We start from the raw sequence: 115343 nt of genomic DNA, 5'->3' as shown, positions 1-115343 counted from the left end.
GGTGGAAGGCATCGCCGCGATCGGCGAGCTTGGCAACTGCGACGCCGTGCTGTCCGGCTACCTCGGCAGTGCGGACCAGGGCAGGGCGATCCTCACCGGCGTGGCGCGCATCAAGGCCCTCAACCCCAAAGCCCTGTATTTGTGCGACCCGGTGATGGGCCACCCGGAGAAAGGCTGCATTGTGCCCCAGGAAGTCAGCGATTTCCTGTTGGACGAAGCCGCGGCCATGGCTGACTTCCTGTGCCCCAACCAGCTGGAGCTGGACAGCTTTGCCGGGCGCAAGCCGCAATCGTTGTTCGATTGCCTGGCCATGGCCAAAGCGTTGCTGGCGCGCGGGCCGAAGGCAGTATTGGTCAAGCATTTGGATTACCCCGGCAAACTGCCGGATGGTTTCGAAATGCTGCTGGTGACCGCCGAAGGCTGCTGGCACCTGCGCCGACCGCTGCTGGCGTTTGCGCGTCAGCCAGTGGGCGTTGGCGATTTGACCTCGGGGCTATTCCTGGCGCGCGTTTTGTTGGGCGATAGCCTCCTGGCCGCCTTTGAGTTCACCGCCGCAGCGGTGCATGAAGTGCTGCTGGAGACCCAGGCTTGCGCCAGTTACGAGCTGGAGCTGGTGCGCGCCCAGGATCGTATCGCCCATCCTCGGGTGCGTTTTGAAGCCACGGCCATCGGCCTGTAGGATCATTCCTGATTGAGCCAGGCAAAGGGCGTCCGTTAATATCGGACGCTTCTTCATCCCCTGTGTTTTTCAAGGAAGAACCATGTCTCCCTTATTCCCTTCGCTGCGGGCGCTAACCGCCCTGGTGCTGATGTCGCTGCTGGCCGGTTGCAGTGTGAACGGCACTTACCCTGACGCCACCGAGCCTGATGCCGCCAAGCTGCGTTTCATCTCTAATACGTCCAATACCACCATCGACGTCTACGACGCTCAGCACTGTATGGGCCAGACCACTGGCATGCTGAATAATATTTTCCTGGTCGATACCCGGCGGCGTGTCGACATGTCCGTCCCTCCGCCAGCCAAGGCCAGGGGGTTGCTGGAGTTCAAGCTGGCGCCTGGCAAAGAGACGATGTTGATGATTAATACCAATGGGGGTAGCTACGTTTGCGGCAAAGCACTGAGCATCACGCCAAAGGCAGGGGAAGAGTATGAAGTGACCTTTGACATGGCGCGGGGGGTTTGCACGACTTCGTTGCAGCGCCTGGCCCGATCTAATGGCAAGGACGTGCGCATTCCACAGCCGATATTCGAGAACGGCATGCCATCGTGCGCAGGCAAAAGCCCGATATTCGGTAAGGTTATCCCCGTCACGCCACACCGTACCGCGTTGATCAACGCGATCGTTGAAACCCATATGCAGCTCATCACGTTGATGGAGCCAGACACAGCGCAGCGCCCGCAAGCCACCGAAGAGGCGATCGCCGAGCGCAAGGCGAAACTTGGCCAATTCACTCCACCCGAGGCCTATTGGGCTGAGTACCGTCAGAACTATGCACGGGTGAATCAGGAGTTGGCCGGCCGCAAGGCGCGGACTCTTGAGCTTTATGAGAGGGTTTACCGCATGCGGCTGAGCGGCACCGAAGATGCCATTCTGGAGCAGTGGCAAAACCCGACAGACGCCGCCGTGGTCGAGCGCGTCAAGGCGAACGACAAGTTGATGGCGCAGTACTATCAGAACACCAGCAAAGCGGTGATGGTAGACATCGTTAACCATCACATTGAGCGCATGAGCCAGTTGGATCAGCGATTTGATGTGTGCGCCCACTACGATCAGTGCTGGCGGTTGTAGGGGCGGGGTTTGTTCGCCCCTACAAGGGAAAAGGGCTTATAGGGCGTCCGCCTTGATTTCCTGGTAGCGCTTTTCCAGCTCCTGGCGGATCTGGCGGCGCTGCTGGGCTTGCACGAACCGGCGTTTGTCTTCGCTGTTGTGCGGTTGCAGCGGCGGTACGGTGGCCGGTTTGCGCTGGTCGTCCACGGCCACCATGGTGAAGAAGCAGCTGTTGGTATGGCGCACCGAGCGCTCGCGGATATTCTCGGTCACCACCTTGATGCCCACCTCCATCGAGGTGTTGCCGGTGTAGTTGACCGACGCGAGGAACGTCACCAGTTCGCCGACATGGATCGGCTCGCGGAAAATCACCTGGTCGACCGACAACGTGACGACATAGCGGCCGGCATAACGGCTCGCGCAGGCGTAGGCGACTTCGTCGAGGTATTTGAGCAGGGTACCGCCGTGGACATTGCCTGAGAAGTTGGCCATGTCAGGGGTCATCAATACCGTCATCGACAGCTGGGCGTTTCCGGGTTCCATAGCACACTCACGGGTTGTAGGCATTGGTTGGGGGGGCACCTCTGCGGGTGCTGGAATCTTTGCAGCGCCATCCCTAACGGGACGCCGGTGGGCGGCTTGCCGTCACGCTTCTACCGATCTGTTTCCATATCTTGCGCCGGCTTTCTGCCGGAAGTCGCGGTGTTAACCCGCGGCGGTCATGCCCAAGCGCATGAGCCGAGTGTTCGGCATGTATGGCGAATGGCTGCGCAGCATTCAGCCATAGGGCGAGGGCGTGATGCTGGTGTCGCTGCTCTTCCTGATCGCGGCGTACCGCAAGCTCAAGGCGCTGTCGATGCTGCTGGCGGAGATGAGCGTGAAGCCGGAAATGGCCGGGCGGCATACTCAGCGCGTGCGGCGGGTGATTGCGGAGCTGATCCCAATCCTCTCGCTGCTGGTGATTTTCCTGCTATTGGCAGCCTTGTCGGCCAGTATCCTGCCGACCAACAAGTTGCTGGTGCTGATCGCCGTGGTCACGGCAGCGGTGGCGGCCGTGCTCTGGCGGTGGTTCATCCGCGTGCATACGCGGATGCAGGTCGCATTGCTGGAGACGCTGGATAATCACAAGGATACGCCAGAGCACTCACACCGGCCTGGGTGTGAACTCAGCTTTCCAGCCAGACGTCCCGCGCCCAGTGCCACACCGATTCCCAGGTTTCTTCGGTGACAAGTTCTTCTTCGCCAGACCACAGCACCACCGTGCCGTCTTCCTCGACGCAGTAATAGTCGTCACCGTCCTGGCAGATCGGGATCATGCTGCGATCAACGCCGGCATCCCAAGCGTTTGCTGCCACGTCCGGCAGGTAGGTGTGGGATTGTGGGTCGGTGACAGTCACCGGCTCCAGGCTGCCGTACACCACGTCGCTGACGGTCAGCAGGAATTCCCGGAAGACAAACGGGATGTCGATGAACAGTTGTTCCTCGATTTCCACAATCTGATCTTCATCAGGCAGTTCCAGGGGAACCGGGACCGGTTCGTTGGCTTCACGCAATTGTTCGATGATTTCTTCCACGGCCGGGATCCTCTTGCTAGATGGCGCGGTTTATAGGGGCGTTTTATACAGTAGCTCGCTATAAGTGCAACCGTGAAATAGAAAACCCCGGACAGGTCCGGGGTTTTTTGTGACTGCCTGCTCAAGCGTGCGGGGATCAGCCGTTCTGGCGGATACCGGCGACCAGCCATGGCTGGTTCTCGCCTTGTGGGCGTTCCATGTTCCAGCTTTCGCTGAACACTTCACCCTGGTCGAAGCGTGAGGTCTTAGACACACCGCTGAACGTCAGTGTGGCGATGGTCTTGTCGGCGCGATCATCCACACCGTCCAACTGTACGCGCAGGTCTTCAATGTAGGTCGACTGGAAAGCGTCGCCCAGGTCGGCACGTTCGCGCTTGAGGAACTCCAGCAGTTGCGGGGTTACGAACTCGGCGATCTTGTCCATTTCGTTGGCGTCCCAGTGCTGCTGCAGGGACTGGAAGTGGCTGCGGGCCGCTTCGACGAAACGTTCTTCGTTGAACCAGGCCGGTGCGTTGATCACCGGGCGGGCTGCAGCAGGTGCTGCCGAACCACCGAAGATCGAACCCATGGCTGGTTTTTGCTCGAACGCTTCACGCTGCATCGGCGCGCCGGCGGGAGCCAGGTGCTCCTGCTGCTTGCGGCGACGGGCAGCGATAAAGCGGAAGATCATAAAGGCGATGACCGCCAGGATCAGCATGTCGAAAATCTGCATGCCCTCGAAGCCGCCCCCCATGAACATGGACGCGAGCAGGCCACCGGCGGCGATACCGGCCAGAGGGCCTAACCAGCGCGAAGCACCGCCAGCCTTGGCAGCAGCGCCCGCAGCACCGGCTGCGCCTGCGGTAGCCGCAGCACCGCCGGATGGAGCCATTTGGCTGGTCTGGTGAGTCGGTGCTGCCCCCGAACTTTTGCCGCCACCGAAGCGCTTGGCGTTGGCGTCGATGCTCATCGTCAGGCCGATGCACAACGCCATGGCGATGCTAAGAAAACGTTTCATAAAGGGAATTCTCATTTGTGGATTGCACGCGCGCCATGTTGCACAGGTGCAGTGACAGTGGCTAGCGACATAATGTTTCGGGCTTTTGCGTAGGACCGGCCCAGAAAGGTCTGTAGGACTTATTACAGATATTGGCCCGCGCTTGCTAAAAACAAGGGCGGGCCAATCACCTTCATGTAGGCAGATGTTTCAAATGGCGTCGAGCTTCGCGTAACCCATCATCAGCCACTTGCTGCCTTCGGCGAAGTTCACCTGCACCCGCGCCTGGGCACCCGCGCCTTCGAAGTTGAGGATCACGCCTTCGCCGAACACCGAATGCCTGACCTGCTGGCCAAGGCTGAACTGGGTTTCCGGAATTTCTGAGCCGGCGAACAGGCTGCTGGCGCTTTGCTGCTGGCCTCCGCCGAACGGGCGGCTGACGCTGTTGGAAAGGCGCACTTCCTGAATCAGACCCTTCGGCACCTCACGTACGAAGCGCGACACCTTGTTGTAGGTCTCGCTGCCGTACAGGCGTCGGGTTTCGGCGTAGGTCATCACCAGGTTCTGCATGGCGCGGGTGATGCCGACGTAGGCCAGGCGACGTTCTTCCTCTAGACGGCCAGGTTCTTCCAGGCTCATCTTGTGGGGGAAGAGGCCTTCCTCCATGCCGACCAGGAACACATACGGGAATTCCAGGCCCTTGGCGCTGTGCAAGGTCATCAGCTGGATGCTGTCTTCATGCTCATCGGCCTGGGTGTCGCCGGCTTCCAGCGACGCATGCCCGAGGAATGCGGCGAGCGGAGTCAGCTCTTCGTCTTCCTCGGTGTTTTCGAACGCACGGGCGGCGCTCACCAGTTCCTCAAGGTTTTCTACCCGAGCCTGGCCTTTCTCGCCTTTTTCCGCTTCGTGGTAGGCGATCAGGCCGGACTGTTCGATAACGGTCTGAGTCATCAGGTGCAGCGGCATTTCCGCGCATTTGGCCGACAGGTTCTCGATCAGCTCGACAAACACGCCCAGTGCGCCCGCTGCACGACCGGTCAGGCCTTTATTGGCGATCAGCAAGCGCATGGCTTCCCACATCGACACATCGGCATGGCGAGCGTGGTCGCGAATCGCCTCGACGGTTTTCTCGCCGATGCCACGCGCCGGGATATTGATGACGCGCTCCAGCGCCGCATCGTTGCCACGACCTTCCAGCAAACGCAGGTAAGCCATGGCGTTCTTGATTTCGGCACGCTCGAAGAAGCGCTGGCCGCCATAGATGCGGTACGGGATGCGCTCGCGCAGCAAGGCTTCTTCCAATACCCGCGATTGGGCGTTGGAGCGGTAAAGAATCGCGATGTCGCTGCGTGCCAAGCCGGTTTTCAGCGCGCTTTCGATGGTTTCTACCACGTAGCGCGCTTCATCGTGCTCGTTGAACGCGGCGTACAGGTTGATCGCTTCGCCTTCGCCGCCGTCGGTCCACAGCTCTTTGCCCAGTCGCCCGGTGTTATTGGCGATCAAGGCGTTGGCTGCCTTGAGGATCCCGGCTGTGGAGCGGTAATTCTGCTCCAGGCGGATGGTGACCGCGTCCGGGAAGTCTTCGGAGTACTGGTAGATGTTTTCGATTTTCGCGCCACGCCAGCCGTAGATCGACTGGTCGTCGTCACCCACCACCATCAGACTGTCGCCACCTTTGGCCAGCAGGCGCAACCAGGCGTACTGCACGGCGTTGGTGTCCTGGAACTCGTCCACCAGAATGTGTCGGAAGCGTTTCTGGTAATGGGCCAGCAACCCTGGGTTGTCGCGCCACAGGTCGAGGGCGCGCAGCAGCAGCTCGGAGAAGTCGATGACCCCGGCGCGCGCGCAGGCGGCCTCGTAGGCTTCATAAATGCTGCGCATGGTGGCCAGGAACAAGTCGCCGCTGGCCTGGATATGTTGCGGGCGCAGGCCTTCGTCTTTCTGGCCGTTGATAAACCATTGCGCCTGGCGCGCCGGCCAACGCTGTTCGTCGAGGCCCAGTTCGCGGATCACCCGCTTGACCAGGCGTTGCTGGTCATCGCTGTCGAGGATCTGGAAGGTCTGGGCCAGGCCCGCTTCCTGCCAATGGGCGCGCAACAGGCGGTGCGCCAGGCCGTGGAAAGTGCCTACCCACATGCCGGCCGGGCTGATGCCCATCAACTGCTCGATGCGGTGGCGCATCTCGGCAGCGGCCTTGTTGGTGAAGGTCACCGACAGGATGGAATGCGGTGACGCGTTCTCGACCTGGATCAACCAGGCGATACGGTGCACCAGCACTCGGGTTTTACCGGAGCCAGCACCGGCCAGGACCAACTGACGGCCAACGGGGGCTGCTACGGCCTGGCGTTGGGCATCGTTGAGGGAGTTAAGCAAAAGAGAGAGATCATCGCGCATCGGCGCATTCTATGGCCCACGGGAGAGTGGGGCAAATACCAATGCCGGGTGGTCGACGTAAAACAGTCGGGGTGATGACCGGTCGGTCAACGGTCGCAGCCCGCGCAGCGTCTCGTTCAAGCCGTCTGGCTCCGGAGTTTGCGCTGCCTGAGCGTGCGGCTTTTATGACGTGGAGCAGTTTGGCCGGAGCGCTTGCTTGTGTATGCTCCGTCGACGTTTCGGGCTCACCATTATAAGAACACTGCCTATGACCCTCAGCACCGATCTGCTCGACCCCTCGGCGGCGCCCGCACAGGTTCTTCGCAAACACTACGCCACCGAGATGGCGGTCGAGCGCACGCGCCTGCTGTATCAAGGCTCCCTGCTGCCGACCCTGTTGATGCTGGTCAATGGCCTGGTCTGCGCCTGGCTGCTCTGGAACCCCAAGCAATACCTCTTGGACAGCATCTGGCTGGTCTGGCTGCTGGCCCTGGTGGCGATGCGCGTGATCCAGGTGGCGGCGTTTGATTCAGCCATGCCCAGCCGCCAGGCCCAGCCGATATGGCGACGCGTGTTCATGCTCGGCTCGGCGGTCAGCGGCCTGACCCTGGCTATTGCCGCCATCGCGCTGGTGCCGGCGGACAGCTTTATGCAACAGGCCTGGGTGTTTGGCCTGATTGGCGCCGCGACGCTGTCGGCCAGCGTGGCCTATGCCGTGAGCCTGCCGGCGTTTTTGTCTTTCGCCTTGCCGTGCCTGGTGCCGGCGATCATCTACCTGTTCTGGAACGGCGACCCGCGGCAGCGCGGTTGGGGTGTACTGGGCCTGATCCTGCTGGCGTCCTTGAGCCTGGTGGCGTGGCAGGTCAATCGCCTGATCCAGCGCGGGCTGCTACGACGCTTCCAGAACCAGGCGCTGATCGAGCACCTGCAACAGGCGCAGCAGCGCAGCGAACAACTCAATCAGGAGTTGGTGCGCGAAGTCGAACAGCGCCGCCAGGTCGAGCAGGAACTGCGTGACGCACAAATCGGCCTGCAGGACCGCGTGGCGCAACGTAGCCAGGAGCTGGACGCCGCCAGCCTGGCCCTGAATAAAAGCGAAGCGCGCCTTGCCATGGCCCTGCAAGCCAGTGAGCTTGGCCTGTGGGACTGGAACCTGCAAACCGACGAAGTCCACCACACCCAGCTCAAGGAATTGTTCGGCCTGGAGCCGGAGTACGTCACGGCGATGCTCGGCCATCTCAAGCCGCGCCTGCATCCCGAAGACCTGCCGCTGCTCAAGCGCGCGCTGGTGGAACACCTTAAGGGCCGCAGCGAGGACTATCAGGTGGAATACCGCGTGCGCCACGGCGATGGGCACTGGGTATGGATCGAAGACCGTGGCCGTGCCGTGGAGCGCACGGCCAACGGGCGAGTCACGCGCATGCTTGGCACGCGCCGCGATATCAGCGCCGGCAAGGCGCTGGAGGAACAACAGCGCCTGGCGTCGACCGTGTTCGAGGCGGCCAGCGAAGGTATCGTGATTCTTGACCCGGACTACAAGCTGGTCGCCGTCAACCAGGCGTTCAGTCGTGTGACCGGTTTTGAAACCGACGACATGATCGGCCGCAATGTCGTGGAGCTGCCCAGCAGTCGTGATGCCCGCCGCCACTTCCCGGTGATCCGCCAGGCGCTGCTCAGCCACGGCACCTGGCAGGGCGAGCTGGTGGAAACGCGTAAGAACGGCGAGCTGTACCCGCAGTGGCTGCAATTGAACGTGGTGCGCGATGTTCGGGGGAAAGTCAGCCATATCGTGGGTTTCTTCGCCGATCTCTCGGCCAGGCGTGAGTCCGAAGAGCGCATGCGCTACCTCACCCACTATGACGAATTGACCGGCCTGGCCAACCGCTCGCTGTTCCGCGAACGGCTGCGCGAGGCTCATCAGCGCGTGCGTCAGGGCGGGCGCAGCCTAGCGCTGCTGCATATCAACCTGGACCGCTTCAAGCTGCTCAATGACAGTTTGGGCCATGAAGTCGCCGACCAATTGCTGCAGAAAGTGGCGCGCCGCCTGATCAACGCCTTGCCCGAGGCCGACACCATCGCACGCCTGTCCGGGGACGAATTCGCCGTGTTATTCGACGCTTATGGCAACCTCTCGAGCCTGGCGCGAGTCGCCACACGACTGTTGGCCAAGCTGCGCGTGCCGGTGACGGTGGATGGGCATGAGCTGGTAGTGAGTGCTTCGATGGGCGTCAGCCTGTTGCCGGACAATGCACGGGAAATTTCCGCGCTGGTCAGCCAATCGAACATGGCGATGCAGCACGCCAAGCATCTGGGCGGTAATAATTTCCAGTTCTACACCGACAGCCTGCAAGCCAGCACCCTGGAGCGCTTACAGCTGGAAAACCACCTGCGCAAGGCTATAGAGGAGCGCCAGCTCACGGTGTTCTACCAACCGAAACTGTGCCTGGCCACCGGTAAGCTGAATGCTGCCGAAGCGTTGATCCGCTGGGAGCATCCGCAGTGGGGCATGGTGCCGCCGGGGGACTTTATCGGCCTGGCCGAAGAGACCGGCCTGATCGTGCCACTGGGCGAGTTCGTGCTGCGCGAGGCCTGCTGGCAAGCCTGTGAATGGCAGCGTCAGGGGTTGGCGCCGATTCGAGTGTCGGTGAACCTGTCGGTGCATCAGTTGCGCCAGGGCAAGGTGGTCAGCCTGGTTCGTCAGGTGCTCGAAGAAACCGGGCTGGACCCGCAATACCTCGAGCTGGAGCTGACCGAAAGCCAGTTGCTCGACAGCGTTGAACACATCATCGCGACCTTCCAGCAACTGCGCGACCTGGGCGTGAAGTTGGCCATTGATGATTTCGGTACCGGTTATTCGTCCCTCAGCTACCTCAAACGCATCCCCGTGGACTACGTGAAGATCGACCAGAGCTTTATCCGTGGGCTTGGCCAGGGGCGTGAAGACGCGGCCATCACCCGGGCAATCATTGCCATGGCCCATGGGTTGGCGCTCAAAGTGGTGGCCGAAGGTGTGGAGGATCAGCAGCAGCTGGATTTCCTGCGAGGGGAGCAGTGTGACGAAGTGCAGGGCTATTTGATCAGCCGGCCGATGCAGGCCGAAGGGTTGGCAGATTTGTTACGGAAAAATGCAGATTTTCCTGAGTGACGCCAAGGCCGCCCCTGTGGCTACAACTTGGCCGCCCTTAGATTCAAAGGGGAGCAGGGCGATTTAGTGATGCTTCGGACGGGCAAAACGACAATTCTTGTAGTATAACTACAAGATTGCTACATCCTTGGCCCTGCCCATAACAAGAGTCCTGCCCTTTGAACCTGTTGCAACATATCGCCCAGTCGCGCCACCTGTTACGCAAATCGGAACTCAAGGTTGCCGATCACGTGCTGCTTGACCCTGCGGCTGTGATGCACAGTTCCATGGCCGACCTGGCCCATAGTGTGGGCATCAGCGAGCCGACCATCGTGCGCTTCTGCCGCGCCATCGGTTGCTCCGGGTTCCAGGACTTGAAACTCAAGTTGGCCCAAAGTTTGGCCGCCGGTGCCAGCTTCGGGCAATTTGCGATTCACGAAGACGATTCCGTCGCCGACTACAGCCTGAAAATCTTCGACACCACCCTGCACACCCTGATGGAAGTGCGCGAGAAGCTCGACCCGGTGGAGTTGCAAAAGGCCGTGACCGCCATGTCCCAGGCCCAGCGTGTCGAGTTTTACGGTTTTGGTGCTTCGGGCGCAGTGGCCGCTGACGCCCAACACAAGTTCTTCCGCCTGCTGCTCACCGCCGCCGCCTACAGTGACCCGCATATGCAGGCGATGTCGGCGGTGACCTTGAAGCCTACCGACGTCGCCATCTGTATTTCCCAGTCGGGCCGTTCCAAAGACCTGCTGATCACCGCCAATCTGGTGCGTGAAAGCGGTGCGACCCTGATCACCCTGTGCCCGAGCCAGACGCCGTTGGCGGAACTGTCTACGGTCAACCTGGCAATCGACGTGCATGAAGACACTGAGATTTATACGCCGCTGACCTCGCGTATCGCCCACTTGGTGGTGATTGATGTGTTGGCAATGGGCGTGGCCATGGCGCGCGGGCCAAGCCTGGTCAACCACCTCAAGAGCGTGAAGCGCAGCTTGCGTAGCCTGCGGTTGTCGCCCAAGTCGGTCAAAGCCCTCGACGACTAAGGGCTATACACAGAGCAGATGTGGGAGCGGGATTGATCCCACATTTGGATCTCTGACCTATCTGGAAAATTCATCGTCCTGTAACCCCCGCGCCGCCAAACCGTCATCCCCTGCGCCCATCCTGTACTCCCCGCACTCGCATTGGGAGACTCGAAATGGCCCGGCCCTACGAAGACAGCAACAGCACCGTAAAGACCCGTCGTCAGCAGGAAGACCAACGCCGCATGGCGTTCCGTCGCGCAATCGAAGACCGTTGCGAGGAGCGCCAATTGCTCCAGAGCATCAGTGACTACCCGGAACTCCACTGGCAGGCACCCGCGGCTGCCCAGCGAAACGCTCAGCCAGTGCGCTGATCTGCACCCGTTCGCTGCGAATAAAGCCCAGGAACGCATGGGCCACCGGTGACAGGCGCTTGGCCTTGGCCTGCACCAGGCACCAACTGCGGTACAGCGGCAGCTCTTCCACCGGCAGCTCCTTGAGCCCGCCGGTGGCCAGTTCCATGTTGACCGCGTGGCGCGTCAGCAGGGCCACGCCCAATCCCGCGCATACACATTCGCGCTGCGCCTCGGCGGAGGCGACTTCCACCGTCTGGGTGAAGTGCACACGTTTCTCCTTGAAGTATTCTTCGCAAGCCATCCGCGTGCCGGAACCCGGTTCGCGTAGCAGCAGCGTGTAAGGTTCCAGATCTTGCAGGCGCAGTGGGCCTTGCAGGCTCAAAGGGTGGTTGGGGGGCGCCACGGCGACAATCGGGTTGTTGAGGAATGGCAGGAATTCCAGGCCCATGTCCTGGGGCACCATGGACATGATCACCAGATCGTCGCGGTTGTCGGAAAGCCGGCGGATCACCTGGGCACGGTTGACCACCGTCAGGTGCAACTGCACCTCAGGGTGCTGGCGCTTAAAGGCAGCAAACAAATGCGGCACAAAGTATTTGGCGCTGGATTCCACGGCCAGCTTCAGTTGGCCTTGCAGTGAGCCCTGCATGTCCGACAGTTGCATATCGAGGTTCTCCAGCCGTCCGAAGATATCGCGACTGGCCCGTTGCAGCGCTTCAGCGGCCTCGGTCATGTAGAGTTTTTTGCCGACATAATCGAACAGCGGCTGGCCGATCAGCTCTTCCAGCTGACGAATTTGTAGGCTCACGGCGGGCTGTGTGAGGGACATTTCCTCGGCGGCGCGGCTATAAGAGCGCAAATCACACACTTCATGAAAGATCTGCAGCTGACGCAATGTCAGTCGCATCAATGACTTACGCATATTTCGCTCTCCTCATCCCAAGCCAGCCGAACAACTATAAGTCTTTACTTATGCATGACCCAATAATTATTGATTTTTGTTAATCCCTCTACCGGCTTAGTGTGTGTCTCGCGACTGTCATGAAACATTTGGTCACGCGCCGACCCAGCTCCAGTGGGTCGAAGAACGCCGCAATCGGCTCAAGGGAATTTCCAAGTGATAAAAAAGATCCTGATCGCCAACCGTGGTGAAATTGCCGTACGAATCGTGCGTGCCTGCGCCGAGATGGGCATTCGCTCGGTCGCGGTCTACTCCGACGCCGACCGCCATGCGTTGCACGTCAAGCGTGCCGACGAAGCCCACAGCATTGGTGCCGAGCCACTGGCCGGTTACCTGAACCCGCGCAAGCTGGTGAACTTGGCGGTGGAAACCGGTTGTGATGCGCTGCATCCCGGCTATGGCTTCCTGTCGGAGAACGCCGAACTGGCGGATATCTGTGCCGAACGCGGGATCAAATTCATCGGCCCGTCCGCTGAAGTGATCCGCCGCATGGGCGACAAGACCGAAGCGCGCCGCAGCATGATCAAGGCTGGCGTACCGGTCACGCCCGGCACCGAAGGCAACGTCGCCGACATCGCCGAAGCCCTGACTGAAGGCGACCGTATTGGTTACCCGGTGATGCTCAAGGCCACCTCCGGCGGTGGCGGTCGTGGTATCCGTCGTTGCAACAGCCGCGAAGAACTTGAACAAGCCTTCCCTCGCGTCATCTCCGAAGCCACCAAGGCGTTCGGCTCGGCGGAAGTGTTCCTGGAAAAATGCATCGTCAATCCCAAGCACATCGAGGCGCAGATCCTCGGTGACAGCTTTGGCAGCGTGGTGCACCTGTTCGAGCGCGATTGCTCGATCCAGCGCCGCAACCAGAAGCTCATCGAAATCGCCCCAAGCCCTCAGCTGACCCCGGAACAGCGCGCCTACATCGGCGACCTGTCGGTGCGCGCCGCCAAGGCCGTGGGTTACGAGAACGCCGGCACCGTGGAGTTCCTGCTCGCGGAGGGCGAGGTGTACTTCATGGAGATGAACACCCGGGTGCAGGTGGAACACACCATCACCGAAGAAATCACCGGGATCGACATCGTCCGCGAGCAAATCCGTATCGCCTCCGGGTTGCCGCTGTCGGTGAAACAGGAAGATATACAGCACCGGGGTTTCGCGTTGCAGTTCCGCATCAACGCCGAAGACCCGAAGAACAACTTCCTCCCAAGCTTCGGCAAGATCACCCGTTACTACGCCCCCGGCGGTCCTGGCGTGCGCACCGACACGGCGATCTACACCGGCTACACCATCCCACCGTTCTACGACTCCATGTGCCTGAAACTGGTGGTGTGGGCGTTGACCTGGGAAGAAGCCATGGACCGCGGCCTGCGTGCCCTGGACGACATGCGCCTGCAAGGCGTGAAGACCACCGCCGCCTACTACCAGGAAATCCTGCGCAACCCGGAATTCCGCAGCGGCCAGTTCAATACCAGCTTCGTTGAAGCCCACCCTGAGCTGACCAACTACTCGATCAAGCGCAAACCCGAAGAGCTGGCCCTGGCCATCGCCGCCGCCATCGCCGCCCACGCAGGCTTATAAATAAGCAGCTGCAAGTTGCAAGCGGCAAGCTACAAGTTAAAGCGCATCAGCCTTTACTTGCAGCTTGTAGCTTGAAACTTGCAGCTATGAGGAGATCCGAATATGACTAAGAAAATCTTCGTAACCGACACCATCCTGCGCGACGCCCACCAATCGTTGCTCGCGACCCGCATGCGCACCGATGACATGCTGCCGATCTGCGACAAGCTCGACAAAGTCGGCTACTGGTCCCTGGAAGTCTGGGGCGGCGCGACCTTCGACGCTTGCGTACGTTTCCTCAAAGAAGACCCGTGGGAGCGCCTGCGCAAACTGCGCGCCGCGTTGCCTAACACCCGCCTGCAAATGTTGCTGCGTGGCCAGAACCTGCTGGGCTACCGCCATTACAGCGACGACGTGGTCAAGGCGTTCGTGGCCAAGGCGGCAGTCAACGGCATCGACGTATTCCGCATCTTCGACGCCATGAATGACGTGCGTAACCTGCGCGTGGCCATCGAAGCGGTGAAGGCCGCCGGCAAACATGCCCAGGGCACCATCGCCTACACCACCAGCCCGGTGCACACTGTCGAAGCGTTTGTGGCCCAGGCCAAACAGCTCGAATCCATGGGCTGCGACTCGATTGCGATCAAGGACATGGCCGGTCTGTTGACCCCGTACGCCACCGGCGAACTGGTCAAGGCGCTGAAAGCCGAACAAAACCTGCCGATCTTTATCCACTCCCACGACACCGCCGGTCTGGCCGCGATGTGCCAACTCAAGGCCATCGAAAACGGTGCCGACCACATCGACACCGCCATTTCCAGCTTTGCCTGGGGCACCAGCCATCCGGGTACCGAGTCGATGGTCGCCGCCCTTAAGGGCAGTGAGTTCGACACCGGCCTGAGCCTGGAACTGCTGCAAGAGATCGGCCTGTACTTCTATGCCGTGCGCAAGAAGTACCACCAGTTCGAAAGTGAATTCACCGCCGTCGACACCCGTGTGCAAGTCAACCAAGTGCCGGGCGGGATGATTTCCAACCTGGCCAACCAGTTGAAAGAGCAGGGCGCCCTCAACCGCATGAGCGAAGTGCTGGCCGAAATCCCGCGTGTGCGTGAAGACCTTGGCTTCCCGCCGCTGGTAACCCCGACCTCGCAGATCGTCGGCACCCAGGCGTTTTTCAACGTGCTGGCCGGTGAGCGCTACAAGACCATTACCAACGAAGTGAAGCTCTACCTGCAAGGCGGCTACGGCAAGGCGCCGGGCACCGTGAATGAGAAACTGCGTCGCCAGGCCATCGGCAGTGAAGAGGTCATTGACGTACGCCCGGCCGATTTGCTCAAGCCGGAAATGACCAAGCTGCGTGGCGAAATCGGCGCGTTGGCCAAGTCTGAAGAAGACGTGCTGACCTACGCCATGTTCCCGGACATCGGCCGCAAGTTCCTCGAAGAGCGCGACGCCGGCACCCTGGCGCCGGAAGTACTGTTGCCGATTCCTGAAGCGGGCGGCGTGGCCCGTGCCGGTGGCGAAGGCGTGCCGACCGAGTTCGTCATCGACGTGCACGGCGAGAGCTACCGCGTGGACATCACCGGTGTCGGCGTGAAGGCCGAAGGCAAGCGCCACTTCTACCTGTCCATCGACGGCATGCCCGAAGAAGTGGTGTTCGAACCGCTCAACGAGTTTGTCAGCGGTGGTAACAGCAAGCGCAAGCAGGCCACCGAGCCAGGCCATGTCAGCACCGCGATGCCGGGCAATATCGTCGACGTGCTGGTCAAGGAAGGCGACGTGGTCAAGGCCGGCCAGGCCGTACTGATTACCGAAGCCATGAAGATGGAAACCGAAGTGCAGGCAGCGATTGCCGGCAAGGTGAGCGCTGTTCATGTAGCCAAGGGCGACCGGGTCAACCCTGGCGAAATCCTGATTGAAATCGAAGGCTGATACAGCCTTCGACATTACCGTTTAATCCTCGGGGGGGCAGGTGCTCCCCTTTTTTTCGCCTGTAGTTTGCTTAGAAACGCATCCGCCACTGCCCTATCAAGCCTTGGCTGCTGCTTTGGGTGCCGTTTTCCGCGCTGTAGGCCACGCCGACGGTGTGGTTGGCGGAGAGTGCCAGATCGAGCCCAGCCTGCAGGTTCAGGCTGTTGCGGTCGAGAGACGCGCCCTGAAGGGTGAAACCGTCAATGCCGCCCTGGCGAAAGGACTGGCGCACCTGGCTGTCGACGTCGCCATAGAGGTGTTTCCAGTGCGTACTCAGATGGGGTGTGAGGGTCATCTGGTTGTCGAACAGGAACAGTTTGGCCAGGCGCAGACCAAAGGTGCTGCTCAGGTTCTGTTGGGTTTGCGCATCGACGTTCAGCGCCGCGGCCCCGCCGTGTTCCTTGAAACTGTCACGGCTGTAGCGCTGGTAGCCAAGGCCAGCAAACGGCTCGATGCTGATGTCGCCACTGCCCAGTTGGTAGCCCATTTCGCCGAAGACATTCTGGCTGTTGGCGGTGTAGCGGCCCTTGAGTGTGTCCTTGTAACCCAGGATATCGATGCCACGTTTGTTTTGCCCCGCATGGCTGCTGTAGATCGCCCCCAGGCGTAACGCCAACGGGCCGTCCTGGCGCACGGCGTAACCGCCCAGATGCCAGCTGTCCAGGTCTGCGGTAAAGCGCTGCGTATCGAAACGGCTGCTGGATTTTGCCCCCAGCACACCGACTCGCCAGGCGTGGTCGACAGCCCAATCTGCGCCCATTAAAACGCCTTGGTTGGCCGTATTCAGGCCGGCAGTGCCGCGCTGGCTGTCGAGACCGCCTTCGCTGCCGAGGTTTTTTACCCAAAAGTGGCCGTTGGAGTCGGTGGGCAACTCGCGCAGGGTCGAGAGCACGCGGCTGCTCAGTTGCTGGGTGCTGCTCTGGGTTGCTGCCGCCAGGTTTGCGTTCTGGCTGCCCGCCAGTTGCTCGAGGGCCGCGCCGAATGCGCCGGGTTTCTGTGCGAGTTCGGCGTTGAGTTTCTCCAGGGCCTTGATCTGCTCGGAGCTTAGATTGCCCGACTCCAGCAGGCGACTCAGTGCTGGCTCCAGCACCTTCGCCACCTGCCGACCATTGTGAGTAGTGGCTTGCCCAGTGAAATAGCCGTCGATAGGCGCAGCCTCAACTTCGGGAAGGTCGAACCACTCAAAAGCCGGTGCGTCGTAGGGTTGATACCAGAACGGCATGTACTCGATATCGCCGCGCGCATGTGCATATTGAAGGTTGGCCGCAGCGAGTAGGCTGATGGCAAGTACGATTCTGCGGAGTGTAATGGGCATGAATTCCCAACCTCTTGGTGAATGAGGCGGGGAATTTAGCGAGGTGAAGGAGGGATAACTGTCAGGCCACGCAGTCGCGGTGTGCGGGAGTTGTCGCTATCGGTCGGCGATAAGCGACGTCTGCATTTTATTGCGTAATCACGATCCTAAAAGCACACCAATATGCATTTTAATGCAGCTTTTGGAGCTCAACTACGACGCACATACCCCTTGCCATAGTGCCGTTCCAGCCGCGCCTGGATCAGCTCCATGCCCAGCGACAGCACCCAGTAAATAATCGCCGCCGTGGTCAGCATCTCGATATAGCGATAGCTCGAGCGGCCATAGGACTGCGCCAGGAACATGACCTCCCACACGCCCATCACCGAGATCAGGGACGAGTCCTTGAGCATCGAGATGAACTGGTTGGTGGCCGGCGGAATGATGGTGCGCATGGCCTGGGGCAGGGTGACGTGCCAGAAGATCACGCTGTCACGCATGCCCAGGGCGAGTGCCGCTTCACGCTGACCGTGGGTGACACCGAGGATGCCGGCGCGGAAGATTTCGCTCAAGTAAGCGCCGTAGTTCAGCGACAACGCGATGATCCCGGCGACGATGGCGCCCGGCACCAGGCCCAACTGGGGCAGGCCGAGGTAGATCAGCAAAATCTGGATCAGCAGCGGCGTGCCGCGAAAGAACGAGGCATAAAAGCTGGCGATGCCAAAGGCCACGGCGCTTTTCGACAAGCGTCCCAGCGCGGTGACAAACCCCAGCACCGACGATATACCGATCGAGCACAGGCACAAGAACAGCGTCAGCGCCGCGCCTTGCAGAAAGCCATTGGGCGACAGGTGCACGCCCACCAGGTTGGGCAGCTTGTCGAGGATGATCGAGAACTTCAGGTCAAAGCTCAGGAAGAAACTGGCGAACAGGCAAAACAGCACGGCCCAGGTCAGGTACAACCGGGTGCGAAAACCGAAGAGCCGCTGCCAGCGCGACGCGCTGACCGGCGGCTTGGTAGGTGTGGGGAACGCAGTCATTGGCTGATGTCGGCGCCGATCCATTTCTGCGACAGCTTGCTCAGGGTGCCATCCTGTTTCAACTGGGCGAAGACTTCACGCACCTTGCTGTCCCACTGCGGGTCGCCTTTTTCGATCGCCACTGAGTTGGGCTCCGAATACAACGGCTCGCCGGCCAGCTTGAAGCGCTTGTCCTCGGTCAGGCGCGGTTGAGCGGTGACCAGGTTGGTGAGGATTGCATCCAGGCGCACGCCGGCGCCCAGGCCGAGGTCTTGGAAGGCCACGTTGTCGGTGTCGTAGGGCGCGATCTGTACGTTGTCGAATGGATACTGCAACTGCGTGTCTTCGGCGCCTTCAATCACCAGGTTTTTGTTCAGGTAGCTTTCATAGCTGGAGGCGCTGGTCAGGCCGACTTTCTTGCCGCTCAGGTCCTTGGCGCTGTGGATGCGATCATCCTTGGCGTTGACCACGATCACCGCCGGCGAGGCGTAGTACTCCACCGGAAAGTCGAACACCTCGGCGCGGGCCTTGCTCGGGGTCATGGAGCAGATGCAGATGTCGTAGCGGCCACTCCAGCGGCCGGCCGCGATCACGTCCCAGGAGGGCGTCTCCAGGCGCAGCTTCACACCGAGTTTTTGCGCCACGGCCTTGGCCACGTCGACGTCGAAGCCATCGAGCTGATTTTGTTCGTTAAGAAACGAGAACGGCGGGTAGCTCTCCATCAGCACGCCCACCAGTTCTTTCTTCTTCTCAATTCGGTCCAGCGTTGCACCGCCAAAGGCTTGCGTTGAAGCGGCCAGAATCGTCAGGCCCAAGGCCAGCAGCGGTTTCAGTTTCATGGATCGGTACCTGAATGAAAAAAGAGTTGTTATGAAGCGGATGGGACGTATTAAATAGTTATAAGAACGACTCTCATAGTGAGTTATTTTCATAAGCTTATGAGTAAAAAGCATATGGCCACAGCAACAGTAATTCTTGATGGCGGCATGGGCCGTGAACTGCAACGCCGTGGCGCGCCGTTCCGGCAGCCGGAGTGGTCAGCGTTGGCCTTGAGCGAAGCGCCCCAAGCGGTGGAGGCGGTGCATGCGGCGTACATTCAGAGCGGTGCCAATGTGATCACCAGCAACAGCTACGCGGTGGTGCCGTTCCATATCGGCGAGGCGCGTTTTGCCGAGGAGGGCGAAGCCCTGGCGGCGCTTGCCGGTGAGCTGGCAAGGCGTGCCGTAGACGCATCCGGCAAGGCCGTGCGCGTGGCGGGTTCGCTGCCGCCGCTGTTTGGTTCGTATCGCCCGGACCTGTTCGAGCCACAGCGCGTATCCGAATTGCTGACACCGTTGGTGCGAGGCCTCGCGCCTTTTGTTGACGTGTGGCTGGCGGAAACCCAGAGCTCGATCGTTGAAGCCCGTGCGATCCACGCCGGTTTGCCCGAGGACGGCAAACCGTTCTGGCTGTCGTTTACTCTCAAGGATGAAGACACCGACGAGGTCCCGCGCCTGCGTTCTGGCGAACCGGTGGCGGATGCGGCCGAAGCGGCGGCGCAGCTGGGTGTGCAAGTGCTGTTGTTCAACTGCAGCCAGCCGGAAGTGATAGGCGATGCCATTGACGCAGCGCGCCAGACGTTCGAGCGCCTGGGCGTGCAGATTGAGGTGGGCGCCTACGCCAATGCCTTCCCGCCGCAGCCCAAGGAAGCCACGGCCAACGATGGTCTTGACCCATTGCGTGAGGATCTGGACCCGCCGGGTTACCTGCACTGGGCAGCGGACTGGCAGGCACGCGGTGCCAGCCATTTGGGCGGATGCTGCGGGATCGGGCCTGAGCACATTGCGGTGCTGGCCCAGAAGCTGAGGTAGTTGAATTCACACAAGTCCTAATGTGGGAGCGGGCTTGCTCGCGAAAGCGGTGGATCAGTCGACAGCTGCAATGACTGCCCCGCCGTATTCGCAAGCAAGCCCGCTCCCACAAGGGTTTCTGTGTTGCCGGGTAGGTTAAGCCCGGCACTCTGCCAGGCTTTTCACCTGGCCTGAATGTGTCTGGTTAGTCTCGGACAACCACGCCTCAAACCCCGCCCCAATCGCCGGCCATTCGGTATCGATGATCGAATACCATGCCGTATCCCGGTTCTGCCCCTTGACCACCATGTGCTGGCGGAACACCCCTTCAAAACTGAACCCCAGTCGCTCTGCCGCATATTTGGAGCGGCCGTTGCCGTTATTGCACTTCCATTCCAGCCGACGATAGCCCTGCTCGAACGCATACTTGGCCAGCAGGTATACCGCTTCGGTGCTTCTCGGTGAGCGCTGCATCGGCGCGCCAAAGGTGACGTGGCCGATTTCGATACGGCCCTGGGCTGGGACGATGGACATTAGGCTGAGGATGCCTTGCACCTGACCAGTCTTGAGGTCGACCACGCTGAAGAAATACGGCTCGTTATGTTGAGCGTGGTTGTTTAACCAGTCATTGAACCCACTGCGCTCAGGAAAAGGCCCGTAGGGTAAATAGTCCCACAGCTTGGGATCGGCACCGGGGCCTTCAAGGGCTTGCCACAAGTCATCGCCATGGCGCGCCGGGTCGAGTTTTTCCAGGCGGATAAAACGCCCTTCAAGCAGTTGCACGCTGGGTGCCGGGACGCCTTTCCAGTCGGCGAGGGAGGTGGACATGCTGCGCTCCTTAAAGACCTTTGCGAAATTGGATGAAACCAGGGCGTTCGGCGATGCGTTCGTACAACTGGATCGCGGTGGCGTTGGTCTCGTGGGTGAGCCAGTGAACCTTACAGCAGCCGTCAGCCTTGGCGGTGGCGTAGACGAACTCAATCAGCTTGCGGCCCACGCCGGTGCCCCGTAGAGAGGGCTCTACGAGCAGGTCTTGCAGGTAGCAGGCGTTTTCGATGCTCCAATTGGAGCGGTGGTAGATGAAGTTGACCATGCCCACCGCCTTGCCGTCTTGCCAGGCCAGTGCGGAATGGGTCGGCTCGTTGGCGTCGATCAGGCGCTCCCAGGTGCTTTGGCTGACGGCGCCCGGCAGTTCGGTGTTGTAGAACTTCAGGTACGCCTGCCACAGCGGCAGCCAGGCGCCATGGTCGGCGGCGGTGACCTGGCGGATGTCGATCTGACTCATTCTGGGACTCCTTGGGGGATAAAGCCTGCGAGGGTCTGGTCGCGTACGTCGACGCTGGCGGCCAGCCCCTCGCGAACGCCGGCGATGTCGGCAGCGCTGCGGTTCTGGCTGAGTTTGCGTTTGCCGATCAGGCGCTCGATCGGCAACGCAAAGCCGACAATGGCTTTGAGCATGCCTTCAATGTAGTCGGCCGGGGCGTCGCTGACTTTCCACGGCTGGGCGCGGCTGCCTTCATGGCGATCGGTCAATGCACTGACCACCGCAAGCAAACGCTCGGCATCGGTAAACACCTCGGCCTTGCCGTAGGCATGCACGGCGATGTAATTCCAAGTGGGCACGACTTTGCCGTGCTCGGCCTTGGCCGGGTAAAACGACGGGCTGATATACGCCTCGGCGCCGGCGAAGATCACCAGAGCTTCACTTCCGTTTTGCAGGTCCTTCCACTGCGGGTTGGCCTTAGCCAGGTGCCCGTAAAGTGTGCCATCAGGGCCTTCATCGGGGTTGAGCAGCAGCGGCAAGTGGCTGGCTTGCAGGCCGTGCTCGCCTACGGTCACCAACTGCGCCAAGCGGGTGTGCTGGATCAATTGCTGCAATTCGGGCAAGTCTTCGAGGGCAAAGGCACGGGGCGTATACATAGAAATTTTCCTTGGCGAATGCCTGCATCCTAGGCAGGCTAATGGTTCGTTGTAAGAGCCATCTAGCGCTAATTTCATAGGTCCAATATGCCGCCCATTGCGCCGCCGTTGTCGTTCAACCCTGCCGGTATCGAGCTGGATCGCCGTCAAGGGCTGACGCGCCAGCTGTATGAAGCGCTGCGTCAACGCGTGCTGGACGGGCGACTGGTCAGCGGCACGCGCCTGCCCGCCAGTCGTGACTTGGCGGCTGCACTGTCGATCTCGCGGAACAGCGTGGTGCGCGCTTACGATCAACTGTACGCGGAAGGGTTTATTGAAAGCCGAGTAGGCGATGGCACTTACGTCGCTCAATTGCCTACGGCAAAAAAACTATCCACAAAAGTATCCACAGGGTTTTCAACAAGCTTATCCCCAGCCTTATCCACAAATTGGTTGGATTTGCCGGTTAGCTCAGCCAGTGAAGTTATCCACAGGCCTGCTTTTGGGCGTGTGCAAACTCACCATTTACCGGTTCCACCTCCCGGGCCACCAAGGGCGTTTCGGGTCGGTGTTCCGGCATTCGATCTGTTTCCATTTGAGGTATGGGCCAAGCTGAATGGGGCTTTCTGGCGCAAGCCCGACTTGGCACAACTCTGTTATGGCGACCCGGCGGGGGACGACCGCTTGCGTGGCCTGATTGCCGCGTACCTGCGCAGCTCGCGGGGCATGCAGTGCTCAGCTGAACAAATTGTGATCACCAGTGGCGCGCAGCAGGCAATCAGCCTTTGTGCACAGCTGCTGGTGGAGCCCGGCGATGGCGTGGCGGTGGAAAACCCCGGCTACCGCGCCGCAGGGCATGCGTTCGCCCTGGCAGGCGGGCAGCTGCACGGTGTGCCAGTGGACGGCGAGGGCATGGATTGTCAGGTGCTCAACCGCCTGCAGGATTGCCGTGTGGCCTATGTCACGCCTTCACATCAGTATCCGTTGGGCGTGGTAATGAGCCTGGCGCGGCGCCTGGAATTGCTGGCCTGGGCCGAACGCACGGATGGCTGGATCATCGAAGACGATTACGACGGAGAGTACCGCTACAGTGGCGCGCCGCTCTCGCCGCTCGCCGCCTTGGACCGCAACGGGCGGGTGCTCTACGTCGGCACCTTTGGCAAAGTGGCCTTTCCGGCGTTGCGCCTCGGTTACCTGGTATTGCCACCGGCGTTGGTAGACGCCTTCGCCCGGCGCCGCGCCGTGGACATGCGCCACTCCGAGGTCAGCACCCAGGCGGTGATGGCTGAATTCATGGCGACCGGGCATTTCCAGCGGCACATTCGCCGCATGCGCCGGGCCGCGTTGAGCCGCCGCAATGTGTTGTTGGCGGGTTGGCCCAGCGGTCTGCCGGGTGTGGGAGAACTGCCCAGCGTTGCGGCGGGGCTGCATGTGACGGTGCGTGTCGACAGCCTGGCCCGCGAACAGCAACTGCTCGCGCAGGCCCACGCGGCGGATGTCGAGATCAACGGCTTGAGCGCTTATTGGCTGGCGCAATCAATCACGCCGGTGGATCAGCGCGCAGGCCTGGTATTGGGGTTCGCCGCGGTGCCCGAAGCCGACATGGCCTCGGCGCTGGCGCGATTGCGCCAGGCCTGGCAATGCTGATCAGGTGCCCGATTTGATTTTGGTCCAGGCCCGTGTCCGCGCACGTTCCGCATCACGCCCCAAGGGTTTCAAGGTGTACAGCGTGGCCATCGCCGCCTCGGTGGGGTATAGGTTTGCGTTGTTGCGAATCGCCGGGTCGACCAACTCGGTCGCGTCCTTGTTGGGGTTGGGGTAACCGACGAAATCGCTGACCGGCGCGATCACCTGTGGTTGCAGCAGGTAGTTGATAAAGGTGTAGGCGTCCTGAGGGTTTTGCGCGCCCTTAGGGATGGCGAGCATGTCGAACCAGATCGGCGCGCCTTCTTTGGGCAGGCGCATGTCCACCGTCACACCATTCTTGGCTTCCTTGGCGCGGTTGGCGGCCTGGGAGAAGCTGCCCGAGTAACCCACGGCCACGCAGATGTCGCCGTTGGCGATATCGGCCATGTACTTGGAGGAGTGGAAGTAGGTGATGTAGGGGCGGATCTTCATCAGCAGCGCTTCAGCCTTGGCGTAGTCCTTGGGGTTGCTGCTGTTGGGGTCCAGGCCCAGGTGCTGCAAGGCCAGTGGCAGGATCTCCGAGGGCGAATCGAGAAAGGCCACGCCGCATTGCTTGAGCTTGCTGATATTTTCTTCCTTGAAGATCAGGTCCCAACTGTCTACCGGTGCGTTCGGCCCCAGTGCGGCCTTGACCTTGTCGGGGTTGAAGCCGATCAGGATGGTGCCGTACATGTAGGGCACGGCGAATTTGTTGCCGGGGTCGTTGGCTTCGATCAGCTTCATCAGCTTGGGATCGAGGTGGTTCCAGTTGGGTAACTGGCTGCGGTCGAGGGGCTGGAACACCCCGGCTTCGATTTGCTTGGCCAGGAACACGTTGGACGGCACTACCACGTCATAGCCGGAGTTGCCGGTGAGCAGCTTGGCCTCCAGGGCTTCGTTGGTGTCGAAGATGTCGTAGACCAGTTTGATGGTCGGGTTCTGCGCCTTGAAGTCCTCAAGCGCCTTGGGGGTGATGTAGTCGAACCAGTTGTAGACCTTGAGGGTTTTTTCTTCGGCCTGGGCCGCGCCGCTCAAGAGCGTGGCGCATAAGGCTAGGGGAGTGAGCAGCTTCATCGGGTAGCTCCTTGTTCGAAACCTTCGAGCACGTTGACGGCGTTGATGCCGATTTCTTCCACCGCGTAGCCGCCTTCCATGACGAACAGCGTGGGTTTGCCAAGGCGAGCCAGGCGTCGGCCCATGGCCAAATAGTCTGGGCTGTCGAGTTTGAACTGGGAGATCGGATCGTCCTTGAACGTATCTACGCCCAGAGACACCACGATGATGTCGGCGTCATAGCGTTCGGTTTCCTTACAGGCCTCGTCCAGCGCCGCGCTCCATTGATCCCAACCCGAACCGGCAGGCAGCGGATAGTTGAAGTTGAAACCTTCTCCCGCGCCTTCGCCCAGCTCGTCGGCATAGCCGAGGAAGAACGGAAATTCCGCTTCCGGGTGCCCGTGGATAGAGGTGAACAGCACATCGTTGCGCTCATAGAAAATCGACTGGGTGCCGTTGCCGTGATGGTAGTCCACGTCAATGATTGCGACCTTCTTGTGGCCCTGGTCGAGAAATGCCTGGGCCGCGATGGCGGCATTGTTGAGGTAGCAATAACCGCCCATCAAATCGCTGGCGGCGTGATGCCCCGGCGGGCGGCACAGCGCGAAGGCACTGTGCGCGCCTTGCTGGATTGCCTGTTGCGCGGTCAGCGCCACCTGCGCCGCACTGTACGCCGCTTGCCAGGTGCCGGCGGTGATCGGCGCGCCGCCTTCGAAGCTGTAGTAACCCAGTTGGCCGTGCAGGCTGGTGGGCAATACCCGGCGCAACGTACGGGCCGGCCAGGTATACGGCAGCAGGTCGCCGTCGGTGGCGAATTCAGTCCAGCGCGCCCAGGCACCTTTGAAAAACGCCAGGTAGTCGCGACTGTGGATACGTTGCAGCGGCGCCAGGCCGAAATCCTGCGGCGCCTGCACCGGGCCGAGTTCGCGGTCCTTGACCCGTTGCAGTACATGGTCGGCACGCGACGGCATTTCGAAGCAGGGCATCAGTTGCCCGTCCATCAATTCGCACCGGCCGTGATGCAGGTGATGATCGTCTGAGTAGATCGTCAGCATTTTTTTGTTCTCCGCAGGCTGTTTCGGTGCATGCAGTCTTGCGCCGGGCGGCGTGCATGAGAACGGTAGGAGCGGCCAAAAGGGGATAAATAGGGCCAGCCTGTGTGTCCGCAATTCGCCCCATGTTGGCGCGGCCTGCCATTTTCGTGTGCGTCTGCTTCATCTAATAACGTAGGAGCAAGCTTGCTCGCGAAAAGCGTCAACGATAACGCGTGCATCCTGGATAAATGCGGTGCCGGTGAGTGCTTCGCGAGCAAACTCGCTCCTACACAAGGGGTTGGCTACTCACGCACGAAACTGACTCGGCGCCACTCCGCTCCAGCGCACGAATGCGTGGCGAAAGCTCGCAGTCTCGCTGAAGCCCAGTTGTTCGGCGATTTGGTAGATCGGCATTTCATCTTGCGCCAACCACTGCTTGGCGCGCTCGAAGCGCAGTTCGTCGAGCAATTCCTGATAGCTGCACCCCAGCGCTTGCAGGTGCCGGCGCAAGGTGCGCGGTGAGCAGTTGAGCTGTTCGGCCAGCCGTTCCAGGCCCGGCGCGGCGCCCAGTTGTGCACTGAGCAACTGGCGCACGCGGCCCAGCCAAGCCTGACGCCCGGTAAACTCGATGTTCTGTTTGCGGCAGCGTTCGGCCATGGCCTGATGGGTGATGGTGTCGGCCAGCGGCAATGGGTGATCGAGCCATTGGCGGTCGAACGCAAAGGCGTTGTCCGTGGCTTCAAAGTGCAGCGGGCAGTTGAACGATTCGCTGTAGCGCGCCTGATAGTCCGGCGCCAGGTGTTCGAAGCGTGCGCCCAGCATAGGCAAAGGCTGGCCCAGCAGGTCATCGCAGATGACTTTCAGCGAGACCAGGCACAGCTCGGCATTGAAGGTGGCCAGCGCCGTGTCTTCGCGATAGTCGCGGGCGCAGAACCAGACGCGTTGGCCGTCGTCCTCCAGGCTCAGTTCGTACAGTGTTCCCAACAGCGCCGGGTAACGCAGGGCCAGGCGCAAAGCGTCACCTAAGGTGGCACTGGTGAGGAGGGCATAGCCGAGCATGCCGTAGGACGACACATGCATGCGTCGGCCCAGGTCCAGGCCGATGTCGCGACAAAGGGCCACGGCATTGGCGCATACGCGCATCTCCTGGCACGTGGTAATGCGCGTGTCGGCATGGCTCAGGTCGGCGGCGCTGATGCCGCTGCCAGCCAGCAATACTTCAGCAGCCGGGCCCTGGCCCTTGAAGGTGGCCAGGACCAGGGAGACGGCGTTCAGTGTGGTCAGGTGCGAGTGCAGCATGGGGAATCTGCGCAAAGTGGGTATTGCTGCGCAGCAAGTTGCATGCCGCCTATTCGCCGGAGGCGGGATCGGGTTAATCGAAAAACAGTTGTCTGGCCTGTTCCTTGCTGAGTTCGCTGCGGAAAAAGGCGATCTTTTGCGCGTCATTCAAACCTTTAGGCGTATCGGCCGCCGGCCCCAGACGAGCCTCTGCGACAGTTTTCAGGCGACCCGAGAGGTAAGACCTGGGCACGGTCCAGGAGGTGCTGTAGTGAAAGTGCGCATACCAGAGCACCTCATGGGTTTGGCGCAGGCTGATGGTGTATTCATCCAGGTAGTCGGGCCGAACGCCTTTCAGGCGGCGCCGGTTGATGGTTTTCCTGATGGTGATCGCGTTGCGGCTCTTCAGCCATTCCACACCGGATGGCGTGGGCGGATGTTGTTTGAGCGCATTGGTGACCTGCTCGTTGCTGCGTTGATACAGGTCGGTGATAGCCAGGCTCAACGCTTTGTTGACGGGGCTACCCGCCGGCGTATCGGCGGCGTTGCTTTGGGTTAGCGCGTGATCGATGGCGGCGCCGGCCTGCTCCAGCTTTCTGGCTTGCTGGTGGTACAACTGCTCGATACCGAAAGGTGTTCGATCCGTCTGTTGTGCACGGGCGGAAGCACGCTCAAGGAAGGTCGGAAGTTCGTCCAGCAGCGCCTGACCTTCATTGATGCGGGCTTGCACATCCACCGGCAGGGTACTCGGCGGTGGCGTTTTTACCCGCTCCACCCAAACCCCCTTGGGTTTCTCATGAAACGTAGCGACTACCTGTTGGGTCAGCGGCGAGCGGATATCCACCAGCCAAGTCTCCTGCGCGACATCTTCCAATCGGAGCTCGCCAAGCAGTTGGCCGTGGTAGCGGGTTTTGATGAATTTGCGTTGCTTACTGGGCGGCGTGGCCGGCGGTGTCGGGCGACTTCTGAGGATATCCCGCTCTGCGCTGAGCAGGCCCAGGTGGCCCACGGCACGCTGCTTGAACTCATTCAGTTGGTCACGCAATTCCGTAAGTTGCGCGTCGATCGCTTGCGCGGAGTATTCCGAGGGGAAATCCTGCAGGCGCTCGTCAAGCAAATCGAACTGCTCGACCAGGCTGCTCAAGGTGTCGATGCGTTCGTCCATGCGCGAATCGCTGCGTTCGAGCAGCGTATCGCGCAGGCACTGGATAGCAATTGTCGCCTTGTCGATGATCCCATCAATCCCGGCCCAGGCCTTGGGTTGGCTGGCGACGGTGTTTTCGGGCATGCACAGGTTGCGCGTCACCTCGACCTGCAGCGTCTTGAGGTCATCGATGCTATAGGACGGCAATGCGCCTTGGGTGTTAAGGATCAGGCGCGCGCCATCCTTGGCAAGCTTATGCAGTTCATCGAAGCGGGTTTGCATGTAAGTCAGGTGTTCGATCATCTCGGTGTTCAAGGTCTTCAGGCGACGAGATTCTTCAATTGGACGTTCCTGCGAGGTTTGGACCTGGCTTTCGATTTGCTCCAGCGCCGTGCGCAGCCTCGGGGTGAATTCGATCAGGGTTTGCTGGATGCTGGCCTGAGTCATCTCGGTCTGGGCCTTGAGGTAGCCCAGGGCTTTTTGCGAGTAATCCGGGGTTGGTTCTTGGACGCTCAATTCCTTGAGCTTTTGCAGGGCGTTTTCATAATCGGTGCATTGCTCGCTCAGGGTTTGCTGGTAACTTTGCCTGCGGGACTGGGCCGATGTGGAAGGGCCGGCCTGCGCCGCTTCTCGTGCGTGCTGCAATTGTTGCTGGGCGTCCTTTTTGCCACTTTCGAAGTCACTCAACTGTGTGCGCAATTCTTGCGCGCGCTTTTGCGCCAGCGCTCTGCTCTTTTTAATAAGAACCTTGGGCCCGGCCCCACGCAGTCGCAGGCGCGTGTCGATGAACCACTGGCCCTGACGGTTGTGGATCAGCGGCGGGCCGGTGCGATCAGGTTGGTTCGCATCGACGATCAACACCGCGTCGTTCTCGTCCACCTGCACCTGAAACCACCGCTCGCCCACTGGCGCGTAGTAGTGCTGCCCGCTCCAGTATAGGTGTTGGTGGGCGCCCTCGGCGTTGATGGCTTTGCCGAGCGTGGTTGGTTTATCCACCTTGAAGCGCTCCAGCACCGCGCCCAGGCTGGCCGGTGTGCGGTTGGCCACGCCAACGCTGTGCAACGGTTGCCCGTGGTTTGACGGCAATGTGTCGCTGCGGATGTCTGCGATTTTTTTGATCACAAATTTAATGTCGGGGGTGGGACGTGGGGCGGGTGCTTTCTGCTGGCTTGTGGCCGTGCTGGCGGCCTGGCGACGCGGTGCGCTGCGGGCCGCACTGTGTAACGCGAGGGCTATGCCGAGGTTGAGCAACAGGTCGGTAAGCGTTACCTGGGATGACTGCTGATCCGAATGGCGTTGGGCGTCGACCAGTTGTTGCAGGTCATCCATGATTTGCCAGATCCAGGCGGCGGCGCCCACGGTACGGCCGAGAAACGGCAACGCCGTGTTGAAAATGATCCAGCCGGCGCGCTTGAACGTGGCCCAGCGAGCTTCGGCATTGGACACCGATTGACGGTCCGCCAATTTGACCAGTGCGTCGGCATTGGCCTTGAACAGACCCTCCATCACGTCGCCGCCCATGACGTTTGTGCTCAGGCTCAGAGGCCCGCTCAGGGTGATCAACTTGACCGGGTCCACCAGGAAGTCCACCACCACCCAAGGTGACGGCAAAGGGCTGGGGAACACGTAACGTTCATAGTCACTGCGCGCGTTATCGGGCAGCCAGGCCAATACCGAATCGCGCAGGCTGTCGGATTGCTGGAGGGCATACAGCAAGTTGGCGGGCGAGGGGTACTGGGTCAGCGGTTGGTCGAGCAAAGGCCGATACAGCAGGCAGGGTCCCGTCGCCATGTCCTGCGGGCCGATGACAAACATGTTGTCGACGGCATCTGGCGTGGCGTCCAGTCGCCGCGTGGGCACAAAGGCCAGTGGGCGAATGACGATGGGCTTACCGTCCACCTGGCGATCGGCAGCCTCGGCCTGCAATGCCATCGCCACGTAACGGTAGCCGCGCTCATCAATCCCCGCTTCATTACGAATCTTGCATTGCAGCGCCAGAAGCGGCAGTTGAATGCGCAGGTGCTCGGTATACAGCTGCTGGCGGCGTGCGGATTCCTTGGGGTCGTCCAGCAGTTTTTGCTTGATCAGTGCCGGATAGGCAGTGCCGACATCGACGCGCCTAATCAGTGATTCCAGATAGTTGATGGTCAGCCATTCGGGCAATACCTGGGTGGTTTTCTGCCGCAAGGATTTGATGCCCAGGGGCAAAGCAATCAGGTTTTGCAAGGCCAGCTCCGCCAGGTCGAACCGCGTGGTGTCGATTTTCCCCGGTATGGCAAACGTGCCCCAGAGCACCGGGCTCTGAATCTCGATCTCAAGGCCGTCGAGCGTCTGCAGGGGGGCGTCAGGATGGTCCTTGAGCATTTCGGCGCGCAACCGGTCCTGGGTAAACTGCCGGATGGGCGCGATCCCATCCTGGTAGGACTGGCTCTGATTAGCGCTGTGCAGTGCCGCCAGGTCTTTCAAATGCCGGGAATAGGCGTTCAGGTCCTGGGTGTTGGCGCTGTTTAGCCAGCCGGGCAAGGCGTGACGGTACCATTGCATATCGACGCCGTCGCCCTGGGCAGACGGCGGCATGGCCGCCACGGTAGGGCCGTCAGTGTTGTGCAGGTCGGAAGAATAGAGAGTGCCGATGGCTTCTATCTGAATGTTGATCATGACGCAGGCCAACTGGTCGAAGAAATCACCGTCCAGCTCCAGCAATCGCCACTGAATCTGCGTGTGCTTGGTATTGGTGTCGATCAGTAACGGCAGGTCATCGCCCAGTTGCTCAAGGGTGCTGTATTTCTTGTACCCCTGCAGCAGCGAGTGGATCAGGATCACCTCGCGCCCGTCCTGCTTGCCGATCAGCACGCTGACCAAGTGTTCGTTGAGGTGGCGCACGCGGCCATCGGCTTCGACCTGATCAATGTCGATCAGGTAAGCCCGGGTAGTGTAAGGATCGTTGGCGCGCCGGTCGAGCGGGTCGGGGGCCAGGTAGAGCTGGCGCGCCATCCGGCAGTCCTCGGCCGTCCAGCCACCGATATAGTGCACATTCCAGTAGTCGCGCAACACGCTCGACATCATATGCAAGCGCGGGCCTCGGTCGCCGTCGACGCAGTTCCAGTAGTCCACTTGGTACTGCTGGTAAGCGCGCAGCATCAGCGGCGCCAGGGTGTTGAGGAGGCCAGCGATGTCGAGAATGCTCACCGGCAGGTGCACCGCAGGTTCCATGATCGGCTGTTGCGTGAGGAACTGCTCGCCCTCGATATACCGGGTCGGCACTGCCAGCACCGCCTGTATCGCGAGGATATCGGTAAGCGCCTGATAGTGGGGCGGGCGGGTGACCACTTGGTCTTCGACGATTTCCCTGGCGGGGGTGCCGACCATAGCGATGTTGGGATCGATGTCCAAGTGGGGATAGCGTTCCCGCAATTGCTCGCGCAACAACGTGGCGGCCACTTCGCGAAATATGGGGCCGCTGGACATTTGGGTGAGCAAGACCTGCGTAAGGTTGGTGCGAACAGCGGGTTTAGGCCTGGGCGTGAGTGAGGTCATGGGCATTCCTGGCGGGCAAAAAAATGGCAACGACCCGAGAGGAATCGGGTGTTGCCATGCTAGAAAGCTCGTCGAAAGGAGGGCGGTGCTTATATAGCGTTCAGCCCAACTCGCCGCACAGGTTGGTTTCCACCAGGCGGCGAACTTCATCTTGGCTCAGCCCTGCACCGATCAACGCATTGAGCTTGCCGAACGCAGTTTCGCGGGTCATCCCGCCACCGGACAGCACGCCCACGCCGCGCAAACGGCTGCCGGCTTCGTAGACATCCAGTTCCACGCCGCCTTCATGGCATTGAGTGACCGCAACCACCACCACTCCATGGTCCTGCGCACGCTGGAGGCTGGCGAGGAACCCAGGGTTATCGCTTGGCCCGGTGCCGCTGCCGAAGCACTCCAGGATCAGCGCCTGAATGCCGCTGCCGATCACTGCGTCCAGCACCGCCGCGTCGATACCCGGCACCAGAGGCAGTACGCCGACCGTGGCGAGGCCCTTGGCTTGGCGATAGTCCAACGCAGCAGGCAAGGCCGTGGCGCGCGGCACACCGCACTGGCGTTGCAAGGCGGCGAAGGGATGGCGCCCGAAGCTGCGGATCTTCGCGCAGCGCGTCGGGTCCATCAGTGCGCCGTGGAAGTACAGGTGCACACCTGGTGCAAAGCCGTTGCCCAAGGCTTGCAGCGCACCGCTGACGTTTTCCCAGGCATCACTGTCCGGCACGCCGGCTGGCAGCATGGAGCCGGTGAACACCACCGGTGCCGGCAGACCCAGCAGTTGGAAGCTCATGGCCGCTGCGCTGTAGGCCAGGGTATCGGTGCCGTGCAGGATCAGCACGGCATCGCAGCCTTGGTCCACGGCGTCGATCACTGCTGTGTGCAAACGCTGCCAGTACGCAGGGGTCATGTTGGCGCTGTCGATCAGCGGCGCCATTTCCTGGAAGCGCCACGCAGGCACAGGCTGGTCGGTGAGCTGTTCGCGCATGCGTGCTTCAAAACCGGATGCGGGAGCCAGGCCATTGGCGCTGGCCTGCATGCCAATGGTGCCACCGGTGTAGAGCACCATGACGTTGTTAGCTGGTTGCATCGAGAAATCTCCTGAACGAAAAACGCCGCCGGGCCCAGAGCATGCCCAAGGCCGGGCGGCGTGTCATCTACCTAACTGCGCTCAGCGTTGCGGTTGAGCGTTCAGTTCAGCCGAGGCTGCCGCTTCCGGTTTTGCCGGGTTCGCTGGCCAGGCCTTGCGGTCCAGGTCCAGGTCAGGGAACTGGCTGGAATCGAACACAGGGGTCTTGATGCCTGCCGCACGCTGGTTGTCGTAGTCATTCAGGATGCGCATGGCGATCTTGAACAGGAACGCCAGGGCAAACAGGTTGACGAACGCCAGCAGAGTCATGGTGATGTCGGCAAAGGCGAACACGGTGCCCAGGTTTTCGATCGAACCCCAGAAAATCAGCACCAGCACCAGCGCCCGATAACCCATCAGCACCTTGCGGTTATTGCCGACCAAAAAGCGCAGGTTACTCTCGCCGAGGTAGTAGTTGTACATGATCGAGGTGAACACGAACAACGCCAGGGCCACCGAGATGAACATGCGACCCCAATCGCCCACTACCGCTGCCAGGGAGTTCTGGGTCAGGGCAATGCCGTCGCCTTCAAAGCCCGGGGTGTAGAAACCGGAGAGCAGGATCAGCAATGCAGTACAGGTGCAGATCACGAAGGTGTCGAGGAACACGCTGAACGCCTGGACCACGCCTTGGGCGATCGGGTGTTCCACGGAAGCCACCGCCGCCACGTTAGGCGCACTGCCCAAGCCGGCTTCGTTGGCGAACACGCCGCGTTTCACACCCATGATGATCGCGCTGCCTACCAGGCCACCGAAGGCTTGGTCGAGGCCGAAGGCGCTCTTGACGATGGTCGCGAGCATGGCTGGCACTTGGTCGAATTGCAGCACGATCACGTACAGGGTTACCGCGATGTAGATCAGGGTTTTGACCGGCACCAGCAGGTCGGCGATCGAGGCGATGCGCTTGATCCCGCCGATGAACACCAGGCCCAGCAATACCGCCAGCGCCAGGCCGGTGTAGGTGGTGTCCAGGCCAAAGGCGTTGTTCAGCGAGTGCGTCACGGCGTGCGCTTGCAGGCCGTTGAAGGCAAAGCCGAACGTCACCAGCAGCAGGAACGCCATGACCATCCCCAACCAGCGTTTTTGCAGGCCGTGCTGGATGTAGTAAGCCGGGCCGCCACGGTAGGTGCCTTCGGCATCGGTGCGTTTGTAGAGCTGGCCGAGGGAGCACTCGATGAAACTCGAAGACATGCCCACCAACGCGGTGACCCACATCCAGAACACGGCGCCCGGGCCACCCAGGGTCACGGCAATGCCGACACCGGCAATGTTACCGGCACCCACACGGCCGGCCAGGCTGAGCATCAGCGCCTGGAACGAGCTGAGCTGGCCAGCGCTGCTTTTCAGGCTGTCTTTAAACACCGAAAACATGTGGAAGAAGTGACGAAATTGAACGAAACGCGAGCGAATCGTGAAATAACCGCCGAGCCCGACAATGAGCACGATCAGTACTTTCCCTGAGAGGAAGTCGTTGATGACTTCGAGCATGGAGTGTTCCTCGCTGATTTTTCTAATGGCAAACGCAGGACGGTTCGACGCCGTCGCATCGCACCAGGCAGTGCGCGACAGTTCGACCCCAATCCTTTTGCGGGTTGTTATTCATGCGGTTTCGCGCAGTTTCAGGGCCTCGTTACCGACGGCCGCAGACGCGAGAGGGGCGGCACTATACCTAGGCGAACGTGATTCGTCTGCTCGGGCTGATTAAAGGTTTCACCAAAATGCGAATAAACGCCACAAACCAATGTGAGAGCAGCTGTCTGGCAGCGGCACCGCATCCTGACGCCAAGCGCTGCCAAGCTCATCGTCATCGCCTCGAAGCCGACATGTGTACCTCTTATTAGTGCCCGTCGCGAGAGCTATGTGAAACGAGCGTTTTGATAGTCCGGCGTTTGCACATTGTGGCACTGAAGTTACATCGGGAAGTGCCCGACCAAAAAAGGGAATCTTTCCGACATCGCTTCCAGATATTCATTCTTTACCCTCTGCGCTCTTGTGAAATCCAGGAGCAAAGGAATGATTTCCAACGAGTTGAAGGAGGGGGTACCCGGCGTCGATTCGTCCAGGCTGTTCTCTGCACAAAACCGACGATTGATCAAGCTGACTACCCCCGCTATCAATGAGCAGGAACTCCTGCTTGAGAGTTTCTCTGGGACTGAAGCATTGTCGACCCTGTTCAGCTTTGAGCTGTCTCTGCTCAGTCAGGATGCTCGGCTGGAACTCAAGTCACTGATCGGGCAACCGGCGCAGTTGGAAATTGAACTGGCGACGGGAGAGCTGCGCTATATCCATGGCTTTATAAGCCGTTTCAGCCTGCAAGACAGCGATAACGGTCTGGCGCGCTACACCGCAACACTAGGCCCTTGGTTGTGGATGCTGACACGGCGTCAAGATTCTCGGGTCTTTCAAGAGCAGACGGTCGAAGCCATCATTCGTTCGGTACTGGCCGGTTACGGTACGTTGCCCGTATTTGAGTTTCGACTGATACAGCCACTCAAAGTCCATAGTTACATCACACAGTACCGTGAGAGTGACCAAGCGTTCGTCATGCGGCTGCTGGAACAGGAAGGTTTGTTCTTCTATTTCGTCCACGAAAAAGATATACACACCCTGATCGTCAGCAACCACTCCCCGTCGCTGACACCGATACCGCAGCAGCCACAAATACGCTATCACAGTGCATCGGTCACCGAACTTGCGGACTCTATTACGCAGTGGAGCAGCCATCGGACGCTGCAGTCCGGCCGCATGTCCTTAAGGACCTTTGACTACAAGCAGCCCCGAAATGCGTTGTCAGTTGGCATAGCCAGTGTGAATGAGCAGGGTACGGTGGACCCTTACGAAATCTATGATTTATCGGGGCATTACACCCATGCCACTGGCCAGCAAGGTGAGGTACTGGCCCGGCGGCGCCTGGAAGCCATTGAAGTACAAGGCAAGACGTTCAAAGGCGCGAGTAATTGTCGGGCTATGGGATGTGGTTACACCTTTGAACTGACCCAGCATTTTGATCACGACCGTGATGTTCGGGAAGACCGTCAGTTTCTTCTGTTGTCGGTCGAACATCGAGGCAGCAATAACTATCTGTCAGACCAGCCGGCCAGCTATGACAACAGCTTTGAGTGTATCCGTCACAAGATTCCCTTTCGGCCTCTGGTCCAGGTCCCGCGCCCGATTATTTCGGGGCCGCTCACCGCCATTGTGGTAGGGCCCGAAGGTGAGGAAGTGTTTACCGATGACTTGGCTCGGGTGCAGGTGCGCTTTCATTGGCAGCGTGAGCAAGATCCTTCCAAAGATACGACGTGGCTGCGGGTGGCCATGCCCAGTGCGGGTGAAGGTTTCGGTCATCAATTCCTGCCGCGCATTGGGCAGGAAGTGCTGGTAACTTTTCTCGCGGGGGATATCGACCGCCCGGTTGTTACTTCGGTGCTTTACAACGGCGACCACTCGCCGCCACGGTTCAGTAACGCGGCGGGGTTGCCGGGCAATCGAACGTTGTCTGGCATCCAGACCCGCGAGCATAAGGGGCGTGGTTTCAACGAGCTGCTCTTTGACGACACCCCCGGCGAATTGCGTGCTCGGGTGGCCACCACCCATCACGCCACCGAATTGAATCTGGGCAAGTTGGCCATGCCGCGAACAAATGGCAAAGCCCAACCCCGTGGCAATGGTGCCGAGTTGCGCACCGACGCCGCCATTGCCTTGCGGGCTGCTCAAGGGATGCTGCTGACCACCTATGCACGCCACGGCGCGCAAGGTTCGCAATTGGACCGCGAAGAGTTGCTCAGGCTGCTGGAGGAGTGCGGTGACCTGTTCCAGTCACTTGGGCAGACCGCTGCGGCGCGTGGTGGGCAGCAGGTGGACAGTCAAGGCATCGAGGCTTTGCGCCAATCCTTGAATCAATGGCCAGCCGCCGATAGCAACCAAGCAGGTGACCCTATTGCCGCCCTCGCGGCAGAGGCAGGCATTGTCAGCGCCACGCCGCGCTCGCAGGTGCATTACGCCGGTGAAAATCACGACACCACCGCCCAAGACCATCTGCAGTTAACCAGTGGCGCAGCGATGCACTTGCGTGCGGGTAAAGGTATTTCAGCGTTTGCTCAGGATGAAGGTATCAAAGCGATTGCCAATCGCGGCAAGGTTTTGGTGCAAGCCCAAGAGGACGACATTGCCCTGAATGCGCAAAAGAACCTGCAACTGTCGGCCGCCGAAGGCGAGGTGGTGATTAGCGCGCCCACCATACGGTTGGTGGCCGATGACGGTAGTTACATCAAGATCGGTGGTGGGGTCGAGATTGGCACGCAAGGTAAGGCCATCGTGCATGCCGGTGAGCATGATTGGGTTGGGCCCAAGTTCGATAGCGTGGTGCCTGCGGTATTTGGAAGGGATTCGGCGGCGCAACGTTTGGCCTTTCACTATCCGGGCCACGACGACAACAGTCCTCGCCTGGCGGGTGACCACGCTTATCAAGTGGACGTGGGGGATGGCAGCGTGGTGCAGGGCGTGACTGATGCGGCAGGGCTGACGGAGCGGGTTGAACGAGAGGTCATGCACCGCGTTGAGGTGACCGCCTCGCGCAAGAAGGATAAATCCGATGAGTAATTCCGGTTTTTACACCGTGGCACAGTGCAGCACCCGTTTGCTTCCAAACTGCATCACACCCCGCAAGCTGGAAGTGCCTGCCGACCTGCCTGGCGTGGTGATTTTCTTGCACGGCGTCAACGACCCGGGGGCAGCCTATGAGTCGGTTGAGACGGGCTTGTGCCAGGGGGTTAATGAGCGGTTGGATCGGCCGGATCTTAAGGCGGGGCGATATGGGGCTGAGTACAGTGCGGCGAAAGCTCTGCCAATTGAAGAGCTTGTGGGTGAGGAAAAACAGATACTCGATGACCCCGACACTTACCTATACCGCCGCGATACTGCCGACCCCAAAACCCGCAGCCTGTTGATCCCATTCTACTGGGGCTACCGAGCGGCACCGCAACATATCAAGCGCGATGATGCAGGTGACCCCTTCAAAATGCGCAACCAGTACCAGGATGTGCATGGCAATCGGCTGGACCGCCACTTTGCCAAGGCCGGTGGTTTTTTTACCAACGCCACCAACAACCTGATTGAGATGTACGGCGATGGGTTCAAGCCAAACATTAAATCCTGGGCGGCCAACAAAACCAGCAATTATCTGTACTTCGACCATGCACCGTTGCGGCACTATTTCGTGATGGCTGCGCACCGGTTAGCGATGCTTGTTCGGGAGATACGTCGCCTTTCTCCTGATGAAACCATCACCATTATGGGCCACAGCCAGGGCACCCTGATCAGTCTGTTGGCCCAGGCGCTGTTGGTGGATGACAACCAACGCTGCGCCGATACCGTGATCATGGTCGACTCGCCCTACAGCGTCTTACCCAGCGTTACCCCCAAGGGCAGCGACACCTTGTCGACACTGATACGCATCGTCACTGCAATCACCCAGGCTCCTCACGCCCAACCGCCTCTCGCCGACCTCAGAAATCCGCAAACCTACGGCGGCCGTTCCGGCCCGCGATGGTCACCGGAACAGGGAACTCGCCTGGACAAAAACCAGAAGCTGACAGTCTTCCCCGAGCGCGACAATCGCGGCAAGGTTTACTTGTACTTCTGCCCGGACGACACCACCGTCGCACTCAAAGACGTGCAAGGCATCGGCACCTTTGGCATGCCGGATGTACTACCCAACGGCACGCCGGCCATGACGGTGTTGCACTCTTTGCGCTTCTATCAGCGGATGTGGACCAAGCGCCATCGGGACGGCGAGCCCGTACTCGTGGGTAAAACTGCTCAACCCGAACAGATGCGGGCTGGCGGAGAATCTTACCATCCAGGCGGATGGTCGCTTCCCGCCCTTGTCTCCCGGGCCGGGGTGCGCGAAGGTCAGGAACGGCACATCAACGCCGAGGCGCTGCAGCCACCCCATGCCCCACACATGTTCGGTGGCGAGGCAATAAGCGGTACGCCGACGACCTCGGGCCTGGACCGGCCCGACGATGTCGGCAAGGGTGTGGCGCTGGGCAAGGAGGCGGCCAAGTTTGAGTGGATTCAAATGCCGCCCGAGTATGACCCTCCGTTGACCACCCAGCGAGAAGCACTGGCACGTTTTAACGCGCAAAGTGAGGACCCTGAAGACCACACCCGCGCGGTTCGCAAGTCCACGAAGCATTCGCACCATGAGCGTGAAGAGACGCCACGGGAAGCGCGTGCGCGTATGGACGTGGACAGCAACGCTTGGGAGGAAAACTCCTATCACTCAGGGGTGTTGCGCAGCCCGGAAAACCATCGCTGGGTGACGGCGATGGACATTGCGATTGGGCAGGCCAGGTGCCTGGATGATCCGGTGATGCGGGAGGTTTTGGTGGCGATTGCGGATTGGAAGATGGATAAGAAGCAATTTGGGATAGTTGAAAAGCTATCGGGTTGGTCGCGGTTAAGTACTCAGGCTCGATCATTGGTGACAGCCAGCCATTTGTACTACGACAAAGGTAAGTTTCCTTCCGCTGATCTGGTCTCATTGGCCCCACCAACGCTAGTGACTGGCGCCTCGAAAAAGGAGGTGGCCAATGAATGATCGTCGATCCTACATGGAGCTTAGACCGCGCCTTACAGGTTACTTCTGGATAGCCGCGATATTGATAGCCCTTTGGCTTGGGTCTGTCTGGTTTATTGAGCCGATTTCACAGGTAGACAACATGGAAAGTCGAGACATGGGCGTAATGATGGGTAAGGGGATCATTGGTGTCTTTGGGGCATTGATATTGGCCTACAGCGGTCATTGGTGGGGCAAGGCCTTGGCCTCTGAGGAGAAACAACTGGCCGATTACAGGTCCAGTGTCATGGGCAAAAAAGCAGAGCAGATGGCCGAGCAGGAGCGTACGTATTCACTGGAGATTCGGGGATCAGGACTGGCAGTACACCGACGGCACCAGTCGGAAATCTGGCACCTGATTGAGAAGAAGAAAGATAACTTTGCATCCATCTATTCGAAAAATCCCAGTGATTACAAACCTTCTTTGGATTCCCGAGAGATCACTCAGAGCATCAACATCCGCGTGGCCTTCAAGCATTCAGCCAACGACTCAGTGGCGTACTGGCCGATTCCGGTGTTCGCAATTGCACCACCCAAACAACCTGAAGATACAGGTGCGGCCGGAAATATTTTAGGTGGACGCAATGCCGCCACCTTGGGCGTCACCTTGTTCCTTTGGCAGGACGCGGAGAATACCACCCACGCTCAGGGCATGATCGAGCGTTTGTTTCAGTTTTTCGATGACAATCCTAAGGTGCCGCAGGCGTTGATCGTCAGTGAAGATGGTGATGTCACTCGAAATGGTTACCGAGTGGCTGGCACTCCTGGCCTGCAAAACGTTTCAGTCGTCCCTACCGTGTTTGAAAGCATGACCGGCCTGCTGGTAACGCGCTCGGACCGGGTTGATCGCTATATCCGACCGTATGTGACCAATGACTCCGAGGACAATCAAAACAAGAACACTGACATGGGCAAGCTGTGGTCGTTCTACTGGAACCGTGATAATGCGTTCGACAATTGGTATCTGGACACTGAGCGGGCCAAAGGTGCGCCCCCCCGAGTCTCCACAGGCACCATGTCCTCCGCCTACTGGCACGCCCAACTCCCCGACCTTTGGCGAACCCTGAGCAACCGAGGCCCCGGCGATTTCGTCCCTTCCCCTTGGCTCCCGGTCCGCTGGGCACGCCATCAGGTTGCCGAGTTCGACGCCGCACCGATACTCGGCTACTTGCACCGCCCTATCAAAGTTCCGATGCAGGACGAAGCCGGCAAGCGGCTCAAGCCCGCCCTGCAGGTCAAGGCTCTGCAAGCTGGCTGGCTAAAAGCTGTGGACACCTTGCCCAAAGACCAAAAGCCCGTGCGCGTGTTCTACGACAGCACCGCCAACACTGCCGGCGAAATCGCCCTGAACAACGCCTTGCACGCCCTCAACACCGACGGCCATGGCATCGAACTGGGCAACGTCGAAGAGGGCTACGACATCGGCCGTCGTCTGGGCAATACCGGCGTCAGCAGCACCCTGGTGCAAATCAACCTGGCCACGATTGCCAGCTACAAGGACGGCGGCGTGAGCGCGGTTGTTTATTCCGGCTCGGACGGCAGCGTCAGCGTGCAAATGGTTCGGCCACCGGATGAGGCACGCAAGGCACAAAACCAAAAAAACCGTGGCAGCGACCCCTTCAAATATGGCGCACCGGGAGGTGGCGCATGACTAATCCCGTCTGCCTGGGAGACGCCACCAGCAGCGGCGGTACCGTTATTTCCTGCCAACTCGCGGGTACCCACACCCTCAACGGGAAAACACCGGCAGTGCTTGGCGACAAGGCGACGTGCCCACTGCATGGGGGCGAATTTGCTTTTGTTGAGGGGCATCCGAAAAGGCGCATGAATGGTATTCCGATAGTGCTGCAAGGGCACTGCTTGTCCTGCGGGTGTCATGGGATTGCGGGTAATGCTACGGATGTGAAAGTTATTTAGGAAGGCGTCTGTTTGCTGATGACGGCAGCGACCTTAAGGTCGATGAAGGCCGCATAATAAGAGGCGTCAAAAAAAAGGGCCTGAAGATCGAAATCTTCAGGCCCTCAAAAGGTGAGAGGTGTCTAGTCCCTCAGCCTGGTGAGCGGTGCAACAAACGCTTAGGCCTTCAGCGGGACCAAGCGTGGAGCGATCATGTTTTCGGGGCGCAGGATGTCGTCGAGCATGGCGTCGTCGAGCAAGCCTTCTTCGCGCACCAGTTCCAGCACGCCACGCCCGCTTTCAAGGGCGATACGGGCGATGCGGGTAGCGTTTTCATAGCCGATGTAAGGGTTCAGCGCGGTGACCAGGCCGATGGAATGCTCCACCAGTTCGCGGCAGCGGGCTTCGTTGGCGGTGATGCCGACGATGCAGTGCTCGCGCAGCATGTCCATGGAGCGTTGCAGCAGGCGGATCGAGTCGAAGATCTTGAAGGCGATCAGCGGTTCCATCACGTTCAGTTGCAGTTGGCCGCCTTCGGCGGCCATGGTCAGCGCCAGGTCGTTGCCGATGACTTGGAACGCGACCTGGTTAACGGCTTCCGGGATGACCGGGTTGACCTTGCCGGGCATGATCGAGCTGCCTGGCTGGCGTGCCGGCAGGTTGATTTCGTTGATGCCGGTACGTGGGCCGCTGGACAGCAGGCGCAGGTCGTTGCAAATCTTCGACAGTTTCACCGCGGTCCGCTTGAGCATGCCGGAGAACAGCACGAACGCGCCCATGTCGGAGGTGGCTTCGATCAGGTCGGCAGCCGGTACCAGCGGCTGGCCGCTGATGGTTGCCAGACGCTGAACGGCCAGGGCCTGGTAACGCGGGTCGGCGTTGATGCCGGTGCCGATGGCGGTGCCGCCCAGGTTCACTTCGGTCAGCAGTTCTGGCGCCAGGGTTTTCAGGCGGGCCAAGTCTTCGCTGAGGGTAGTGGCGAAGGCGCGGAATTCCTGGCCGAGCGTCATCGGCACGGCGTCTTGCAATTGGGTACGGCCCATTTTCAGCACGTGGCTGAACTCGACGCCCTTGGCAGCGAACGCCTGGATCAGGCTGTCGAGGCTGGCCAGTAACGCGTCATGGCCCAGCAGCAGACCCAGGCGGATCGCGGTCGGGTAGGCGTCGTTGGTCGACTGCGCCATGTTCACGTCGTTGTTCGGGTGCAGGTACTGGTATTCGCCCTTGTTGTGGCCCATGGCCTCCAACGCGATGTTGGCGATGACTTCGTTGGCATTCATGTTGGTTGAAGTGCCGGCGCCGCCTTGAATCATGTCCACCACGAATTCTTCGTGGAAATCGCCGCGTATCAGGCGGGCACAGGCTTCGCTGATGGCAGCGTGCTTGGCTTCGCTGAGCTGGCCCAACTCGCGGTTGGCGTCAGCGGCTGCTTGCTTGACCATTGCCAGGCCGACCACCAATTTCGGGTAATGCGAAATCGGAACGCCCGAGAGGCGGAAGTTATTCACCGCTCGCAGGGTCTGGATGCCGTAATACGCTTGGGCAGGTACTTCGAGTACGCCAAGCAGGTCTTTTTCTGTGCGGAATGATGCAGCGGAGGACATGACGAAAATCATCTCAATAGGGACCCGGAACAGGCCGGAACGCTGCGAATGCTAGGCGTGTAGACGTTTTTGGGCCAATGCTGTTAAGCACTGGCCTATGCACAAACGGCATAATGCGCATGTGACCCAGCTATGATGGCGGGCGTGTGTGCCAAAATGGTGCGTACCCGTGGGAGCAAGTGATGAACCTTGAGAGCAAATGGCTGGAAGACTTCAGTGCCCTGGCGGCAACGCGCAGTTTTTCACAGGCGGCAGAACGGCGCTTCGTCACCCAGCCGGCGTTCAGCCGACGCATCCGCAGCCTGGAAGCTGCGCTAGGCCTGACCTTGGTCAACCGCTCACGCACCCCGGTGGAGCTGACGGCGGCGGGGCAGCTGTTTTTGGTCACCGCGCGCACCGTGGTCGAACAGCTCGGTGAAGTGCTGCGCCATTTGCATCATCTGGAAGGCGGGCAGGGCGAAGTCATGCAAGTGGCGGCTGCCCACTCCCTGGCACTGGGCTTCTTCCCGCGCTGGATCGCGCAACTGCGCAACGAAGGATTGAACATCGCCACGCGGCTGGTTGCGACCAACGTCGGCGATGCCGTGCACGCCCTGCGCGAAGGCGGTTGCGACCTGATGCTCGCGTTCTACGATCCCGACGCGGCGATGCAGATGGACGCCGAAATCTTCCCGTCCTTGCACCTTGGCAACACCGAAATGCTCCCGGTATGCGCCGCCGATGCCGACGGCAAGCCACTGTTCGACCTGGAAGGCGAGGGCAGCGTGCCGTTGCTGGCCTACAGCGCCGGTGCGTTTCTCGGGCGTTCGGTGAACTTGCTGCTGCGCCAGCGTGCGCTGCGCTTTACCACGGTTTACGAAACCGCCATGGCGGACAGCCTCAAAAGCATGGCCTTGGAAGGGTTGGGCATCGCCTGGGTGCCGCAGCTCAGCGTACGCGCTGAACTGGCGCGCGGGGAATTGGTGGTGTGCGGCGGGCCGCAATGGCATGTGCCGCTGGAGATTCGTTTGTATCGCTGTGCGTTGGTGCGCAAGGCGAACGTGCGGTTGTTGTGGCGCAAACTGGAAGGTGGCGCGGCGCAAGGCACCTGAGGGCGACGAAAATCAAATATGGGAGCGGCGGTTCCACGCGTCGACTTGCTCGCTCCCACATGATTCTCCAGCGCCTTGGACTGACTCATAAGTCAATAAAACCGCCACTTTGCGCCGCTAGACAGATGGTCATCCAAGGGGCTGTTTATCTTAATTATTACGGTATACTGCGCGGCCTTCGGCCGGTCCAACTGGCCCAATTTCGTACAACAAGCCACGCCGGATTTCCCGCGTGGCTTGTTGTTTTTTGACGCGCCCGCGGGCGCCCAGAGAGAAGAGGCACGACGATGAGTGCATTGGTTGGCGTGATCATGGGCTCCAAGTCCGATTGGTCCACCCTTAGCCACACCGCCGATATGCTGGAAAAACTCGGCATTCCGTATGAAGTGAAGGTGGTCTCCGCCCACCGCACCCCGGATTTGCTGTTCCAGTATGCCGATGAAGCAGAATCCCGTGGCATTGAGGTGATCATTGCCGGTGCCGGCGGTGCAGCGCACTTGCCTGGCATGTGTGCGGCCAAGACGCACCTGCCGGTGCTTGGTGTGCCGGTGCAGTCGGCGATGCTCTCGGGCGTGGATTCGCTGTTGTCCATCGTGCAGATGCCAGCCGGCATTCCGGTGGCGACCCTGGCGATCGGCAAGGCCGGCGCGATCAACGCCGCTTTGCTGTCCGCCAGCATCCTGGGCGCCAAGCACCCGCAGTTCCACGCGGTGCTGAAAAAATTCCGTGCTGAGCAGACAGACAGCGTGCTGGACAATCCAGACCCACGTATCGCCTGAGGTTGTTGACGATGAAAATCGGTGTAATCGGTGGCGGCCAATTGGGCCGCATGCTGGCCTTGGCGGGCACCCCGCTGGGGATGAACTTCGCTTTCCTGGACCCGGCGCCGGACGCCTGCGCGTCCGCCTTGGGTGAACACCTGCGGGCTGACTACAGCGACCCGGACCACCTGCGCCAACTGGCCGACGAAGTCGATCTGGTGACCTTCGAGTTCGAAAGCGTTCCGGCTGAAACCGTAGCGTTCCTGTCGCAGTTCGTGCCGGTCTATCCGAGCGCTGAAGCCTTGCGCATTGCCCGCGACCGCTGGTTTGAGAAAAGTATGTTCAAGGACTTGGGCATTCCGACCCCAGCCTTCGCCGACATCCAGTCCCAAGCGGACCTGGACGCCGCTGTCGCCAACATCGGCCTGCCGGCCGTGCTGAAAACCCGCACCCTGGGTTATGACGGCAAGGGCCAGAAAGTTCTGCGCACTGCCGCCGATGTGGTCGGTACCTTTACCGAACTGGGCAGCGTCGCGTGCCTGTTGGAAGGCTTCGTGCCGTTCACGGGTGAAGTCTCGCTGATCGCTGTGCGTGCACGTGATGGCGAAACCCGCTTCTACCCGTTGGTGCACAACACCCACGACAGTGGCATTCTCAAGCTGTCCGTGGCCAGCACCGATCACCCGTTGCAGGCGCTGGCCGAAGATTATTCCAGCCGTGTGCTCACGCAACTGGACTATGTGGGCGTGATGGCGTTCGAGTTCTTTGAAGTCGACGGTGGCCTGAAGGCCAACGAAATCGCCCCGCGCGTGCACAATTCCGGGCACTGGACCACCGAAGGTGCCGAGTGCAGCCAGTTCGAAAACCACCTGCGGGCGGTTGCGGGCTTGCCGCTGGGTTCCACGGCCAAGGTCGGCGAAAGCGCCATGCTCAACTTCATCGGTGTGGTACCGCCGGTGGAAAAAGTCATCGCCATCGACGACTGTCACCTGCATCACTACGGCAAGGCCTTCAAGGCCGGGCGCAAGGTCGGTCACGCCAACCTGCGCTGCAAAGACCGTGCGACTCTCGAAGCGCAGATCCTCAAGGTCGAGGCGCTGATCGCCGAACAATAACTCAGGGATCGGCGGGAACCATTCGGTGACCGCCATCCTCTGATTGCAGGATGCCCAAGCCTGACTAGGCTTTGGCATAGTTCACTTTCAATCAGAGGGAAATGCCATGGGTATCATCGGAACCATCTTTATCGGCTTGATCGTCGGTCTGCTCGCGCGTTTCCTCAAGCCTGGCGACGATAGCATGGGCTGGATCATGACCATCCTGTTGGGTATCGCCGGCTCTCTGGCCGCGACCTACGGTGGTCAGGCACTGGGTATCTACCAGGCCGGTCAAGGCGCAGGCTTCCTCGGTGCCTTGGTCGGCGCCATCGTGCTGCTGGTGATCTACGGCTTGATCAAAAGAAAGTAATCAGCCGACAAAGTCCTCTGCGCTGCGCAGGCGCAGAGGGCTAGAATGCTCGGCACTTGTACTTGCGAGCCTCTCCATGCGCCGTCTTCTATTGACTCTCCTCTTGCTGGGCTCTGGCCTGGCACACGCCGGCGAACTGCCGGAAACCGACTGGCTCGACCTGATGCCGCTGTCGGATCAAAAAGCCCTCGAAGCCATGCCCGAGATCGACCACAACTCGCCCGAAGCCCAAGGCACCTTTACCGAAAAAGGCGGCTTGAAGCAGAGCAAGGGCTTGCCGGCGGTGATGTATTCCGCCAAGACCGTGGCGGCCATGAACGGCAAGAACATCCGCATCGGCGGCTACCCGGTGCCGTTGGAAACCGACGCCAAGGGCCGCAGCACGCTGTTCTTCCTGGTGCCGTATCCGGGCGCGTGTATCCATGTGCCGCCACCGCCGCCTAACCAATTAGTGTTGGTGCGTTATCCCAAAGGGCTGAAGCTGGATGATATTTACACGCCGCTGTGGGTCACGGGCACGTTGAAGGTGGAGAAGGTCAACAACGATTTGGCCGACGCCGCCTATGCCCTGGATGCGGGGAAGGTACGGGTGGTGAAGGAATCTGATCTCTAGGGCTCAACACCAATCAATGTGGGAGCTGGTTTGCCTGCGATAGCATCGGCTCGGTGTCACTGATACACCGAATCGTCTGCATCGCAGGCAAGCCAGCTCCCACATTTTGATCGGCGTTTACAGGGCGATACCGGCGATGCTCACGCCCAGCGTGTGGCTTTCACCGGGTGCCAGGCTTATCACATCATCCAGCACATTCGCTGTTTCGATGCACAGCATGCCTGTCCAGCCATCGTCAGCCATGTCATCAAAGGCCTTGGCACGCTCGGTCCAGGGGTTCCAGATCACGGTCGACTTCGAACCCTGGCCGGTGAGCTGGATACGGCGCTGCCAGTCGTTATCGATGATGCTCAACTGCGCGGGTGTATCCAGGTAGATTCGGTCGGTCTCGCCGGTGAAGTGCAGCAGCCCGGATTGCTGTTTTGTGCTCCAGCCGTCGGCGGTATCGATATACGCCGATCCGTCCAGCCCTTCGACCTGCACGTTGCGCACATCGCTCACGGCGAAATAAGTGTGCAGCGCCTGGCTGAAGGTCACGGTGTCGGTGCCACGGTTGTGGCTGGTGAGGCGGATATGCAGTTGGTCGTCGAGCAGCAGGCTGAGTGTCAGGTCGACTTGATGGGGCCAACCAGGGAAGCCGCCCGCGGGTACTGGCAGCATCAGGTCAACGCGCAATGCCTTGCCTTCAAGCCTGGTAGCGGCCAATTCCCAGCGTGCTGTGCGCGCAAAACCGTGCGCGCCGGCAGGCTGATCGCTTTGACGCATCGCCTTGACGCTCTGGGGGTTGCGGTCGAACACGCCAAACCACGGCCAACACACGGGGACACCAGTACGAATGCCTTTGCCTTGCTTGAACACCGCTTCAGGGTTCGGCCAGATCAGCGGCTGCTCGCCGTCGCGTCCGTAACTGAAGATATGTGCGCCCTGTTGGGCCACCATCAGTTCGGCGCCGTTGTGGCGGATGCGCCAGCAATCCAGCTCGTCGATTTTCACGGTCTCAACGTGGGGCGTAGGCATAGCAACACTCTTCAATGGCAGGCAATGGGGCAATTGACCGTCAAAACCGTGTGAGGTTTAACGCGCGCGTGACGGTACCGAGCGCGTACGGCCGCTGCCATCGATGGCGACGAACACGAATACGGCCTCGGTGACCTTGCGCCATTCGCTGGACAGCGGGTCGTCGCTCCACACTTCGACCATCATCTGGATCGAGCTGCGGCCGATTTCCAGGGCCTGGGTATAGAAGGAAAGCTGTGCGCCCACCGCGACCGGCACAAGGAACGCCATGCGATCAATCGCCACGGTGGCGACACGCCCGCCCGCGACCTTGCTGGCCATGGCTGTGCCGGCGAGGTCCATCTGCGCGACCAGCCAGCCGCCGAAGATATCGCCGAAACCGTTGGTTTCACGTGGAAGCGCGGTGATTTGCAGGGCGAGATCGCCTTGCGGGATTGGATCTTCTTGTTCGAGTTCGATCATGCCGAGGGCCTCTGACCCGTGACGCTTCATGGGTATTTCAAGTGGATAGCCGTCTTATGGAAAAACGTTTGAGCACCAACATACACCGCGTGATGCATTTCTCGTAAGGCGTACTAAAGGGAAACTCTGCCAAATCGGCTGGACGGCACCCAACAACGTTTTGGCACAGCAGCCCCTCAAGACTGCGGTTCTTGCGCCTGCAAGGGCCGAGTATATCGGGACCCTGGCGCCACGACGACCTCTGGGGGCTCATTTGGTCGGCAATTCGCGGCTGTATGGGGGCTTTTTGTGACAACTGTGCTTCTGGTGTGCTTTTCCGGGCGATTTGCTATCTTGCCGAACCTGCTCCGGCCCTTCCAACACCTCGGGCTTGCCGTTCTGACTAATAAGAGAAGCCTTGCCATGTCCTCCGTGCCTGCAAGCAGTGCGCAACCTTCGCGCCCGCTGACCCGCAACGACTACAAAACCCTGTCGCTGTCTGCCTTGGGCGGGGCGTTGGAGTTTTATGATTTCATCATTTTCGTGTTTTTCGCCACCGTGGTCGGGAAACTCTTCTTCCCCCTCGACATGCCCGAATGGCTGCGCATGATGCAGACCTTCGGCATCTTCGCCGCGGGTTACCTGGCACGCCCGTTGGGCGGCATCATCATGGCGCACTTCGGTGACCTACTGGGTCGCAAGAAGATGTTCACCCTGAGCATCTTCATGATGGCCGTGCCGACCCTGATCATGGGACTGCTGCCGACTTACGCGCAGATCGGCCTGTGGGCGCCAGTCCTGCTACTGCTGATGCGCATCATCCAGGGCGCAGCCATTGGTGGCGAAGTACCAGGCGCCTGGGTGTTTGTCTCCGAGCACGTACCGCCACGCCATATCGGCTACGCCTGCGGCACCCTGACCAGCGGCCTGACCGCCGGCATTTTGCTGGGTTCGCTGGTGGCCACCGCCATTAACACGCTTTATACCCCGGAGCAGGTCTCCGATTACGCCTGGCGGATCCCGTTCCTGCTCGGCGGTGTGTTCGGCCTGCTGTCGGTGTACCTGCGCCGGTGGCTGCATGAAACACCGATCTTCGCCGAGATGCAGCAACGCAAGACCCTGGCCGCCGAGTTGCCGTTGCGCGCGGTGTTGCGCGACCACCGTGGCGCCATCGTGCTGTCGATGCTGCTGACCTGGCTGCTGTCCGCCGGCGTCGTGGTGGTCATCCTGATGACCCCGACTGTGCTGCAAACCGTTTACCACTTCAGCCCGACCGTGGCGCTGCAGGCCAACAGCCTGGCCATCGTCACCCTGAGCCTGGGCTGCATCGCCTCGGGCGCCCTGGCCGACCGTTTCGGCGCCGGCCGCGTGCTGATCGTCGGTTGTGCGCTGTTACTGGCGACTTCCTGGACGCTGTATCACAGCCTGATGGCCCACCCGGACTGGCTGTTCCCGCTGTACGCCTTGACCGGCCTGTTCGTAGGCACCATCGGCGTAGTGCCATACGTGATGGTCAAAGCCTTCCCGCCCGTGGTGCGCTTCAGCGGGTTGTCGTTCTCCTACAACGTGGCCTACGCCGTGTTCGGCGGGCTGACGCCGCTGGCCGTGTCGCTGTTGATGAAAGAAAGCCCAATGGGCCCGGCCTACTACGTTGCCGCGCTGTGTGTGATGGGGATGGTGGTGGGTGGGTATCTCTGGAAGCGCTCCCGCTGATTGTTTGATAACGATCACTCCCACGGCCTGCGTGGGAGTGATGGCCGTTCCTCGCTGTATCCCCTCCCTTGCCAATAGTGGCCTTTCATCTAACTGTCACATTCCCGACATAGAGTGTTCACACGGCCTCCTGATACTTGGCCCCGATCCAATTATCCCTATCTGCTAGGAGCAAGGCATGAAACTGAAACGTTTGATGGCGGCAATGACTTTTGTCGCTGCTGGCGTTGCGACCGCCAACGCGGTGGCCGCTGGTGTTGATCCGGCAATCCCGGCTTACGTTAAAACCACTGGTGTGTCGGGCAACTTGTCCAGCGTCGGTTCCGATACCCTGGCTAACCTGATGACCCTGTGGGCCGAGGGTTACAAGAAGGAATACCCGAACGTCAACATCCAGATTCAAGCTGCCGGCTCCGCTACCGCGCCACCTGCGCTGACTGAAGGCACCTCCAACCTGGGCCCGATGAGCCGCAAGATGAAGGACACCGAACTGGCCGCCTTCGAGCAGAAGTACGGCTACAAGCCAACCGCTATCCCGGTTGCCGTGGATGCCCTGGCTGTATTCGTGCACAAGGACAACCCGATCCAGCACCTGACCATGGAACAAGTCGACGCCATCTTCTCGTCGACTCGCCTGTGCGGTGCTAAAGCTGAAGTGAAAACCTGGGGTGACCTGGGCGTGACCGGCGACCTGGCCAACAAGCCAGTACAACTGTTCGGTCGTAACTCGGTGTCCGGCACCTACGGCTACTTCAAAGAAGAAGCCCTGTGCAAAGGCGACTACAAGCCAAATGTGAACGAACAACCGGGCTCGGCTTCGGTCGTGCAGTCGATCAGCTCTTCGCTGAACGGCATCGGTTACTCGGGCATCGGCTACAAGACGGCCAGCGTGAAAACAGTGGCCCTGGCCAAAAAAGGCAGCACTGAGTTCATCGAAGACAGCGAAGAAAACGCCCTGAACGGCAAATACCCGCTGTCGCGCTTCCTCTATGTGTACGTCAACAAAGCACCGAACAAGCCTCTGGCGCCGCTGGAAGCTGAGTTCGTGAAACTGGTGCTGTCCAAACAGGGCCAGGAAGTTGTAGTGAAAGACGGCTACATCCCACTGCCAGCCAAAGTTGCCGCCAAGGCACTGGCTGACCTGGGTCTGAAAGAAGGCAACTGATTGCCTCTGCGGGGCCGGCCTGCCGGCTCCGCGTCCGAATTTTCCAATCCGCTGCCAGCTATGCTTCGCGGCGGATTTTTTGCGTCACTGCACTGTCATCTTTCTGTCATACAGGATCGCTAGGGTGTGCGCATGAATGATCTGGCCAATTCCACCATGACGACGACTTCTCCCCCCAAGCGCATTGATTTCAATACGCCTGAGCTGCAACGCAAACGCCGCATTCGCGCGCTCAAGGACCGACTGACCCGTTGGTATGTACTGGTCGGCGGCCTCGCTGTCCTCGGCGCCATCACCCTGATTTTCTTCTTTCTTGCTTATGTAGTCGCGCCCTTGTTCCAGGGCGCCTCATTGACCAAGGAAGACGCACTGACCCCGGCCTGGATCCAGGACGCCGGCAAGCCGCTGATGATTTCCCTCGAAGAACAGAACCAAGTCGCCATGCGGGTTTCCGACAAGGGCCAGGCGCTGTTTTTTGATGTAGCGACGGGCGCCGAACTCAAGCGTGTCGACCTGCCGCTGCCCGCCGGCGCCAGCGTTGCGTCCATCGGCGAAGACCAACCCGGCAGCCCGCTGGTGATCCTTGGTTTGTCCAATGGCCAGTCCCTGGTATTCCGCCACACCTATAAGGTGTCCTACCCGGACGGCAAGAAAACCATTTCGCCTGCAATCGAATACCCTTACGGCGAAACGCCGATCGTGCTGGATAACGCTGGCCGTCCGCTGGAGCACGTCGCCCTCAACGCCACGGACTCCACCTTGGTAGTCGCAGGTTCGGCCGGTTCGCACTTGAACGTGTTGTCCCTGAGCCGTGAAGAAAACATGATGACCGGCGAAGTCACCAGCGAGCAGAAGCGTATCGAACTGCCGCAAATGACTGAGCCCGTGAAGGCGATCTTCATCGACCCACGCCAGCAGTGGCTCTATGTGATTAACGGCCGTGCCCTCGCCGATGTATTCAGCCTGCGCGACAAAAGCCTCAACGGTCGCTACAAGCTGCTGGAAGACGGCAACGCTGAAGTCACCGCCAGCACTCAGTTGGTGGGTGGTATCTCGCTGATCATCGGTAACTCCAAGGGCGGCCTGGCCCAGTGGTTCATGGCCCGTGACCCGGATGGCGAGCAGCACCTCAAGCAGATCCGCACCTTCCAGATGGGCACCACGCCTATCGTTGAAATATCCGCCGAAGAGCGCCGCAAAGGCTTTACCGCCCTCGATGCGTCCGGCAAGTTTGGCGTGTTCCACAGCACCGCGCACCGCACCCTGCTGGTCGACCCGGTGGTCGATGGCGAGGGCGTGTTCGGCATATCGCCACGGGCCAACCGCGTAATTGTGGAAGCCGGCGGCAAGTTGCAACCGTTGATGCTGGACAACCCGCACCCGGAAGTCTCCTGGAGCGCGTTGTGGAGCAAGGTCTGGTACGAAAACTACGACGAGCCTAAATACGTCTGGCAATCGACCGCCGCCAACACCGACTTCGAGCCCAAGATGAGCCTGGCCCCGCTGACCTTCGGCACCTTGAAGGCTGCGTTCTACGCCATGCTGCTGGCTGCGCCGCTCGCAGTTGCCGCCGCGATCTACACCGCTTACTTCATGGCCCCGAGCCTGCGCCGCAAGGTGAAGCCGGTGATCGAGCTGATGGAAGCCATGCCGACGGTGATCCTCGGCTTCTTCGCCGGCCTGTTCCTGGCGCCGTATGTGGAAGGGCATCTACCGGGCATTTTCAGCCTGCTGATGCTGTTGCCGATTGGCATCCTGGTCGCCGGCTTTGTGTTCAGCCGCCTGCCTGAGTCGATCCGCCTGCGGGTTCCCGATGGTTGGGAAAGTGCGATCCTGATCCCGGTGATCCTGTTTGTGGGTTGGCTATCGCTGTACATGAGCCCCTACCTGGAAACCTGGTTCTTTGGCGGTGACATGCGTATGTGGATCTCCCACGACCTGGGCATCACCTACGACCAGCGCAACGCCCTGGTGGTCGGTTTGGCCATGGGTTTCGCGGTGATCCCGAACATTTACTCCATCGCCGAAGACGCTGTGTTCAGCGTGCCGCGCGGCCTGACCCTGGGCTCCCTGGCCCTGGGCGCTACGCCGTGGCAGACCATGACCCGCGTGGTGATTCTGACCGCCAGCCCGGGCATCTTCTCGGCGCTGATGATCGGCATGGGCCGCGCTGTCGGCGAGACCATGATCGTGTTGATGGCCACCGGTAACACCCCGGTGATGGAGATGAACCTGTTCGAAGGCCTGCGCACGCTCGCGGCCAACGTCGCGGTGGAAATGCCCGAGTCGGAAGTCGGCGGTAGTCACTACCGCGTGCTGTTCCTCTCGGCGATGGTGCTGCTGTTGTTCACCTTCATCATGAACACCCTCGCCGAGCTGATCCGTCAGCGTCTGCGCAAGAAATACTCGTCGCTTTAAGAAAGGTAGAAGTCTGTGAAACAGAACTCCCTGAATGGATGGTTCAAGAGCGGCGCCCCTGGCGTCTGGATCAGCGGTGGCGCGGTGTCCATCGCGGTCATCATGACCATTGGTTTGCTGGCTGTGATTGCGGTGCGTGGTTTGGGCCACTTCTGGCCAGCCGACCTGATCCAGGCCAACTACACGGTACCGGGCCAGGCCAATCACATCGTCATCGGCGAAGTGGTGCAGAAAGAAGAAGTACCGCGTGAGCGCCTGAAAAGCGCTGGCCTGCCCGTGCCGAACCAAGGCCCGGAATTCATGACCCGCGAGCTGATCAAGGTCGGCAACCGCGACCTGAACGGCAACGACTTCACCTGGATCGTCGGCGAGTGGCTCAAGGACCAGACCACGCCTGCGAACCTGATGACCATTGAGCGGCGTGAGTGGGGCAACTTCTACGGCACGCTGGTCAACGTCAAACAGGATGGCAAGGTCATCGCCGAAGGCGAAGCTGCGTGGCCAGAGCTGCAGGCCCGGGTCGACCGCGTCAACAAGCTGGCTGCCCAGCTCAAGACCCTGGAGAAGTCCGACATAGGCGCGATCAATGCCGGCCTTGAACGCATCCGCCTGCACGGTCGCAAACTCGAGCTGGAAGGTAAGCTCGACGCCGCCGCCCAAGCCGACATGGACGCTGACCGCGCGGAACTGAACGCCCGTTACCAGGACATCGAGGCACGCTTGGCCGACCTGCATGCCCAGTTCAACCGCGACTCGCTGACCGCCCGTGACGGCAGCGGCAAGGAAGTCGAAATCGGTATCGGTAAGGTGGTGCACGCCTATCAGCCGAATGCCATGGGCACTGTTACCAAGATCGGCTTCTACTTCACCAAGGTCTGGGAATTCCTCAGCGATGACCCACGGGAAGCCAACACCGAAGGCGGGATCTTCCCGGCCATCTTCGGCACCGTGATGATGACCCTGATCATGGCGATGATCGTGACGCCGTTCGGCGTGCTGGCGGCGGTGTACCTGCGTGAATACGCCAAGCAGAACACCTTGACGCGCATCATCCGTATTGCCGTGAACAACCTGGCCGGCGTACCGGCCATCGTCTACGGCGTATTCGGCCTGGGCTTCTTCGTGTATGTATTGGGTGGCTCGGTTGACCGCCTGTTCTTCGCCGAAGCCCTGCCGGCGCCGACCTTCGGTACGCCGGGCCTGCTTTGGGCTTCGTTGACCCTTGCGCTGCTGGCGGTGCCGGTGGTGATCGTGGCCACTGAAGAAGGCCTGGCGCGGATTCCTCGCACTGTACGTGAAGGTTCCTTGGCACTCGGCGCGACCAAGGCGGAGACGCTGTGGAAGATCGTACTGCCGATGGCCAGCCCGGCGATGATGACCGGCATGATCCTCGCCGTGGCCCGCGCCGCCGGTGAAGTGGCGCCGCTGATGCTGGTAGGTGTAGTGAAGCTGGCCCCGTCGCTGCCGCTGGACGGCAACTATCCGTACTTGCACCTGGACCAGAAGATCATGCACCTGGGCTTCCATATCTATGACGTCGGCTTCCAGAGCCCTAACGTCGAGGCGGCACGGCCACTGGTGTACGCCACCGCCTTGCTGCTGGTGCTGGTGATCGCCACGCTCAACTTGTCGGCGGTGTGGATCCGTAACCACCTGCGCGAAAAATACAAAGCGTTGGACAGCTAAAGCCATTCGCCACAAGCGGCAAGCTGCAAGCTGCAAGCCGCTTTTGCTCAAATCTTGCAGCTTGCAGCTAAAAGCGTGCAGCTACGAACGGAGTGAGACCATGCAACAAGACACCCATTCCCACGGCATCAACATGTCTGCCCTGGGTCGCGACAAGCAGAGCCTGAGCCTGGCGCAGGAAACCGTGGCCATCGAAGTGCCGGGCCTGAGCCTGTACTACGGTGAAAAGCAGGCGCTGTTCGACGTCAGCATGAACATCCCCAAGCAGCGTGTGACCGCCTTCATCGGCCCGTCGGGCTGCGGCAAGTCGACGCTGCTGCGCACTTTCAACCGCATGAACGACCTGGTCGACGGTTGCCGCGTGGAAGGTGCCATCAACCTCTACGGCACCAACATCTACCGCAAGGGCGAAGACGTGGCCGAGCTGCGCCGCCGCGTGGGCATGGTGTTCCAGAAGCCCAACCCGTTCCCCAAGACCATCTACGAAAACGTGGTCTACGGCCTGCGCATCCAGGGCATCAACAAGAAGCGCATTCTCGACGAAGCGGTTGAGTGGGCACTCAAGGGCGCGGCGCTGTGGGACGAGGTCAAAGACCGCCTGCACGAGTCGGCACTCGGCTTGTCCGGCGGCCAGCAGCAACGTTTGGTGATCGCGCGCACCATCGCGGTGGAACCGGAAGTGCTGCTGCTCGACGAACCTTGCTCGGCACTCGATCCGATTTCGACGCTGAAGGTTGAAGAGCTGATCTACGAGCTCAAGTCCAAGTTCACCATCGTCATCGTGACCCACAACATGCAACAGGCGGCGCGGGTTTCCGACTACACCGCGTTCATGTACATGGGCAAGCTGGTGGAATTCGGCGATACCGATACTCTGTTCACCAATCCGGCGAAGAAGCAGACCGAAGACTACATCACCGGTCGCTACGGCTAGTTCGAGCAGCTGCAAGCCGCACGTTTCAAGCGGCAAGTAAAAGCAGTTTGATCAACGACACACATCAGCTTGCAGCTTGTAGCTTGCGGCTTACAGCTTTTGCGGAGCAAACGCATGATTAGCAAAGAAGGCCTCACCCACCATATCTCCGCGCAGTTCAACGCCGAGCTTGAGGAAGTGCGCAGCCACCTCCTGGCGATGGGCGGGTTGGTGGAGAAGCAAGTCAACGACGCCGTTACTGCGCTGATCGAGGCCGACTCGGGCTTGGCCCAGCAAGTGCGTGAGATCGATGACCAGATCAACCAGATGGAACGCAACATCGACGAGGAATGCCTGCGCATTCTCGCCCGTCGCCAGCCGGCGGCCTCCGACTTGCGTTTGATCATCAGCATCTCCAAGTCGGTGATCGACCTGGAGCGCATCGGCGACGAAGCCACCAAGATCGCCCGCCGTGCCATCCAGCTGTGCGAAGAAGGCGAAGCACCGCGCGGTTATGTGGAAGTGCGTCATATCGGCGACCAAGTGCGCAACATGGTGCGTGATGCACTCGACGCGTTTGCGCGCTTCGACGCCGACCTGGCCCTGTCGGTGGCCCAGTACGACAAGGTCATTGACCGCGAATACAAGACCGCGCTTCGCGAGCTGGCGACCTACATGATGGAAGATCCGCGCTCTATCTCGCGGGTCTTGAGCATTATCTGGGTACTGCGCTCCCTGGAGCGCATCGGCGACCACGCGCGCAATATCTCGGAATTGGTGATCTACCTGGTGCGCGGTACCGACGTACGGCACATGGGCCTTAAGCGTATGAAGGCCGAAGTTGAAGGTTCAGTCGATCAAATCCCTAATGTTCCGGGCGTAACTGACGATAAGTAAGGTTGCCCGAGAAATTAACGCCCGGCCTTTGGTCGGGCGTTTTCGTTTGCGGCAGCTGAATTTATTACGTCTCGGATGAAAGATAGTCCGAACGTGACTGCAGAGTTTTGGCAAAATGCCATCAGTCAGGCGTCTTGCGTGCCGAAGTTTTTATAGGATGAAGGGTCGATGAGTAAAGTCAGTGTATTGGTGGTGGATGACGCCTCGTTTATCCGCGACCTGGTGAAGAAGTGCCTGCGCAACTACTTTCCCGGGATCAAGCTTGAAGACGCGGTGAACGGTAAAAAGGCCCAGGCCATCCTGATGCGCGAATCCTTCGACCTGGTGCTGTGCGACTGGGAAATGCCGGAGATGTCCGGGCTTGAGCTGTTGACCTGGTGCCGTGAGCAACCTCACCTCAAGGCCATGCCATTCGTGATGGTGACCAGCCGTGGCGACAAGGAAAACGTGGTCCAGGCCATCCAGGCCGGGGTTTCCGGTTACGTCAGCAAGCCGTTCACCAACGAACAGTTGCTGAGCAAGGTCAAGCAGGCGCTGCACAAGGTCGGCCGCCTTGACGCCCTGGTCGCCAGCGCACCCACCAAGATGAACTCAGCCTTCGGCAACGACTCCCTGAGCGCACTGACCGGTGGCAAACCCGAAGCGGTCAAGTCGGCGCCAGTGGCTGCTGCTCCTGCGCCGAGCCGTGGCCTGCCCAACAGTCCGCCGGCTCAAGCGCCGGCCGCGGCCGGCGGTCGTGGTCAAGGTCAGTTGCGCCTGTCCAGTGGCACCCAGCAATGCGTGATCAAGGCGTTGAGCATTAAGGAAGCGCTGTTGGTGGTCCGTCGCGGCGAAGTCCTGCCTCAGGTACTGGAAAGCGCCGTGCTCGACCTTGAACAAGGCGACAGCGCTGAAGTGGCGCGCCTCAACGGCTACCTGCATGCCATCGTCGCCTTCGAACCCAAGCCCGACAGCGACTGGCTGCAACTGACCTTCCGGTTTATCGACCAGGACGCGCAGAAACTCGACTACATCTCCCGCCTGATTGCACGTGGTACGGCGCAGAAGCATTTTGTGCCGGGTGCGTGATTTGTAGTGAGCGGACGATGCGGCGACCCGACAAGCCCGCTCGCTACAGACTGTAACGATCCGTTGTTAGCCTGCCGGTCAGTCATTCCGGCAGGTTCACGCCATGCTCATGCGCTTACTACTATGCTGCGGGCTGGCTGCGGTCGTCACTTCGACCCAGGCCATGACCCTCTTCAAGTCCATCGATGCCAATGGCGAGGTGTTTTTCAGTGACCGGCCAACCCCTGGCGCCCAGGCATTTGTGATCCAGGAGCGTCGGGTCGAACGCGTGAAACCGCCGATGCTCCTGGTGCCTCAATCGCGTTATTCACAACAAGCCTACCGCTATCCCTTGCCCTGGCGCGGCGGCCCGTTCCAGCTGAGCCAAGGTCCCAACGGCAGCTTCAGCCATACCGACGCCAAGAGCCGCTACGCCATGGACATCGCCATGCCGGAAGGCACGCCGATCATTGCGGCGCGCAGCGGTGTGGTGGTGAAGACCGAAAATGAGCAGGAGGGGCGTGGCAGTGATGCCTCAGGCAATTTCGTGCGGGTGCGTCACGATGACGGCACCGAGGGCGTGTACCTGCACCTCAAGCACGGTTCGGTGAGTGTCAGGGCAGGGCAGCGTGTAGCGGTGGGAAGCCCGCTGGCGTTGTCCGGTAACACCGGCAACAGCAGCGGGCCGCATTTGCATTTTGTGGTGCAGCGCGCCAGCGAGGCGGGGCTGGTGTCGATCCCGTATGAGTTCAACCAGCCAGTGGGTGCATTGCCCAACTTCGCGTTGGGCAATTGAGGGTTCAATCCAGCAGCAGCACCTTGGCTAACACGATCTTCGGCCCTTTCATCTTCTTGATGATGATGCGCAAGCCTTCCACCTCCAGCACTTCTTCCTCTTCCGGCACCCGCTTGAGGGTGTCGTAGATCAGCCCGGCCAGGGTTTCGGCTTCGATGTGGTCCAGGTCGACACCCAGCAGGCGCTCGACCTTGAACAGCGGTGTATCGCCGCGCACCAGCAGCTTGCCCGGTTGATAGGCCAGGATGCCGCGCTCGGCCTTACGGTGTTCGTCCTGGATATCGCCAACCAGCACTTCCAGCACGTCCTCCATGGTGAGGTAGCCGATGATGTTGCCGTCGGCTTCCTCCACCAGGGCGAAGTGCGCGCCGCCTTTGCGGAACTGCTCCAGCAACTGCGACAACGGCATATGCCGCGACACTCGCTCCAGCGGGCGGGTCAGCTCGGCCAGGTTGAAGGATTCGGGGATGTGGTCCAGTGCGGCCAGCTCCAGCAGCAAATCCTTGATGTGCAACAGGCCCACGAACTCGTTGCGCACCGCGTCATACACCGGGTAACGGCTGAATTTGTGACGACGGAACAGCGCCAGGATTTCCTTGAGCGGAGCGTTGAAGTCCAGGGTCACCAGGTCTTCCCGGGAGTTGGCCCAGTCCACCACCTCTAGCTCGCCCATCTCCACCGCCGAGGCCAGCACGCGCATGCCTTGGTCGCTTGGGTCTTGGCCGCGGCTGGAGTGCAGGATCAGTTTGAGTTCTTCGCGGCTGTAGTGGTGTTCGTGGTGCGGGCCAGGCTCGCCTTGGCCGGCGATGCGCAGGATGGCGTTGGCGCTGGCGTTGAGCAGGTAAATCGCCGGGTACATGGCCCAGTAGAACAGGTACAGCGGCACCGCCGTCCACAGTGATAGCAGCTCGGGCTTGCGGATGGCCCAAGACTTGGGCGCCAGTTCGCCGACCACGATGTGCAGGTAAGAAATCACGAAGAAGGCGGCAAAGAACGACACGCCTTTGATGACTTCCGGGGACTCGACGCCCATCGCGCCCAGGAGCGGCTCGAGGATGTGTGCGAAGGCCGGCTCACCGACCCAGCCCAGGCCCAGGGAGGCCAGGGTGATACCCAGCTGGCAGGCCGACAAGTAGGCGTCGAGCTGGCTGTGCACGGTGCGCAGGATCTGCCCGCGCCAGCCGTTGGTGTGGGCGATGGCCTCGACCCGAGTCGAGCGCAGTTTGACCATGGCAAATTCCGCCGCAACGAAGAAACCGTTGAGCAGTACCAGGACCAGTGCAAAAAGAATCATGCCGAAGTCGGCGAAGAGCGTAGCGAGGGTGATACCAGGGGAAGGGTCCATGATGGGGTTTTGCAGGTTCCGTGTTCAATAAGGGGTGGCAGGTGAGCCTGAAGGGCAGGCCCAAGTCGGCCAATGTAGCGGCTGACGGGGCGCTTGCCTAGTGCTCACTGCCGGGCGGGGCAAGGAATACATTCTCCAAAACAACTCATGTCCCTGTGGGAGCGTCGTTTTCGAGTTACTCGTCTATGCCAACCACCCGCGAACGCGTCATCTGCGCCGGCGGAAAATGGCAGGTAAACGTGCTGCCATGCCCCAGCACGCTGCTGATTTCCAGGCGGGCGCGGTGACGCAAGAGCACATGCTTGACGATCGCCAGGCCGAGCCCGGTACCGCCGGTGTTGGAGTTGCGGCTGGAGTCGACGCGGTAGAAACGCTCAGTCAGGCGCGGCAGGTGCTTGGCGTCGATGCCGATGCCGGAGTCCTGCACGCTCAAATGTGCACCCTGTTCGTCGGCCCACCAGCGGATGCGGATATTGCCTTTGTCCGGGGTGTACTTCACGGCGTTGAACACCAGGTTGGAAAACGCACTGCGCAACTCACCTTCGCTGCCTTTGAGCAGCACGGTCGGGTCGGCTTCCAGGGTGATCTGCTGCCCGCGTTGACCCGAGAGGGCCTGGGCGTCGTTCTTGATGGTCTGCAACAGGCTTTGCACGGCCGCCGGATGGTTATCCGACGGGTAGTCAGTTGCCTCAAGCTTAGCCAGCAAGAGCAGGTCGTTGAGCAGTGTCTGCATGCGCGAACCTTGCTGCTGCATCTGCTGCAGGGCCCGGCTCCAGCGCGGGTTGATCTCGTCGACGTTGTCCACCAGCGTCTCCAGGTAACCGCAGATCACGGTCAGAGGCGTGCGCAGCTCGTGGGAGACGTTGGCGACGAAGTCTTTGCGCATCTGTTCCAACTGATGAATGCGGGTCACGTCGCGTACCAGCATCAGGTGTTCGTTGTTGCCGTAGCGCGTCAGGTACAGCTGGATGCGCACGCGGTCATTGGTGGGCGAGGGGATTTCCAGGGCTTCTTCGTAGTTCTCCTGTTCGAAGTACTCCTTGAAGCGCGGGTGGCGCACCAGGTTGGTTACCGGCTGGCCGCTGTCCTGGGGCGTCTTGAGGCCCAGCAGGGTTTCGGCCGCGCGGTTCCACCATTCCAGGTTGCCGTCGCTGTCGAGCATGATCACAGCGTCTTTGAGCGCGGCGGTGGATTCCTGCACCCGGTCGATCACCGCCTGCAGGCGACCGCGCACCCGTTGGTCGCGGCGTTGCAGGTGGTAGATGCTGTCGAACACCTCGCCCCATAGACCGTAGCCATCGGGTGGTGCTTCGTCGGGTTTGTGCTGGCGCAGCCATTCGTGCAGGCGCAGCAATTGCTTGAGGGTCCAGCCCAGGTACAAGGCGATGCCGACGGCCAGGCTCCAGCCGTAATAACCACTGACCAGGCCCACCAACAAGCAGCCGGTGATCAGCAAAAGCATGTGGCGGATCAGGGTGCCATGCCAGTTTTGGTTCAAGGTGCGTCCTTCGGAGCAGTTTCAAGTTTCAAGCTGCAAGCTCCCAGCTACAGCAGTCCGCTTTGAACTTGCGGCTTGTGGCTAATTGCTTGTAGCTCAACCTTTGGTTGAAAACCGATAGCCAGTCCCGCGCACGGTTTGTACCAGATTCTCGTAGGCCTCGCCCAAGGCTTTGCGCAGGCGGCGGATATGCACATCCACGGTGCGCTCCTCCACATACACGTTGCCGCCCCACACTTGGTCGAGCAACTGGCCACGGGTGTAGGCGCGCTCCTGGTGTGTCATGAAAAACTGCAGCAGGCGATATTCGGTAGGGCCCATCTCGGCCGGCGTACCGTCGATGGTCACGCGGTGGCTGATCGGGTCCAGCAACAGGCCGCCGACTTCAATCGGCGCTTCGCCATCGGTTGGGCCGGCGCGGCGCAATACGGCTTTCAGACGAGCGACCAGTTCGCGTGGGGAAAACGGCTTGGTGATGTAGTCATCCGCGCCGACTTCCAGGCCCTGGATCTTGTTGTCCTCTTCGCCCTTGGCGGTGAGCATGATGATCGGGATGTCCCCGGTCAGCTCGTCACGCTTGAGACGGCGGGCCAACTCGATGCCGGAGGTGCCTGGCAGCATCCAGTCCAACAGGATCAAGTCCGGCTTGCGGTCGACGATAATGGCATGGGCCTGCTGGGAGTTCTCCGCCTCCAGGCAGTCGTAGCCGGCCATTTCCAACGCAACGGCGATCATCTCGCGGATGGGCGCTTCGTCGTCAACAATCAGAATGCTCCTGCCAACCATGCTCAAAAATCCTCTTGTCATTTAACTGTCTTGCGCCGCATTAGATAACGGAATTATTGCAGTCGTGTGACAGTAATTTAGTCGCTCGGGCAATTCTCGCCTCTCTGGACTACGCTGTGGGTCCGAATCCTGACAACCAAAATAGGAAGGTTCCAATGACTTACAGCACGATGTCCTGGAAAGCCCTGCTGGTAACGGCCGCGTTGACGCTACCGACCCTGGCGTTCGCGGCGGAGCCGGCGATGACTAAAGATGGGATGCTGGTCGACCACAAGGGCATGACCCTCTACACCTTCGACAAGGATGCCGACGGCAAGTCAGTGTGCAAGGACCAGTGCGCGACCAACTGGCCGCCGCTGAAGGCTGAGTCCACCGATACTTCCATGGGCAAATGGACCGTGATCACCCGCGACGACCAGACCAGCCAGTGGGCTTATGACGGCAAGCCGGTCTACACCTACAAGGATGATAAAAAGGCCGGTGACAAGACCGGTGATGGCAAGGGTGGGGCGTGGCATGTGATCAAGCCCTGACCACGCGGTGCTGCTGACGCCTTCGCGAGCACGTCGAAGGCGTCAGCTCCATCACCACGAAAAACGGCCTCAGCGAACCGCGTAGTCCGCCACAATTCCGACAAAAATCGCCAACCCTGCCCAGTGGTTGTGCAAAAACGCCTTGAAGCACTTCATCCGATCCTTGTCGCGGGTGTACCAGAACTCCCAGGCAAAACATCCAGCCGCCGCCAGCAACCCCAGTTGGAACCAGCCGCCCAACTCAAACCGTGTACCGGCCAGCAACAGGCACACCAACGCCAGGCCCTGTAGGGTAAGGATAATCACGCGATCGGCATCACCGAACAGAATGGCGGTGGATTTCACGCCGATCTTCAAGTCGTCGTCACGGTCTGTCATCGCGTAATAAGTGTCATAGCCCACCGTCCAGAGCAGGTTGGCGATGTACAGCAGCCAGGCAGCGGCGGGCAAGCTGCCGGTCTCGGCGGTAAACGCCATCGGCATGCCCCACGAAAACGCCGCGCCCAGCACCACTTGAGGGTAATAGGTGTAACGCTTCATGAACGGGTAGCTCGCCGCCAATGCCAAACCACCGAGGGACAGCAGGATGGTGGTGGCGTTGGTCAACAGCACCAGCAGGAAACTGATGCCCATCAGCACCGCAAAAAACACCAGCGCTTCCTTGGAACTGATCTTGCCGCTCACCAGCGGGCGCTGTTCGGTGCGCTTCACATGGCCGTCGACCTTGCGGTCGGCCCAATCATTGATCACGCAGCCGCCGGCCCGGGTCAGCACCACGCCCAACACGAAAATCACGATGTTGATAAAGGACGGCGAACCCTTGCCGGCAATCCACAGCGCCCACAGCGTCGGCCACAGCAGCAGGTAGATGCCGATGGGTTTGTCCATCCGGGTCAACTGAATGAAATCCCAGGCCCTCGGGTTCAGGCCGTTCAGGGATTTGAGCAGGCGTTGATACATCAGCAGTTCTCCGGATGGGCATGCAGCGCGTGCCAAAAGCTCGGCAAAAAGATTTCCGCCACCAGCACGCTCAGCGCACCGCGATCAAAGCGTGAGCGGCGTGCCCACAGCCCGTCGGCCTGGTTCGCCGTGGGCAACCATTGCCGCGGGTAATGGCACACCTCGATTGCCTGGCGGGTGAAGGCCTGGTCGCAAAACAGCAATTCACCCAGTGAACGGCTGCCCAACTCATCCATGTGCAAGCCGTCGCCCTGCAAGGCACTGCGCGCCGCCACACTGCGCGCGAACACCCACGGCTGCCCCTTCCCACGCAAATACACTTCACGCACCCAGCCGATACTGGCCGGCGCCAGCGCCAGGGCAGCACATTCATCATCGCGCAGTGGCTGCCAGCCTTCGAACAGTGGCGTCACGCTGAAGCCGTCGTCCGACAGACACGTCAGCCGCCGGGTGAGCGAGTCTTCGTTGAACAGCCAGTTGAGGGTCAAGGGCGCGGGCGCAGGGATCAAAAGGCTCTGGGTCAGCCATTGGCAAGCATCGGGAAGGTCGATTGAGTGCGGCACGGTGAGTCAGTATTGGCAGCAAAAGAGGCGGCGAGCTTACCATGGCACCTTGGACTTTTGCCGCGCTGAACCGGTGCCTTGCGTCGATCGTGCTTGCATCTGCCGGCCCCGATCAGTACAAAACGCCCTGAGCTGTACGGCAACGCTGGATCCATCGACCGTCGGCCAAACTGCCTGGACCCTGAGGAAGCAAGTAATGAAGAAGTGGCAATGTGTAGTCTGCGGCCTGATCTATGACGAGAAAGACGGTTGGCCGGATGACGGAATCGCTCCGGGCACCCTGTGGCAGGACGTCCCGGAAGACTGGCTGTGCCCGGACTGCGGCGTGGGCAAAATGGATTTCGAAATGATCGAAATCGGCTGATCTGCAAATTTAAGAACCGTACTACAAGGAGAAAGGAATGAACGCACCTGTCGTGATCATCGGCACAGGATTGGCCGGTTACAACGTGGCCCGGGAGTTTCGCAAGCTCGACAGCGAGACCCCATTGCTGCTGATCACCGCGGATGACGGGCGCTCCTACTCCAAGCCCATGCTCTCCACCGGCTTTGGCAAAAACAAGGAAGCCGATGGCCTGAGCATGGCCGAACCGGGCGCCATGGCCGAGCAACTCAAGGCCGACGTGCGCACCCACACCCGCGTCAGCGGCATCGACCCCGGCCACAAGCGTCTGTGGATCGGCGAGGAAGCAGTGCCCTACCGCGACCTGATCCTGGCCTGGGGCGCAGAAACCGTGCGCGTACCGGTTGAAGGCGATGCGGCTGAACTGATTTTCCCGATCAACGACCTCGAAGACTACGCACGCTTCCGTGCCGCCGCTGCCGGCAAACGCCGCGTTTTGCTGCTTGGCGCCGGCCTGATCGGCTGTGAATTCGCCAATGACCTGATCCTTGGCGGTTATGAAATCGACCTGGTGGCGCCGTGCGAACAGGTCATGCCGACCCTGCTGCACCCGGCAGCGGCCGCGGCGGTGCAAGCCGGGCTGGAAGGCCTTGGCGCACGTTTCCACCTGGGCCCGGTGCTCAATCGCCTACAGCGCACCGCTGACGGCGTGGAGGCGCACCTGTCGGACGGTGAAGTGATCCACTGCGACCTGGTGGTCTCGGCCATCGGCCTGCGCCCACGTGTCGACTTGGCCGCTGCCGCCGGCTTGCAGACCAATCGTGGGATCATGGTGGACCGCCACCTCAAGACCTCCCACGCCAACATCTACGCCCTGGGCGACTGTGCCGAAGTCGACGGCCTGAACCTGCTGTACGTGATGCCGCTGATGAGTTGCGCCCGCGCCCTGGCCCAGACCTTGGCCGGCAATGCCACGGCCGTCAGCTACGGCCCGATGCCAGTGACCGTCAAGACGCCGGTCTGCCCGCTGGTGGTTTCACCACCACCACGGGGCACCGAAGGCGTTTGGAGCGTTGAAGGCGAGGGTGCCGACATCAAGGCCCTGTGCCGCGACGCCAGCGGTCGCCTGCTGGGGTATGCATTGACCGGCACCGCCGTGATGGAAAAACTCGCCCTGAACAAAGAACTTCCGCCTTTGCTGGCGTAAATACCGGTCGTTCTGTCGGAATAAGCACGTTTTTCACCTTAGAAAGGTCGCCGCGAGACTGGCGGAGCGTGCGAGGGCATGCCATCCTCACTCCCGTCTGCCGCAGAGTAGAGCCTGCGGCGCTTTGGGCGTTGCTCCAACGATGAGCAGCACGGACATAACAACAAAAAACCGTCAAAGAGGCTTCACTTATGCGTAAACCAGAACTCGCAGCCGCCATCGCTGAAAAAGCGGATCTCACCAAAGAACAGGCCAACCGCGTACTCAACGCCATTCTCGAAGAAATCACTGGCGCCCTGCACCGCAAGGACAGCGTCACCCTGGTGGGCTTCGGCACTTTCCTGCAGCGCCATCGCGGCGCCCGCACCGGCAAAAACCCGCAAACCGGTGAGCCGGTGAAAATCAAGGCGAGCAACACTGTTGCGTTCAAGCCGGGCAAATCGCTGAAAGACACTGTTAACGCGTAATGGCGTTACCGTCTCGAAGGGGGCGGGGAGGTAGGAAAAATGGGCACGCCGACTGGGTCGGGTGCCCATTTTATTGGGCGTCAAATAGTTCTTGAGCGTTGAATATGGCCTTATTGACTCGCTCTGAGGCGATTGCGCTATCTACGCGCAAATCGTGGGGTATGCGCTCATAATCCATTGCCTCATTCTCATTTAGCGCTCCACGCAGATGGGCAATCACTCTGAAAATAATATGGTGCATGCGCCAGCAAACAGAGGGCTCAACATTTTCCAACTGCTGCTCAGATGCTGGTTTGCTTACGCCGCCGGTCCAGATTTCCGACTCAAACGCGAATTGAATCCTGTCATAACCAGAGGACGATTTTTTGTAGCTCGGATCACTGAAAAGAATCTTCCAGCGAGGGATATCTGAAAAACGCATGCTGCAGAAAATCGGTCGAAACAAGCGTTTTGAGGTATCCACCTCGCTGATGGAGGCAGGAATTTGTGTATGGAATTTTGCAAAAACCTCAATCAGATGTCCCAGCGCAGGAGGGATGAGCTCGAAATAGCGTGCAATCACAAAGCCAGGCTCATCTGAAGCATTGATGGCTGGGATGTAGAAAAGATCACCTGGTTTAGGTGCCTTGAGGGTTTTCATACAGCGGCCTCTTTTAGGTACAAGATTTGATTTTGCTCGGCTTGATGCCCAGCGCTTTGGCCGCAGTCCTATAGTTTTTATAGTGACTTTTGCCCCGTGCATCAGTGCGGCTTTTATTGATGGGTTCGATGACGTTGCCGGGGAATTTGCCCTTCGTTTTGTATTTCTCTCGGTAGGCCTGTTCGTAACCTTTGGCTTGAGAGTAAGTCATCTTGCCGTCCTGACCTTTCAACACACGCAGCTCTCCTTTTCCAAGCCGCGTGGACCTGTCGTGCTGACTTTCACGCGCCGCAGGATCCTGTTCGGTGTGACCGATGTAGTAAGGCGTTTTAGCATTGGGAGCGTAGAGCCCGTAAACATAGAAACCAGGTTTGTTTAGGGGCGTTGGGGTCCAGCCTAGTGGATCCAGCCATGTAATAGGGTTTGCACCGTACAAGTAGAGGTTCAGACCACCCAGCAACCCAATTGGATCCGGCGTCGTAAATCGCCCCACATCCGGATCATAAAACCGAAACGTGTTGTAGTGCAGCCAATTTCCCGATCCAGATACTGCCCCTGAAACCGCAGGTTCTGCTCTTCGATGTAATAAGGCTCACGTACTTCCTCAACCGTATTGCCCCACACCCGATAAGTAGCCTGCCAGACGCTGTGCCCATCGGCCTCGGTTAGTTGCTCGGGCAACCCGTTCAGGTCGTTGTGGTAGTAGCGAATCTTCTGCAACGGACCAATGCCGTCGACGCGGGCAAGGGGTTCGTAGCCGTCATCATCGTAAACATAGACGCTGGTCTGGCTGTGTTTATGCTCCTGCAACAACCGCAGTCCGTCCCAGGTAAATCGAGTTTCGCCTAGCGGATAACCATCACTGCCGTGCTCAGTTTTCTCGATGCGTCGACCCAGCGGGTCATAGGTCATCCTGACCACGCTGCCGTTTTCATTACGCACTTCGATCAGTCGGCTTTCGGCATCGTAGGCAAAACGTTGCAACCCACGCTTGGCGCTGCGCTTTTCAATCATCCGTCCAAACGCGTCGTAGCGATAACGCTTGTCCTGATAGGTCAGCAGCTTGTTATGCACCACCAACCCGGCACCCGCCTGCGGGCCATCCAGCAGGTTGGCAGCGGCGTCGTAGGCGAAGGTTTCCTGCTGGCCGTGCAGGCTGTTCTGGCTGGCTATGATGCGGCCGGTGGCGTCGTAGTGCAGCAACTGGCGGTGTTGAGCGGCGGGTTGTTGGTCGAGTTTGCCGATCAGGTTGTCGGCGGGGTCGTATTCAAACTGTTTTTGCGCCGCAGCGGGCAGCAAGGTTGACTGACTGGCGTGACGGCGCTGACGTGAACGCAGGCGGCCGCTGCGGTCGTATTCGCTGCGGGTGCTGAGTTGGCCCTGGGTGCGCAGCACTTCGCGGTGCAGGCGGTCACGCTCGAAGTCGCTGATGACCTGGCCGTCCAGATTGACCTGGTGCAGATGGCCGCTGCCGTAGTACAGGCGGTTGAGCCACCGGCCGTCCGGCAGTTGGGTTTGGATCAGGTTGCCGAGTTCGTCGTAGTGGTGTTGCAGGTTGCCCGCCGAACTCTGCTCGCAAAGCAGTTGGCCGAGTGCGTCGTAGGCAAAGCCCAGGGCTTGGGCATTGCCCTGCGAATCGGTGAAGGTGACAGCCGTGAGCTGGTCCACCGCGTCGTAGTGGTAGTCGGTGCGGCCATCGTCGGTGGTCTTGGCGACGAGCCGGCCAACCGCATCACGTTCCAGCCGATGGACGCTAGGCGCAGGCGTAAGCTAGGGCCAGCCCCGTTAACTGAAGATTGGGATTGAGCACAATATGATCTTGCCTTTCGGTAAACGAGCCTTGATCGGTGCTCGTTTTTTGCTAGCGTAGTGAACACGACTACAGGAAGCATCCGAGGGCTGTTGATGGTTTCATGTGCTGTGTACTCAAGTAAATTGAACGAGGAAATAGCCACCCACATCTCCCTCTTTCATCTTTTTCGCTCGATTATCGGCAAATATATAGCCGATACCACCACCGAATATCCCTTCGTGGTTAGGACTTATTTTCGCGATGTCAGCGTCGATTAGCTGAGCCAAAAAATAGTAGCGAGGGCTTTCATACAAAGGGTCTTGCAACCACGCGGGGCGCCCGAGAGCCTTGCTGATACCCGCGCCACAGTCCAAGTCTTCCAGTTCTTCCTCCATTTGTTTGGAAGTCAGTGGCTGCTGGGCAATGTACGTTCGCGGAATCGGATCAACCAACGTAACGGGTGTGAGTTCGGAAGTCGCTAGTGCGTGAAGCAGAACTTTGCTATGGCCAAGTTGAAGTTTCTCCATCTCGCTTTGTTGATGGACAGTCAACTTGCGTATAGATGACCGTGTGTACGTTTCGTCAACTCGCTCAACGGAGACGAACACCGTAAGCGCCATCCCGGAGGGTATGAATGGAACGCCCAAGAACGTTGAGGTCATCGTAATCACCGGCAGCATAAGCTGACCGGTTTGCGGGTCTTTAGGCCACAGATCAAGGTCTGTAAGCCACGCACCTCCGCCTATTTGTCCAAGGTTATGGTCTTGCTCTGAGAGAATAATTTGATTGATACCCATAGCCCGCGATCCTTTAGAAACAACCTTTTCGTTTGGCGAATGACGCGGCAGAGCGCCTCGCGGTCCTGGCTTGTTGTTGCGTGATGATGCCGGTTTTGACCAGTGAGTTGTGTATGGCTTGGGACATGAGGCGAATCTCCAGCTTCCCGCGCTTAAGCATCTGATTGGGTCCCATCCCACGAGCGCGCCGCAAACGATTCTCCTCGGCATGCACCATGTCGTGATGCTCGGGAGAGAGGGCAATCGACGGGTTGCCTTTGTAACGCCGACCTTTGGCGATACCTTTTTCTTCCAGAAATTTATTGCGGACAATCTCGTGTGCTTCCAGTCCATCATTCTTGTGGGCCTTTGCACCGTAACCTGCCACTTCGCCTTCTTTGAGCAGGCCAAGCGGATCGATCCACCCGGAGGTATTGGGTGCGTATTGGTAAAGGTTATAGCCACCCGCCAACCCAATCGGATCCGGCGTCGTAAACCGCCCAACATCCGGATCATAAAACCGAAACGTGTTGTAGTGCAGCCCAATTTCCCGATCCAGGTACTGCCCCTGAAACCGTAAATTCTGTTCTTCAATAAAGTACGCTTCACGTACCTCTTGAGTCGTATTCCCCCACACCCGATACAACGCCTGCCACACCGTCTTCCCATCGGCTTCGGTCAGTTGCTCCGGCAACCCGTTCAGGTCGTTGTGATAGTAGCGCACGCTCTGATGCTCGCCCGTGCCATCCACTCGGGCCAGCGGCGCATAGCTGTCTTCTTCATAAATGTAGAGGCTGGTCTGGCTACGCCGATGCTCCTGCAACAGTCGCAAACCTTCCCAATCGAATCGGGTTTCACCCAGCGGGTAGCCGTTGCTGTCATGTTCGGTTTTAGCGATGCGCCGGCCAAGCGGGTCATAGGTCATTGTCACGACCGTTTCGCGCCCGTCCTTCTGGCTGCGCACTTCGATCAGCCGGTGCTCGGCGTCGTAGGCGAAGCGTTGCAAACCACGCGCAGCGCTGCGTTTTTCGATCATTCGACCAAAACCGTCATAACGGTAGCGCTTGTCCTGATAAGTCAGCAGCTTGTTATGCACGACCAGCCCTGCACTGGCTGGCGGCCCGTCCAGCAAGTTGGCGGCGGCGTCGTAGGCGAAGGTTTCCTGCTGGCCTTGAGCGTTGTCCTGGCTGGCGATGATGCGACCGGTGGCGTTGCAGCTATTGAGTTTATTTTTTGCTATTCATCACTGGATCGGCGAGATTTTGATCGCCGTCGTTGAGTCTTTGTAAAAGTTTGATTGCACGCGAAAAACCTTGAGCGGCGGAGCGTTCCAACCACGTTTTAGCCTGTTCAAAATCCTGTTCAACTATCCACCCATCAACGTACATCTTTGCTAGGTCGAATTGGCCATGGGCATCACCTGCCTCGGCTCTGGGGAAGTGGAACGCGACTGTTCCCGCAGTTGTGTCAATCTCCCAGTAATCGCGTTTATTTGCTTGGAATAGTCGAACAGTTTGATCGTTGACCCATTCGACCGCACCTAGTAATGATTCAAAGAGGCCCAGTGAGATGCTGATCCGCGTAGCTGTAAAAAATGTTTCAGAGGTTTTTTTTGCGCCCTGCACCAACACGCCTATGTTGATGTATTGATCTGTGCGCCATGCAGCCGTTGCGCTGAGTGTCTTTGACGGGTTTTTAAGTGGCCGCCCCGTAGTACCTGAAAACTGATACTCACGCTTGATGACCTCGGCGTGGAGCTTGTGTATTGGATCGCTATCCCAGCCCTTTAGCGCCGCCAGTGACAAAAGTGCTTCATTAATATCTTCGATTAACGACTGGCGGATGGTACGGTCTGAAGCGTCTATAGGCAGGTTATCGAGGTGCTTGAACGGGTAAAAGTAGGTGCAGACATCCAAGAGTGTTTGCTCTTCTTCGACAGGGGCTGGTTGCAGAATTACCTTGGAAATCCCCCCTGCTGGCACTTTGCACTTGGTCGCAAGAAGATAAATGTAGAGTACAGCTGCCTCTCGAATGTTGTGAGCCTGTAGGCGCTCCGAAGGGAAGGCAATATCGAGTGTTGATAAATATTTGCTCATCAGAATCTCTATCTCGTCGCGTTTGGCAGTGAGTTGCCCACTGGATTAATTCCAACCTTTGGAAACGTAGGTGCCTGACCGGCCCTCTGAGCGGCTACCGAGTAGCCATTGACTCTACCTTGTTCAACTTTCAGTGCCTTGGACCGCGTAACATTTTTTCTAATGATGGCCGATTCGTACTTGTCGGTGCCGGGGCCCCTGTTGAGTCTGCGGACCTGAGATTCTGCTCGGTAAGACTTCCCTTTCTTAGAGACTTTCCCACCACTAATTCCGTATTTGTAAACCTGCCCCGTCGTTTTGTTGCGGATGACGTAGACGTGATTCACCTTGTTATTTTGCCTAGAGTTTCCGTTCGCTGCTCCGCAGGTTTTCCATCCCCATGGATCTATCCATGCAATCGGGTTGGGTGCGTATTGATAGAGGTTGAATTCGCCGTCTAACCCAATCGGATCCGGCGTCGTAAACCGCCCCACATCCGGATCATAAAACCTGAACGTATTGAAATGCAGCCCAGTCTCCCGGTCCAGGTACTGCCCTTGGAACCGCAGGTTTTGCTCCTCGATATAATAAGGCTCGCGCACTTCCTCCAGCGTGTTGCCCCACACCCGATAAGTCGCCTGCCAGACGCTGTGCCCATCGGCCTCGGTTAGTTGCTCGGGCAACCCGTTCAGGTCGTTGTGGTAGTAGCGCACGCTCTGATGCTCGCCCGTGCCATCCACTCGGGCCAGCGGCGCATAGCTGTCTTCTTCATAAATGTAGAGGCTGGTCTGGCTATGCCGATGCTCCTGCAACAGTCGCAAACCTTCCCAATCGAATCGGGTCTCACCCAGCGGGTAGCCGTTGCTGTCATGTTCGGTTTTAGCGATGCGCCGGCCAAGCGGGTCATAGGTCATTGTCACGACCGTTTCGCGCCCGTCCTTCTGGCTGCGCACTTCGATCAGGCGATGCTCAGCGTCATAGGCGAAATACTGTACGCCACGCGCTGCACTGCGCTTTTCGATCATGCGACCGAAACCATCGTAGCGGTAGCGTTTGGCCGCCGCCGTAGTACAGGCGGTTGAGCCAACGCCCTTCGGGCAACTGCGTCTGATCAATTAGCTACAGAGCTCTGTTAGCCAAGCGAATCTTTAGCAGGGGTCAGTGCAGTCACATAGCTCAGCAAGCTTGGGTGATGGTATGGAAACTCTGTTTCCCTTCATCAAAAAACAGGTAAGCCTGAGCGTTGTCATGGCTAAGCTCGCTTATGTCGAGCTGGCCCAGGAAAACCATAGGCTTCCCATCCACCATCGGCCATACGGGACTTTGAAGCCATTTCGGTGGGAATTTCAGGTACCGAAAATCAAATTTTATTTTTTCCTTCAGCCAAGCCTGCAGCTCTTTAGAACTGAGATTTTTTCGCTCTTCAACCAGCTTGGAGAGATAGTCCGATGGTAGCGACAGCCATTTTGGCTGAACTTTTAGCGTCAGATTGAATAGGTTTTCGTACTTTTTTTCCACCGTGTGGGTGATTTTTTTCTTGGTTAGAACAGTAGATAGAAGTGTCTGAACGTTGTAGATAGATTCTAAGCTTTGATAGTCCTGACTGATTGTGTAGGTGTAGAGATCAGGCTCCGTAACATAAGCAGGGAGGCTGTTCTCACTTTTGAGCAATGCTTCGACTGCCGGGTCTGCGTATATTATTTCTTCAAGTGCTTTAGGCGAAATTGCCCCTTCGACGAATTGCTTGATGATTTCTATAGCTGTCATTATTTGGTTCCTAAATGTCTAAATTCATCAAGCGCGGCGTGCTGTTCCAGAGTAACTTCGCGCAGGTTTCGAGGGTTTAAGGCATGGAGGTATCTACGAAACCCAGGGCGATTCAGTGGCCTGGTATCCAGAACAAGCTTTTACCTCCGGATTTAATGATTTTCTCAACCAGCTCAGTAAATGATTTTGCGATCAGCGTGCTCTCATCGACCGTCGGGTAACTGTCCCAGAACGAGTCGTAGCAATAGCCAAATTGCGGGCGGGGTTTCAGGTCAATTGAAATTATTTGATCCTCACATTTAACGAGCGCGTACCAGTTAGCTGAGTCTGGGTCGTCCAAGTCTTCGTTCATAACGACAAAGTCGGAACGTTCAAGCTCTGGCGTCAGAATTGTGAAGCTGTACTGTGCCTTTGGATAGAAAACAGCGCTGCTGTAATGCTTATAAAAATCGGCCAAGTCATCGGGGACGAGATTGCTCGGCAACCCAGTAGAAGGCGTTGTCGTGCAGTCAGAATTCTCTATCAAATCAACGATTTTAATCAGGCTCATCTTCCGCATCCCTTACGCAGGTAGGTTTTCATTGCTTTGTTGTACAAACCGCGTGAAGCCTTCGGGAAACCTTTCGATAAAGGGGACGGATGTATTTGATTTTTTTACTTACTTGGCTAGGCGATCCTTAAATGAATCTGTCTCCTTTTTCTTCACCAATCACCTCGCCACTCCTCTGCGTACTCTGAAGTTGGGTCTAGGCCCACGATCTCCCCTATAGCATAAATATGCTCAAGCACAGATTCGCGCTCAACAGTTTCTATTTCGTCCTCGAAGTTGTTGATGTTGAGTATGCACTGTTTGAAGTTTTCCAGAATAACTAGTTGAGTTTCTTTTTCGGGAAGAAGCATTAGGTTATCGATGAGCCTGTCGAAAAGGATCTTTACCTTGGCAGCAAATTTTTCTTCGCCGCCCAGGTTAAGGTGATATGTTTTAAAGTTTTGTAGTTCTTTATTTTTCATATGTTTTTTGCAGAGGGTACTGAGATGCCTTTGAATAAAAATTCCTTTGACTTATCCCAGTTTATTCCGTTATCGAAATAATTTATCAAGCGTTCTCGCAATTTTTCCGGATCACCGACCATGCCAGAAAGCTCATATTTGTATATTGTTTCTAAGTCATCGCTGAGCGTTAGATTATTCTTCAGAACCTTAGCCTCCAACTCGTCAAGAGAGTCGGGTAGTTCGATCAAGTCGGCTCCATAGTTACCGCCAATGATGGCTCTCAGCATTTTTTTTTCCGGAGGGCGTTTATCAATGGTTATCTCATCCGGTGACGGTGTGCTGACAGCTAAACTTTTCAATGCCTTGGTCGAGGTGAAGATAAAGAATAAGGTATTGGCTTTTCCAAGATCCATACCTTTCCATTCATCTTGAGCACATGTTAGATCAAAGAATTGAAGATAGTAGTCTGCACGCATCTGGACAAGAGTGTACAAGTCTTCTTTCAGTTTCAAACTGAACACCTTGCCCTCTTCCCAAGTGATTTTTTTCAACATCTTCCAGGACCTTTAGGTTTGCTAGTGGGCTTTTGAGGCTTAACACCTCTGTGTTTATCAGCGGCAGCTAAGTAAATACCCCGCCTTTTGTTTTTCGGACCTACGGGCCTTTGCTTATTGGCGACAGGTCCTTCTTTCAATTTGTCCTCATAAATCCTTTGTTCTAAACCACGTGCAATATCTTTACCTTCTTGTCCGTTTCCTTTGAATACGGCACGCGGTGCTACGTCGAAAATGTCCTTGTTAGGGTAACGATAGTTCAACACATCTCGGGCAGAGTGCCCCAGTCCAGGTTTGCTGGCGTAACCCACATAAGGTTTACCGTCTTTTACGCCGACGTAGGTGATGTGGGTCGCTTTCGCTGGGTCACCTGCCCACCCCCACGGGTCAATCCAGCCAATGGGGTTTGGCGCGTACTGGTACAGATTGAGTCCACCCATCAACCCAATCGGATCCGGCGTAGTAAACCGCCCCACATCCGGATCATAAAACCGAAATGTGTTGTAGTGCAGCCCAATCTCCCGATCCAGATACTGCCCCTGGAACCGCAAATTCTGCTCTTCGATAAAGTACGCCTCACGCACTTCTTCGGCCGCATTCCCCCACACCTGATACCGCGCCTGCCACACCGTTTTCCCATCAGCTTCGGTCAGTTGCTCAGGCAATCCGTTCAGGTCGTTGTGGTAATAGCGCACACTTTGATGCTCGCCCGCGCCGTCCACTCGAGCCAGCGGTGCATAGCTATCTTCTTCATAGATATAGAGGCTGGTTTGGCTGTGCCGATGTTCCTGCAACAGGCGCAAACCTTCCCAATCGAATCGGGTTTCACCCAACGGATAACCGTTGCTGTCATGTTCGGTTTTAGCGATGCGTCGTCCGAGCGGGTCATAGGTCATTGTCACGACCGTTTCGCGCCCATCCTTCTGGCTACGCACTTCGATCAGGCGATGCTCGGCGTCGTAGGCGAAGCGTTGCAAACCACGCGCAGCGCTGCGTTTTTCGATCATTCGACCAAAACCGTCATAACGGTAGCGCTTGTCCTGATAAGTCAGCAGCTTGTTATGCACGACCAGCCCTGCACTGGCTGGCGGCCCGTCCAGCAAGTTGGCGGCGGCGTCGTAGGCGAAGGTTTCCTGCTGGCCTTGAGCGTTGTCCTGGCTGGCGATGATGCGGCCGGTCGCGTCGTAGTGCAGCAGTTGACGCTGGTCCCGATGCTTGTCGCGGTCGCGCTCCAGGCGTCCGATCAGGTTATCGGCCGGGTCGTAGTCGAAGTGTTTTTGCTGGGCGGCCGGCAGTTGCGTGGGCTGGCCATTGGGGCGGCGTATCCGTGAGCGCAGGCGGCCGCTGCGATCATATTCGCTGCGCGTGGTGATCTGGCCTTGGGTACGCAGAACTTCACGGTGTAGACGGTCGCGCTCAAAGTCGCTGATGACGTGGCCGTCGAGGTTGATCTGGTGCAGGTGACCGCTGCCGTAGTACAGGCGATTGAGCCAGCGGCCATCGGGCAGTTGGGTCTGGATCAGGTTGCCGAGTTCGTCGTAGTGATGGTTCAGGCTGCCGGCGGCGCTTTGTTCGGTAATCAGTTGACCAAGCGGATCGTAGGCAAAGGCCAGCGCCTGAGTGGTCTCATCATTACCTGTGAAAGTGACGGTGGTGAGCTGGTCCACCGGATCGTAGGCGTACTCGGTACGGCCATCATCGGTAACTTTCACCAGCAAGCGACCAACCGCATCGCGTTCCAGGCGATGCACGATAGGGGACGGCACTGCCAGTCCTTCATTCGAGGGGACGTACTCTAAGGCAGCCAGATTATCCAACGCATCATAGTCATAACGTCGGGCACTGCCGTCCAAGTCTTGCTGTTCCGTGAGGCGGTCTGCCTCGTCCCAGGCAAAACGGTAGCTTTCCGCGTTTTCATTGGTCAGGGTTTGCAACCGACCATAGGCGTCGTAGCGGAACTCAATCTGCCTGCCGTGGGCATCTATTCGTTGGCGCACTTGCCCGCGACGGCCGTATTGGTAGCGAGTGGTGTGACCCGCTGCATCGGTATAGCCGATCAACAGACCGCTGGTGTCGCGCAGGTACTGCTCGATGCGACCGTCCGGCATTTCGGTTTGCAGCAGGCGGCCTTGGCTGTCGTGTTGATAACGCTGCCGTTCACCCAAGGCGTCGATGACTACCTGCAAGTGGCCCTGGCGGTCGTACTCAAACGCTGTGGGGTACCCTGAACAATCGACATGCTGAATTAACTGTCCGGTTTCATTCCAGCGCAGGGTTTTGCTTTTACCCGTGGCGTCGATGATCTCCACCACCTGACCAAATGTGTCGTAGCGATACTGTGTGACATGCCCCAAGGGGTCGATTTCACTGACGCAATTGCCTCGTTGGTCGTACTGATATTGCCACGCTTGGCCTGCCGCATCGGTCTCCACCAACGGCAGTGACCAATGTTCCAGCCACAATGTGGATTCAATACGCCCCAACGGATCCTGAGTGCTGCACAGGTTCCCGGATTCATCGTAGCCGAACTGCCATTTACCGCCTTGAGGATCCGTTGCACCGAGCAACTGACGCTCGTCGTTCCACTCGAATTGCCAAGTCTTCCCCAGATTGTCGGTGTACTCGGTGATCTGGTACTGCGGGTTCCAGCGGCGTGTGCTGACGCGTTGCAAGCCGTCCGTAATCCGGGTCACACCGGCCGACAGGTCATAGTCGAACCGGTACTCGTCACCTTCATCGGTCCAGTGCCGCACCACACGCCACTCGCTATCTCCCACGCATTCCCAGTGGTAGTAGCAACGTAGCCCGGTGGGTAGTTGGTGCTCGATCATCCGCTGGCCGGCGTCATAGGCAAAACGACGTTGCACGTTTGCGGCGGCGTCGCGAACTTCAGCCAGGTCGCCGCGAGTGTCGTAGGCATAGCTGACGAGGGTTTCTCGACTATGGTCGGGGTAAACGCGATCGACTCCCTCTACCCGCGCCGGCCATTGTTGGCTGTAGCCGAGTTCGACGCGCACATGGTCGAAAGTATCTCGTAATTGGCTCAGCCGACCCTGGTCGTCATAGTCGAGAAAAATGCGGTTGTCATTGCGATCCCCTAACTGGCTGAGGCGCAGTTGCGAGGGAGTGCCTGGTGTTGGCTCGAACAGCCGATAGAGCCCATCAACGCTTTCAATCAGTAGTTGGCCATTGGTATTGCGCCGTACGCTCAAGCCTTCTCCTGCGCTGAATACGGCACCGCCCAGCGGGATGACACCCATGTCGATCTGTCGCGCTTGCTCATCGGTATAGACCAGCCGTTCCCCACCTTCGGGGTGTACGCCAATCTCGACGCAGACCTCGTAGATCACGCTCCAGCTGGCACCGAACAGACCGTCGCGACGCTCGTCCCGGCTGCTGTAGTAGCGCTGCCACTCGATAGGGAGCAGGCCGGGCAGGGCGAAGTCCAGATCGTCTTCCCCATCAAGAATTTTCGCGCCGGTGGAGCTGTGTACCGGGTTGGGCGAGCCTGCTACTGCAGAGGTAATGGCATTGGTCACTTGGCTGGTGCCCCACGACACCAGTCCACCAACAACCATGCACGGCAGCTTGCTGAAAAACTTGGAGCCGCCGCCACGCAGCATCAACAGTGCGGTCACCGCCAGCCCGACACCGGGTGTCTTGCCGCTGCGGATCTCGCGTACCACTACGGGGCTTCCGCCAATACGCACGTTGCTGGAGATCATCCCCGACTCGACAATCGAGGCGTCGCAGGTGCTTCGGTCACCGCTGCGGGCGGCCGGCTGACCGTTGATAGTGACCTTGCTGGAGCCTTCGGCAATAAACTGCGGCGGCATCGGCGGATGCTTGGTGCAGATCACGATATCCAGCGGTTTGGGTACTGCGCCTGGTGCAGGAACCGCCACTGTGGGTCGCCACATCTGCGAGAAGAAACCCTTGGCCATGTCCAGGTAGCTAGCCTCTTCGGGGCTACCACCTTCGGCAGGTTGCGAGCTGACCGGGCCGATGGCGCCTGCGGCACGTGCAGAGGGTATGCCGTTGGTGAAGGTGTTGTGGGAGCCGGTGGCGATTGTTGCCATCACCACCGGCGGGAATAACGCGCTGCCTATCCAGTCACAGACTTTTGTCAGCCCTTTGTCCGCCCCCGTCTTGCTCATGCCTATGCCGACGATAATTCCCACCACGGCGCCCAGCACAAAGCAGCCTAGCCCGCCGGTTACGACCGTAATACCGGTGGCGGCCACAATCGCAGCAGTGGCAACGGCCGTAATAGCGATGTTGGCCGCAATTTCCAGCACGCCTCCCAGGATGTCGGCCATCGCCGAGGTGTGCAGCAGGCCGTCGCCGAGACGTGCCGCCCAGAGTGCGTCAGACATGGAATAGGGACTTCAAGGCTTGGGATTCAGCTGCAAGGTGCTTTTGATGGTTGCCCAATGGGCGCTTTCAGCATCGCCCAGGGGTTGGGCTTTGACATAACTCAGGGCAAGCATCTGCCGAGTGCCGGGTATCACAAGCGCTAACTGGTATTGATGGATACGCTCGGTGCCCTTGCTGAACTGGTTATGCACTTCGATGGCGTCTATATCCTGCGCCGCGCCTACACGAAGTGCCTTGGCCGGTTGGTAGCGCAGGTCCTGTACCTGCTTCTCCAGCTTCGCCAGTTGCTCTTCGAAGTTGCTTTGCAGCGTCTCACCATCACCTAGGAGGCTACGGCTGACGATCAACGACGTACCCAGAGCGGCGAACTTCAGGATATTGATGGAAGCATCCTGAACGTCATCGCTGGGCAGCGTGAATTGCAGTTCGTTAAGTTGATAGGTCATGAAACGGAATCTCGTTATTGGCCGGAAGGCGGGTTAGGAAACATGGAATTGACGGCCGCGTCGATTTCACCCTTGACCCCTTGGCCCATGGGGGTGGTGCCGCCTTTGCCACCAATGTTCAAATGCAAATTACCTCCGGTGTTGATCTCCGAGCTGCCTTCGGAGTAAACGTTAATCTGCACGCCGGTGAGGTTGATCTGCCCGCTGGCGTTGAGCTCCAGCACGCTCTTGCCACAGACCAGACGCAGGTTTTCACCCACTTCAATCAGGTAGCTCTTACTGATGGCATCGGTCTTGCTGAACCCCACCATGAGCATGTCGTCATGCTTGACCGCACGCACGCGGTCGTTGCCGACCGTTACTACCTCGTCATGCCCAATACTCTTATTCCGGTCATGCCCCACGGAATGGCTTTCGTCGACTTCGACGACGATGTCCTGATTCCGCTCGGCATGGATATACAACTGCTCCAACCCCTTCTTGTCCTCCATGCGGATTTCATTGAAGTTGGCCGGCGTGCCACCTTTGCTGGATCGACTCTTCATGCCGCTCTGAGTCGCGTTCTCCGGTAGGTCGTAAGGCACCGTCTGCTCGGCGTTGTACACGCGGCCGGTGATGATCGGCCGGTCGGGGTCGCCTTCGAGGAAGCTCACAATCACTTCCTGGCCGATCCGTGGAATCTGCATCGAGCCCCAGTTTTTCCCGGCCCAGGATTGCGACACACGAATCCAGCACGAGCTGTTTTCGTTGGATTGGTCGTGGCGGTCCCAGTAGAAATGCACCTTCACGCGGCCGTATTGGTCGGTCCAGATTTCCTCGCCTTTGGGGCCGACCACCAGCGCGGTCTGCGGGCCTTTGACGACAGGGCGGTGCGTATTGGCCAGTGGGCGGAAGCTTTGTTGGGCGTCGATGCAGGTGAGGCTGCTTTCAAACTGCGCCGACCCCGAGCCGCCGCCGCTTTCCAGGCTTTCCTGGACGATGTAGTAGCGGCAGCCGACGATCAGGTATTCGCGGTTTTGGTCCTGGCGACTGAAGCCGGTCAGGCTGAACAAATGCCCTGAACCCAGGCCACGGGCGTTGCCGCTGAACTCGACCTGTTCGTGCAGGGTTTGCAGGGCTTCGATGCGGGTGCGCGCATAGTGCTCGCCGTCTTCGCTTTGCACGTAGGTGCCGGGGTAGTCGTACAGCGGATAGTCGCCGGCGGTGTGCGGACGCGGCATGGCCGAGCGCACGTCGATGCTGGCGCTGGGGCGCTGGAAGTCGTAGTCGTTGAGCTCCAGCGAGCCCGGCTGCACTTCGTGCGCCAGGTGCCAGTTGTGCATGTGGTCGCGTTCGCGCTGCTGCTCGTCCTTGGGGTAGTACGGGATCGACGCGTAGCCGGGCACGCTAGTGTGGGCGCCATAGGCGTCGGCCAGCACCAGCACATGGCGGTCCTGTTCGTGGCGGAAGAAGTAATAGATGCCTTCCTGTTCCATCAAGCGGCTGACGAACTCGAAGCTGGTCTCGCGGTACTGCACGCAGTATTCCCACTCGCGGTAGGGCCGGCTCAGGGCGTCTTCGAAGTCGGAAAAACCGAGGTCGCGAAACACCTGCTTGATGATCTGCGGGATGTTCAGGTTCTGGAAAATCCGGCAGTCCGAAGTGCGGCTGAGCAGCCACAGCCACGGGCGCAGCGTTACCTGGTAACTGGCGAACTGGCCCTGGTCGATGTTCTGGCTGCAGCGCGCAACGATGCCGTGGAAATGCCGCTCGCCGCCATCCGCCAGTTGCAGGCCCACGCTCATGGGTTTGCCGAGCAGCTGGTTGAGGTCGATGTTGGCGTCCAGGGACGTCAGTTGCAGCTCATAGTTGAACAGCCTGCCCAGCTCTTCACCGCCGCCCATTTCATTGAGCAGCAGCACATCCGGCCCGAGAGGGCTGGTGATCTTGGCCAGGCGTGAGGCTTGGTTGAATAGCATTGGGCGTCCTGTAAAGGTCTTGATTACTGAAGGAACCGAATCCAATGTGGGAGCTGGCTTGCCTACGATAGCAATTGAACATTCAACATTTATGTTGACTGATACACCGCTATCGCAGGCAAGCCAGCTCCCACATTTTGACCGTGTTCCGTCAGGTCAATCTGCGTCGCTGAAGTCGTAGTGCAATTCATTATCCCGGCTGCTGATCCTCACGCCCGCCAACGCCTTGCCTTCCAGCATGCGCGTGAGGAATTCACGGCTCATGTCCGGCAGCAGGCTGTTGGTCAGGATGGTGTCGATCATGCGTCCACCGCTTTCGGTCTCGGTGCAACGAGAGACGATCAGGTCGACCACCTCGTCGTCGTAGTCGAAGGCGACTTTATGGGTGTTTTCCACGCGCTTCTTGATGCGGTCGAGTTGCAGGCGGGTGATCGCCTTGAGCATCTCGTCGCTCAGCGGGTAGTACGGAATCGTCACCAGTCGGCCGAGCAGCGCCGGCGGGAAAATCTCCAGCAGCGGCTGGCGCAGGGCCTTGGCGATTTCTTCCGGCTCCGGCACGTTTGCCGGGTCTTTGCACACCCGGGAAATCAACTCGGTACCGGCGTTGGTGGTCAGCAGGATCAGGGTGTTCTTGAAGTCGATCACCCGGCCTTCGCCGTCTTCCATCACGCCCTTGTCGAACACCTGGAAGAAGATCTCATGCACGTCCGGGTGGGCTTTTTCCACCTCGTCCAGCAGCACCACGCTGTAGGGCTTGCGCCGCACCGCTTCGGTCAGCACACCGCCTTCGCCGTAGCCGATATAGCCCGGTGGCGCGCCCTTGAGGGTCGACACGGTGTGGGCTTCCTGGAATTCGCTCATGTTAATGGTGATGACGTTCTGCTCACCGCCGTACATAGCTTCGGCCAGCGCCAGCGCGGTTTCGGTCTTGCCCACGCCGGAGGTGCCGGCCAGCATGAACACGCCAATCGGCTTGCTTGGGTTGTCGAGGCCGGCGCGAGAGGTTTGGATGCGCTTGGCGATCATCTGCAGGGCATGGTCCTGGCCGATGATGCGTTTTTTCAGGTGCTGGTCGAGGTTGAGCACCGTTTCCAGTTCGTTGCGCGCCATACGGCCGACCGGGATGCCAGTCCAGTCGGCGACCACCGAGGCCACGGCCTGGTAGTCCACGGTCGGCAGGATCAGCGGGGTTTCGCCTTGCAGCGCGCTGAGGCGCTGTTGCAGGTCGACCAGTTGCTCGCGCAAGGCGTCGTCGCCACTGTCTACGGCGCCGGCTTTCTCGCGCAGGGTTGCACGGGTGGCGAGGAGTTCATCCACCAGGGTTCTCTCTTCGGCCCAGCGGCCTTCCAGGGTCGCAAGACGTTCGCGTTCTGCGGCCAGCAAGGCTTCGCTGTTGCTCTGGCGCGCGCCAATGGCGATGCCGATGGCATGCTCGCGGGCGATGATTTGCAGCTCGGTTTCCAGCGCTTCGATGCGACGGCGGCTGTCGTCCACTTCCGCCGGCACCGCGTGCAGGCTGATGGCGACGCGGGCGCAGGCGGTGTCCAGCAGGCTCACGGATTTGTCCGGCAACTGACGCGCCGGGATGTAGCGGTGGGACAGCTTGACCGAGGCTTCCAGCGCCTCATCGAGGATCTGCACCTGATGGTGTTTCTCCATGGTCGAAGCCACGCCACGCATCATTAGCAGCGCCTTGTCTTCCGACGGCTCGGCAACCTGTACTACCTGGAAGCGGCGGGTCAGGGCTGGGTCTTTCTCGATGTGCTTTTTGTACTCGGCCCAAGTCGTGGCGGCCACGGTACGCAAGGTGCCACGGGCAAGGGCGGGCTTGAGCAGGTTGGCCGCATCGCCAGTGCCTGCAGCACCACCGGCACCCACCAGCGTGTGGGCTTCGTCGATAAACAGAATGATCGGCTTGGGCGACGCCTGGACGTCTTCGATGACCTGGCGCAGGCGCTGTTCGAACTCGCCTTTCATGCTGGCGCCGGCTTGCAGCAGGCCCACGTCGAGGCTGCGCAGTTCCACGTCTTTGAGTGCAGGCGGTACGTCGCCGGCGACGATACGCAGGGCGAAACCTTCGACCACGGCGGTCTTGCCCACGCCGGCTTCGCCAGTAAGGATTGGGTTGTTCTGGCGGCGGCGCATCAGGATGTCGACCAGTTGGCGGATCTCTTCGTCACGCCCCACGATAGGGTCAAGCTTGCCGCTGCGTGCCTGCTCGGTCAGGTCGACCGTGAAGCGTTTGAGCGCTTCCTGCTTGCCCATCGCGCTCGGCGCCATCGCACCGCTGGCTTCGCCCGGCACGGCGCCGGCATTGAAGCCATCGCTGGCGCTCAGGGCATTCTCCGGCGAGTCACCGACGTATTCATCAAAACGCTCGCTCAGGGCTTCGGCTTTGATCTTGTCGAACTCCGACGACAGGCTCAGCAACGCATGACGCAGGCTCGGCGTCTTCAAAATACCCAGCACCAGGTAACCGGTACGCACCTGGCTTTCGCCAAACATCAGGCTGCCGTAGACCCAGCCGCGCTCCACGGCTTCTTCCACATGGGACGACAAGTCAGTGATCGAGGTCGAGCCACGCGGTAGGCGGTCCAGGGCTTCGGTCAGGTCACGGGCCAGGCGCGCCGGTTCAACGTTGAACTGGCGGATGATGCGGTGCAGGTCCGAGTCCTGCAGTTGCAGCAATTGGTGAAACCAGTGAGCCAGTTCCACATACGGGTTGCCCCGCAGCTTGCAGAACACGGTGGCGGCTTCGATGGCCTTGTAGGCCACGCTGTTGAGTTTGCCGAACAGTGCGGCGCGACTGATTTCACCCATGCTCTGGATTCCTTGAGGTGGTGGCCTGATCGGCGTAATGCCGGGCCAGGATTAGGTCGTTGGCGTCGTGCGCAGGGCGACCGAGCCAGGTGTTGAAGCCCAGGCGGAACTGGCCGTTGAGTTGTAGCGCCGGGACTTCGGGTTGTTGCAAAACCAGGTTCAGGTCCCAGTCCAATTCATGGCCCAGGTACTCGGCCACCCACGCCACCAGCTCGTTGAACGGCTGATGGCCGGGCAGCATGCCCATGTAGTCATCCAGCTTGAGCGGCCCCAGGCGGATACGGAATTTGTGCTGGCGGTCCCACACGAAGCTGCCCAGGCAAAAGTCCACACCCAGCCTGTGGGCGCTCACGCCCACGCGGCTGCGCTCGGGCAGTTCCAGCCATTGGCCGACGTATTCTTCTATCTCCACCGGCAGGCCGAAATACTCGCCGAGGATCGCCTTCAAACCGTCCGGGTAACGGGTTTGCGCCGACAGGTGGCCGCTGTAATGCAGCTTCGCCGTATCAGGGATGAGTCCCTGATTGAGCAGGCTCGGCATACCGCGCCCGCTCAAAGCCGCCAGGCGTGCAGACCAGTAATCATCGTCTGGACGGTCGTGGCTGACCGTCGGCCGTGCCTCCGCCCAGGCCCGGTAAAACAGGCTCAGCAGGCGATGGTGGAACACATCCAGGAATTGCTTGCTGGTGCTGTCGGCGTTGTTGCGCTGGCGCTCGCGCACGTATTCGGTGATATGCAGCGGCAGCGGGCCGTTGGGGCCGCCGAGGCCAAAGAAGAACTGCTCGAGTCGCGCCGGTTTGCCATCGCCACCCGGATCGACCGAGGCCAATGTGGCCGGGGCGAAGGTGCAATCGGCCTGCTGGCCCAGGCGCAGCGGGTCATCCGCCAGGCGCAGGGAATGGCCCAGACGCGGCAGCTCGGGCGATTCACACTCGATACGCCGCAGCGCCTGGAAGAAATCGTATTCCCAGGGCTCCTGATGCATCGCATCCAGGGTACTCACAGGGTCGGACGACGTCCGGGCTTGGCTTTCCATCGCATGATCTCGCCGCGTTCGGTGGTACGGATCACCGTCTCGGTAAAACTGTTGATCGACACGTAGCGTGCCAGGAAGCGTTCCAGTACTGCACCGAGCAGGAACACGCCGGTGCCGCGAAACGCGTTTTCATCAAATTCCAGGGTGATTTCCAGGCCACGCCCAAACACAATCGGGCCGGGCATCGGCAGGCGTCGGGTCACGGCTTTGCTGCTGACTTCGCGCAGGCCTTCGATCTGCAATTGCAGGGCGGCGTCGTTGCTGTCGCCATACAGGCGCAGCAGTTCGCGCAAGGCGCCGGCGCCTTGGCCCTGTTCGCTCAGCGAGAGGTAATTGAGCGACAACTGACTGATCAGGCGCCAGGCCTTGGCATCGTGGGCGTGGCTGGGGCGCGGGCGGCTTGGGCCAGCCACACACCGCACGGCCAATACTGGCGCGCTGTCGGCCAAGGTAAAGTCGGTCTTGCCATTGCCCACGGTCATGAACAAAGGCAGATCGCGGTTGGTGCACAGCGCCGTCACGCCGAGTTGGCGCAGGTCATGGCGGTAGGGCGACTGCCGGCTGTCCACCAGGCTGACAAAGGTTTCGCTGCCCACGTAAGTGGAGCGCGGGCCGTTGCGGCGCTGGTCGCTGGACAGCACTCGCGGCTCACGGCGCACCGTGTAATAGGCCTGGTCGCGGCCGTAGCGGGATGGATCGCGTACCGCGTAGAACGGCAAAAACGGCTGCTCCGGCCCGGTGCCGTGGCCGGTGATGCTGCTCAAGGAGTGAATCTCGAAATCCATCGGCCGCGTGCGGTCAGCGATCACATGGTGTTCGTTGACGCGGTCAGACAGGTGAATACGGTCCACACGTTTCGGGAACAGGTTGATCGCCGGGGTGCAGAACGGCAGGAACTGCGCCGGGCCGACGCTGCCTTCCAGGCTCGGCTCGTGGCGATCAAACAGCACGATCAGTTCCAGCTCCTGACCGTCGCAGCGCTTGACCGCACGGCTCAGCTCGGCGAATTCGACGAACAGGAAACGATGGGGCAGGGCGAAGTATTCCTGCAGCAGGCGATAGCCCTGGAACGCGCGTGCAACCACCGGCATGGCCGCGTCGGCATCGTCAAAACCACGGGAACGCAGCGCGTCTGGCGGCAGGCGCTCGACCCAATCGCCGCCGGGTTTGCGCGCGAACACCGCGCAGGCGTTGCCCAGCAGCTGTTCGTAAAGGCGAAACGGTTGCTCATCGGCACCACTGAGGTACAGCGGCAGGTTATCCAGGTCGAGGCTGTTGAACGGCAACTCGGCGCCGGTGCGCAGAGTCAGGCGCAAACCCGCTTTGGCCTTCGGCTCGCTTGCAACCAGGCGCCCGAGCACGGCGGCGGGGTTGCCGAAGTACTCGGCGTTGCTCACCTGCAACGGCCACAACGTCACCGGGTGGGCGGTGCGGTACTCGCAGCAAGTCTGGGTTTCACGGCCCAGCGCGGCACGCAATACCGTGTCGCGGGGCAGGGGGAAACCGCTGGCCAGCGAGCCTTCGTCCGGGTCGGTCTGCAATTGCACCACGGTCATCGACGGCGTCGGTGCCAGGTAGTGCGGGTAGGCGATTTCCAGCAGGTTGTGGGTGAAGGTCGGGTATTCGGCGTCGAGCTTGAGCTGCACGCGGGCCGTGAGGTAGGCAAAACCTTCGAGCAAACGTTCGACGTACGGGTCGGCGCAGTCCATACCGGACAGGGTCAGCCGACTGGCGATCTTCGGGTATTCCTTGGCGAACTCGGCGGCGCTTTCGCGCACGTGGTGCAGTTCCTGATTGTACAGCTCCAGCAGGCGCGGGTTCATGGGCGTCTCCGCTGGTCGGCGTTGACCACACGTACGTGGCCAGACTCCAGGTCCAGGTCGGTTTGCAGCAACAGGCGCAACGGCACCGGCTGCGCCCACAGGTCGCCTTCGATCTCGAAACTCAGCGCGTTGTGGTTCATCTCGCCATGGCCGACGCGGGCTTTGACGCGCAGGGTGTGGCGCAAAATGCGTGGCTCAAAAGTGGCAATGGCCTGGTAGATCAGGGCTTCAAGCGCCTTGATGTCCACGCTGGAAACGCTGTTGCCCGCGAGCGCCGGCAGGCCGTAATTGACCACCGAGGTACCGGCCGGGGTGTGCAGCGTGGCGTCGGCATCCAGCAACGACGTGGTGTTGAGCAGCCACGCCAGGTCGCGCAGAACCGAGGCTTTTAATTGGGTCAGGGACAGCACGCGTTTGTCGGCGCTTTCCTTGGGGTTGGTTGGGTCATCGTCGGTCAACCGGTCCAGCAGGGATGGTTGCAGACGGTCGCGGGTGGCGATTTCGGTTACCACGTAAAGGGCGCCACATACATTTTTTGGTCGCCACCCGAGCCGCAGGATGCAAATGTACTAACGGGGGCCGCTTCAAACAGCCCTTGAGACTGACGAATAGCTTGCATCTTGCTGAGGCAGTCGCGGCTCGGCGCAGGCATGTGCTCGCTGTGCCAGACCGCAAAAATCGGAATGTCGTTGAAGGTCTCTACGCGCAGTTTTTGCTGTCTATCCAGGCTGAAGCTGCAAGGCCACGCCATGTCCAGCTTTATGTGGTTTTGGTCTGGCTTGACCAGCGTGCATTGGCCCTGTTCATCAATCAGCTTGAGCTGTTGCCCGACGAAGACGGCCTCGGTCGCTGGATTCTCGGCATGTTCGGCGCAAGCGCTCAGACTGATCAAATTCATGGTCAGGCAGAGGGTGAGTAGTGGTTTTTTCATTATGTGAGCTCCCAAAACCAGACAGCTCTGGAGCGGAAAAAGAGATCGCCAGTTTGGGTTATTCCTCGGTTCCATAGATCAATATGGTCGCCGGTACGGTTATCCAGGGACTCGCCTGATTGCTGGAAACAATCCTTGAAAAAGATGAGCCCGGTTTTGCCCATCAGCGTGCGACGGTCTTCGGCGGTGTTACCCAAAATGGCCGGTCGTCCCAGATGCCTTTTCCACAGCCAATTAGCCAACGACTCGGCACCCCTGGCGTGTTCATGGGCACACTTGGGCTCGGTATAGGTAGATTTGTTGACCTTGATGGTCAGCTCGGCGTTGAGCACCAGGCTCATGCGGATAGCGCATTGATTGGCCCAGGGACCATTGCAAGGGTCTGCTTTTGGATGCGTAACCAGAAGATCGGAATACGCTTTCCACAAATTGATGAACGAAGGTTTGGCCATGACTCAGATACCGAAGAGGAAAAGGTCGAATGCGAGCAAGCACCAAACCTCCGGCGCGTGGCGCCAGAGGTGTATCGGATCAGCGCTTAGTGTTGGAACGGATATTCCAGCCAAACTTGATCGGACCGCCGTCTTTGGTGCCGTCGGCTTTCTGCGGCTGGTAGTCGACCATCACCTGGGCGAAGTTCAGGGTGACGTTTTCGGTCAGGCGATCATCGGTGCCCGAACCGCCGGTGCTCAGGGACGTGACCAGCACTTCTTCCAGGTTGATTACCATGTACTCGACTTGGCTTTCGCCACCGGCCTTGCGCACGGTCAGCTTGACCTTGTCGATGTGCTTGCCGCTGGCGCAGTGCATCATCAGGTTCGGCGAAGCCTTGTCGACGTACTTGGTCAGCGACAGGTCCTGGATATTCACCTTGCCCGCGCCGCCGCCACCGCCAACGTGCATGTTGCCGGACTGGGCCATGCCCCAGCTCCAGTTCAGTACGTCGATTTCGTCCTTGTGGGCCTTGTCCATGGACTCGCCCTTGATGTCGCCGATTTTGATGAAAATATCAACAGCCATGTTTTCTCCCTATGTGGCACGGGCCACTGAAGTGGGTGATCGTTCCCACGCGGAGCGTGGGAACGAGCGAGTTACTTAGGCACTTTTTGCCGAAGGCAGCTTCGATACCAGGCGCAGCGACACGGTCAGCCCTTCGAGCTGGTAGTGCGGGCGCAGGTAGAACTTGGAGTTGTAGTACCCCGGGTTGCCTTCCACTTCTTCCACGATCACTTCGGCGGCAGCCAATGGGTGCTGGGCCTTGGTGGTTTCGGTGGAGTGCGCCGGGTCACCGTCTACGTAGTTGAGGATCCAGTCCTGCAACCAGCGCTGCATTTCGTCCTTCTCTTTGAAGGAACCGATCTTGTCGCGCACGATGCACTTCAAGTAGTGAGCGAAACGGCAGGTGGCGAACAGGTACGGCAGGCGCGCCGCCAGGTTGGCGTTGGCGGTGGCGTCCGGGTCGTCGTATTCGGCCGGTTTCTGCAACGACTGCGCACCAATGAACGCGGCGAAGTCGGTGTTTTTCTTGTGCAGCAGCGGCATGAAACCGTTCTTCGCCAGTTCCGCTTCACGGCGGTCGCTGATGGCGATTTCGGTTGGGCACTTCATGTCCACGCCACCGTCATCGGTCGGGAACGTGTGGGCCGGCAGGTTTTCCACTTCGCCGCCGGACTCGATGCCACGGATGCGCGAGCACCAGCCGTAGTGTTTGAACGAACGGTTGATGTTCACCGCCATCGCGTACGCGGCGTTGGCCCAGGTGTACTTGGAGCTGTCGGCACCGTCGGTGTTTTCTTCGAAAGCGAAGGCTTCCACCGGGTCGGTCTTGGCGCCGTACGGCAGGCGTGCCAGGAAGCGCGGCATGGTCAGGCCGATGTAGCGCGAGTCTTCCGATTCACGCAGCGAGCGCCAGCCCGCGTATTCCGGGGTGGTGAAGATCTTGGTCAGGTCGCGCGGGTTCGACAGCTCCTGCCACGAGCCCATGCCCATCACGGTCGGCGAGGCCGCAGCGATGAACGGGGAGTGCATGGCGGCGCAGACTTTCGACAGCTCGCCCAGCAGCTCTACGTCGGGAGGCGACTGGTCGAAGTAGTAGTCGCCCACCAGGCAACCGTACGGTTCGCCGCCGAACTGGCCGTATTCTTCTTCGTACATCTTCTTGAAGATCGGGCTCTGGTCCCACGCGGTACCCTTGAATTTCTTCAGGGTCTTGTGCAGGTCCGGCTTGGAGATGTTGAGCACGCGGATCTTCAGCTGCTCATCGCTCTCGGTGTTGTTGACCAGGTAATGCAGGCCACGCCAGGCGCTTTCCAGCTGCTGGAAATCCGGGTGATGGATGACCTGGTTGACCTGGGCGGTCAGCTTGGCGTCGATAGCGGCGATGATCGATTCGATCGACTTGATCGCGTCATTGGACACCAGGTCGGTTTGCGCCAGAGCCTGTTCGGCCAGGGTGCGCACGGCCGTTTCGACGGCTTCGCGGGCACGCTCGGTCTTTGGCTTGAACTCTTGCAGCAGCAGGTTCGCGAACTCGCTGGCTTCTTCGGTGGCACCCAGGATCTGGGAGCCTTCGCGGGCGGTATTGTCAGTCATGATTACTGGTCCCCTGCAGGCTTAGGCGCGCTGGCAAGTGCCTGAAGCAATGCCGGGTCCTTGATCGCCTTCATGATGATTTCTTCAGCGCCGGTCTTGCCGTCCATGTAGGTCAGCAGGTTGGCCAGCTGGGTGCGGGCTTCAAGCAGTTGGTTCAGCGAATCGACTTTGCGCGCCACAGCAGCCGGGCTGAAGTCGTCCATGCTTTCGAAGGTGATGTCCAGGCTCAGGTTGCCTTCGCCGGTCAGCTCGTTCGGTACGTGGAAGGCCACGCGCGGCTGCATGGCCTTGAGGCGCGAGTCAAAGTTGTCGACGTCCACTTCAAGGAACTTGCGGTCAGCCACCGCCGCCAAGGGCTCGGCAGGCTTGCCGGCGAGGTCGGCCATCACACCCATTACGAAGGGCAGCTGGACCTTTTTCTCGGCGCCGTAAAGCTCGACGTCGTACTCGATCTGCACTCGAGGCGCGCGGTTGCGCGCGATGAATTTCTGAGAACTTTGCTTCGCCACGTTGCTGCTCCTGGTCGCTTGAGCGACGGTGTTGTTACTGGACTGCCGGGCGACTTACTCGCCGTCCGGGCCGCGCAGGTTTTCAAATTGGGACATGCCGTCGGGAATCAGATTGCGCACGATGGCCGCGAAGTCGGCGTGCACCAGATTCTTCGCGCGGTTCAACAGCACCGGCAGCGGGCTCGAAGGCTCGTGCCGGGTGTAGTACGCAAGGATCTTGTCGAGGCTGCGCAACACGTCGTCGCGATTGGCGATATCGCCAGCGGGGCGCGGTGCTGCGGGGGCGGCGGCGAAGTCGACCGAGGGGGCATTATCGTCACTGACGGCCTCGGGTTCGCTGCTGCTGTCGGTGCCGGGCACCGCTTGATTGAGTATCTGCAACGCCTGTTTAAGCGGTTGCTTCAAGGCACTGAGGTCCACGCCCTGGGCGGAACCGACCTGATCATTGACGTGCTGTTCGATGGCTTCGCAGGCCGCGCGGGCTGTACTCAGGGCGTCGCGGGTGGCTTGCAGTTGCTCGGGGTCGCTGTCGAGGAACGCGGCGTTGAGTTGCTGGGCGCCGAGTTGTTCATCGGCGAAACTCAGCAGGCCGCTGGCGTTGAGCGCGGCGCGCAGGCTCACCGGGCCGAAAGTGCGTGAGCGCGTGAGGATGCTTTCGCGCAGCAGGCGAGTGTTCGTGTCACAGGTCAAGCCGGTGAGGGCGTTGATGCGTACGGTGGGATCGTTATCGTCGTCGGCATCCAGGCGCGGGTGCAGGTCGGCCCAGTAGTCGCGCAGCAACGCGTTGATCAGTGTCAGGGCTTCGGCTAAGCCAGCCACGCCCTGCAGGGCAAGGGAGCTTTGCAGCAGGAAATGGGTGATGCGCAGGTCCTTGCTGCGCGCCAGCAAGTCGAGGCTTTGCTGCTGGATGCTGCGCCATTCCGGCGGTTCAGCGGGCAGGATCGAGTCGCCCATGCTGCGCTCGGGTTGGCCCTTGGCATCACGCTCCAATTGCAAAAATTGCGCGTCATATTCCATGTCTTCGCCACACGGCGAAGTGGCAGAAACGGCGGTGAGCAGCAACGGCACATCCACTGAAATCGATCTCCCTATCAGCCCGTTAGATGGCGGGCAATTCATGCATTAGTTGTGCGAGGAACTTTGCATGTTTTCTTGGTCATATAGGCGCAATGCCATTAATGTGCCATTACTGGTGTTCAAGAAGTTGTGCATTTTTGGTGTAGTAGTTATGCCTTGTCAAGGTAAGCTATTCGCCCTCTGTGACAGATGTGCGGTGCTTAACAACCTGCGCGACTGGTGGGTCGAGTGATGCACCGGGGCAGAATTTTTGTCATAGAACCCAGTTAAGATCAGCGATCATGCTGGCATTGGCAGGTTTTAGAGGGTCGATTGTTCGACCTGATGGGGATATCCCGGCGGCGCAGTTCCGGGAATCGACCGCGAGTGAAGTATCAGCAAGGAGGCAAGATGTCGCTGTGTTTGACTATCACTAGTTATCACAAGATTACCCCTGGGCAATGCTCCGAAAAGTCCATGAATCAGGGTGCGCTGGCTATCGGCCGCAGCTCTGAGAATGACTGGATATTGCCTGACCCTGAGCGGCTGGTTTCCTCGCAACACTGCGTTATTCAATACAAAGACGGCCGTTACTACCTAACCGATAACAGCACTAATGGTGTGGAGTTGGTTAAAGCGGGCGTTCGTATGCGTCGGGGTAACAGCGAGCCGCTGCAAGATGGTGAGTTGATCCGTATCGGCGATTACGAGATCCAGGCGCGTATCGATTTCAACGTGCAGGCCGTCGATAGCCAGCCGTTTGCCGGTGACTCACCGAATAGCTTTGAAGCGCTGATGGGCGCCGTGGTGAGCACACCCACGCCAATCCCAACACCCTCGATTGCACCCCAGTTCCAGGGCGCCTCGTCGATGGACACCCTGCCGGACCTGTTCGACTTCCTTGGCCCCTCCGCCGTGCCGCCGCCGACCGTGGCGGATCACGTGCCTTCTGAACAACATGACTTCCGCCCGCCGACGCCCGTCGCCGTGCCCGCGCCTGTGGTTGAAACGCCTGGGTTGTCGGGCTCGGTGATTCCCGAGGATTGGGACCTGTTCGGCGACGCGCCGGCGCCAGTGACCAGTGCACCACCACCGCCTCCACCACCTGCTCCGGTGATCCAACCGCCACCTGTGGTCGAGCCCCCGGTCCCTGTGGCCGATACCCAGCAGCAGCCCGACCTCCTGCAAGCCTTCCTGCGCGGCGCTGGTCTCGATCAGCTACGCCTCGACAAGGCCCAAGCGCAAGCCCAGATGGAAAGCATCGGCCGCAGCTACCGCCTGATGGTCGAGGGCCTGATCGACGTGTTGCGTGCCCGCGCCAGCCTCAAGGGCGAGTTCCGCATGCAGCAGACGATGATCCAGCCTGCTGAAAACAATCCGTTGAAATTCGCCCCGAATGCCGACGAAGCGTTACTGCTTTTGCTACGCCACGGAAACCAAGCGTTTATGGCGCCGGACCTCGCCGTGCGCGACAGTTTCAACGATCTGCGCGCCCACCAGTTGGCGGTGATGGCCGGCGTGGAAGCGGCGATCAAGCACCTGCTCAGCCGTTTCGAGCCGGCGCAATTGGAAGAACGCATGGGCAAGCCCGGCGGGTTGTCGAGCATTTTCAACGGCTCGCGCCAGGCCCAGTACTGGCAGCAGTTCACCGAGCTCTACAGCAATATTTCCCGCGAGGCCCAGGAAGATTTCCAGGACCTGTTCGGCCGCGAATTCAGCCGGGCCTACGAAGAACACAGCGCACGACAGCGTCGCTAAACCCGCGCCGCAACACATGAATTAACGGATAGCTAAGTACGTCATTGAGGACGCAGGATGATTCCCAGGTTTTTACTCGCAGTCGCCACCGTGCTACTGCTGACGGCGTGTGCCAAAGACGCCGCGAAACCCGAAGCGGTGGCAGAAGCAGAGGCCGATACAGCTGCTGTCGAGCTGCACTTCCACGCGATCAACGGGCTTAACCCCGGCGCCAGCGGCCAGGCTGCTCCGGTGCGGGTGCGTATTTTCGAGCTGAAAAACGCCGCCACCTTTGCACGCGCCGATTACTTCGCCTTGGCTGACCGCGCGCAATCCACCCTCGGCCTGGACCTGTTGGACCAGGACGAAGTGACGGTGCAGCCCGGCGAGCAACTGAGCATTCAGCGCGACCTCGACCCGTCCACGCGCCAGATCGGGCTGTTGGTGGGCTATCGAGAGTTGGACCGCGCGCAATGGCGCACAGTGATCAAAGTGCCCGCGCGCCAATACACCGAATACCAGATCAGCCTCGATGTACGCGCCGTGCGCGCCGACCTCGTGGTCTCACCATCCAGCCCTGCCCAATAAGAAGCAATCGGAGCTCCCATGTCCTGGAACAATCGCGTGGTCTGGTCGGAAGGCATGTTCATCGGAACGCAGCACTTCCAACAGCATGACCGTTACCTGGAAAACCTGATCGACGCCCGCAGCCGCCCGTTGTCCGCGGGCGCCTGGGGTTTTTCCGAGTTGCTGATCGACCAGGGCCTGCTAGCCCAGGGCAAGCTGGCAATCGTCTCTGCGCGCGGCCTGTTGCCCGACGGTACGCCCTTCAACATTCCCCATGATGACCTCGCGCCAAGCCCGCTGAATATTGACGACAACCTGCGCGACGGCCTGGTGTACCTGGCCTTGCCGCTCAAGCGCGCGGGCGCCCGCGATACCGTGGACGAAGGCGAGGCCCTGGAAGCCGCGCGTTATATGAGCCAGGTGCGTGAAGTACGTGACGACAACGCCCCCTTTGAAAACCGTGCGCCAGTGGCCGTCGGCTCTCGCGCCCTGCGCCTGTTGACCGCCCAGGATGGCATCAGCGACTACGCCGCTATCGGCCTGGTGCGCATCAAGGAAAAACGCGCCGACCGCGCGCTGGTGCTCGACGACACCTACATCCCGCCCTTACTGGACGTGGCCGCAAGCAAACCGCTGACGGCGTTTCGCAGCGAACTGCTCGGCCTGCTGCACCAGCGCGGCGAAGCCTTGGCCGGCCGCGTAGTTGCCTCGGGCGCGGGTGGTGCGTCGGAGATTGCCGATTTCATGCTGCTGCAATTGGTCAACCGTGCCCAACCGCTGATCCAGCATTTGAGCCAGTTGAGCCCGCTGCACCCTGAACGCTTCTTCAGTGAATTGGTGAGACTGGCCGGCGAGTTTTCGACGTTCTCGACCTCGGGCCGCCGCCCTCAGGAATACCCGCACTACCAGCATGACGATCTGGTGCTGAGCTTCGCCCCGGTGATGGCCGCGCTGCGTGAAGCGCTGTCGATGCTGATCGACAGCAAAGCCACGCCGATCCCGATTGTGGAGAAAGCCTATGGCATCCACGTGGCGATGCTGGCCGACAAAACCCTCATCGACAGCGCCAGCTTCATCCTTGTGGTGCGCGCCGATGTGCCCGGCGAAACCCTGCGCGCGCGCTTCGGCCAGCAGAGCAAAGTCGGTTCGGTGGAACACATCCGCGACATGGTCAACCTGCAACTGCCGGGCATTGGCCTGCTGCCGTTGCCGGTGGCGCCTCGCCAACTGCCGTACCACGCAGGCTCGACGTATTACGAGCTGGATCGTGGCAGCGAGCATTGGCAACAACTGAGTAATTCCGGCGGTTTCGCTTTCCACATCGCCGGGCAGTTCCCGGGCTTGAACCTGGCCTTCTGGGCGATCCGAGGATAATCCGCGATGCATCCCAATGATGATGACCGCACCCAGTTCATGCCGCGCCCCGGTGGCCGCGCGCCGGAACCTGTGCGTGCTGAACCCTCGCCGCTGGCGATGCCGGCCGCGCCGATGCTCACTGGCAAGAGCCAGGGCCTCAACCCGCTGGAAAGTGCCGCCGGCCCGTTGCTCGCCTTGCTGACGCGCCTGCGCAACACCATCGCCCACCCGGCGCCGGCCAGCCTGCGCGCGCAGTTGCTGGCCTACCTGCGCCAGTTCGAAGAGCGCGCAGAAGCGGCCGGCATCGCCCGCAATGAAGTGCTGTTGGCGCGTTACGCGTTGTGCACCGCCCTTGATGAAGCGGTGTTGAGCACGCCTTGGGGCAGCACCAGTGATTGGGGCAAGCAAAGCCTGTTGATCACCGTGCATAAAGAAGCCTGGGGCGGGGAAAAAGTCTTCCAGTTGCTTGATCACTGCCTGCAAAGCCCGCGGGAACGCCTGTATCTGCTGGAGCTGTTATACCTGTGCATGTGCCTGGGTTTCGAAGGCCGCTACCGCGTGATGAACGACGGTCGCAGCCATTTGGAAACCCTGCGCGAACGCACGGCCGCCGCTATCCGCAGCGCGCGCGGCGAACATGAGCGCGAGCTGTCGCCGCACTGGCGCGGCGTGACCGTGGCGCGGGATCGCCTGGCGCAATTCATGCCGCCGTGGATCGCCGTGGCCATCGGCGTCGCGTTGTTGCTGGCGTTGCTGTTTGGCCTGCGCCTCAAGCTCGCTTCGGATGCCGAGCCGGTGTTCAAGAATATCCATGCACTGGGCGAAATTCCGGTGCAGGCCATCGACCGTCCGGTGGCACAGCCGAAGGTGATCGAACGCCCGCGCCTGGCTGGCTTCCTGGTGGAGGACATCAAGGCCGGCCGCGTTGCCGTTGAAGATGCCGTCGACCGTTCTGTGGTGACCATCCGTGGTGATGAACTGTTTGCATCCGCCAGCTCGAGCATCGTGGATGACTACCAGCCGCTGATGCTGCGCATCGCCGACGCCATCCGCAAGGTCAAGGGCCAGGTGCGCGTCACCGGGCACAGCGACAACCGCCCGATTGCCACGCTGCGCTTTCCGTCCAACTGGGCGTTGTCCGAGGCACGGGCCAAGTCAGTGCTGGAGATCCTCGCGGCCAAGACCGGCCAGTCGGATCGCTTCAGCGCCGAAGGCCGAAGCGACACCGAGCCGGTAGCCACCAACGCTACAGCCGAAGGCCGCGCCCGTAATCGTCGGGTTGAAATAACCGTATTGGCGGAGGGCGTCGAGTGAAGGCGTTTTTCAGTTTCATGATTCGCTGGGTGATCCCCGTGCTGGGCCTGATTGCCCTGAGTTTGATCATCTGGTTTGTCGGGCCGTTGCTCGACGTGCTGGTGCCGGAAGGGCGCCGTTGGGCGCTGATCATCCTGGTGTTTGCGGTGTGGATCGCCTACCGCATGTTCCGCATCATCCAGGCCCGCCGCCAGGCCGCCGAAGTGATGCGCAGCCTGGCCGCCGAAACCCCGGCCGACCCCAACAGCGTCGCCACGGCCGAAGAACTCACCACCTTGCGCCAGCGCATGGACGAAGCGCTGACGCTGCTGAAAAAGGCCAAGCTCGGTGGCGATGAGCGTCGCAATCTTTACGAGCTGCCGTGGTACGTGATCATCGGCCCACCGGGGTCGGGCAAGACCACCGCGCTGGTCAATTCCGGGCTGCATTTCCCATTAGCCGCGCAGTTGGGCGCCGGTGCCGTGCGTGGTGTGGGCGGTACGCGTAACTGCGACTGGTGGTTTACCGACCAGGCCGTGTTGCTCGACACCGCTGGGCGCTACACCACCCAGGACAGCAACTCCACGGTGGATAAAGCTGCGTGGCTGGGCTTCCTCGACCTGCTGAAAAAGCAGCGCTCGCGTCGGCCTATCGATGGCGCTTTTATCGCCATCAGCCTGTCGGACTTGCTACTGGGCACCGATGCGGAACGTGCCGCCCACGCTGCGGCCATCCGCCTGCGTATCCAGGAGCTGTACACCCAACTGGGCGTACGTTTCCCGATCTACCTGATGCTCACCAAGCTCGACCTGGTGCCGGGCTTCATGGAGTTCTTCGACAACCTGAGCAAGGAAGACCGCGCCCAGGTGTGGGGCATGACCTTTGCACTGGACGATGGCAAGAACAGTGACAGCCCGCTGGCGCACCTGCAGAGCGAATTCGCCGGCCTGGAACAGCGCCTCAACGAACGCCTGGTCGAACGCCTGCAGCAGGAACGTGACCCGGCGCGGCGCGACCTGATCTACGGTTTCCCGCAGCAGTTCGGCGCGTTGAAGGATTGCCTGCAGAGCTTCCTCGAAGGCGTGTTCAAGCCCAATGCCTTTGAGGAGCGTGTGTTGCTGCGCGGTGTGTATTTCACCAGTGGTACCCAGGAAGGCAGCCCGATTGATCGCTTGATCGGCGCGATGGCCCAGAGCATGAACCTGGACCGTCAGCACCTGGCACGCCAGAGCGGCACCGGGCGCAGTTACTTCATCGAAAAACTCTTCACCGCCGTGGCGTTTGCCGAGCGTGGCCTGGTGGGGGTGAACCCCAAGGTCGAGCGGCGGCGCAAGTGGATTGCCCGTGGTGTCCTCGCCGCCACGGTTGCGTTGGTAGTGGTGGTCAGCAGCCTGTGGTGGGTGAGTTATCGCGCCAACCAGGCTTATATCGCCCAGGTTGACCAAAAGGTCGCGCCGCTGGGCCAGACCGTCCAGAACCTGAGCCCGGCGCAGCGCGAAGTGCTCGCCGTGCTGCCGTTGCTCAACGCCGTGAAGAACCTGGCAGGCGACTCGCCAAGCTGGTCCGAAGGGCTGGGGCTGTATCAGGGCGATATGCTCGAAGCCGAATCCGCCAGCGTCTATCGCAAGCTGTTGATCGCCGTGTTTGCACCACGCTTGGTGACGCGTATTGAAGAACAACTGCACGGTGGCGGTAGTTCCGACTTCCTCTACGAAGGCCTCAAGGCCTATTTGATGCTCGCCGACACTGAGCATTACGACCCGGACTTCATCAAAGCCTGGATCGCTCTTGACTGGGACCGCAACCTGCCGCGCGACCTGCCGGCCGATCAGCGCCAGGCCTTGGCCGGGCACCTGCAGGCGTTGTTCGAGCGCCATCCGCCGAGTGTGCGCCTTGACCCACGCTTGATTGATGACCTGCGCCGCCAGTTGCAACAACTGCCGGTGGCCCAGCGCGTCTACGACAGGGTCAAACGCCAGAAACTGCCCGAAGGCATTCCGGATTTTCGTATCAACGAAGCCGCCGGCCGTGACGCGGCGCTGGTGTTCAGCCGTAAAAGCGGCATGCCGTTGGGCGAACCGCTGAGTGGGTTCTTTACCGCCAAAGGCTATCGCCAGGCGTTCCTGCTGAGCAGCCTGAACCAGACCGGCACCCTCGCCGAAGAGCAATGGGTGCTGGGCCATGAGCAGGCCGACCAGCAGAACGTAGTGAGCCTCGCCGCTGACGTGCGTCGCCTGTATTTCCAGGACTACCAGCGCCAGTGGGATGCCTTGCTGGCGGACATCGACTTTGTGCCGATCACCAGCGTGGCCCAGGCGGCCGACGTATTGCGGGTGATATCCGGCCCGACCTCGCCGCTGAAAAAACTGCTGGTGGCGGTCGCCAAGGAAACCGACCTGCAAGCCGAAGAACGCCAGTTGGCCGCCAAAGGCGTGCCAGTGGAAGGCGGTGTCGACAAGCTCAAGGAACGCCTGGGTAGCCTGCTCGGCCAGGAACAACCGACCACCCATGCGCCCGCCGCTACGGATGATCCAGTGACCGCGCACTTTGCCGAACTCAACAGCATCGTCAGCAAGAGTGAAGGCGAACCGGCGGCCATCGACGGCCTGCTCACGGACATGAACGCGCTGTATGTGCAGGTCAGCGCCATGGTCGGCGCCAGCGGCGATGCCTTGCTGGGCGAGGCGAAGAACCAGGCGGCGGCGGCGGCCACGCGGGTCAGCCTGAATGCCGAGCGCCAGCCGCCGCTGGTGCAGGGCATGGTCAAGTCGGTGGTCAATTCCACCACCAACAGCATGATGGGCGGGGTGCGTAACCAGCTGAACGCGGCGTGGGTCAGCGAAGTGGTCAACGTGTATCGCCAGTCCCTGGCTGGGCGTTATCCGATGTCGCCGGGCAGCGCCCGCGATGCCACCTTGGACGACTTCGGCCAATTTTTCGGCGTGGGCGGGGTGATGGATAACTACTTCCGCAAATACTTGCAGCCTTACGTCGACACCTCCACGCAAACCTGGCGCTGGCAGCCGGGCGCGGCGCAGAAACTCGGGATTGCACCGGGCGTGCTGCAAACCTTCCAACGTGCGGCGACCATTCGTGATGCGTTCTTCAGATCGGGGGGCACGCAGCCCGTCGTGCGTTTCGAACTCAAGCCCGTGTCGATGGACCCGACCATCACCCAGTTCCTGCTCGACCTCGACGGCCAGCAATTGAGCTACGACCACGGCCCAAGCCGCCCGGTTGCGATGCAATGGCCGAACCCCGGTAGCATTGGTGTGGTGCGTATTTCCATCATGCCGCCGTCGGCCAGTGGCCGCTCCGGTGTGACCCTCGACGGGCCATGGGCGTGGTTCCGTTTGCTGCAGCAATCGGACCTCACCGCCGGTAATTCGCCCGACCGTTTCAACCTGCGCCTGCGGGTCGACGGCGCGAGCATCGCCTATGAGTTGCGCGCCAACAGCGCCTTCAACCCGTTCAAGAGCCGCGTGCTCAGCGGCTTCAGCCTGCCGGAGCGGCTATGACGACGCTGGGTTTCTACGGCAAGTTGGCCAGCCGCGGCGACTTTGTCAGCCGCGCCTTGCCCCAGAGTTTTATCGGCCCGTGGGACAGCTGGCTGGCGGCAGGCTTGCTCGCCAGCCAGAGCAGCCTCGGCGGTGATTGGCTCAATGTGTACCTGGTCAGCCCGTTGTGGCGTTTTGTATTGGCGCCGGGCGTATGCGGGCCGGATGCGGCGGCGGGTGTGGTGATGCCGAGCATTGACCGGGTCGGGCGGTATTTCCCGCTGGCAGTGGTGGCGCTGCTTGATCACGACACCAATCCAGCGTCCCTCGTGGGCGGGCCGGACACTTGGTTCGAGCAGGCCGAAGAGCTGTTGCTCAGTACCCTGGATGCCGGCGCCACCTTTGAGCGTTTCAATGACGGTCTCGACACCCTGGGCTTGCCGGCGACTGAGCCGCGCGCAGTGGACAGCCGCTTCGCCGGCCTGCAGCGCGTGAGCGCTACCGTGCCCCATGGGCGCATGACCGCACTCGCCGAACAGGCCTGTGAAGGCGCGAGTTTGTGGTGGGGCCGTGGTTCGCAACGGATTTCCCCTGGTTTATTGCGGTGTCAGGGCCTGCCTGCCGCTGGCGATTTTGCGCAGTTTTTGCTCGGACAAGAAGGTGTGGTGTAGATGGGCGCGACGTACAAATCCGCGAGCAAAAGCCATGTGGGCATGGTCCGCCAGGTCAACGAAGACGCCTGCCTGGACCTGCTGGAAAACCGCCTTTGGGTAGTTGCCGACGGCATGGGCGGGCATGCGGCGGGGGATTATGTCAGCAGCCTGATCATCGACAGCCTGCGCGGTGTGGCGCTGGGCCGTTCCCTTGAAGAATATTGCGCGGCCTTGCGCAATGACCTGATCCGCATCAACGCGGCCGTGCGCGAAGAAACCGCCAACCGGGGCGTGACCATGATGGGCAGCACTGTGGTGTTGCTGGCGGCGCGAGGCTTGCGCGGCGTGTGCCTGTGGGCCGGTGACAGCCGCTTGTATCGCCTGCGTGACGGCGTGCTTGAAGGCATTTCCCGCGACCACAGCTACGTGCAGGACCTGCAAGACAGCGGCTTGCTCAGCGAAGCCGATGCGCGCACGCATCCGCGCGCCAACATCGTCACCCGCGCGGTGGGTGTGGAAGCCCAGCTGGAGCTGGCAGCGGTTGACCTGCTGATTGCCCCCGGCGACAGCTACCTGCTGTGCAGCGATGGGCTGAACAAGACCGTCGAAGACCATGAAATCCGCGAAGTCCTCAGCCATGACACGCCGGATGAAATCGTGCGCAGCCTGGTGCACCTCGGGCTTAGCCGGGGCGCGCCGGACAACATCACCGCCATCGTCGTGAAGGTATCGTCATGAACATCGTCATCCCGGGTTATGACATCGAAGGCGAGATCGGCGAAGGCGCCATGGCCAGCGTGTACCTGGCGACCCAGCGTTCGCTGGAGCGCAAGGTGGCGTTGAAGGTGATGGCGGCGGCGCTGGCCGCCGACCCGAGCTTTTGCGAGCGTTTCCTGCGCGAGGGCAAGACCCTGGCGCGCTTGTCGCACCCGCACACCGTGACCATCCATGACATCGGCAATGTCGGTGAGCTGTATTACATGGCGATGGAATACCTGCCCAATGGCACGCTCAAGGAGCGCATTGCCGCAGGCCTGACGCCGGAGCAGGGCGTGACGCTGATCCGCCAGATCGCTTCGGCGCTGGGCTATGCCCACGCTCAAGGCCTGGTGCACCGCGATGTGAAGCCGGCGAACATTCTGTTTCGCGCCGATGGCACGGCAGTGCTGTCCGACTTCGGTATCGCCAAGTCTTTGGATGACCGCACTCAATTTACCCAGGCCGGTTTTGCCGTGGGCACGCCGAGCTATATGAGCCCGGAACAGGCGCGGGGCCAGGAGATCGACGGCCGCGCCGACCTGTATGCGCTGGGCGTGGTGCTGTATGAAATCCTCGTCGGCAAGTTGCCTTACAGCGGCCCCGACGCGCTCTCTACGGCACTGGCACACCTGACCGAGCCGTTGCCGGAGTTGCCGGTGCACCATGGCCGTTATCAGGGTGTGCTGCGCAAGCTGTTGGCCAAGGACCCGGCGGAACGCTTCCCGGATGCGGACGCGCTGTTGCTGGCGCTGGACGAACTGCCGGCGGATTCACCGGAAGCCACGCTGGTGCGGCCGCTGCCGATCCCGCTGAGCTTTGATCTGGGGGGTATGACCCCGGTCACCATCGATATTCCGACCGATAAACCACAGCCGCAACCCGTGGTACGCCAACCTGTGGTGACCCCGACGCAACACAAGGCCGTGTCCGAGCAACACCGTGGGCCGGTGTTGGCCCTGGCCGCTGTTGCGGTAGCGGTTGCATTGGCCATTGGTGGCGCCAGTTATTGGTGGTTGAGCGGCAGCGATGAGCCGGCCAAACCGCCTGCTGCGGTGGTGCCCAAGGTGACGCAACCGCCACCTCCAGTCGCTGAAGTGGATGGCGGTCAGCGCCCGCTGTTGATGGCGGGTAAGAAGACCCTGTTCCAGCGCGTGCTCAGCAAGCCCGGTGCGAAGCTTTCGGCGCACGCAGGCAGCGCGCCAGGAAAGGCGCTGCCGGCGTTCTCCGTACTCTACGTTTACCAGCGCAAAGACATCGACGGCAGCCCGTGGGTACGCGTCGGCGCGGCCACCGATGGGCGCAGCGATGGATGGTTGCCGGCCGCGCAGGTCAGCGACTGGAAGCAGAGCCTGGTGCTGAAATTTACCGAGCGCTCGGGCCGGGCACCGGTGATGTTCCTGCGTCAATCCAGTGAAGTCGAAAAGCTCTTGGCTGACCCGGCCGCCGCCAAAGGCGTGCTGGCCAAGGCGCAGAAAAACAGCGAAGACAATAGCCAAATCCTTGCGCTGGAACCGACTGCCAGCGCCGTGCCGCAGAACCAGTTCTACCTGTTGCCGATCTTCGACTCCAAAGAGAGCTTTGACGAAAACGGCCAGCTGGTGCAGTTGCTCAATGTGGCCTCCATCGACCCAGGCACCAGCGCGGTTAAACCGGCCACGCCTGTGATCAAGGCGAATGCCGACGCCTTCCGCACGGCCGTTGTATTGGTGGTCGACACCACCGTGTCGATGCAGCCCTACATCGACCAGATCCGCGATGTGGTGCACGAACTGCAAACCCGCATCGGCGAGCGCGGCGAGTTGGACAGTGTCAGTTTTGGCATGGTGGGTTTTCGCAGCAGCGTCAAGAAAACCCCTGGCCTGGAATACGTCGCCAAGACGCTGATCAGCCTCGACCAGGGGCGCGATCCGCAACGCTTCCTCGACATGGCGCGCCAGGTCAAGGCTTCCACCGTGTCCAGCCATTCCTTCAACGAAGACGCGTTCGCCGGGGTGATGCAGGCGGTGGACGGCATGGATTGGTCCGGTTACGGCGGGCGCATTATCCTGCTGGTCACCGATGCTGGTGCGCTGCGCAAGAACGACCCGTTTGCCGCCACCCAGATGAACGAGGCGGAAGTGCGCCAGGCCGCGCTGGGCAAGCAGATCAAGATCTACGCCCTGCACCTGCGCACCGACGCCGGCAAGAAAACCCACGCCGGCGCCGAAAGCCAGTACCGCATCCTCACCGCCGACGCCAACCCGCAGATTGGCGACCTTTACACGCCGGTGCCGGGTGGCGACGTGCGCAAGTTGGGCGAGCGCGTCGACGAGATCGGTACGGTGTTCGCCAACCTGGTGCATCAGGTGCGCAGCAACACGCCGCAGCCGGTGCCGTTGCTGAGTTCTGCGCCAACCCTGGCAGACAAATCCGCAGCGGTCGGCTATGCCATGCACATGGACTTTCTCGGTCGTAAGACCGCAAGCCAGGCGCCGCAACTGGTCAGCGCATGGACCGCCGACCGCGACCTTACCAACCCGGCGCTGCCGGCGTTCCAGGTGTGCGTGATGCTGACTAAATTACAGCTCAACGACCTGCAGCAGTCGCTGAAACTGATCGTGGATGCGGCGCGCAAGACCCAGACCTCACCCAAGGATTTCTTCCAGGAAATCGCCAGCGCCTCGGCTTACATGAGCCGCGACCCGCAAGCCTTGCGCAAGGGCGGCAACCTGGCCGACGGCGGCGTCCTCGGCGAATACCTCGAAGGCCTGCCGTACCGCAGCAAGTCGCTGAGCATGACCCAGGACCTGTGGTTGTCGTTGAGCGTGGCCGAGCAGGAAGACTTTATCGACGAGCTGGATTCGAAAATCCGCCTCTACGAGACCTTCCACAATGACCTGGCCAACTGGGTCCGTTTCGGTGATGCCGAACCGGGTGATGCGTTGTACCGCGTGCCGTTGTCGACGCTACCGTGATGCTTAACCTGAGCGCGGTGCACAAGAGCCGGGGCGTCGGTAGCCAGCGCTATAGCCTGGTGATTCCGGCGCTGGCGCTGCGTGCGGGCGAGCAATTGGCGATTGTCGGGCCCAGTGGCTGTGGCAAAAGCACTTTGCTGGACCTGTTGGCGCTGGTGTTGGCGCCGGATCAGGCCGGGCAGTTTGAATTCAATCAGCACGATATCCGTGGGCTGTGGCGCAGCGATCAGCAATCCACGCTGGCCGCACTGCGTAGTCAGCATTTGGGCTATGTGCTGCAAACCGGCGGCCTGCTGGGCTTTCTCGATGTGCGCGGCAATATCGCCTTGTCGCGGCAACTGCTGGGGTTGAAGGATGACGGCAGCGTGGTGCGTCTGGCCGAGCAGCTGGAAATCGGCGACCAGTTGGCCAAGAAACCGGCGGCGCTCTCCGTGGGCCAACGCCAGCGCGTCAGCTGTGCCCGTGCGCTGGCGCATGCACCGCAACTGGTGTTGGCGGACGAGCCGACGGCGTCCCTCGACCCCTTGAATGCCGAGCGCGTGATGCAGGCGTTGCTGGCCCAGGCTCGCGAACATCGCTCAGCGTGTGTGATTGCCACCCATGACGAACCCTTGGCGCGCGCCAGTGGCTTGCAGGTGCGGCGTATCAGTTGCCGTCGCGAGACCGACGGCGGCGTCACCGCCACCCTTGGGGAGGCGTGCTGATGCGCATCGGCCTGGTGGCGTCGCTGGCCTGGCAGGATTACCGCAACGATGCGTGGCTGTCGGCCTGTTCGGTGCTGGCGCTGGTGGCGGTGATCGCGCCGTTGCTGGTGTTATTCGGCCTGAAATTTGGACTGGTTAGCAGTTTGACCGAACGTTTGCAGACCGACCCCGCCACCCGCGAAATTATTCCGTTGGGCGGTGGTCGATTCAGCAGTGCATTTATCGAGCAACTCAGTCAGCGCAGTGACGTGGCGTTTGCCGTGCCGCGTACGCGGCAGATTGCAGCGACGGCGCAAGTGGGCGAGCTGAGCCTGGAAATGCTGCCGACCGCGGCGGGTGATCCGTTGTTGGGCGGTCTGCCGTTGCCAAAGGGCCTGGATCAGATCGTGCTGAGCCACACCGCGGCTGAGAAGCTCGCTGCGCGGCCTGGCGATTGGCTGGAGACCCGCTTTGCACGGCAAGTGGCGGGACGCGTAGAAGCCCAGCGCACGCGCTTGCAGGTGTTGGCGGTATTGCCGCTGGAAGCCTTTGCCCGTGACGGTTTGTTTGTTGAATTGAGTTTGCTGGAAGCCGTTGAAGATTACCGCGATGGTCGTGCAGTGCCGAGGTTGGGTTGGGCCGGTGATGAGGTGGGTGTGAGCGCACAGCGCGTGTATCCCGCGTTTCGCCTGTATGCCCGCAACCTCACCGATGTGGAGCCGCTGCGGGTGTATTTCGCGAGGCAGAATGTGTTGGTGTCGACCCAGGCACAGACCATTGCGCAAGTGCAGTCGTTAAGCCGCAACCTGTCGATCATATTCTGGGTGATCTGCGGGCTGGCGTTGGCGGGCGCGTTTGCGGCGATCTTTGCCGCAGCGTTGGCCGCCGTGGCGCGCAAGCGTCGAGAGTTGTCAGTGTTGCGCCTGTTGGGGTTCTCCACGGGCGGGCTGTTGGTGTTTGTGGTGGTGCAGGCGCTGTACAGCGCAGGTTTTGCTGCTGCGCTCAGTGCCGGGTTGTATGGCCTGGCCGAGGCCGCTTTGAATCAACTATTCGTGCAGGTGCCGGGCGAATACGCCAGCCACCTGCTGGCGCGTCATTACGGCCTGGCCCTGGCTGCTGTGCTCGGCGTAAGCGCCGTGGCGGCGGTTTGTGGCGGTTGGCGAGTGGCGCGTATCCAGGCTTCTGAAGGAATCAGAGATGTATAAGTTACTGGGCGCCGCCGTGGCGCTGAGCCTGGCCTCGATGGCCTGGGCTGATGAAGCGAGTGACAAACTCGACAACCCCAAGCCGTTGCCGGATGACGTGAGCCTGCCGCTACCGTGTGAAGGCAACATGGTGTTCCGCTACGCCTATGTGCTGGCTCAAGGCACCCTGGACGATCGCGAAATCAGCCTCGGCTACCCCTTTGCCGAAGGCGAGGCGGGCTATAAGCAATCGTTTATTTCCGGTTACCGCCGCGACTTCATCAACGGCCAGTTCACCCTCAAGGATTTGCCCAAAGGGTGGAACAAAGTCATCGCGCCGTTGATGCCGAAGACTGACGCCAAGACCCCGCTCAAGCCCATGCTGTACTTCATCGGCAAGTACGAAGTGACTGCACGCCAATACGCCCAAGTGATGGCCCAGGCGCAGTCACTGGCCAGTGGCGAACCGGCGCCTGCGTGCGATGCGCCCACCGGCATGGCCGGGCGTTTGCCCAAGGTGAAGCTGTCGCGCTTTGAAGCCGAGCGCTTCTCGGCGGTGTACAGCGCCTGGCTGATGAAATACCACCGCGAGTTACTGCCGGTCAGTGGGCGCGGTTCGTCAGCGGAGGATGGCGGGCTGGGCTTTGTGCGCCTGCCCACCGAAGTGGAATGGGAATACGCCGCGCGCGGTGGCCAAGCCGTGAGCCGTCAGGACCTTGAAGGGCGCCTGTTTCCGCGCCGTGTCGAAGGCAGCGAAAGCGACGGCCCGCTCGGCAATTACGCCGTGTTCAACCAGGTCGCCGGCGGCACTGGCCAGGCCGCACGCCTGATGCCCATCGGCACCAAATTGCCTAACCCGATTGGCCTGTTCGACGTGATCGGCAATGCGGCGGAAATGGTCCAGGAATCCTTCCAGCTGGTGCATGCCGGGCGCCGTCAGGGCACCTACGGCGGCTTTGTGGTCAAGGGCGGCAACTATTTGGAAGGCGAGGGCACGTTGTTCACCGGCATGCGCCGCGAGTACCCGTTGTTTGCGGCCGACGGCACCGAGCAAAGCAACGAGACCACCGGTTTCCGCGTGGCGATTGGCGCCTTGGCGGCGCCGCGTTCGCGCTACAAGGAACTGTTCGCGCAGTGGCAAAAGGAGGGTCGCCTGGCTTCGTTGACTGACGCCATCGACGACGCCCAGGAGCCGACCAAACGCCTGGACAGTATCATCGCTGCCAGCGTCGATCCCAAGCTGCAAGCCGAGCTTGGGCTGGTCAACGAAGAGCTTAAGCGCAACGTCTCGCTGATCGCCCAGCAACGCGAAGAAGCGGCGGGCAACCTGATTCAGTCCGCCGCGTTGGTGGCCGAAACCATCAGCAACTACAACATTCGCTTGGCCAATCTGCAGAAGAGTCGCCAGCAGGCTACCGACAACAAAGACGAGGCCAGCGCGCAGCTGTTTGACATAGCGATTGCCAACGGCCGCAGCGCGCTGGATGGCGCAGTGGCGATCTACATCGACAACCTGGCCACCGGCACGCGCTATACCGATGCGGTGATCCAGGCGCAGTTTCAACGGATCAAGGAAGAGTTGGATCGCAAGCCTGTGCTCGGCAAGAGCCTGGTGACGCGCGCAACACTGTTCGTTCGTCATGTTGGCAACTACCGCAAGCAACAGCGGGCCGACCCGGCAACGATCTTGAAGGAACTGCTCGCAGCGAGCGGTCAGCGATGATCGCTGGCTGTATGGCGAGCTTGGAAGGGACTCAGGCGGCGGTGGGCCGTGCTGGGCAATTCAAACTTAAAAGAGAACACATCTATGTTTTTTTCCCGTAAGGCGGTTTCCAAACGTCACTTGCTGCTGATCGCGGCCGGCTTCAGCACAGTGCTGACCGGTTGTGCCACGTCGCCGGCCTCCAAGGTCGCGTCGAGCACCAAGGTCGAGTACTACCCGAACTGCTACGAGCCGGTGCAGCACCTGCGCGCGACTGATTCGGACATGACCAAGTCGGTCGTCACTGGCGCGGCCATCGGCGCGGCCGGCGGTGCACTGCTGGGGGCTTTCACTGGCGACAAGGAAAAGCGCGGCCGCAACGCCGCGATTGGCGCTGCGGGCGGCGCCTTGGCTGGCGGCGCGGCGGGTTACTACACCGAGCGTCAGAAGCAGATCAGCGATGACAATCAACGCATTGCTTCCTACTCCACCGACTTCAACAAAAGCGCGTCCGACATCGACCGCAGCACTGCCTATGCCAAAGCCTCGCAGCAGTGCTACCAGGGCGCATTCACCAAGCTGGTGGCCGACCGCAAGGCCAAGACCGTCAACGAGACTGAAGGCCGCAAGCGCCTGGCGGAAATCGTTTCGGGCCTGAAGGAGTCCAATGACCTGATCGTCGCGGTCAACGGCAAAGCCAGCGAAGACCTGAACAATTACACCCAGGCCTACGAGAAAGACCTGCAGCAAGTAGGCGTGCAGCGTAATGACGTAGTCACCGTGGCCCAAGCCGACGTGGCGCCGCTTGTCGTTCCGGCCAAGAAAGGCAAGAGTTCGCCAAAAGTCGCGAAGAAGAAGAAATTGCCGGTCGTGCCTAAAGAAGCGGTCACCACCGAGAAGAGCATCCAGGCCGTTCAGGCCAAGCAAGCTGAAAGCAAGCAGGTCGCCAGCGCTGGCAAGGCTCAGATGGAAGGCGCCTGCCGCGATCCAAACCTGGCCGACTGGGCCCCGGTACCTTGCCCAAACGTTTAAGTAACATGCTGCTATAAGCGTCAAACGCCAGCCGATCTTCCGCTAATGCGCAAGATCGGTGGCGTTCTCTTAGCAAATCGTTAAACTGCTGCGGCCACTCAATAATTACACCGAGGCCGTGTGCATGAAATTTCGTCTTCTGCTGTGGGTGCTGGGCCTGATGATGGGCAAAGCCAGCCGCACCAATCCTGCCTTCCAGCAGCAGCTGGGTGATAAAGACCTGGCTTTCCAGCTGCAGACCCTCGACGGCAAGGTTGCCCGTCACTTCATCGTCAAAGACCAGCGCATCACCAGCCGCTCAGGTGTTCACCCTGCGCCGGCGTTTGCCATTGCCTTTAAAGATGCCGCCTACGGCTTCGCCACGATGCAGGCGAAGAACAAGCAACTGGCGTTCATGACGGGGATTCAAGACAAGTCGATCCAGATCAAGGGTAACCCGGCGCTGGTGATCTGGTTCCAGGGGTTGACCAAGTATTTGGGGCGTAAGCGCAGCTCCAAGCGATGAGCCATAAGCTGCAAGCTTGAAGCTGACTACTTGTTGAAGCTTGCAGCTGCTGTTAAGCCTGACTGAATTGCGACGCCAACTCACGCAACAACACCTCGGCATCCAGCACTTTGCCGACCACCTCTTCAGCCTTGTCCCGCGTCAGCCCCAAGCGCTCAAGCAGCGCATCCGGAATCGTCTCATCCGGCCCGGAACCAATCCCTCGGCTGCGCAACAAGCGCACGGCCAAACACACCAGGTTCGGATACTCAGCGTATTGCCCGTCATAAGTCGGGTCGTGCTGGAAGCGCAGCGCGGTGGATAACTCATCCGGCATGTCCCAGTAGCGCATCAGCCAGGCACCGATCTGCTCGCGGCTGATGCCCAGCAGGTGTTGCTCTACATAGCTGTGGCACAGGTGCGGGTTGACCTCCAAGTGACGGCAGATCAGCGAGAAGTGCGGCGGGAACACGTGGGCCAGCAGCAGGTAACCGAAGTTGTGCAGCAGGCCGGCGAGGTAGGTCAGGCCGGCTTCCGGGCGCTGGGCGCGCGGCATGGCGCGGGTCAGACCCTCGATTACGGCGGCGGTGTAGATCGACTGATGCCAGTACGGCGTGGCTTGGTGCGGGTTGTCCTTGGGCAGGCTCAAGGTCTTGCCCAGAGCCAGGCCCAGCGCCAGGCTGATCACCAGGTCAAAGCCGAGCACGCGCACGATGGCGTCCTCAACGGAGCGGATCTTGCCCGGCGACGCGTAGTAGGGCGACGCGGCCCAGCTCACGACTTGCGCGGCCAGGGCCGGGTCGGTCTCCACTACGCCGGTGATGTCATCGATGGTGGCGTTGGGGTCGACACGCAGCTTGATAATCTTCTGCGCAGTGTCGGCCAGCGGTGGAATCTCGATGGTCGCTTCCAGGCGCTGCTGGATGCGGCGCGCGGTGAACGCCTGCATGGCCTGGGTGATTTCCTCACGGTCATCATTCGGGCGGTCAAGGTTGGGGCGGATGTTGCTCAGCGGCTCGCCGAAGTGGCCGGCGCTGGCCTTGGTGAGCATGGTCTTGAAGGCGTCGCTGGAGATCTCCAGCAACAGCCCAGCTTCGCCCGAATGCACCAGCAGGCTCGGCTCGTTGAGCAGGCTGCCTTCGTATAGGCACGGCGAACTGGTGAGTGCCGGCAGGCCCGGCAGCAGGCTCAAGCTGTGCTTGCCCAGCATGCGCGCGACGCGATCCGGCGATACGGCCGTAAGTCGGCGACCCGTGAGTTCGGTGAGGCGGTTGAGGTCGAGCAGTTGGTTCTGCGGGAACAGCACCATCAGAGCGCCCACCGCGTCTTCCAGCAATACGGCCTGGACTTTTTGCGCAGGGTTCAGGCCCGGTAGATCGCTGACTTCCGTGTAGGGGATGGCGAGTTTTGCGAGCAGAGCCCGAATGACCGGCGGGGCGGTCAGTGGGGCTGTGGCGAGGGCAACTTCTGACATGGCCTGATCCAATTTCTTACATTCAACGAAGTATAACCAGCTTGATACATATGTTGGTCGACTAACTGTGGTTTGTGACGCGGTTGGCTATGGGGGCTGTCGTTCCTGCTGGCGCCATCGCCGGCAAGCCAGTGCCTACACAGTCTTCAGACCTGGCCGTATTGCTGCCCATGGCGTAACCAGCGATCCAGCAAAGGGCTGACATGTTCGGGCCAGCGCTCCATCAATGCTTGCGCCGCATCGCGCACGGCGGGAAGCAAATCGGCGTCGCGCATCAGGTCGGCGACCTTGAATTGCAGCAGGCCGGTTTGGCGGGTGCCGAGCATTTCGCCGGGGCCGCGCAGTTCGAGATCCTTTTCGGCGATGATAAAACCGTCGTTGGTTTCGCGCATGATGCCCAGGCGCTGGCGCCCGATCTGTGACAGCGGCGGATGGTACAGCAGCACGCAATGGCTGGCGGCGCTGCCCCGGCCGACACGACCGCGTAACTGGTGCAGTTGCGCCAAGCCCAGGCGCTCGGGGTTTTCGATGATCATCAGGCTGGCATTGGGCACGTCCACCCCCACCTCGATCACGGTAGTGGCCACCAGCAGTTGCAGGTTGCCGGCCTTGAATTCGGCCATCACCGCGGCCTTTTCCGCAGGCTTCATGCGCCCGTGGATCAGCCCGACCTTGAGCTCACCCAGGGCGCTGGTGAGGTCTTCAAAGGTGGTCTCGGCGGCCTGGCAGGTCAGCTCTTCGGACTCTTCGATCAGCGTGCACACCCAGTAGGCCTGGCGGCCTTCGGCACAGGCACCGCGTACGCGCTCGATCACTTCGACACGGCGGGTGTCGGTGACCAGCACCGTGTTGACCGGGGTACGGCCGGGCGGCAATTCGTCGAGGATCGAAGTGTCGAGGTCGGCGTAGGCGCTCATGGCCAGGGTGCGCGGGATCGGCGTCGCGGTCATGATCAACTGGTGCGGGTTCATCCGGCCACCCACGCCTTTCTGGCGCAGGGCCAGGCGCTGTTGCACGCCGAAGCGGTGCTGTTCGTCAATGATCACCAGGGCGAGGTTCTTGAACTTCACTTCCTCCTGGAACAGTGCGTGGGTGCCCACCACCATCGGTGCGCCACCGGCGATTTGCTCCAGCGCGGCGGCACGCACCTTGCCCTTGAGCTTGCCTGCCAGCCACGCGACTTCCAGGCCCAGCGGTTCGAGCCAGCGCTTGAAGGTGATGAAGTGTTGCTCGGCGAGAATCTCGGTGGGTGCCATCAGCGCCACCTGGTAACCGGCTTCCAGGGCTTGCAAGGCAGCGAGGGCGGCGACCACGGTCTTGCCCGCGCCCACGTCGCCCTGGATCAGCCGCAGCATTGGCTCTTTCTGGCTGAGGTCGTAGGCGATTTCATTGCCGACGCGCTGCTGGGCACCGGTCGGCGCGAAGCCGAGGTTGGCCAGGTATTGGGCCGGCAAACGCGTTGCCTTGGGCATCGCCGGCGCGCGCAGGGAACGCATGCTCTCGCGCAGGCGTTGCTGGGACAGTTGGTGGGTCAGCAGTTCTTCAAAGGCCAAGCGGTGCTGGGCCCAGTGATGACCCAGCGCCAGTTCATCGACATCGGCGTCGGCGGGCGGGTGATGCAGGTAGCGAATCGCATCGTCCAGCGGCGCCAGTTGATAGTCGCGGGCCAGCTCCAGGGGCAGCCAGTCGGGCAGGCTCTTCGGGCCAAGCATCGCCAGGGTCTGCATGCACAGTTGGCGCAGGCGCTGCTGGGTCAAGCCCTCGGTGAGCGGGTAGATCGGGGTGAGTGTAGTGTCGACCGGCGGCGGTTCGTCGCCCGTGATGGCGCGGTATTCCGGGTGGTAGATCTCCAGGCCCGACGCGCCGGGCCGCGCTTCGCCATAGCAACGCACGCGGGTGCCGCGTTTGAGGCCTTCCTTCTGCGCATTGCTGAAATGGTAGAAGCGCAGGCTCAGGCCACCGGTACCGTCCTGCAGGCGCACGACCAGGCTACGGCGCTTGCCCATCACCACGTCGGCGCCGCTGACGGTGCCTTCGACCACCGCATCCTGCCCAGGGCGCAGATGGCCGATGGGCACCACGCGGGTGCGATCCTGGTAGCGCAGGGGCAGGTGAAACAGCACGTCCTGGAGGTTCTCCAGGCCGACCTTGGCCAGCTTCTCGGCCATGGCCTCGCCGACACCCTTGAGTGCCGTCACCGACACCTGCGACAGCTCCGTCATATCGTTGCTCAGCTCGCGGCAGGCGGCTTGGCCACCGAACACAGGCGGATCGAGTCGGCGAGGATCTCAATCGCTTTGGGCCGTGGGAAGCTGGCGCGCCAGGCGATCGCCACGGTGCGGAACGGCACCGGCGGCGTCAGTGGGCGCACTGCGATGACGCCGGGGGCGTAGTGATGGCTGTCCACCGCCGACAGCGGCAGGATTGAAATACCCAGGCCGGAAGCGACCATGTGGCGAATGGTTTCCAGGGAACTGGATTCCACGGTGGTGTGCTTGGCACCGTCGTTGCCCTTGGTCAGGGTTGGGCAGGCTTCCAGCACCTGGTCGCGGAAGCAGTGGCCTTCGCCGAGCAGCAGCAGGCTCTTGTCGTTGAGCAGGCCGGCATCGATGGTGTCTTTTTGTGTCCACGGATGGGAGGCGGGCATCAACACGTAGAACGGCTCGTCGTAGAGCGGCAGGGTCAGTACGTCTGCTTCGTTGAACGGTAAGGCGATGATGATCGCGTCCAACTCGCCGTTGCGCAGTTTGTCGCGCAATACGTGGGTGAAGTTTTCTTCGATATACAGCGGCATCTGCGGCGCAACGCGATGCAGTTGCGGGATCAGGTGCGGAAACAAGTACGGGCCGACGGTGTAGATGGCGCCGACTTTCAGCGGTGCGGTCAGCTGGTTTTTGCCGGCCTGGGCCAGTTCGCGAATGCTTTGCGCCTGCTCCAGCACCTTTTGGGCCTGGGCCACGATGCCTTCGCCCACCGGTGTGAGGCGCACGGCGCTCTTGCTGCGCTCGAAAATCAGCACACCGAGTTCGTCTTCAAGCTTTTTCACGCCCACCGACAGCGTCGGCTGGCTGACGTGGCAACGCTCGGCCGCGTGGCCGAAGTGCTGCTCTTGGGCGAGGGTAACGATGTAGCGTAATTCTGTAAGAGTCATAGCGGGCGTCCATGAGGTTGCGGGCCAAGCATACCGGCTGCAATCGATAGACGCACGTTATCAGAACTTTGGTTGGGATTGAGCGGGGAGTGCGGAGGATTTAGCTGGAAAACGGATTTTTTGAGGCAGTGAAATCAAATGTGGGAGGCCCCACTACATCTTCGACGTAGCGCTGTCGCGCATCAAACTGGTTCATCGTAAGGTTATAGAACGCGTGCGGGGCAAAGGCCGTAGCCAGCACTGGTGTGTCAGCACCCGAGTGGGAGAGTGGCCTGCA

91 protein-coding genes and 4 pseudogenes (1 of these 95 running past the window's edge) are annotated in these 115343 nt (G+C 60.3%); 44 read left to right on the top strand and 51 right to left on the bottom strand.

Features of this window, described 5'->3' with window-relative positions:
• Nucleotides 1–679, top strand: partial view of a pyridoxal kinase PdxY gene (pdxY, locus tag AACY36_RS12940; protein ID WP_339418618.1) — the 3' portion only. It extends 194 nt beyond the left edge of the window; 679 of the gene's 873 nt are visible here — the last part of the coding sequence; its start codon lies off the left edge, out of view; its stop codon occupies nucleotides 677–679.
• A gap of 82 nt (nucleotides 680–761) precedes the next feature.
• Entirely contained in the window at nucleotides 762–1790 is a 1029-nt protein-coding gene (locus tag AACY36_RS12935) for a hypothetical protein (protein WP_339436618.1), read from the top strand.
• Between the two features lie 36 nt (nucleotides 1791–1826).
• Here the strand turns inward: AACY36_RS12935 and AACY36_RS12930 are convergent, their stop codons facing one another.
• On the bottom strand, nucleotides 1827–2312 hold the full coding sequence (locus AACY36_RS12930; protein WP_339418621.1) for an acyl-CoA thioesterase: 486 nt from the start codon (nucleotides 2310–2312) through the stop codon (nucleotides 1827–1829).
• 169 nt (nucleotides 2313–2481) lie between these two features.
• Between AACY36_RS12930 and AACY36_RS12925 the strand changes: the two are divergent.
• Nucleotides 2482–2913 (top strand): annotated as a pseudogene (locus tag AACY36_RS12925) (cation:proton antiporter); the annotation flags it as partial.
• Nucleotides 2914–2935: 22 nt separating this feature from the next.
• On the opposite strand, the gene AACY36_RS12920 reads toward AACY36_RS12925, so the two are convergent.
• The 3 genes from AACY36_RS12920 to uvrD form a co-directional block, all read right to left on the bottom strand.
• The gene (locus AACY36_RS12920) at nucleotides 2936–3343 is read right to left on the bottom strand and encodes an SMI1/KNR4 family protein (RefSeq protein WP_017135771.1); all 408 of its coding nucleotides are present in this window, start codon (nucleotides 3341–3343) and stop codon (nucleotides 2936–2938) included.
• Nucleotides 3344–3479: 136 nt separating this feature from the next.
• Complete coding sequence (locus AACY36_RS12915; RefSeq protein WP_339418622.1) at nucleotides 3480–4340, bottom strand: Tim44 domain-containing protein; 861 nt, start codon at nucleotides 4338–4340, stop codon at nucleotides 3480–3482.
• A gap of 189 nt (nucleotides 4341–4529) precedes the next feature.
• Entirely contained in the window at nucleotides 4530–6713 is a 2184-nt protein-coding gene (gene uvrD / locus AACY36_RS12910) for a DNA helicase II (protein ID WP_339418624.1), read from the bottom strand.
• A 247-nt stretch (nucleotides 6714–6960) separates the two neighbouring features.
• Between uvrD and AACY36_RS12905 the strand changes: the two genes are divergently transcribed.
• The 3 genes from AACY36_RS12905 to AACY36_RS12895 all read left to right on the top strand — a co-directional run bounded on the left by AACY36_RS12905 (nucleotide 6961) and on the right by AACY36_RS12895 (nucleotide 11215).
• Nucleotides 6961–9837 carry an EAL domain-containing protein gene (locus AACY36_RS12905; RefSeq protein WP_339418625.1) on the top strand — a complete coding sequence of 959 codons (2877 nt, stop codon included), beginning with the start codon at nucleotides 6961–6963 and terminating at the stop codon, nucleotides 9835–9837.
• 158 nt (nucleotides 9838–9995) lie between these two features.
• The gene (gene hexR, locus AACY36_RS12900) at nucleotides 9996–10862 is read left to right on the top strand and encodes a transcriptional regulator HexR (protein ID WP_010168370.1); all 867 of its coding nucleotides are present in this window, start codon (nucleotides 9996–9998) and stop codon (nucleotides 10860–10862) included.
• A 155-nt stretch (nucleotides 10863–11017) separates the two neighbouring features.
• Nucleotides 11018–11215, top strand: a complete 198-nt coding sequence (locus tag AACY36_RS12895; protein ID WP_339418627.1) for a PA3496 family putative envelope integrity protein — start codon at nucleotides 11018–11020, stop codon at nucleotides 11213–11215.
• Here the strand turns inward: AACY36_RS12895 and AACY36_RS12890 are convergent.
• Nucleotides 11145–12119: a LysR family transcriptional regulator gene (locus AACY36_RS12890; protein ID WP_339418629.1), complete on the bottom strand. Its 975-nt coding sequence runs from the start codon at nucleotides 12117–12119 to the stop codon at nucleotides 11145–11147. The two genes, AACY36_RS12895 and AACY36_RS12890, sit on opposite strands and share 71 nt — an antisense overlap.
• A 195-nt stretch (nucleotides 12120–12314) precedes the next feature.
• Between AACY36_RS12890 and AACY36_RS12885 the strand changes: the two genes are divergently transcribed.
• Both AACY36_RS12885 and oadA read left to right on the top strand, forming a co-directional pair.
• The gene (locus AACY36_RS12885; RefSeq protein WP_339418631.1) at nucleotides 12315–13730 is read left to right on the top strand and encodes an acetyl-CoA carboxylase biotin carboxylase subunit; all 1416 of its coding nucleotides are present in this window, start codon (nucleotides 12315–12317) and stop codon (nucleotides 13728–13730) included.
• 102 nt (nucleotides 13731–13832) lie between these two features.
• Entirely contained in the window at nucleotides 13833–15641 is a 1809-nt protein-coding gene (oadA, locus tag AACY36_RS12880) for a sodium-extruding oxaloacetate decarboxylase subunit alpha (protein WP_339418632.1), read from the top strand.
• Nucleotides 15642–15711: 70 nt separating this feature from the next.
• Here the strand turns inward: oadA and AACY36_RS12875 are convergent, their stop codons facing one another.
• The 3 genes from AACY36_RS12875 to AACY36_RS12865 form a co-directional block, all read right to left on the bottom strand.
• Nucleotides 15712–16995 carry an autotransporter outer membrane beta-barrel domain-containing protein gene (locus AACY36_RS12875; protein ID WP_339427707.1) on the bottom strand — a complete coding sequence of 428 codons (1284 nt, stop codon included), beginning with the start codon at nucleotides 16993–16995 and terminating at the stop codon, nucleotides 15712–15714.
• Between the two features lie 188 nt (nucleotides 16996–17183).
• Complete coding sequence (locus AACY36_RS12870) at nucleotides 17184–18014, bottom strand: amino acid ABC transporter permease (RefSeq protein WP_339418635.1); 831 nt, start codon at nucleotides 18012–18014, stop codon at nucleotides 17184–17186.
• Nucleotides 18011–18832 (bottom strand): ABC transporter substrate-binding protein, encoded by an 822-nt coding sequence (locus AACY36_RS12865; protein WP_339418637.1) that lies wholly within the window; start codon nucleotides 18830–18832, stop codon nucleotides 18011–18013. The genes AACY36_RS12870 and AACY36_RS12865 overlap by 4 nt, the downstream gene beginning before the upstream one ends.
• A 114-nt stretch (nucleotides 18833–18946) precedes the next feature.
• Between AACY36_RS12865 and AACY36_RS12860 the strand changes: the two genes are divergently transcribed.
• Nucleotides 18947–19843 (top strand): homocysteine S-methyltransferase family protein, encoded by an 897-nt coding sequence (locus AACY36_RS12860; protein WP_339497208.1) that lies wholly within the window; start codon nucleotides 18947–18949, stop codon nucleotides 19841–19843.
• Between the two features lie 135 nt (nucleotides 19844–19978).
• Here AACY36_RS12860 and AACY36_RS12855 read toward each other — a convergent pair whose 3' ends face one another.
• Genes AACY36_RS12855 through AACY36_RS12845 form a run of 3 tightly spaced genes read right to left on the bottom strand, consistent with a single transcriptional unit; the run spans nucleotide 19979 to nucleotide 21742 of the window.
• Complete coding sequence (locus AACY36_RS12855) at nucleotides 19979–20650, bottom strand: GNAT family N-acetyltransferase (RefSeq protein WP_339438431.1); 672 nt, start codon at nucleotides 20648–20650, stop codon at nucleotides 19979–19981.
• A 10-nt stretch (nucleotides 20651–20660) separates the two neighbouring features.
• The gene (locus AACY36_RS12850) at nucleotides 20661–21107 is read right to left on the bottom strand and encodes a GNAT family N-acetyltransferase (protein WP_339418642.1); all 447 of its coding nucleotides are present in this window, start codon (nucleotides 21105–21107) and stop codon (nucleotides 20661–20663) included.
• On the bottom strand, nucleotides 21104–21742 hold the full coding sequence (locus tag AACY36_RS12845) for an FMN-binding negative transcriptional regulator (protein WP_339418643.1): 639 nt from the start codon (nucleotides 21740–21742) through the stop codon (nucleotides 21104–21106). The genes AACY36_RS12850 and AACY36_RS12845 overlap by 4 nt, the downstream gene beginning before the upstream one ends.
• A gap of 87 nt (nucleotides 21743–21829) precedes the next feature.
• Here AACY36_RS12845 and pdxR point away from each other — a divergent pair, with 87 nt between their 5' ends.
• Entirely contained in the window at nucleotides 21830–23368 is a 1539-nt protein-coding gene (pdxR, locus tag AACY36_RS12840) for a MocR-like pyridoxine biosynthesis transcription factor PdxR (protein ID WP_339497206.1), read from the top strand.
• Here pdxR and AACY36_RS12835 read toward each other — a convergent pair whose 3' ends face one another.
• From AACY36_RS12835 to AACY36_RS12810, 6 genes are all read right to left on the bottom strand, one after another.
• A complete protein-coding gene (locus tag AACY36_RS12835) occupies nucleotides 23369–24460 on the bottom strand; it encodes a polyamine ABC transporter substrate-binding protein (protein WP_339427705.1) in 1092 nt (363 codons plus the stop codon).
• Nucleotides 24457–25494, bottom strand: a complete 1038-nt coding sequence (locus tag AACY36_RS12830) for a histone deacetylase family protein (RefSeq protein ID WP_339497205.1) — start codon at nucleotides 25492–25494, stop codon at nucleotides 24457–24459. Before AACY36_RS12830 ends, AACY36_RS12835 begins: the two co-directional genes overlap by 4 nt.
• Nucleotides 25495–25779: 285 nt before the next feature.
• Nucleotides 25780–26772 carry an AraC family transcriptional regulator gene (locus AACY36_RS12825; RefSeq protein WP_339427703.1) on the bottom strand — a complete coding sequence of 331 codons (993 nt, stop codon included), beginning with the start codon at nucleotides 26770–26772 and terminating at the stop codon, nucleotides 25780–25782.
• Between the two features lie 73 nt (nucleotides 26773–26845).
• Nucleotides 26846–31432 carry a hypothetical protein gene (locus AACY36_RS12820; RefSeq protein ID WP_339418648.1) on the bottom strand — a complete coding sequence of 1529 codons (4587 nt, stop codon included), beginning with the start codon at nucleotides 31430–31432 and terminating at the stop codon, nucleotides 26846–26848.
• Between the two features lie 100 nt (nucleotides 31433–31532).
• Nucleotides 31533–32510 carry an asparaginase gene (locus tag AACY36_RS12815; RefSeq protein WP_339418650.1) on the bottom strand — a complete coding sequence of 326 codons (978 nt, stop codon included), beginning with the start codon at nucleotides 32508–32510 and terminating at the stop codon, nucleotides 31533–31535.
• An 81-nt stretch (nucleotides 32511–32591) separates the two neighbouring features.
• A complete protein-coding gene (locus tag AACY36_RS12810) occupies nucleotides 32592–34037 on the bottom strand; it encodes an alanine/glycine:cation symporter family protein (protein ID WP_339418651.1) in 1446 nt (481 codons plus the stop codon).
• A 525-nt stretch (nucleotides 34038–34562) separates the two neighbouring features.
• Between AACY36_RS12810 and AACY36_RS12805 the strand changes: the two genes are divergently transcribed.
• From AACY36_RS12805 to AACY36_RS12790, 4 genes are read left to right on the top strand one after another with little or no spacing between them, the layout of a single operon-like run.
• Nucleotides 34563–37148, top strand: coding sequence for a type VI secretion system Vgr family protein (locus AACY36_RS12805; protein ID WP_339418652.1), 2586 nt, complete (start codon nucleotides 34563–34565; stop codon nucleotides 37146–37148).
• Complete coding sequence (locus tag AACY36_RS12800; protein WP_339497203.1) at nucleotides 37141–39150, top strand: T6SS effector phospholipase Tle3 domain-containing protein; 2010 nt, start codon at nucleotides 37141–37143, stop codon at nucleotides 39148–39150. The genes AACY36_RS12805 and AACY36_RS12800 overlap by 8 nt, the downstream gene beginning before the upstream one ends.
• Nucleotides 39143–40819, top strand: coding sequence for a type VI lipase adapter Tla3 domain-containing protein (locus tag AACY36_RS12795; protein ID WP_339497202.1), 1677 nt, complete (start codon nucleotides 39143–39145; stop codon nucleotides 40817–40819). Before AACY36_RS12800 ends, AACY36_RS12795 begins: the two co-directional genes overlap by 8 nt.
• Nucleotides 40816–41085, top strand: a complete 270-nt coding sequence (locus AACY36_RS12790; protein ID WP_339418655.1) for a PAAR domain-containing protein — start codon at nucleotides 40816–40818, stop codon at nucleotides 41083–41085. The genes AACY36_RS12795 and AACY36_RS12790 overlap by 4 nt, the downstream gene beginning before the upstream one ends.
• A 158-nt stretch (nucleotides 41086–41243) precedes the next feature.
• Here the strand turns inward: AACY36_RS12790 and aspA are convergent, their stop codons facing one another.
• Nucleotides 41244–42668: an aspartate ammonia-lyase gene (gene aspA / locus AACY36_RS12785; RefSeq protein ID WP_339418656.1), complete on the bottom strand. Its 1425-nt coding sequence runs from the start codon at nucleotides 42666–42668 to the stop codon at nucleotides 41244–41246.
• A gap of 182 nt (nucleotides 42669–42850) precedes the next feature.
• Between aspA and AACY36_RS12780 the strand changes: the two genes are divergently transcribed.
• The 5 genes from AACY36_RS12780 (at nucleotide 42851) to AACY36_RS12760 (ending at nucleotide 46600) form a co-directional block, all read left to right on the top strand.
• Entirely contained in the window at nucleotides 42851–43759 is a 909-nt protein-coding gene (locus AACY36_RS12780) for a LysR substrate-binding domain-containing protein (protein ID WP_076952091.1), read from the top strand.
• Between the two features lie 287 nt (nucleotides 43760–44046).
• A complete protein-coding gene (gene purE, locus AACY36_RS12775) occupies nucleotides 44047–44538 on the top strand; it encodes a 5-(carboxyamino)imidazole ribonucleotide mutase (protein ID WP_003176980.1) in 492 nt (163 codons plus the stop codon).
• An 11-nt stretch (nucleotides 44539–44549) separates the two neighbouring features.
• On the top strand, nucleotides 44550–45635 hold the full coding sequence (locus tag AACY36_RS12770) for a 5-(carboxyamino)imidazole ribonucleotide synthase (protein ID WP_339418660.1): 1086 nt from the start codon (nucleotides 44550–44552) through the stop codon (nucleotides 45633–45635).
• Nucleotides 45636–45741: 106 nt separating this feature from the next.
• Nucleotides 45742–45987: a GlsB/YeaQ/YmgE family stress response membrane protein gene (locus tag AACY36_RS12765; protein WP_003231726.1), complete on the top strand. Its 246-nt coding sequence runs from the start codon at nucleotides 45742–45744 to the stop codon at nucleotides 45985–45987.
• Between the two features lie 76 nt (nucleotides 45988–46063).
• A complete protein-coding gene (locus tag AACY36_RS12760) occupies nucleotides 46064–46600 on the top strand; it encodes a DUF3299 domain-containing protein (RefSeq protein WP_339418662.1) in 537 nt (178 codons plus the stop codon).
• A gap of 117 nt (nucleotides 46601–46717) precedes the next feature.
• Here the strand turns inward: AACY36_RS12760 and AACY36_RS12755 are convergent, their stop codons facing one another.
• A complete protein-coding gene (locus AACY36_RS12755) occupies nucleotides 46718–47617 on the bottom strand; it encodes a D-hexose-6-phosphate mutarotase (protein ID WP_339427701.1) in 900 nt (299 codons plus the stop codon).
• Between the two features lie 57 nt (nucleotides 47618–47674).
• Complete coding sequence (locus tag AACY36_RS12750) at nucleotides 47675–48079, bottom strand: acyl-CoA thioesterase (RefSeq protein ID WP_003176975.1); 405 nt, start codon at nucleotides 48077–48079, stop codon at nucleotides 47675–47677.
• 402 nt (nucleotides 48080–48481) lie between these two features.
• Between AACY36_RS12750 and AACY36_RS12745 the strand changes: the two genes are divergently transcribed.
• From AACY36_RS12745 to AACY36_RS12710, 8 genes are all read left to right on the top strand, one after another.
• On the top strand, nucleotides 48482–49771 hold the full coding sequence (locus tag AACY36_RS12745) for an MFS transporter (RefSeq protein WP_339418666.1): 1290 nt from the start codon (nucleotides 48482–48484) through the stop codon (nucleotides 49769–49771).
• 178 nt (nucleotides 49772–49949) lie between these two features.
• Nucleotides 49950–50936 (top strand): phosphate ABC transporter substrate-binding protein PstS, encoded by a 987-nt coding sequence (locus AACY36_RS12740; RefSeq protein WP_339418668.1) that lies wholly within the window; start codon nucleotides 49950–49952, stop codon nucleotides 50934–50936.
• Nucleotides 50937–51320: 384 nt separating this feature from the next.
• Nucleotides 51321–53354: an ABC transporter permease subunit gene (locus tag AACY36_RS12735; RefSeq protein WP_339418689.1), complete on the top strand. Its 2034-nt coding sequence runs from the start codon at nucleotides 51321–51323 to the stop codon at nucleotides 53352–53354.
• 15 nt (nucleotides 53355–53369) lie between these two features.
• Nucleotides 53370–55040 (top strand): phosphate ABC transporter permease PstA, encoded by a 1671-nt coding sequence (gene pstA / locus AACY36_RS12730; protein ID WP_339418670.1) that lies wholly within the window; start codon nucleotides 53370–53372, stop codon nucleotides 55038–55040.
• A 100-nt stretch (nucleotides 55041–55140) separates the two neighbouring features.
• Nucleotides 55141–55974: a phosphate ABC transporter ATP-binding protein PstB gene (gene pstB / locus AACY36_RS12725; protein WP_049710890.1), complete on the top strand. Its 834-nt coding sequence runs from the start codon at nucleotides 55141–55143 to the stop codon at nucleotides 55972–55974.
• 114 nt (nucleotides 55975–56088) lie between these two features.
• On the top strand, nucleotides 56089–56850 hold the full coding sequence (phoU, locus tag AACY36_RS12720; RefSeq protein WP_049710891.1) for a phosphate signaling complex protein PhoU: 762 nt from the start codon (nucleotides 56089–56091) through the stop codon (nucleotides 56848–56850).
• A gap of 168 nt (nucleotides 56851–57018) precedes the next feature.
• Nucleotides 57019–57918: a response regulator gene (locus tag AACY36_RS12715; protein WP_339418675.1), complete on the top strand. Its 900-nt coding sequence runs from the start codon at nucleotides 57019–57021 to the stop codon at nucleotides 57916–57918.
• 103 nt (nucleotides 57919–58021) lie between these two features.
• On the top strand, nucleotides 58022–58693 hold the full coding sequence (locus AACY36_RS12710; RefSeq protein WP_339427699.1) for a M23 family metallopeptidase: 672 nt from the start codon (nucleotides 58022–58024) through the stop codon (nucleotides 58691–58693).
• A 4-nt stretch (nucleotides 58694–58697) separates the two neighbouring features.
• On the opposite strand, the gene AACY36_RS12705 is transcribed toward AACY36_RS12710, so the two are convergent.
• From AACY36_RS12705 to phoB, 3 genes are all read right to left on the bottom strand, one after another.
• Nucleotides 58698–60038: a hemolysin family protein gene (locus AACY36_RS12705; RefSeq protein ID WP_065875510.1), complete on the bottom strand. Its 1341-nt coding sequence runs from the start codon at nucleotides 60036–60038 to the stop codon at nucleotides 58698–58700.
• A 175-nt stretch (nucleotides 60039–60213) separates the two neighbouring features.
• Nucleotides 60214–61500 (bottom strand): phosphate regulon sensor histidine kinase PhoR, encoded by a 1287-nt coding sequence (phoR, locus tag AACY36_RS12700; RefSeq protein WP_339418690.1) that lies wholly within the window; start codon nucleotides 61498–61500, stop codon nucleotides 60214–60216.
• Nucleotides 61501–61632: 132 nt separating this feature from the next.
• Complete coding sequence (gene phoB, locus AACY36_RS12695; protein WP_010207570.1) at nucleotides 61633–62322, bottom strand: phosphate regulon transcriptional regulator PhoB; 690 nt, start codon at nucleotides 62320–62322, stop codon at nucleotides 61633–61635.
• Between the two features lie 155 nt (nucleotides 62323–62477).
• Here phoB and AACY36_RS12690 point away from each other — a divergent pair, with 155 nt between their 5' ends.
• Nucleotides 62478–62855, top strand: coding sequence for a COG4315 family predicted lipoprotein (locus AACY36_RS12690; RefSeq protein ID WP_339418678.1), 378 nt, complete (start codon nucleotides 62478–62480; stop codon nucleotides 62853–62855).
• Nucleotides 62856–62924: 69 nt separating this feature from the next.
• Here AACY36_RS12690 and ubiA read toward each other — a convergent pair whose 3' ends face one another.
• Together ubiA and AACY36_RS12680 are read right to left on the bottom strand one after the other, a co-directional pair.
• The gene (ubiA, locus tag AACY36_RS12685; protein ID WP_339418679.1) at nucleotides 62925–63815 is read right to left on the bottom strand and encodes a 4-hydroxybenzoate octaprenyltransferase; all 891 of its coding nucleotides are present in this window, start codon (nucleotides 63813–63815) and stop codon (nucleotides 62925–62927) included.
• A complete protein-coding gene (locus tag AACY36_RS12680; protein WP_339497200.1) occupies nucleotides 63815–64378 on the bottom strand; it encodes a chorismate--pyruvate lyase family protein in 564 nt (187 codons plus the stop codon). The genes ubiA and AACY36_RS12680 overlap by 1 nt, the downstream gene beginning before the upstream one ends.
• 196 nt (nucleotides 64379–64574) lie before the next feature.
• On the opposite strand from AACY36_RS12680, the gene AACY36_RS12675 reads away from it, so the two are divergent.
• From AACY36_RS12675 to AACY36_RS12665, 3 genes are all read left to right on the top strand, one after another.
• Nucleotides 64575–64742 (top strand): rubredoxin, encoded by a 168-nt coding sequence (locus AACY36_RS12675; protein WP_003213373.1) that lies wholly within the window; start codon nucleotides 64575–64577, stop codon nucleotides 64740–64742.
• A gap of 37 nt (nucleotides 64743–64779) precedes the next feature.
• Nucleotides 64780–65928: an NAD(P)/FAD-dependent oxidoreductase gene (locus AACY36_RS12670; RefSeq protein ID WP_339418682.1), complete on the top strand. Its 1149-nt coding sequence runs from the start codon at nucleotides 64780–64782 to the stop codon at nucleotides 65926–65928.
• 191 nt (nucleotides 65929–66119) lie between these two features.
• Entirely contained in the window at nucleotides 66120–66395 is a 276-nt protein-coding gene (locus AACY36_RS12665) for an HU family DNA-binding protein (protein WP_094064412.1), read from the top strand.
• Between the two features lie 70 nt (nucleotides 66396–66465).
• Here AACY36_RS12665 and AACY36_RS12660 read toward each other — a convergent pair whose 3' ends face one another.
• From AACY36_RS12660 to tssA, 23 genes and pseudogenes are all read right to left on the bottom strand, one after another.
• Complete coding sequence (locus AACY36_RS12660; RefSeq protein ID WP_339497198.1) at nucleotides 66466–67035, bottom strand: hypothetical protein; 570 nt, start codon at nucleotides 67033–67035, stop codon at nucleotides 66466–66468.
• 13 nt (nucleotides 67036–67048) lie between these two features.
• Nucleotides 67049–68799, bottom strand: a pseudogene (locus AACY36_RS12655) (RHS repeat-associated core domain-containing protein); the annotation flags it as partial.
• Between the two features lie 162 nt (nucleotides 68800–68961).
• Nucleotides 68962–69624, bottom strand: coding sequence for a hypothetical protein (locus AACY36_RS12650; protein ID WP_093542693.1), 663 nt, complete (start codon nucleotides 69622–69624; stop codon nucleotides 68962–68964).
• A 382-nt stretch (nucleotides 69625–70006) separates the two neighbouring features.
• Nucleotides 70007–70816: pseudogene (locus AACY36_RS12645) on the bottom strand (RHS repeat-associated core domain-containing protein); the annotation flags it as partial.
• 13 nt (nucleotides 70817–70829) lie between these two features.
• Nucleotides 70830–71699, bottom strand: coding sequence for a tetratricopeptide repeat protein (locus tag AACY36_RS12640; protein ID WP_339436637.1), 870 nt, complete (start codon nucleotides 71697–71699; stop codon nucleotides 70830–70832).
• 8 nt (nucleotides 71700–71707) lie between these two features.
• Nucleotides 71708–72733: pseudogene (locus AACY36_RS12635) on the bottom strand (RHS repeat-associated core domain-containing protein); the annotation flags it as partial.
• Between the two features lie 121 nt (nucleotides 72734–72854).
• Nucleotides 72855–73445 carry a hypothetical protein gene (locus AACY36_RS12630; protein WP_339415058.1) on the bottom strand — a complete coding sequence of 197 codons (591 nt, stop codon included), beginning with the start codon at nucleotides 73443–73445 and terminating at the stop codon, nucleotides 72855–72857.
• Between the two features lie 112 nt (nucleotides 73446–73557).
• Nucleotides 73558–73995, bottom strand: coding sequence for a hypothetical protein (locus AACY36_RS12625; protein WP_339497196.1), 438 nt, complete (start codon nucleotides 73993–73995; stop codon nucleotides 73558–73560).
• A 152-nt stretch (nucleotides 73996–74147) separates the two neighbouring features.
• Nucleotides 74148–74456, bottom strand: a complete 309-nt coding sequence (locus AACY36_RS12620; protein ID WP_339415060.1) for a hypothetical protein — start codon at nucleotides 74454–74456, stop codon at nucleotides 74148–74150.
• Nucleotides 74453–74992 carry a hypothetical protein gene (locus AACY36_RS12615; protein ID WP_167655916.1) on the bottom strand — a complete coding sequence of 180 codons (540 nt, stop codon included), beginning with the start codon at nucleotides 74990–74992 and terminating at the stop codon, nucleotides 74453–74455. Before AACY36_RS12615 ends, AACY36_RS12620 begins: the two co-directional genes overlap by 4 nt.
• On the bottom strand, nucleotides 74986–79368 hold the full coding sequence (locus AACY36_RS12610; RefSeq protein ID WP_339497195.1) for an RHS repeat-associated core domain-containing protein: 4383 nt from the start codon (nucleotides 79366–79368) through the stop codon (nucleotides 74986–74988). Before AACY36_RS12610 ends, AACY36_RS12615 begins: the two co-directional genes overlap by 7 nt.
• A gap of 12 nt (nucleotides 79369–79380) precedes the next feature.
• Nucleotides 79381–79815 (bottom strand): DcrB-related protein, encoded by a 435-nt coding sequence (locus AACY36_RS12605; RefSeq protein WP_145337401.1) that lies wholly within the window; start codon nucleotides 79813–79815, stop codon nucleotides 79381–79383.
• A 14-nt stretch (nucleotides 79816–79829) separates the two neighbouring features.
• Nucleotides 79830–81773: a type VI secretion system Vgr family protein gene (locus AACY36_RS12600; protein ID WP_339497193.1), complete on the bottom strand. Its 1944-nt coding sequence runs from the start codon at nucleotides 81771–81773 to the stop codon at nucleotides 79830–79832.
• Between the two features lie 156 nt (nucleotides 81774–81929).
• Complete coding sequence (gene tssH, locus AACY36_RS12595) at nucleotides 81930–84593, bottom strand: type VI secretion system ATPase TssH (protein ID WP_339428287.1); 2664 nt, start codon at nucleotides 84591–84593, stop codon at nucleotides 81930–81932.
• Nucleotides 84586–85629 carry a type VI secretion system baseplate subunit TssG gene (tssG, locus tag AACY36_RS12590; protein WP_339415064.1) on the bottom strand — a complete coding sequence of 348 codons (1044 nt, stop codon included), beginning with the start codon at nucleotides 85627–85629 and terminating at the stop codon, nucleotides 84586–84588. The genes tssH and tssG overlap by 8 nt, the downstream gene beginning before the upstream one ends.
• Nucleotides 85593–87452, bottom strand: a complete 1860-nt coding sequence (tssF, locus tag AACY36_RS12585; RefSeq protein WP_339436644.1) for a type VI secretion system baseplate subunit TssF — start codon at nucleotides 87450–87452, stop codon at nucleotides 85593–85595. The genes tssG and tssF overlap by 37 nt, the downstream gene beginning before the upstream one ends.
• Complete coding sequence (gene tssE, locus AACY36_RS12580; protein WP_034116446.1) at nucleotides 87449–87964, bottom strand: type VI secretion system baseplate subunit TssE; 516 nt, start codon at nucleotides 87962–87964, stop codon at nucleotides 87449–87451. The genes tssF and tssE overlap by 4 nt, the downstream gene beginning before the upstream one ends.
• Nucleotides 87958–88383, bottom strand: a complete 426-nt coding sequence (locus AACY36_RS12575; protein ID WP_048723565.1) for a hypothetical protein — start codon at nucleotides 88381–88383, stop codon at nucleotides 87958–87960. The genes tssE and AACY36_RS12575 overlap by 7 nt, the downstream gene beginning before the upstream one ends.
• On the bottom strand, nucleotides 88383–88835 hold the full coding sequence (locus tag AACY36_RS12570) for a type VI secretion system amidase effector protein Tae4 (RefSeq protein WP_048723566.1): 453 nt from the start codon (nucleotides 88833–88835) through the stop codon (nucleotides 88383–88385). The genes AACY36_RS12575 and AACY36_RS12570 overlap by 1 nt, the downstream gene beginning before the upstream one ends.
• Before the next feature lie 79 nt (nucleotides 88836–88914).
• Nucleotides 88915–89403, bottom strand: coding sequence for an Hcp family type VI secretion system effector (locus AACY36_RS12565; protein WP_034116443.1), 489 nt, complete (start codon nucleotides 89401–89403; stop codon nucleotides 88915–88917).
• 75 nt (nucleotides 89404–89478) lie between these two features.
• Nucleotides 89479–90975: a type VI secretion system contractile sheath large subunit gene (gene tssC, locus AACY36_RS12560; RefSeq protein WP_339415066.1), complete on the bottom strand. Its 1497-nt coding sequence runs from the start codon at nucleotides 90973–90975 to the stop codon at nucleotides 89479–89481.
• A 2-nt stretch (nucleotides 90976–90977) separates the two neighbouring features.
• Nucleotides 90978–91484 (bottom strand): type VI secretion system contractile sheath small subunit, encoded by a 507-nt coding sequence (gene tssB / locus AACY36_RS12555; protein WP_003231688.1) that lies wholly within the window; start codon nucleotides 91482–91484, stop codon nucleotides 90978–90980.
• A gap of 54 nt (nucleotides 91485–91538) precedes the next feature.
• On the bottom strand, nucleotides 91539–92558 hold the full coding sequence (gene tssA / locus AACY36_RS12550; protein WP_339415067.1) for a type VI secretion system protein TssA: 1020 nt from the start codon (nucleotides 92556–92558) through the stop codon (nucleotides 91539–91541).
• 393 nt (nucleotides 92559–92951) lie between these two features.
• Between tssA and tagH the strand changes: the two genes are divergently transcribed.
• The 13 genes from tagH to AACY36_RS12485 all read left to right on the top strand — a co-directional run bounded on the left by tagH (nucleotide 92952) and on the right by AACY36_RS12485 (nucleotide 110462).
• Nucleotides 92952–94298, top strand: coding sequence for a type VI secretion system-associated FHA domain protein TagH (tagH, locus tag AACY36_RS12545; protein WP_339415068.1), 1347 nt, complete (start codon nucleotides 92952–92954; stop codon nucleotides 94296–94298).
• A gap of 57 nt (nucleotides 94299–94355) precedes the next feature.
• The gene (gene tssJ, locus AACY36_RS12540) at nucleotides 94356–94865 is read left to right on the top strand and encodes a type VI secretion system lipoprotein TssJ (protein ID WP_339415069.1); all 510 of its coding nucleotides are present in this window, start codon (nucleotides 94356–94358) and stop codon (nucleotides 94863–94865) included.
• A gap of 18 nt (nucleotides 94866–94883) precedes the next feature.
• Nucleotides 94884–96218, top strand: a complete 1335-nt coding sequence (gene tssK / locus AACY36_RS12535) for a type VI secretion system baseplate subunit TssK (RefSeq protein WP_339415070.1) — start codon at nucleotides 94884–94886, stop codon at nucleotides 96216–96218.
• A gap of 6 nt (nucleotides 96219–96224) precedes the next feature.
• The gene (locus tag AACY36_RS12530) at nucleotides 96225–97514 is read left to right on the top strand and encodes a DotU family type VI secretion system protein (RefSeq protein WP_339415071.1); all 1290 of its coding nucleotides are present in this window, start codon (nucleotides 96225–96227) and stop codon (nucleotides 97512–97514) included.
• On the top strand, nucleotides 97511–101011 hold the full coding sequence (gene tssM / locus AACY36_RS12525; RefSeq protein WP_339497190.1) for a type VI secretion system membrane subunit TssM: 3501 nt from the start codon (nucleotides 97511–97513) through the stop codon (nucleotides 101009–101011). The genes AACY36_RS12530 and tssM overlap by 4 nt, the downstream gene beginning before the upstream one ends.
• Complete coding sequence (gene tagF / locus AACY36_RS12520; RefSeq protein ID WP_339415073.1) at nucleotides 101008–101661, top strand: type VI secretion system-associated protein TagF; 654 nt, start codon at nucleotides 101008–101010, stop codon at nucleotides 101659–101661. Before tssM ends, tagF begins: the two co-directional genes overlap by 4 nt.
• Complete coding sequence (locus tag AACY36_RS12515; protein WP_339415074.1) at nucleotides 101662–102381, top strand: PP2C family protein-serine/threonine phosphatase; 720 nt, start codon at nucleotides 101662–101664, stop codon at nucleotides 102379–102381.
• Nucleotides 102378–105356, top strand: a complete 2979-nt coding sequence (locus AACY36_RS12510) for a serine/threonine-protein kinase (RefSeq protein WP_339436646.1) — start codon at nucleotides 102378–102380, stop codon at nucleotides 105354–105356. The genes AACY36_RS12515 and AACY36_RS12510 overlap by 4 nt, the downstream gene beginning before the upstream one ends.
• On the top strand, nucleotides 105356–106060 hold the full coding sequence (locus AACY36_RS12505; protein WP_339428315.1) for an ABC transporter ATP-binding protein: 705 nt from the start codon (nucleotides 105356–105358) through the stop codon (nucleotides 106058–106060). Before AACY36_RS12510 ends, AACY36_RS12505 begins: the two co-directional genes overlap by 1 nt.
• Nucleotides 106060–107244, top strand: a complete 1185-nt coding sequence (locus tag AACY36_RS12500) for an ABC transporter permease (RefSeq protein ID WP_339415076.1) — start codon at nucleotides 106060–106062, stop codon at nucleotides 107242–107244. Before AACY36_RS12505 ends, AACY36_RS12500 begins: the two co-directional genes overlap by 1 nt.
• A complete protein-coding gene (locus AACY36_RS12495) occupies nucleotides 107237–108946 on the top strand; it encodes a formylglycine-generating enzyme family protein (RefSeq protein WP_339415077.1) in 1710 nt (569 codons plus the stop codon). The genes AACY36_RS12500 and AACY36_RS12495 overlap by 8 nt, the downstream gene beginning before the upstream one ends.
• 84 nt (nucleotides 108947–109030) lie before the next feature.
• Nucleotides 109031–109957 (top strand): type VI secretion system-associated lipoprotein TagQ, encoded by a 927-nt coding sequence (gene tagQ, locus AACY36_RS12490; RefSeq protein WP_339436647.1) that lies wholly within the window; start codon nucleotides 109031–109033, stop codon nucleotides 109955–109957.
• Nucleotides 109958–110081: 124 nt separating this feature from the next.
• Nucleotides 110082–110462, top strand: a complete 381-nt coding sequence (locus tag AACY36_RS12485; protein WP_065948786.1) for a helicase — start codon at nucleotides 110082–110084, stop codon at nucleotides 110460–110462.
• 52 nt (nucleotides 110463–110514) lie between these two features.
• Here the strand turns inward: AACY36_RS12485 and AACY36_RS12480 are convergent, their stop codons facing one another.
• The 3 genes from AACY36_RS12480 to AACY36_RS12470 all read right to left on the bottom strand — a co-directional run bounded on the left by AACY36_RS12480 (nucleotide 110515) and on the right by AACY36_RS12470 (nucleotide 115066).
• On the bottom strand, nucleotides 110515–111915 hold the full coding sequence (locus AACY36_RS12480) for an aminoacyl-tRNA deacylase and HDOD domain-containing protein (protein ID WP_339415079.1): 1401 nt from the start codon (nucleotides 111913–111915) through the stop codon (nucleotides 110515–110517).
• A 146-nt stretch (nucleotides 111916–112061) separates the two neighbouring features.
• A complete protein-coding gene (gene recG / locus AACY36_RS12475; RefSeq protein ID WP_339415080.1) occupies nucleotides 112062–114137 on the bottom strand; it encodes an ATP-dependent DNA helicase RecG in 2076 nt (691 codons plus the stop codon).
• An 8-nt stretch (nucleotides 114138–114145) separates the two neighbouring features.
• A complete protein-coding gene (locus AACY36_RS12470; RefSeq protein ID WP_003213305.1) occupies nucleotides 114146–115066 on the bottom strand; it encodes a hydrogen peroxide-inducible genes activator in 921 nt (306 codons plus the stop codon).
• Between the last annotated feature and the right edge of the window lie 277 nt (nucleotides 115067–115343).

It is taken from the genome of Pseudomonas sp. EA_15y_Pfl1_P101, from assembly GCF_963970835.1.
Lineage (GTDB): Bacteria > Pseudomonadota > Gammaproteobacteria > Pseudomonadales > Pseudomonadaceae > Aquipseudomonas > Aquipseudomonas tritici.
This window is presented reverse-complemented; position numbering and strand designations above follow the sequence as displayed.

Coding starts and splice junctions, on each gene's coding strand:
- AACY36_RS12935 (WP_339436618.1), top strand. CDS start 762: ATGTCTCCCTTATTCCCTTCGCTGCGGGCGCTAACCGCCCTGGTGCTG.
- AACY36_RS12930 (WP_339418621.1), bottom strand. CDS start 2,312: ATGGAACCCGGAAACGCCCAGCTGTCGATGACGGTATTGATGACCCCT.
- AACY36_RS12915 (WP_339418622.1), bottom strand. CDS start 4,340: ATGAAACGTTTTCTTAGCATCGCCATGGCGTTGTGCATCGGCCTGACG.
- uvrD (WP_339418624.1), bottom strand. CDS start 6,713: ATGCGCGATGATCTCTCTCTTTTGCTTAACTCCCTCAACGATGCCCAA.
- AACY36_RS12905 (WP_339418625.1), top strand. CDS start 6,961: ATGACCCTCAGCACCGATCTGCTCGACCCCTCGGCGGCGCCCGCACAG.
- AACY36_RS12895 (WP_339418627.1), top strand. CDS start 11,018: ATGGCCCGGCCCTACGAAGACAGCAACAGCACCGTAAAGACCCGTCGT.
- AACY36_RS12890 (WP_339418629.1), bottom strand. CDS start 12,119: ATGCGTAAGTCATTGATGCGACTGACATTGCGTCAGCTGCAGATCTTT.
- oadA (WP_339418632.1), top strand. CDS start 13,833: ATGACTAAGAAAATCTTCGTAACCGACACCATCCTGCGCGACGCCCAC.
- AACY36_RS12875 (WP_339427707.1), bottom strand. CDS start 16,995: ATGCCCATTACACTCCGCAGAATCGTACTTGCCATCAGCCTACTCGCT.
- AACY36_RS12870 (WP_339418635.1), bottom strand. CDS start 18,014: ATGACTGCGTTCCCCACACCTACCAAGCCGCCGGTCAGCGCGTCGCGC.
- AACY36_RS12865 (WP_339418637.1), bottom strand. CDS start 18,832: ATGAAACTGAAACCGCTGCTGGCCTTGGGCCTGACGATTCTGGCCGCT.
- AACY36_RS12860 (WP_339497208.1), top strand. CDS start 18,947: ATGGCCACAGCAACAGTAATTCTTGATGGCGGCATGGGCCGTGAACTG.
- AACY36_RS12855 (WP_339438431.1), bottom strand. CDS start 20,650: ATGTCCACCTCCCTCGCCGACTGGAAAGGCGTCCCGGCACCCAGCGTG.
- AACY36_RS12850 (WP_339418642.1), bottom strand. CDS start 21,107: ATGAGTCAGATCGACATCCGCCAGGTCACCGCCGCCGACCATGGCGCC.
- AACY36_RS12845 (WP_339418643.1), bottom strand. CDS start 21,742: ATGTATACGCCCCGTGCCTTTGCCCTCGAAGACTTGCCCGAATTGCAG.
- pdxR (WP_339497206.1), top strand. CDS start 21,830: ATGCCGCCCATTGCGCCGCCGTTGTCGTTCAACCCTGCCGGTATCGAG.
- AACY36_RS12835 (WP_339427705.1), bottom strand. CDS start 24,460: ATGAAGCTGCTCACTCCCCTAGCCTTATGCGCCACGCTCTTGAGCGGC.
- AACY36_RS12830 (WP_339497205.1), bottom strand. CDS start 25,494: ATGCTGACGATCTACTCAGACGATCATCACCTGCATCACGGCCGGTGC.
- AACY36_RS12825 (WP_339427703.1), bottom strand. CDS start 26,772: ATGCTGCACTCGCACCTGACCACACTGAACGCCGTCTCCCTGGTCCTG.
- AACY36_RS12820 (WP_339418648.1), bottom strand. CDS start 31,432: ATGACCTCACTCACGCCCAGGCCTAAACCCGCTGTTCGCACCAACCTT.
- AACY36_RS12815 (WP_339418650.1), bottom strand. CDS start 32,510: ATGCAACCAGCTAACAACGTCATGGTGCTCTACACCGGTGGCACCATT.
- AACY36_RS12810 (WP_339418651.1), bottom strand. CDS start 34,037: ATGCTCGAAGTCATCAACGACTTCCTCTCAGGGAAAGTACTGATCGTG.
- AACY36_RS12805 (WP_339418652.1), top strand. CDS start 34,563: ATGATTTCCAACGAGTTGAAGGAGGGGGTACCCGGCGTCGATTCGTCC.
- AACY36_RS12800 (WP_339497203.1), top strand. CDS start 37,141: ATGAGTAATTCCGGTTTTTACACCGTGGCACAGTGCAGCACCCGTTTG.
- AACY36_RS12795 (WP_339497202.1), top strand. CDS start 39,143: ATGAATGATCGTCGATCCTACATGGAGCTTAGACCGCGCCTTACAGGT.
- AACY36_RS12790 (WP_339418655.1), top strand. CDS start 40,816: ATGACTAATCCCGTCTGCCTGGGAGACGCCACCAGCAGCGGCGGTACC.
- aspA (WP_339418656.1), bottom strand. CDS start 42,668: ATGTCCTCCGCTGCATCATTCCGCACAGAAAAAGACCTGCTTGGCGTA.
- AACY36_RS12780 (WP_076952091.1), top strand. CDS start 42,851: ATGAACCTTGAGAGCAAATGGCTGGAAGACTTCAGTGCCCTGGCGGCA.
- purE (WP_003176980.1), top strand. CDS start 44,047: ATGAGTGCATTGGTTGGCGTGATCATGGGCTCCAAGTCCGATTGGTCC.
- AACY36_RS12770 (WP_339418660.1), top strand. CDS start 44,550: ATGAAAATCGGTGTAATCGGTGGCGGCCAATTGGGCCGCATGCTGGCC.
- AACY36_RS12765 (WP_003231726.1), top strand. CDS start 45,742: ATGGGTATCATCGGAACCATCTTTATCGGCTTGATCGTCGGTCTGCTC.
- AACY36_RS12760 (WP_339418662.1), top strand. CDS start 46,064: ATGCGCCGTCTTCTATTGACTCTCCTCTTGCTGGGCTCTGGCCTGGCA.
- AACY36_RS12755 (WP_339427701.1), bottom strand. CDS start 47,617: ATGCCTACGCCCCACGTTGAGACCGTGAAAATCGACGAGCTGGATTGC.
- AACY36_RS12750 (WP_003176975.1), bottom strand. CDS start 48,079: ATGATCGAACTCGAACAAGAAGATCCAATCCCGCAAGGCGATCTCGCC.
- AACY36_RS12745 (WP_339418666.1), top strand. CDS start 48,482: ATGTCCTCCGTGCCTGCAAGCAGTGCGCAACCTTCGCGCCCGCTGACC.
- AACY36_RS12740 (WP_339418668.1), top strand. CDS start 49,950: ATGAAACTGAAACGTTTGATGGCGGCAATGACTTTTGTCGCTGCTGGC.
- pstB (WP_049710890.1), top strand. CDS start 55,141: ATGCAACAAGACACCCATTCCCACGGCATCAACATGTCTGCCCTGGGT.
- phoU (WP_049710891.1), top strand. CDS start 56,089: ATGATTAGCAAAGAAGGCCTCACCCACCATATCTCCGCGCAGTTCAAC.
- AACY36_RS12715 (WP_339418675.1), top strand. CDS start 57,019: ATGAGTAAAGTCAGTGTATTGGTGGTGGATGACGCCTCGTTTATCCGC.
- AACY36_RS12710 (WP_339427699.1), top strand. CDS start 58,022: ATGCTCATGCGCTTACTACTATGCTGCGGGCTGGCTGCGGTCGTCACT.
- AACY36_RS12705 (WP_065875510.1), bottom strand. CDS start 60,038: ATGGACCCTTCCCCTGGTATCACCCTCGCTACGCTCTTCGCCGACTTC.
- phoR (WP_339418690.1), bottom strand. CDS start 61,500: ATGCTTTTGCTGATCACCGGCTGCTTGTTGGTGGGCCTGGTCAGTGGT.
- phoB (WP_010207570.1), bottom strand. CDS start 62,322: ATGGTTGGCAGGAGCATTCTGATTGTTGACGACGAAGCGCCCATCCGC.
- AACY36_RS12690 (WP_339418678.1), top strand. CDS start 62,478: ATGACTTACAGCACGATGTCCTGGAAAGCCCTGCTGGTAACGGCCGCG.
- ubiA (WP_339418679.1), bottom strand. CDS start 63,815: ATGTATCAACGCCTGCTCAAATCCCTGAACGGCCTGAACCCGAGGGCC.
- AACY36_RS12675 (WP_003213373.1), top strand. CDS start 64,575: ATGAAGAAGTGGCAATGTGTAGTCTGCGGCCTGATCTATGACGAGAAA.
- AACY36_RS12670 (WP_339418682.1), top strand. CDS start 64,780: ATGAACGCACCTGTCGTGATCATCGGCACAGGATTGGCCGGTTACAAC.
- AACY36_RS12665 (WP_094064412.1), top strand. CDS start 66,120: ATGCGTAAACCAGAACTCGCAGCCGCCATCGCTGAAAAAGCGGATCTC.
- AACY36_RS12660 (WP_339497198.1), bottom strand. CDS start 67,035: ATGAAAACCCTCAAGGCACCTAAACCAGGTGATCTTTTCTACATCCCA.
- AACY36_RS12650 (WP_093542693.1), bottom strand. CDS start 69,624: ATGGGTATCAATCAAATTATTCTCTCAGAGCAAGACCATAACCTTGGA.
- AACY36_RS12640 (WP_339436637.1), bottom strand. CDS start 71,699: ATGAGCAAATATTTATCAACACTCGATATTGCCTTCCCTTCGGAGCGC.
- AACY36_RS12630 (WP_339415058.1), bottom strand. CDS start 73,445: ATGACAGCTATAGAAATCATCAAGCAATTCGTCGAAGGGGCAATTTCG.
- AACY36_RS12625 (WP_339497196.1), bottom strand. CDS start 73,995: ATGAGCCTGATTAAAATCGTTGATTTGATAGAGAATTCTGACTGCACG.
- AACY36_RS12620 (WP_339415060.1), bottom strand. CDS start 74,456: ATGAAAAATAAAGAACTACAAAACTTTAAAACATATCACCTTAACCTG.
- AACY36_RS12615 (WP_167655916.1), bottom strand. CDS start 74,992: ATGTTGAAAAAAATCACTTGGGAAGAGGGCAAGGTGTTCAGTTTGAAA.
- AACY36_RS12610 (WP_339497195.1), bottom strand. CDS start 79,368: ATGTCTGACGCACTCTGGGCGGCACGTCTCGGCGACGGCCTGCTGCAC.
- AACY36_RS12605 (WP_145337401.1), bottom strand. CDS start 79,815: ATGACCTATCAACTTAACGAACTGCAATTCACGCTGCCCAGCGATGAC.
- AACY36_RS12600 (WP_339497193.1), bottom strand. CDS start 81,773: ATGCTATTCAACCAAGCCTCACGCCTGGCCAAGATCACCAGCCCTCTC.
- tssH (WP_339428287.1), bottom strand. CDS start 84,593: ATGGGTGAAATCAGTCGCGCCGCACTGTTCGGCAAACTCAACAGCGTG.
- tssG (WP_339415064.1), bottom strand. CDS start 85,629: ATGGAAAGCCAAGCCCGGACGTCGTCCGACCCTGTGAGTACCCTGGAT.
- tssF (WP_339436644.1), bottom strand. CDS start 87,452: ATGAACCCGCGCCTGCTGGAGCTGTACAATCAGGAACTGCACCACGTG.
- AACY36_RS12575 (WP_048723565.1), bottom strand. CDS start 88,383: ATGAAAAAACCACTACTCACCCTCTGCCTGACCATGAATTTGATCAGT.
- AACY36_RS12570 (WP_048723566.1), bottom strand. CDS start 88,835: ATGGCCAAACCTTCGTTCATCAATTTGTGGAAAGCGTATTCCGATCTT.
- AACY36_RS12565 (WP_034116443.1), bottom strand. CDS start 89,403: ATGGCTGTTGATATTTTCATCAAAATCGGCGACATCAAGGGCGAGTCC.
- tssC (WP_339415066.1), bottom strand. CDS start 90,975: ATGACTGACAATACCGCCCGCGAAGGCTCCCAGATCCTGGGTGCCACC.
- tagH (WP_339415068.1), top strand. CDS start 92,952: ATGTCGCTGTGTTTGACTATCACTAGTTATCACAAGATTACCCCTGGG.
- tssJ (WP_339415069.1), top strand. CDS start 94,356: ATGATTCCCAGGTTTTTACTCGCAGTCGCCACCGTGCTACTGCTGACG.
- tssK (WP_339415070.1), top strand. CDS start 94,884: ATGTCCTGGAACAATCGCGTGGTCTGGTCGGAAGGCATGTTCATCGGA.
- AACY36_RS12530 (WP_339415071.1), top strand. CDS start 96,225: ATGCATCCCAATGATGATGACCGCACCCAGTTCATGCCGCGCCCCGGT.
- tagF (WP_339415073.1), top strand. CDS start 101,008: ATGACGACGCTGGGTTTCTACGGCAAGTTGGCCAGCCGCGGCGACTTT.
- AACY36_RS12515 (WP_339415074.1), top strand. CDS start 101,662: ATGGGCGCGACGTACAAATCCGCGAGCAAAAGCCATGTGGGCATGGTC.
- AACY36_RS12510 (WP_339436646.1), top strand. CDS start 102,378: ATGAACATCGTCATCCCGGGTTATGACATCGAAGGCGAGATCGGCGAA.
- AACY36_RS12505 (WP_339428315.1), top strand. CDS start 105,356: ATGCTTAACCTGAGCGCGGTGCACAAGAGCCGGGGCGTCGGTAGCCAG.
- AACY36_RS12500 (WP_339415076.1), top strand. CDS start 106,060: ATGCGCATCGGCCTGGTGGCGTCGCTGGCCTGGCAGGATTACCGCAAC.
- AACY36_RS12495 (WP_339415077.1), top strand. CDS start 107,237: ATGTATAAGTTACTGGGCGCCGCCGTGGCGCTGAGCCTGGCCTCGATG.
- tagQ (WP_339436647.1), top strand. CDS start 109,031: ATGTTTTTTTCCCGTAAGGCGGTTTCCAAACGTCACTTGCTGCTGATC.
- AACY36_RS12485 (WP_065948786.1), top strand. CDS start 110,082: ATGAAATTTCGTCTTCTGCTGTGGGTGCTGGGCCTGATGATGGGCAAA.
- AACY36_RS12480 (WP_339415079.1), bottom strand. CDS start 111,915: ATGTCAGAAGTTGCCCTCGCCACAGCCCCACTGACCGCCCCGCCGGTC.
- recG (WP_339415080.1), bottom strand. CDS start 114,137: ATGACGGAGCTGTCGCAGGTGTCGGTGACGGCACTCAAGGGTGTCGGC.
- AACY36_RS12470 (WP_003213305.1), bottom strand. CDS start 115,066: ATGACTCTTACAGAATTACGCTACATCGTTACCCTCGCCCAAGAGCAG.